Here is a 114,539-nt window from a genome sequence, read left to right as displayed (position 1 = left end):
CGTTCATCAACCCCGGCGGAGCCGGAGGCAGCGGCGCAGCGGGGGGAGGTAGCCAGAATTGAGCACCATCTTTGACATCCGCAACATTCGGCTCCCCAAGCTGTCCCGGGCGTCGGTGATCATCGGTGCCCTGGTGATCGTGCTGGCCATCGTTGTCGGCTACGTCGGCTGGCGGCTATACGAGAAGCTCACCAACAACACCGTGGTCGCCTACTTCCCCGCGGCCAACGCCCTTTACCCGGGGGACAAGGTCCAGATCATGGGCCTGCGGGTGGGCGCGATCGACAAGATCGAGCCCGCCGGCGACAAGATGAAGGTCACCTTCCACTACGAGAACAAGTACCGGGTGCCGGCCAACGCGTCGGCGGTGATCCTCAACCCGACCCTGGTGGCCTCGCGCGCCATCCAGTTGGAGCCGCCGTACAAGGGCGGCCCGGTGCTGGCCGACGACGCGGTGATCCCCGAGGAGCGCACGCAGGTTCCGGTCGAGTGGGACCAGCTGCGCAACAGCATCACCAACATCATCTCGAAGCTGGGCCCCACCGCCGAGCAACCCAAGGGCCCGTTCGGAGAGGTCATCGAGTCGTTCGCCAACGGGCTGGCCGGCAAGGGCAAGCAGTTCAACACCACGCTGAGCAACCTGTCGCAGGCGTTGACCGCATTGAACGAGGGTCGCGGCGACTTCTTCGCGGTGGTGCGCAGCCTGGCGCTGTTCGTCAACGCGCTGCACCAAGACGACGCGCAGTTCGTCGCGCTCAACCAGAACCTCGCCGATTTCACCACGCGTCTCGCGCACAACGACACGGACCTGTCCAATGCGCTGCAGCAGTTCGACAGCCTGCTCACCACCGTGCGGCCCTGGCTCGACAAGAACAGCGAAGTGCTGATCTACGACGTCAACAACTTGGCGACCGTGACGAACACGTTGCTGCAACCGGATTCGCTGAACGGGCTGGAGACCGCGCTGCACGTTCTTCCGACAGCCGCGGCGAACATCAACCAGATCTATCACCCGTCGCACGGATCGGTGGTCGCGATCCCGTCGATCACCAACTTCGCGAACCCGATGCAGTTCATCTGCAGTGCGATCCAGGCGGGCAGCCGGCTGGGCTACCAAGAGTCCGCCGAATTGTGCGCCCAATACCTGGCGCCGATTCTTGACGCGATCAAGTTCAACTATCCGCCGTTCGGGTTGAACCTGTTCAGCACGGCGGAGACGCTGCCCAAGGAAGTGGCCTACTCAGAAGAACGACTCCGTCCGCCGAACGGATACAAGGACACGACCGTCCCGGGCATCTGGGTGCCCGACACCCCGACCTCGCACCGCAACACCCAGCCGGGATGGATCGTCGCCCCGGGCATGCAGGGTCAGCAGGTCGGGCCCATCACCGCGGGACTGATGACGCCGGAGTCGTTGGAAGAGCTGATGGGTGGGCCCAACATCGAACCCGTCCAGTCGAACCTGCAGACCCCGCCGGGGCCGCCGAACGCCTACGACGAGAACCCGATCGCGCCAGTGATCGGCCAGAACCCTCCGCAGGTTCCGATACCGCCGCCACCGCCGGGGCCCGGCGTGGTCCCGGGTCCCGTGGCGCCGACACCGGCGCCGGTGTCCGCGCCCGCGCCGAACGCGGGTGGCCCGGCGTCGGCCGCTGACTTCGGAGGTGGCCAGTGAGGTCGGTAGTGGGGCAGATCGGGCACCGGGGATGGCAGGCCCTAGTGCTGCTGGTGGCCGCGATGGTGCTGAGCTCGTGCGGCTGGAAGGGCATCTCCAACGTCTCGATTCCGGGCGGCCCGGGCAGCGGGTCGGGGGCCATGACCATCTATGTCCAGGTGCCCGACACCCTGGCGATCAACGGCAATTCCAAGGTGATGGTGGCCGACGTGTTCGTCGGCTCGATCAAGGACATCAAACTGAAGAACTGGGTGGCCACCCTGACGCTCGGGTTGGACAAGCACACCAAGCTGCCCAAGAACGCCACCGCCAAGATCGGCCAGACCTCGTTGCTGGGTTCCCAGCACGTCGAGCTCGCGGCACCGCCGAACCCGTCGCCCGAGCTGCTCAAGGACGGCGACACCATCCCGCTGAAGAACTCGTCGTCGTATCCGACGACCGAGCAGACGCTGGCCAGCCTGTCGCTGATCCTGCGCGGCGGCGGCATCCCCAACCTCGAGGTGCTGCAGAACGAGATCTACAACATCTTCAACGGCCGCGGCGAGGCGATCCGGTCCCTGCTCGGCAAGCTGGACACCTTCACCACCCAGCTCAACGCGCAGCGCGACGACATCACCCACGCCATCGACTCCACCAACCGGCTGCTGACCTACGTCGGCGGGCGGGCCGACGTGCTGGACCGGGTGCTCACCGATATCCCGCCGGTGATCAAGCACTTCGCGGACACCCAGAACCTGCTGATCAACGCCGTCGATTCGGTGGGACGCCTGAGCCAGGTCGCCGACCAGTACCTGTCGGAGACGCGTGCGCCGCTGAATAAGGACTTGCAGCTGCTGCAATGCCCGCTCAAGGAACTCGGCCGCGCTTCGCCGTATCTGATCGGCGCGCTGAAGTTGATCCTGACCCAGCCATTCGACATCGACACCGTGCCGAAGATCTTCCGCGGTGACTACATCAACATCTCGCTGACGCTGGACCTGACCTACAGCGCCGTCGACAACGCGTTCCTGACCGGGACCGGATTGTCGGGAGCCCTGCGGGCACTCGAGCAGTCGTTCGGGCGCGATCCCGAGACGATGATCCCGGACGTGCGCTACACGCCGAACCCGAATGACGCTCCGGGCGGACCGCTGGTGGAAAGGGGGGACAGGAATTGCTGACTCCCTTCATCCGACGCCAGCTGATCGCGTTCGGGATCCTGACCGTCATCTCGCTACTCGTGCTCGGGGTGTACTACCTGCAGATCCCGAGTTTGATGGGCATCGGCCAGTACACCCTGAAGGCCGAGCTGCCCGCTTCGGGCGGGCTGTACCCGACGGCCAACGTCACCTACCGCGGCATCACCATCGGCAAGGTCACCGACGTCGAACCGACCGAGCACGGCGCCGAAGCCACCATGAGTATCGACAGCCATTACAAGATCCCGGTCGACGCGACGGCCGACGTGCATTCGGTCTCGGCCGTCGGTGAGCAATATCTGGACCTGGTGTCGACCGGAAACCCCGGCAAATACCTGGCGGACGGGCAGACCATCACCAAGGGCACCGTGCCCGCGGAGATCGGGCCGGCTCTGGACACGGCGAACCGCGGCCTGTCGGTGCTGCCGAAGGAGAAGATCGGCCAACTGCTCGACGAGACGGCGCAGTCCGTCGGCGGGCTGGGGCCCGCCCTGCAGCGCTTGGTCGACTCCACACAGGCGATCGTCGGCGATTTCAAGACCCAGATCACCGACGTCAACGACATCATCGAGAACTCCGGCCCGGTGCTGGACAGCCAGGTCAAATCGGGTGACAACATCGAGCGCTGGGCGCGCAACCTGAACAGGCTGGCCGCCCAGTCCGCACAGCAGGACCCGCACCTGAAAAGCCTGCTGCGCCAGGCGGCCCCGACGGCCGATCAGGTCAATAGCGTGTTCGGCGGCGTCCGGGATACGCTGCCGCAGACGCTGGCCAACCTCGAGATCGTCTTCGACCTGCTCAAGCGCTACCACACCGGCGTCGAGCAGGTCCTGGTGTTCCTTCCGCAGGGCGCGTCGATCGCCCAGACCGTGGCCGCGCCGTTCCCGAACATGGCGGCGCTCGACCTGGCGCTGTCGATCAACCAGCCGCCGCCGTGTTTGACCGGGTTCATCCCGGCCTCGGAGTGGCGGTCCCCGGCGGACACCAGCATGCAGCCGTTGCCGACGGGTACCTACTGCAAGATCCCGATGGAAACCCCGGCCAACAGCGTGCGCGGGTCGCGCAACATCCCCTGCACCGACATCCCGGGCAAACGGGCGGCCACTCCGCGCGAGTGCCGCGACCCCAAGCCGTACGTCCCGGCGGGCACCAACCCCTGGTACGGCGACCCCAACCAGACCCTGACCTGCCCGGCGCCGTCCGCGCGCTGTGACCAGCCCGTCAAGCCCGGCATGGTGATCCCCGCGCCGTCGGTCAACAACGGGCTCAACCCGGCACCGTCGGACCGGGTGGCGGGAACGCCCCCGCCCACCAGCGATCCGTTGTCGCGGCCGGGGTCGGGTACCGTGCAGTGCAACGGCCAGCAACCCAACCCGTGTGTCTACACGCCGGGCGGGCCTCCCACGGCGGTCTACAGTCCCCAAAGCGGTGAACTGGTGGGGCCAGACGGAGTTAAATACTCCGTCGAGAACTCGACCAGAACAGGAGACGACGGATGGAAGGAGATGCTGGCACCAGCCGGCTGAACCCCATCGCCACGGACGACGATTCGTTGAGCCCCGAAGACAAGGACGAGGATTCGACGGCACCCGACAGCGGAGCCGAGCAAGCCGATCCGCAGGGTGGCCCTCAGGATCCGATGGAATCCGGTGAGCCCGTCGTGGTCGCGCCGCGCGGCCCGTCGCGGGTGGGGCGTGGCTGGCTGGCCGCCATCGCGGTGCTGCTGGTGCTGTGCGGCGGCGCGATCGGGGCGGGGGGCTACCTTGCCCTGCGCTATCACCACGACAGCCAGGTGATCGCCGGCAATGATGCCACCGCGCTCAAGGCGGCGGTGGAATGCGTGACGGCGACCCAGGCGCCCGACACCAATGCGATGACCGCCGCTGAGCAGAAGATCATCGATTGCGGCACAGACACTTTCCGCACGCAGGCCCTGCTCTACACCACCATGCTCATCCAGGCGTATCAGGCCGCGAACATCCACGTTCAGGTGTCGGATGTGCGCGCGGCGGTCGAGCGCAACAACCCCGACGGTTCGATCGATATCCTTGTCGCGCTTCGCGTGCAAGTGGCCAGCGATCAGAACCAGAACGAGGCCGGCTATCGCCTGCGGGTGAAGATGGCGTTTGCCGAGGGGCGGTACAGGATCTCCAAACTCGACCAGGTGACGAAGTGACGGTGGTGGTCGAACCGACTGCAGCCACGGACGTCCAAGAGCCACCGCGGGAAGCCTTGGCGCCCTGGCATTCTCGTGTCGGCGCCGTCGCCATCGATGTGCTGCCTGGGCTGGCGGTGGTGACGACGCTGGCCCTGGTGTCGCTCAGCGTGCCGGCGCGCGGCGTGTGGTGGTGGGTGTGCGTCTGCGTCTTGGGACTTGCCATCCTGGCGATGTTGGTCAACCGGTTGCTGCTGCCGACGACTTTGGGGTGGAGCCTGGGCCGCGCGCTGGCCGGCATCGCGGTGACGCGCCGCGGCGGGGAAGCGCCGGGTCCGTGGACGCTGCTGGGGCGTGAGCTCGCCCACCTGCTCGACGTGGCGTCGGTGGTGGGATGGCTTTGGCCACTGTGGGATTCGCGGCGTCGCACGTTCGCCGACCTGGCCGCGCGCACCGAGGTGCGGCGCCTGCCACCGGAGCAGGCGCCGCCGAACGTGCGGCGCTGGGCCGCAGCGGCGGTGGCGGCCGCGACGGTGGTCTGCCTGGGCGGTGCCGCGATGAGCTATGGCGCGGTGTGTGCGCCGCAGCGGGCGAGCGAGCAGACCCGCGCCGAGCTCTCGACGCAGGGACCGAAAATCGTCGCCCAGATGCTGACGTATGACCCTAAGTCGCTGCAGGACGATTTCACCCGGGCGCAGTCGCTGGCGACCGACAAGTATCGCGGCAAGTTGGCCGCCCAGCAGGATCTGGTGCGCAAGGGCTCCCCGGTCATCAACGAGTACTGGGTCACCAACAGCTCGATCGAATCGGCGGCCCCGAAACGAGCCACCATGCTGTTGTTCATGCAGGGCCGGCGCGGCGCGGCACCCGGCGTGCGCTACATCAGCGCCACCGTGCGGGTGAACTTCGCCAAGGATGGCGGAAACCGTTGGCGCGTTGACGATCTCACCGTGTTGTCCAAGCCGAAACCACCGGGGAACGGCAAATGAGCCCGCGCCGCAGATTCGCGCCCGATGAGCGGCCGCTGCTCGTCGAACGCCCGATCACCCCGCAGCGAGAATGGCTGGCCCCGTTGGCCGCCACGGTCGCGGCGGTGCTGATGGTCGCGGCGATCAGCGCTTGCGCGCTGGTGTGGGTCTCCCACCAAGCCCAGGCCCGCGCCGCCTCGCGGGACCGCGAGGTGCTGACCTACGTGACCGGCTTCATGACACAGTTCACCTCCATCGACCCCTTTCACGCCAACGACTACGTGAACCGGATACTCGCCCAGGCGACCGGTGATTTCGCCAAGCAGTACCAGAAGAACGCCAACGAGATCCTGCTGCAGGTCGCCCGGGCCGAACCGGCGACGGGCAGCGTGCTCGACGCCGGCCTGGAGCGATGGAACGACGACGGCAGCGCCAATGTCATGGTGGCCACCGCCATCACCACGAAGTCACCGGATGAGAAGCAGGTCTTGGAAAACGCCAATCGTTGGGCGGCAACCGCGACGCAGGAAGGTAACCAGTGGAAGATCAGCAACCTGCAGCAGGTGATCTGACCGCCGGGGAAAACCCAGCGGCCGTCGAGGACGAGGCCACCGCTGCGGCACCCGACGACGCAGAGACCACGACGGCCGAGGTCACCGAGGACAGCGAGGACGCCGCCGAGCAGGCGACGGACACACCGCCGCCCACCGTCGCGCGCAAGCGACGCCTGGCGGGCAAGGCGTGGGCGATCGTCGCCTTGGTCGCCGCCGTGCTGTTCGTGGGTTCGGCCGGATTCGCCGGGGCGATGGTGCAGCCCTACCTGGCCGACCGGGCCGTGGCCGAAACAAAACTCAATGTCGCGCGGACCGCGGCCAACGCGATCACCACCCTGTGGACCTACACGCCGGAAAACATGGATACCCTCGCCGATCGCGCATCCGCGTATCTCACCGGCGATTTCGCGGCGCAGTACCGCAAATTCGTCGACGCCATCGTGGCGCCGAACAAGCAGGCCAAGATCACCAACCACACCGACGTCACCGGCGCGGCGGTCGAATCGCTCGACGACACCAACGCCGTGGTCATCATCTACACCAACACGACGTCCACCAGCCCGCTGACCAAGAACGTGCCGTCGCTGAAGTACCTGTCCTACCGGCTGTTCCTGAAGCGTCAAAAGAGCCGCTGGCTGGTGACCAGAATGACGACCATCACCTCGCTGGACCTGACACCGAAAATGTAACGCTGCGGCCGGCCGCGCCGAAATAGACTGCACGCCATGGCGGTTACCTCACCGGTATCACAACGATGGACGGTGGCGGCGCTGCTGCTGCTGACTTTTGCGACGGGACTGGCCGACTCGATCAGCATCCTGGTGCTCGGCCACGTGTTCGTCGCCAACATGACCGGCAACGTGATCTTCCTCGGTTTCTGGCTGGCGCCGCGAACCAGCGTCGACCTGACCGCGGTCGTGGTCGCCTTGCCGATCTTCGTGTGCACCACCGTGCTCAGCGGCCGGCTGTCCCGGCATTTCGGTGAGCGGACGCGGGCATGGATCACCACGGTCCTGGCCACCGAAATCGTGGTGCTCGTTGCGTTGTCGATTCTGGCGGGAACGGGAGTGCTTCCCTACCAACGCAATTCCACACTAGTCATGATCGGCATGCTCGCCGTGACATTCGGGTTGCAACACTCGAGTGCGCGCCAGTTCGGCATTCCGGAACTTTCCACCACGGTGCTGACGTCGACGATCGTCAGCCTCGGCGTGGACAGCCGGTTGGCCGGCGGCACCGGCGAGCGCCAAAGGCTGCGCATCGGCGTCGTCGTCACGATGTGCGCCGGCGCATTCGTCGGAGCGACGATGTCGAGGTACACGGTCGCCCCGGTGTTCGTGGTGGCCGCGGCGGTGATAGCGGCGAGCCTGCTGATCTTTCGGTGCGGTCCCAAACCAACGAAAAACGGTGCGGCGGTGCCTAGTTGAAGGCCAGCCAGCTCGGCAGCGCCCGCTCGTGGGAGTCGCAGAGCACCTGTCGGGTGTCGCACGACCCCCTGGGCGAACCGGCGCCGGCCCACATGCCGCCGGTGTCACGGCGCAACACGATCGCCGAGGAGCCACCGCCGTCGAGCAGCACGGCGTTGTCGCTGCCCAGCCCGCGGAACAGGTCCTGCATGTTGTCCGGGGTGTAGTTGCCGCCCTCGAAGATGTACATTTCGTCCTTTTGCCGCGCGTAGGCCAACGCCGTTCGCGCCGCGCTGGGCCCGCCGTCGTGCAGCTGTCCGGTGTTGCCGGGCGCCAACAGTCCGATTCCCGACACCGCCACGAACCTCTCGTTCTTGCTCAGCAGGTCCTGCACCACCGGGGTGGCGGCGTCGTAGTCCTTTTTGGTCTTGGGCCACACCACATACGGCGCGCCGCCGGACGGCAGGATCATGGTCGTCAGCGCGGACCAGCTCTCGCCGCCGCCGGACAGGCCCTGCTTGCCGGGATAGGCGAGGGTGCCGGTGACAACCTGGTTGGCCCGGCCCCGCCCATTGGTGTTGTCGACGAAGGCGCCCAACGGTGAACTGCACCCGGTCTGGCGCCACGAGCCGCCTTTTTGCCCGCGCACGTCGAAGAAGTTGGCGTTGATCGCGATCGTCGGCTGACCCATGCGTTGCCACGCCTGCAGCGGTGTGTAGAGCTCCGAGGCCTGCCACAGACCCTCGCCGGTGCGGGCACCGGGATTGTTTTCGCAGCGGGCCTGATCGCCCTGGTGCGTGTCGACGAGCAGGTGCGGTGAGAGACGTCCGGCCGCGTTCTTGATGATCATCAGGTGGCCGCCGTTGTTCATCTCATACCAGCTGCCGCCCGCGTTGAGCATCGGCGCGGGGTGGCCGGGGCCGAAGTTATAGACCAGGTAGGAACCGCGGGTGCTGCCGATGGCGTTGGCGAGCAGGTCGCGCCCGTCGGCGGCTCGAGCCAGGGGCTGCCCCGAGGTGACGGCGAACGTGAAGCAGGCGACGAGGGCGGTGCAGCACGCCGCCAGCCGGCGGAAGCTGGCGCGTCGGGTCAGCACGATCGCCCTTTCGGCCATGAACTGGATGCAACAGAGACATCATCAGCCTCATAAGTCACACTGTCAACAAAGATTACGGGATGATGTCGCTTGAGCCACGCGCGAATTACGTTTGTTCGCTTGGGCTTTCAGGTTCGGTGACGGAAGGCTTCGGCTCGGTGACGGCCGGGCTCGGCTCGGCCGGCTTCGGGTCGGAGGCGGTGGCCTCCGACCGCTTGCCGCGGCGGGCCTTGTGCTGAGCCTGGTGCTCCTGCGCGATCGCCAAGGCGACCGCACCCTGAATGCGGTGAAAGCCCTTGCGGTCGTAGAGGTGTGTGACGATGCCGCCGAGCAGCAGCCCGATGACGAGGCCCACCGACGTCATGGTCAGCGCCTGGGTCAGGCCCGCATCCCCGCGGCCACCGAAATACAGCAGCGATCGCGCGCCCAGGAAGACCTGGTGCATCGGCTCGAATGCGGCCAGCCAACGGAAGAAGGACGGCGTCGCCTCGAGCGGCACCGTGGCTCCGGCCGACGGCAAACCGAAAATCACGAAGATGAGCATGCTGACCAGCATCCCGGCCGTGCCGAGCACCGAGAGCAGGCTACTGGACGTGATGCCCACCGCGGCGATCGCGAACACGCCGAACGCCCAGAGTTGCCAACTGAGGTCGATCGGCATGCCGAGCGCGTCGGCGATCCACAGGTAGACGGCGGAGGTGAGCAGCGCGAGCAGCACCATCATGGCCCACTTGAGCAGTAGCGTCTGGAATCTCGAGATCCTGACCTGCTCGGCGAAGCGGTACACCGGCCCGAATTCGGCGGGCACGTAGCCCAGAAGCGCGTCGACCAGTGTGCTGACCACGATGCTGCCGGTGAACCCGGCCAGCAGGAGCAGCAGCGCGTAGTAGAAGGCGGACAATCCGTTGCCGGTGCCGTTGGGTAGCGGGTTGTAGACGACGGACTGGATCTCGATGGGGGCGCTCAGGCCTACCTGGGCCGCGCCGGCCAGGGGCGCGCCGCCGGTCTGCGCGGCTACCTCCGCCATAACCCGTTGTCCCGCTATGCCATTGGCCATGCCCATGGCCATGCTGAGCGTTTGGCCGGCGATGCTCGCGCCGAGCGTGCCGGCCCGCGGGTTGGTGGAGACGGTGATCGACGGCCGTTCGGCGCGGGTCGGCACGACCGCGCTGGTCGCGAAGTCCCGCAGCTTGGATGAGAAGCTGGGCGGTATCACCACCGAGCCGTACACCTGGCCGGTGTCCAGTTGCTGTTTGGCCTCACCGCGGGAGAGCACCCGGACGTCGAACTTGTTCTTGTCCAACCCATTGACCAGCCGGTCGGTGATCTGCGCGCCCCCCGGGCCGGCGTCCTCGTTCACCACCGCGATGGGGAAATGGCGCAGGTTGGTGCTGGGGTTCAAGATGCCGCCGAGGTAGAGCGCGCACAGCGCCGACATCAACGCCAACGTGATGATCAGGGGTGCCGCCCAGAATCGCACGGTGCGGATCGCCTTGATGTTGTGGTTGGGGTTGGGCGCCGCGTGCTGCGGGTGCGAGTGAGGCATGCCGACTCCTGTCTGTCGTGGCCACTCTATGGGCTACCTCGCCCGCCCTCTATGGTCTCAGTCACCCAGCTTCGCGTGCATCTCCCAGATCAGCAGCTCCGACGGCTCGCTCGCCTCCACGCGCCGCTCGTCGGCGTCGGCGAATCGCACGCCGTCGCCCTCGTTCAACTCCCCGATCCCTTCGACGCTGACCCGGCCGCGGGCCAGGAAAAAATGCAGGTAGGGGGCCTGGGGAAGGCTTACGGCCGCCCCGGGCCGCAGGCGGGCGGCGTGCAGCGCGGTGTTGCGGTTGTGCAGGGTGATGGCCGCGTCCCGGGCGGGGATGCCTGAGGCGATCGTCACAAGGTTGTCGTCCAGCAGTTTCTGGTCGATCTCGTGCTGTTGGTAGCTCGGGTCGATGCCGGGCTCGTCGGGCACAACCCACATCTGCACGAAATGCACCGGCTCGCTGGGGGAGTCGTTGCGCTCGGAGTGCAGGATGCCGCTGCCGGCCGACATGCGTTGCGCCAGTCCGGGATAGATCACCCCGCGATTGCCCGTGGAGTCGCGATGGGAGAGCTCGCCCCGCAGCACCCAGGTCAGGATCTCCATGTCCCGATGCGGGTGCGTGTCGAATCCCGTTCCCGGGGAGACGATGTCGTCGTTGTTGACCAACAGCAGACCGAAATGGGTGTTGCCCGGATCGTAGTGGTCGCCGAAGGAGAACGAGTGCCTGGAGGCCAGCCAGGGTGTGGTGGTGACGGCCCGGTCGGCCGCACGCCGGATCTCCGCGGTGGCAGACATGAGCCCAGCGTAATCCTCGACCGGGTCAGCCGACCGCCGCGGTGAGCAGCCGTTGGGCATGACGGAGCGCGGTGTCGAGGTCGGGCAGGGACAACCCGGCGGCGTGGCCCAGGTGGATCTCGATCTGGTACTCCGGCTGGCCGTCGGGGGAGAAGATCGGCAGAACGACGAATTCGGCAGTGGCCAAGTCTGTCTCAAGGATGTCGGTGACCGACCGCAGCGTCACCATCGTCATCAGCGTGGTGAGTTGACGGGTGACGTGGGCCGTCGGCTCCAGCGACGCCAGCACCTCGGCCAGCCGATTGTGCAGCGACTGGTGGGTGTCGTCGAAGCGCCAGGCGCCGTAGCCGCGAGCGCGGATATCGGCCAGCACCCGTTGGTGCTCGGAGATTTCGGCGCGGGTGAGCCGGGGCGTCACGCGATGCAGCCAGGCCTGGACGAAATCCTCGTCGCGCCACGCCATGGCGACCAGACCGAAAGGCGGGTCGATGGGGAAGCGTTGGCCCACAGCATGTTCGCCGTCGGTGCCGTGGCCGACGGCGTCGACGGTGGTCAGGTGCCGGGCGCCGATCTTCGACATGGAGCAGCCCGCACCGAGCGTGTCGTGCAGGAAGCGCAGCGCGTCACGCCCGCGATCCAGGAGCGGAAATTGCTCGCGCAGGCCGTGCACCAGGCCGAACAACCCGCTGCCGAGTACATAGCGACGATCTGCGCGCCGCGCCACCCACGCGCGCCGTTCAAACTCGGCCAGCACGAGGGCACACGTCGAGGTGCTGATCGCGCACCGCTTCGCCAGTTCGGCCGATGTCAGTCCGTCCGGCGAATTGGCCAAGGCGGCAAGGACATCCATCGCTCGCGCGGTGGGCGGCGATTTGGCGCGTGACTCGTCCCGTGCCTGCGCCATTGACGTATCCACCGCCACCTCCTTACGATCCGTCCAAAATGCCAGGATATACGTCCTAATATTAGGAGACATCGTGTTGAAGGTGGGAGTGTGGGGACCCGGTTCCATGGGCGTGGTCGCCCTGCGGGGGGTGATCGACCATCCGGAACTGCAACTGGTCGACGTCGTGGTGCACAGCGACGCCAAGGCCGGGCGCGATGCCGGGGAGTTGTGCGGCATCGCGCCGGTGGGCGTGGCGGCCACCCAGGATTCGGCGGCCATGCTCGCCGGCGACGCCGACGCGGTCGTGTACGCGGCCGCCGCCAACTTGCGGCCGATGGATGCCATCGAGGACATGGTGTCGATCTTGCGGTCAGGAAAGAACGTGGTGTCGTGTTCGGTGGTGCCGTTGGTCTTCCCCGACGGTGTCGACTCCGCGTTCACCGATCCGCTGCGCCGGGCCGCGCTCGACGGCGGGGTGTCGTTCTTCACCACCGGCATCGACTCCGGCTTCGCCAATGATGTTCTGCCGCTGGTGCTTACCGGCGTATCGCGGGTGATCGAATCGGTGCGAGTGACCGAGATGTTCAACTACGCGACATATCCGGACCGCTCCGCGGTCTATGAAATCCTCGGGTTCGGGCAGCAACCGGACTATCCGGCCTTCGCGGCCCAGCCGGGGATCTTCACCTTCGGCTGGGGACCGGTGTTGCATCAGCTCGCCGCGGGCCTAGGGGTCAAAATCGACCACATCGAGGAGACCAACGAGCGGATCCCCGCCGGCGAATCGTTCGACACGCCGACCGGGCACATCGCGGCCGGAACGATCGCGGCCATGCGCTCGACGCTGACCGGTTACGTCGGCGGGAAGCCGACATTCGTCCTCGACCATGTGACCCGCATGCGCGACGACATCGCCCCCGACTGGCCCCAGCCGCGCATCTGCATCCCGCCGAAGGACCTCGGCTACGGCATGGCCTCCGGCCGCGGGTTGTACCGCGTGGAGATCGAGGGCTCCCCGAGCATGCGGTGCGAATTCGAGATGGCCGAAGACCACGATCACGACCTGGGGGCGCGCATCGCCGGCTCCTCGCGGATGGTCAACGCAATCCCCGCGGTGTGCGCCGCCCCGCCCGGGCTGCTCTCCGCGCTGGACCTGCCGCTGGTCACCGGGGCCGGCCTGGTGCGTCCGGTGCCGGGCCCGCCGCCGGACAGCCGGCTGTTCTAGCTCTGTGACGGCGAGTGCCGGTACGGCGCGAGTGAGGAGTCGGGCAATCCGGCCTAGCTCGGTGACGGCGAGTGCCGGTACGGCGCGAGTGAGGAGTCGGGCAATCCGGCCTACGGCCGCTCACCGGGATACATCGCCGCGGCGAGCTGCAGGATCTCGGCCCGGTCGGCCGGCAGGATGAACCCAGAACGGATCGTCGCGTCGAGCGCGGCGGTGAAGAGCTCCAGGTACTCCGCGCTTCCGCCGGGGTAGAGCCGGCGCAGCGTGGCGGCGTCGAAAAGCTCACCGGAGCCGAAGATCATGGACATGATGCTTTCCTCGCCGCCCAGCCCCGAGGTCCGGGCGACCGGCACGTCCACCCATGGGGTCCTGAGGCCGCCCCGGGTGAGGCCGTTGCCGTCCACAACCGGTTGTGGCCCTTCGGTTTCGCGGACTTCGAGCGGTTGCGCGCTCGGCGCCGGCTCCCCGCTGGTGATCCATGTGTTGAGTGCCGCGAGCGCGGCCTGCACCACATAGTGATGTTGCGGTCCGAAGTTGATGCAGTGCGCCAATTGCTGGCCCATCAGCATGTTGGTCGGCGTGTAGGCGGCGGCGATGTCCTCCAGCGGTGCCGAGCCGCTGTCGATGAACGCAACCTGGATGGTGTAGTTGTCGGCGTGGGCGGCGCCGGCGATCTCCCAGACCCGCAGGTGATGGTTGTCGGGCTGCCTGGCGAAGTAGTAGCCTTCGCGCGCGCCGCCGAAGACGTCGGTTTCGGTGACCACCGTCAGCAGCGGAGCGCGCAGTTCGGGGCGGAAGGTAACCGCCTGTGACACATCGGATTCCGCGAAGATGGAACTTCCGTCGAGCGGGGCGGGCGTGCCGAATCGGGAATGGACGAGGAAGCCGTCGTAGCCGCGGGCCAACGCATCGACGGCATTGATGTAGGTCGTCAGGTACATCGCCGATTGCGACTCGCCCAGCGCGATGACGCGTGCTACGGGCAGATCATGCACCAGGGCACGGCGGTCGCTTCTGAGCAGGCCGGCGATTTGGGAGAAGATGTCGTAGGAGAAGGCGTCACCCGGGTGGTGCAGGGGCGCATACCGTTGTGGGTCCTGGCTTTTCAGCGACATGTCCGCGCCGAGCAGGCTCTCGCCGCCCTCAACCCCCACCCGCTGCGCCGAGACCCCGACGTAAGCGTAACCGGCCCGGATGATTTCGCGGTGCGCCATCATCCACACCGCGGGAGCGTCGATGCCACCGCTGACGTTGAGCCATTCGACAAGCACCGTCCCGTTGAATGCGGCCGAATCGATGGGTGTCAACACCACGATGCGTGTCGTGTAATCTGCTGAGCCCGAGGGGATTACGTCCCAGCGGCCGTCCGGGCCGGGCTCGGTCACCGGGGAATAGGACGAGGCCGTCCCGGAAACGAAGAATTCCTCGGCGCGATACCCTACGCCGGCGAGGTCGTAGGCGCTCAGCAGTAGCAGCGGCGTGCCGGGCACGGCGGTGACCTGGGTGGTGGAACTTGTCATGTGCGCAACCTTCTTACCTGGGCCCCGCGGGCAGCGAACCCGGCAGTCCGAACTTGGCGAACAAGGTGTCGTCGAGGAACGCCACCACGTGAGACACCTTCTCGCCGTTCGCATCCAGCACATGCAATTGGAACGGAACGTGCGCGTCGCCGGCGCGCATGTACATCGCCGCAGCGAGCTGGCCGTTGGCGACCAGCGGCAGCAGCCGCATGTCTCCGCTGCCCTCGGCCGGGCATTGCTGATGGATCAGGGCGACGATGTCCGCCGCGCCCCGATACCAGCCGACGTGCGGCGGCATCTCCCAGATCGCCTCCGCGGTGAACAGCTCCACCAACCGGTCGATGTCGTAGGTTTCGAATGCGGCGATGTAGCGGGCCAGCAGGTCTTGGGCCTCCGGCGAATCCGGCGGCGCCAGCCGGTCATCGGTGGTGGGCCCGACGGCGTCCAGTTGGGACCGGGCCCGCTGCAGCAGGCTGTTGACAGCGGTCGTGGTGGTGCCGACCGCCTCGGCGACCTCGGCCGAGCGCCACTGCAGCACGTCGCGCAGCAGCAGCACCGCCCGCTGCCGTGGCGGAAGGTATTGCAGCGCAGCCACGAACGCCAGCCGCACCGACTCCCGCGACCCGACGACCACCGACGGGTCCGCCGGGTCGTCGGTCAACGTCGGCAGCGGCTCCAGCCAGGGCAGCTCGCGGCGCTCCACCAGCTCGGCGGTCGGATCCGCGCTGGGACCGCCCAGGCCGACCGGCAACGCCCTGCGCCCCTTGCCCTCCAGGGCGCTCAGACAGGTGTTCGTCGCGATTCGGTGCAGCCAGGTCCGCAGCGAGGACTTGCCTTCAAAACGGTCGTAGGCCTTCCAGGCCCGCAGCAACGTCTCCTGCACCAGATCCTCGGCGTCGTGCAAGGAGCCGGTCATCCGGTAGCAATGGGCGAGCAGTTCGCGGCGATACGGTTCGGCCTGCACCGAGAAATCGGTCCCCACCTCCGGGTCACCTTCGGAGTTCTGCGCGAGAAGGCTCACGTGCATGAGCCTACGCAGTGTCCGCAAACCCGGCCCCGTTACGCTGCCCCTAATGACCAGGACCACCCGATGAACCGCACCGAACGCAGTTTCGACGGATTCGGCGGTGTGCGCATCGTCTATGACGTCTGGACCCCGGACACGGCGCCGCGTGCGGTCGTGGTGCTGGCACACGGTCTCGGGGAGTACGCCCGCCGCTACGACCACGTCGCCCAGTGCTTCGGCAAGGCGGGCCTGGTCACCTACGCGCTGGATCATCGCGGGCACGGCCGCTCCGGCGGCAAACGGGCGGTGGTGCGTGACATCCACGAGTACACCACCGACTTCGACACCCTGGTCGGGATCGCCACCCGGGAACACCACGGCCTCAAGTGCATCGTGCTGGGGCACAGCATGGGCGGGGGGATCGTCTTCGCCTACGGCGTCGAACGCCCGGATAACTACGACCTGATGGTGCTGTCGGGGCCTGCGGTGGCGGCCCAGGACCAGGTGTCGCCGCTGCTGGCCCTGGCCGCCAAGGTGCTCGGCGCCTTCGTGCCCGGGCTGCCCGCGCAGGACCTCGACGTCGACGCGATCTCCCGCGACCCGGCGGTGGTCACGGCCTACAAAAACGATCCGCTCGTGTACCACGGCAAGGTTCCGGCCGGTATCGGGCGCGCGTTGCTGCAGGTCGGTGAGACCATGCCGCAGCGGGCGCCGGCCCTGACCGCGCCGTTGCTGGTGGTGCACGGGTCCGAAGACCGGCTGATTCCCGTCGCCGGCAGCCACCGACTCGTCGAATGCGTGGGGTCCACCGACGTCGAGCTCAAGGTGTATCCCGGCCTGTATCACGAGGTGTTCAACGAGCCCGAGCGCGAACAGGTGCTCGATGACGTCGTCTCCTGGATCACCGCTCGGTTGTGAGCGAGCGTGTCGGACGGCTGCAGTACTTTGGCGCCCATGACTGGCGCCGGCGACGATGCAGAGCGATGCGATGAGGAGGAGCGGCGCCGATGACTCGCGCCGGCGACGATGCAGAGCGATGCGATGAGGAGGAGCGGCGCCGATGACTGACGACAAAATGCTGGCGCGCATCGCCGCCCTGCTGCGTCAGGCCGAAGGCACCGACAACACCCACGAGGCCGACGCGTTCATGTCGGCGGCGCAGCGGCTCGCGACGGCCGCGTCCATCGACCTGGCGGTGGCGCGCTCGCATTCGGCGCAGCGTTCGGCCGCGCAGGCCCCGACCCAGCGCACCATCACCATCGGCGCGGCGGGCGCCAAGGGGTTACGGACGTACGTTCAGCTCTTCGTGCTGATTGCCGCGGCCAACGACGTGCGCTGCGACGTCGCATCGAATTCGACGTTCGTCTACGCCTACGGGTTCGCCGAGGACATCGACGCCAGCCACGCCCTGTATGCCAGCCTGGTCGTGCAGATGGTGCGCGCGTCGGACGCCTACCTCGCCTCGGGCACGCATCGTCCCACGCCCACGATCACCGCCCGGCTCAATTTTCAGCTGGCCTTCGGGGCGCGCGTCGGCCAACGGCTGGCTGAGGCCCGCGACGAGGCCCGAAAAGAAGCCACCAAGGACCGGCGGCGCGCGCCGGGAACCGCTATCGCATTGCGGGACAAGGAGGTTGAGCTCGTGGACTACTACCGTGGTGCCTCGAAGGCACGCGGCACGTGGCAGGCCAGCCGCGCGTCGGCCGGATATTCCTCGGCGGCGCGGCGCGCGGGCGACCGGGCCGGGAAGCGAGCGCGGCTGGGCAACAGTCCCGAACTGCCCGGGGCGCGGAGCGCGCTGAGCGGGTGACGCCCGGGAACTCCCCGCGGCGGGATTCTCAACGCTCCAGGGTGTACGCGGCCGAGGAATTCGTCCGCACACTGTTCGATCGTGCCGCCCAGCACGGCTCACCAGCCGTGGACTTCTTCGGCACCCAGTTGACGCTGCCGCCGGAGGGACGGTTCGGCTCGGTAGCCTCCGCCCAGCGCTACGTGGACGACGTGCTGGCGCTGCCGGCGGTGCGCAAGCGGTGGCCGGGGGTGGCGCCGTTGCGGGTCCGGCCGCGCCGGGCCGCCACCGCCGCGCATTACGAAAACTACGACGGCGCAGGCGTTATCGCGGTCCCCGACCGTGACACCGCCGACTGGGCGCTGCGGGAGCTGGTGATGCTGCACGAAGTGGCGCATCATTTGTGCCAGGCCGGGCCGTCGCATGGCCCCGAGTTCGTCGCGACGATCTGTGAGTTGACCGAGCTGGTGATGGGACCCGAAGTGGGACATGTGCTGCGCGTCATCTACGCCAAAGAGGGTGTGCGGTGAGCGATCCCGACGACCGGGCGCGCGAGATCGAAGCCCAGATGACCGACGACGAGCGATTCTCGCTGTTGATCGCGGTGATGGGGGCCGGTGACTTGTGGACCGTGCGCGACGCCCGCATCCCCGAGGGCACGCCGATGAGCGCCGGATACGTGCCGGGGGTTCCCCGCCTCGGCGTTCCCCCCTTGCTGATGAGCGACGCCGGCCTCGGCGTCACCAACCCCGGCTACCGCCCGGGCGATGAGGCCACCGCGCTGCCCGCCGCGCTGGCGTTGGCCGCCGGCTTCGATCCGGCGCTGGCCCGGGCCGCCGGCGAAGTGATCGGCCGAGAGGCGCGCAGCCGCGGGTTCAACGTGCAGCTGGCCGGGGCGATGAACCTAGCGCGCGACCCGCGCAACGGCCGCAATTTCGAATACCTTTCCGAGGACCCGCTTTTGACCGCCGCGATGGTCGCGGAGTCGATTGACGGCATCCAGCGCCACGGCGTCATCTCGACGGTCAAGCACTACTCGCTGAACTGCAACGAGACCAACCGGCACTTCCTGGACGCGGTCATCGATCCCGACGCGCACCGCGAATCCGACCTGTTGGCTTTCGAGATCGCGATCGAGCGGGCGCAACCCGGCGCCGTGATGACCGCATACAACAAGGTCAACGGTGTCTACGCCGCGGCAAACGATGTCCTGATCAACCAGGTGCTCAAGGGTGCCTGGGCGTACCGCGGTTGGGTCATGTCGGATTGGGGCGCCACGCCGAGCTGGGAGTGCGCCCTGGGCGGTCTCGACCAGGAGTGCGGGGCGCAGATCGACGCGCTGCTGTGGCAGGCCGAGGCCTTCGGTGCGCCGCTGCGCGACGCCTACGCCGAGGGCATGCTGCCCCGCGAGCGTCTGTCGGACATGGTGCGACGAATCCTGCGGTCGATGTTCGCCGTCGGTATCGACCGCCCCGCCGCTTCGACGGCACCGGATTCGGCCGCGCATAACGAGATTGCACTGCGCATAGCGCGCCAGGGAATCGTGTTGCTGACCAACGGGGGAGCGCTGCCGTTGGCGCCCGAGCCGGGCCAGTGCATTGCCGTTATCGGCGGGTACGCGCACCTGGGCGTGCCGGCCGGTTTCGGCTCGAGCACCGTCGTTCCCCGGGGGGGCTATGCGGGCGTGGTCCCGATCGGCGGCTCAGGCCTGGAGGCCGGGCTGCGCAATCTGTACCTGCTTCCGTCGTCTCCGCTGGAGGAGTTGCGAAACCAGCTGCCGCAGGCGCAGATCGAGTTCGATCCCGGCATCAGTCCGGCCGAGGCGGCGCTGGCGGCGCAGCGCGCCGACATCGCGATCGTGTTCGCGGCGCGTGCCGAAGGGGAAGGGTACGACCTGGCCGACCTGTCGCTGCCGTGGGGCCAGGACGAGATGATCACGGCGGTGGCGGCCGCCAATCCCAATACCGTGGTCGTGCTCGAGACCGGAAATCCGGTGAGCATGCCCTGGCGCGGCATGGTGAAAGCCGTTGTGCAGGCGTGGTATCCGGGTCAGGCCGGCGCCCGGGCGATCGCCGAGATCCTCACCGGGCGGGTCAATCCTTCAGGCCGGCTGCCGATCACCTTTCCGGTCGACCTGGACCAGACGCCTCGCCCACGCCTACCCGGCGCCGACGCACCGTGGGGGGCGGCGAGCACGATCGAATACTCCGAGGGCGCCGACGTCGGCTACCGCTGGTACGCGGCCCATGGCCACACCCCAATGTTCGCCTTCGGTCATGGCTTGTCCTACACCAGGTTTGAATACCACGACTTGGTGCTCAGCGGCGGAGAGACCATCACCGCCAGTTTCAACGTCGTCAACACCGGTGATCGCGCCGGTGCCGACGTGCCGCAACTGTATGTGACGGCACTGCCGAGCGGACCGTGCCTGCGGTTGCTGGGATTCGAGCGGGTCGAGCTCGAATCGGGCGCCAGCTGCCGGGTGACGATCGAGGCCGATCCGCGCTTACTTGCCCGCTACGACGGGGGTGTCGGAGGCTGGCGGATCGAACCGGGCGATTACACGGCGGCGGTGGGTATTTCGGCGTCGGCCATGAAGCTGGCGGCCGCGGCCGAGCTGGCCGGCCGTACGTTCGGGCGGTGACTCACACGGGCTGACGCCCGAACGCACGACCGGCCCGGCGCGTTACTCGACGGGGGTCAGCGCGTCGCCGCACGTGCAGCGGTACGACTCTTCCGCGCCCGAGCAGTGGCAGGGGACCTCGATGCGGACGCGGCAGCCGCAGCCTTCGTGACCGCACGTCAGCAGGGTCCCGGCTTCGTAAGTTGCCATTTGACTCACCCTTTCTTGTGGTGTGACTCGTGCGACGTGGTTCGGCCGCACCCCCACTATATACCCCCCACGGGTATACGTAAACGGTCGCGACCGGATTCGCGCCGGGACCGGCGGTGGTGCGAGGACCGGGCGGGCGCGGCTAGCGTTGGCGCCATGACCGAGAAACCAACCCCCCACGACGTCGACGCATTCTTGGACAGCACAGTGGTTGGCGACGACCAGGCGTTGACCGCGGCGCTCGAGACCAGCAGCGCGGCCGGGCTACCGCCGATTGCGGTATCGGTGCAGCAAGGAAAATTCCTCAGTCTGCTCGCCGGCGCCATCGGCGCGCGGCGCATCCTCGAGATCGGCACCCTGGGCGGCTTCAGCACGATCTGGCTGGCCCGCGGCGCCGGGCCGCAGGGCCGGGTGGTGACGCTGGAATACGAACCCAAGCACGCCGAAGTGGCGCGGGGCAACCTGGAACGCGCCGGCCTCGCCGATCGGGTGGAGGTGATCGTCGGTGCGGCGCTGGACACGCTGCCGACGGTGACCGGCCCGTTCGATCTGATCTTCATCGACGCCGACAAGGAGAACAACCTCGGATACCTGGAGTGGGCCGTCCGCTTGGCCCGGCCCGGCGCAGTCATCGTGGTGGACAACGTGATTCGCGATGGCCAGATCCTGCGGCCGGATTCCGACGATGCCCGGGTGGTGGCGACCCGCCAAACGCTACAGGCGATGGGCGAGCACCCGCGCCTGGACACGGCGGTGATCCAGACGGTCGGTGCCAAGCACTGGGACGGCTTCGCCCTGGCGCTGGTGCGCTAGCCTCAGCGCGGCGTCAGGTCGGCGACCGCCTGGGCCGCGGAGGTGAGTTCGCCGATCCGCAGGGCGGTTTCACCGGCATAGAGGGCGGTGCTGTCCAAGAAAGAATCGGGCACATCGGCCACCGGCGCCAGCGGCGTGAAGAACGGAAGGGCCGGCGACTGCAGGCGCATCAGTGCGCCCGCATCGAAATAGCCCAGCGCCGAAAGGGGCTGGCTGACCGCGTTGAGCGCCGCCGGTACCGCTTTGGCCCGCCCGTCGGGCCAGCACCACCGGCGCGTGGCCGCATTGGGCACGACGCGGTGCCGGAGCGGCCAGCTCAGGCCGAACAGGTTGGTTTCGATCGTCCTGTCCGCCCGAAGGATTCGGCGCTGATACGCGCGGTTCGCGTTCGCCTCGTGGGTCAACAGGAATCGGGTGCCTGCGATCACGCCGCCGGCGCCGCCTTCGAGCGCGGCGCGAGTATCGGCAGCGGTGGCGACGCCGCCGGCCAGGAACACCGGACGGTCCCCCGCTGCGCGCAGGGCGTGCGGCAGGAAATTCAGGGCCGGCACGGTTCCGACGAGGTGCCCGCCGGCCTCGCGGCCCTGGGCGATCAAACCGTCGGCGCCGCAGGCGATCGCGGCACGCGCTTGCGCCTCGGTGCCCACCATCACGAAGACGAAGATCCCGGCGCCTCGCAGGTGCTCGACCAGGCCGCGCTTCTCGCCGAACGCCAGCACGACCACGTCCACCCGGGCGTCGATGCATACCGCCACGTGATGGCGATGCACGAAGGGCAGCAACAGGTTTGCCGCGACGGTGCGGCCCGGCGCCTGTTCGCGCACCCGATCGATCGACGCCCGCAGTCGCCGCGGGGTGTCGATGCCCAGGGTGCCCAGCCCGCCCGCGTGGGCGACCGCGGCCGCCAGCGGCGCGCCTGCCAGCCCGCCGCCCATGCCAGCCTGTCCCACCGGGCAATCGAGGCGCAACCTGTCCGCGACGTCCATCCTCACTACGCTACGCGGACGCTCGAACTGGGCAGCGATCGAGCGTAATCTTGAGCACAGATGGATGGGTGTAGCAACGCTCAAAAGGCTTGCTGCATAACAGAAAGGTCACAAAATGAGTACAGTCCATTCATCAATCGATCACCACCCCGATTTGTTGGCGTTGCGCGCCCGCTACGAGCGCGTTGCCGAGTCGATGAGTGCGCATTTCACCTTCGGCCTGGCGCTGCTGACGGGTCTGTATGTGGCGGCGTCACCGTGGATCGTGGGATTCAGCGCGACGAGGTCGCTTGCCACGTCCGACCTGATCGCCGGGATCGCGGTGGCGTTCCTGGCGTACGGGTTCGCGACGACGCTGGATCGCGCGCACGGCATGACGTGGACGCTGCCGGTGCTCGGCGCGTGGGTCATCGTGTCGACGTGGATCCTGCCGGATGTCGTGCTGACCGCCGGCATGACGTGGTCGAATGTCGTCGCGGGTGCGTTGTTGACATTCTTGGGTCTCAACGCCACCTATTTCGGCATGCGCACGCGCGCCACGGGCGCTCACGCCTAGCCGCGAGCGCGACTGCGCGAGAAGATAATTCGCGCCGACCGAGGTGATCCGGCCGGATTCGGTGGTCACGTGGCGAAGCGTCGTGCAGCCCGTGAAAAACGAGCACGGGTTCGATGCGGTAACACCGACCACCGGATTCGACCGCCAGCATTCCCGACCCTTCGGTCAGACGCGACGATCGGAGTCTGCGATAGTGATCACGCGTCCCGCCGCGGGGAAACGTCGCCGCCAGGCCTCACGTGTGAGGCGGTTGAGCTTTCTGGATCCAGAAATGCCATCCGGGTGGCGCGGGTGGCCACGAGGGGTCGGGTTTCCAATCCCGCGATGGTGCCCAGTCCTGCGGCGGGGTCGGCCATCCCGGTGGGGGATTGAATCGCATCGAATCGGTGCCTGCAGAGGCGGTGTCGAACCCTGGCTGGCTTGGGGACGTTGGCCTTCTGGGGCCAGGGGGGTACGGATAGCGGTAGGAATCAAGCGCTGATGCGCCGGTCTTCCACGCGCCTTTGAGGCGTTCCTTGAGCCCGCGCGCTTTGTCCGGATTTCTCATGAGATAGCCGCCGCCCGCCGCAACGAGCACGATGGGCACCACAAGGAGTGCCGATCCGAAGCCGCTCCCGAAGAAGAAGAAATGCGAACGGCGTGAGCCGCGGCGAGCGACGAACTCGACGGTCTCGGCCACACTGCCGGAGACGTTAGGACCGTGGAGTGAAAGGAGCACCTCAAGAGTTGTCGACACGTTCTCCGGAACCCCCTTCGGAACGCTAGAGAGTTAGTTAGTTACTGGCATGTCGGCTTGTCATTCGCCCGACCACGACCGTCAGACGATCACACCGTGTTTCACTGTGTCGGTGGCCGCGCATGGAACGTTCCGTTCGTCGACGGATCGCGTCGCTGAAGTTCGGTGAGTAGCCGGTCACCGAAGGCTTTGTACAGGCCGTAGCCGTCCATGCTTTTTGTCAGGGGCACGGGGATGAAGTAAATGCGTTGGCGCCGCCATGTCCAGCTGTCAAGATGCGTCGAAAGGAATGTCCAGCCGGAGAGATCACGTTTCAGCGCGACATGAAAGTTCAAGGGTTTCCAGGTACCGCCGCGGACCGTGAAGTCGGCACGCTCTGGGGCGGAGCCGTTGAACTGGACACTTGACAGAGGTCCGCGCAGCGTATTGGCGATGTCGACCGCGGTACGGATGGCCTCGTCTGCGGCTAGTCGCGTTTGAGCATGCAATCCGGCTTTTTCGTGGTAGCCGTGGCGGAAGCAGATTGCCCATACCGCTATCACGAGAACGAGTGCTGCGATTTTGGCGTCGGAGCCGCCGGAGAGAAACAGGATCAGCGCGATGAAGCCACCGACAGCACCTGCGACCAGCTTCAGGCGTCCGGGGGCCGCCAGCCATTGGAAGACCTTTTCTCCCGAGAGCGCCGGTGGAAGTTGCGTGCCTGGGGAGCCGTAGCGAGGGGGTGCGTAGTAGCCAGGTGCCGCGCCGGGGTGAGGGCGCTGGGTGGGTGCCGCACCAGTGTGCGGGTGGCTGCTGTTTGGCTCTGGATGTGTGGTCCGCCCAAAGTGGATTGCGGCCTGGCGGTGGTAGTCCGCGTGCGGGTCAGCGTGGGGAGCGCCCCAGACGGTGTTCGGCGGGGCGTCGTTGTCTTGGCTGGCCGCCGGGTGCCAGCCATATGGTGTCCCCGCTGACGCCGGCCCGACGCTCGGTGATTGCTGGGGCCGCGAATCGGCGGGATGGTTGACGGCGGCGTCGGAAGGTGGATGCCCCGACGAATGGGCGGATGGAGGGCCCGACGGCAGGTGAGGCGCGCGCGGACTGGGAGGCGTCGAACCGATGCCGGGGTAGGAATAGCCCTCACCGAAATCGCTCGGCGGCATTCTGTCGCTCACCACTCGGATATAACATGCGTTCACCGATGCCGAGCAAACATCGCGCCCGGATTAGTACGAACGGCTTACACGGCAATTGCCGACTTGCTGCGCGCCTCATGACGTCAGGTAAGCGCCGACAGAACAGGTCAGAGGTCGCTGAGACTGAGGATGCCGTCTTCGATTGCCCGCGCCAGCAGAGCTGACTTGGTGCGCGCTGGTCGGCCGGCCGCGGCGTATTTAACCCGTGCGCGTTGCAGGTGGGTGCGCACCGTCGTCGGTGCGATGAAGAGCCGTTTGCCCACTAGTTCTTTGCTTTCGGTCTGAAACCACGCGACAAGCACTTCTTTTTCCCTTTCGGACAGTTTTGTCCGGCCCGGGGTGTTGTCGTTGATCAAGGCTTTGGTCATCCTGGGGCCCGCGTAGGGTTCGCCGGAGCGTGCGGAGTGAACCGCAGCGACAAGGTGATGCTGTCCTTCAGATTTGACGAGGTAGGTCAGTGCCCCGATCTCCAGACTGGTCAGGATCACTTCGTCGCTGAACATGTGGGAATACACGACGACGCGCACGCCGGCGTTGCACAGGGTGGCCAGACTTTCCCAATCAGGGCGTCGGGCGTCGATCTGCAATTCGAAGAGGAGGACATCCACCTCGTCGTTCGGAACCGTCGGATATCGCGCGAAGTACTGCCGCGGATTGTAGAAGCTGCCGGCTACCGTAATGGGCGGGTCAGCGCTGGCGCACCATGCTTGGATGCCGGCATGAACCACGTCGTGATCATCGATGATCGCAACCTGCACCGACGCTGGGTCGTTGTCGCAAGCGGCCATCGCCAAAGCACCCTCCCTAGCGCCTGGTCGGCATGTTCAGAGCAAATGCAATCTTTACGGGCCCGTGCGGGGATTTAATCATGGACGCTGACTCCGCGTGATTCTTTGAGCACCGGGACGGCCTGCTGTTTCTGCTGGATAGTCGGGTGGCTTGGGATGGGAAACCGGATCGCTCGGTGGTCTCGTTCGTCGGCGTCCGCTCGTGGGATGGACTCTCGGGTTATCTAGGGCACGCGGCGAGTATCGGCATGCTGGCAGAGCGCCAGGACTCAAAGATGCGCAATTACTGCTGAACGGCAGAGGACTTCGATTGACAACGCGGGCGTTCGCGGCCGGTGGCGGCGCGCGCTGGCCGGAAGCCAGAACAATCGGTCGAACCGCCGGAGACGACCGCAGCTAACTGTCGCCGCGGCGACCGCAAGTCGCGCGTAGGTCCCGAATTCCCGTGTGGGCTCTTTTACTGCACCGCATCGTGTGAGCTGCATTGCCCGCGCCAACGAAAAACGGAGGACGCCGGGATGCGATATCGATCCATTCGGATAACGCCAAGTCTGCGGAGGCTGTTCACAGCGTACGTATAAGGGTCTTGCAGCCATTTCAGGGATTCGGCGTCTGACCGGGGTGTAGCGTTTGTCACCAATCTCACGTAACAGGCGCAGCGGGAGGATACCGCAATGAAATCGATGACCCCGGGTACCATCGCTGCGGCTGCTGTCATCGTAGGATTGGCAATGGCCCCACCGGCCAATGCGGACACGACGGCCACCGTCAAAGCGCAGACTCAGCGCATGAACGGTCCGAATCTGAAATCGGGCCAGGATGGCATATACAAGGTCGGGCAAGTCCTTAACCTGGTTTGCCACAGTACTGGTCAGCCGGTGAAAGGATTTTTTAGTTTCAACATTCCCAACGGTGGTTGGGATGACTTGTGGTACAAGACGTCTGATGGTCATTACGTCGCCGATGTCGATATCGAAACGCACACACTGAATGCACTGGGGCCGGAATGTGGGCGCGGAGGAAGTGAAGCGCCCGCCCCGGCAGCAGCCAACGGTGATAGGGCAGGACAAGCGCTAGCCTGGGCGCGTAACCAAATGGCGAGCAACCCTAACAGCACGGTTCAGTGCGAGGTGTTTGTGGAGCAGGGGGCGTGTCTCATTGACTGTGTAAGTGGTTGGGCCTGAATGGTGGTCAGGCATGCTGGCCACCGGACAGGAGTGAATCGCTTTGTCTCGATCGGATCCATCGCGCGATGAGGCTGCCAAGCAGTTGGCGCAGGTGCTGCCCCCGGCGGCACTTGATGCCTTGCTTGCCGACGCCGAGGCCTCCGGCATGCCTATCGACGGCCCTGATGGGCTGTTGTCCCAGATCACCAAGAGTGTTCTCGAACGCGCCCTCGATGTCGAGATCGCCGATCACCTTGGCTATGAGCACGGCGATCCGGCCGGCAATGGCTCGGGCAATTCGCGCAATGGCCACGGACGCAAGACCGTGCTGACCACCGCCGGCCCGGTGGATCTGGAAGTGCCTCGCGACCGCAATGGCACCTTCGATCCGGTCATTGTGCCTAAGCGCAAACGCCGGCTCGGCCAGGTCGAGGACATGATCTTGTCGCTCTACGCGCGCGGCATGAGCACCCGTGACATCACCGAGCACCTGGCCGAGGTCTATGGCGCCAGTGTCTCAGCGGCCACGGTCTCGCGGGTCACCGAGGTGGTGGCCGACGAGATCGCCGCCTGGCAGTCCCGGCCGGTCGATCCGGTCTATCCGATCCTCTACATCGACGCGATCCGGCTCAAGATCCGCGATGGCGGCGTGGTGGCCAACAAGGCCGCCCACGTGGTGATCGGGGTCGATGTCGAGGGCATCAAGCAGGTCTTGGGGGTGTGGATTCAGCAGACCGAAGGGGCGAAGTTCTGGCACGGCGTGCTCACCGAGCTGCGCAATCGGGGGTGCCGGGATGCGTTGTTCGTCTGCTGTGACGGGCTGACCGGGCTGCCGGAATCGATCGCCGCCGTCTGGCCCCAGGCGGTCATCCAAACCTGTGTCGTGCACTTGTTGCGGGCCAGCATGCGCTACGCCTCCTATACCGACCGCAAGAAGATGGCCGCCGCGCTGCGCCCGATCTACACCGCAGCCACCGAACAGGCCGCTGCGGTCGCCCTGGAGCAGTTTCGGTCTGAATGGAAGACCAAATCCCCGGGGGCGGTCGCGGTCTGGGACCGGGCCTGGGCGGAGTTCGTGCCGTTTTTGGCCTTCCCCGTCGAGATCCGCAAGATCATCTACACCACCAACGCCATCGAATCGCTGAACTACCAGCTGCGCAAAGTCACCAAGGCCCGCGGCTCATTCCCGTCTGACGCCGCGGCGATGAAACTGCTGTATCTGGCCATCCGCAACATCAACCAGAAACGAGGATCAGCCCAAGGACAAGGAACCTACCGCTGGACCGAAGCGCTCAATGCTTTCGCGATCCAATTCCCCGACCGACTCCCACTATGACAACCCACTAAACACCAACGGCCACAACTACTTACACAGTTATCTTGACAAGCCCGGAGCAGGCTTACAACCACTCGTTCAGATATGGATCAGCAATCGACGCGTTCAATGACCTGAAAGCAAAAGGGCAAATCCACACAAATGCAGACAACATCCCAGCCGGAGCGCTTGTCTTCACGAGTGATCCACGGTTCGATAACGGCTTCGGACATGTCATGCTCAGCGAGGGCAATGGTCAGTATCTCACCGCGAACTACTACACCGAGCCCCATATACGGCAAGTGCCACTGAACTCAAACGACCCCAACGACAAATTCCTTGGATGGGCGTTTGCGCCGTAGTCGCTCATCGCGCTTTCGCTCAATCAGGTGCTTCCCAGCACCGCGTTATGGCCCGGGAGGGCTGCCGCGAGTTATTGCGCGGCATCATTTCGTCGCGGCAGGACGGGAACCGATTTCCTCTGACGAGCAACCTGCATCGATCGGCTGAAAAAATCAGGCTAACGATGCACGAGATTCTCAGGGCAGCTCCGTCACGGGTTGAACGCGGTGCTGTCCTCGACCGGGTGGGTGGTGCTGACGAGTTTGGCGTAGCAGTGGTCGCGGTCCAGATGGTTGTCTCGACACCAGGCCAATGCTCCATCGGCGCCCTCAAAGACGACACCGGCAATGGTGACCCAGAAGTCGGTTGCGGAAAAGGTCGACCAGTCGCCAGTCCACAACAGCCGGACTTCGGGGTAGTGCAGCCGCAACTGCAGGTGTTCACGAAGGGTTGCCGCGTTGTCCCACGTGATTCCCTCCGCGACAAGCCCGGGTCGTTTGGAGCTGAGTTGGGGCACCCAGCGGTCGGCGAGCTCGCGCTGGACGAAGGGGCGGTCGGCGTCGGCGATCGTGCGCAGGGCGTCGAAGCTTGCTGACTCGTTGTCACCCGAAGGCGGTGGCGCGGATGAAACGGCGGTGCTTGGCGTGTCCGATCCTGGATGCGGCGCCCCGGATTGTGCGGTGGTGGTCGTCGAGCCCGCTTCCTGGCATGCCACTACGAGGGTCTTGACGTCCAAGTCGGTTTGACCATGCTGCGGCGAACCGCTGCTGGGCGCCTCTCGCGTCGAAACCGGCAGTCGCCAGAAGGTACCCAGTGGAAATCGGAAGTCGTGCTCGACAGCGGGCCGCGATCCGCCGGGACCGCCTGGGTCGGGCCCGATGAGGATCGGTGACCTCGACAAATCGAAGACCCCTGAAGCCACGTTCTGGCCGCCCGACGTGACGCTGATGGTGGTACGTGAGGAGCTGAGCACATCTCCACCCGGGCAGTAGGCCACGATCTTCATTCTGATGACCAGCCCACCGGAATCGCTGCGGATCGCTTCGGGTTGAAATTGTGGCGTACGGCCACATTTGGTGACCAGCCTGGTACCACCGGTGCCGGCTGAACCCTCGCCCCCACTCGGGGCGGCGGTGTCGGCAACTCCCACGTAGAACACCTTGGTGACTTTGTGGGTGTCCAGGTGGCCATGTGCTGGGCCGGCCGCTACGGACCATCCGCCGAAGCCTTTGTCGATGCCCGAATCTCGCGCATCGTCCTCTCCGCCAGGTCCCCACACGGCGATGACGTTGTCCGGCGCGGCCACTGGCGAGTTCGCGCGGCATCCGTAGTAGCCAACCCAATCTGGGTGATCGTCGGGTCGATCCCAGGCGCCGCCGATGCGCACGCGGCATTGAGTGCCGTCGTCGAGCACGAGCGCGAATGGAACCGGACCCTCCGTCAGGGGTTTGCGTGGCGTGGTCAGACCTTCTGCCCCTATGCGAGAGACCACCTTGGCAAACGGATCGAGAACGCACAGGACATGTTCGGCGTCGGCCGCGGGCCAGCAGGCGTCAGCAGAGTCGGCAGTACTGCCGCAGGAACGTACGCCGGTTGTCTTGTCGTAGCGCGCTGGGGAGCCAAATGAACAATCGATGTGATCGCTGGACCGGCTGTTGTCCTCCACCCACCCTGTTTGGATATTGCCTTGGTTGTCAACGGGTTTCAAGACGATGATGTCGGGCTGGTTCACGCGGTGATAGATGATTGCGCCGCCGGCGACGATGGCGACGACTGCCGTCACCGCCAGGAGGATCCAACCTTTACTCGCACTGGCCCGTCGTGGGCCGGGGAGGATTGGGGCGCCGGGTGCCTTTTCCGCGTCTGCCAGGGTGGATATGGGCTGCTCGATGAAGAACTGCCAGCCCGGGGCTGCCGGTGGCCACGAAGGGTCGGGTTCCCACTCCGGTGGTGGCGTCCATCCCGCGGGGACGGGCCAGTTGGGCGGCGGGTTAAAACGTGCCTGTGACATTGACGGCCTTCCGGGTTCCGACGCTTTTCCGGACGTCTCTGGTCAGAGATCGGAATCGAGCCAACTTGCTCGCTGATCCGGTAGACCGATTTTCGGTGCCTATCGGGGCCGTGTGTGCTTGCTCATCGCGAAATTCGTACGTTCGACCGACAGCGGTTGAATCTCGTGCAACCGGCGCCAGCTGAGTGGTCGGCTCAGGTGTTCGCCGCTCGCATAGTTCCGATCACGAGCGTGCGTGTTTGTACACGACACGCCATGTGGCGCTGGCATTCTGCGCACGCTCGCGCTGAACGTTGACTAACCGCAGACTGCGCCGATCGCCGCCGAGCTGACCAGCTTGACGTATTTGGCCAGCACGCCGGTCTTGTAACGCGGCGCCGGTGGTGTGAAACCCGTTCGCCGAGAATCGAATTCGTCCGGGTCGACGAGGACGTCGAGGACGCGGTTGGCGACGTCGAGGCGGATGTGGTCGCCGTCGCGCAGGAACGCGATTGGTCCGGCGTCCACCGCCTCGGGCGCGATGTGGCCGACGCACAGGCCCGTCGTCCCACCGGAGAACCGGCCGTCGGTCAGCAACAGCACGTCCTTGCCGAGACCGGCACCCTTGATCGCGCCGGTGATGGCGAGCATTTCACGCATGCCCGGGCCGCCCTTCGGGCCTTCGTAGCGAATCACCACCGCGTCACCCTTGGTGATGGTGCCGTCCTCCAGGGCATCCAGCGCGGCGCGCTCGCCGTCGAAAACCCTTGCGGTGCCCTCGAACACGTCGGAATCGAAACCGGCCGACTTGACCACCGCACCCTCGGGCGCCAGCGATCCACGCAGGATGGTGATGCCCCCCGTGGGGTGAATGGGATTGCTCAGGGCCCGCAGCACCTTGCCGTCCGGGTCGGGCGGGGCGATCTCGGCCAGGTTCTCGGCCACGGTCGCACCGGTCACCGTCAAGCAATCGCCGTGCAGCAGGCCGGCATCCAGCAGCGCCTTCATCATCACCGGCACGCCCCCGATGTGGTCGACATGCGACATGACGTGGCGGCCGAACGGCTTGACGTCGGCCAGGTGCGGAACCTTCGACCCGATCCGGCTGAAATCGTCGAGCGTCAGCGCGACCTCGGCCTCGTGGGCGATGGCCAGCAGGTGCAGCACCGCGTTGGTGGAGCCACCAAACGCCATCACGACTGCGATCGCGTTCTCGAACGCCTCCTTGGTGAGGATGTCGCGGGCGGTGATCCCGCGCCGCAGCAGTTCGACGACCGCCGCGCCGCTGCGCCGCGCGAATCCGTCGCGGCGGCGGTCGGTCGCCGGCGGCGCCGCGCTGCCCGGCAACGACATCCCGAGCGCCTCGGCCGCGCTGGCCATCGTGTTGGCGGTGTACATGCCGCCACAGGCGCCCTCGCCGGGACAGATCGCGCGCTCGATGGCGTCGACGTCCTCGCGCGGCATCAGCCCGCGGGCGCACGCCCCCACCGCCTCGAACGCGTCGATGATGGTGACCTCGCGCTCGCTGCCGTCGGAGAGCTTGGCGACCCCGGGCAGGATCGAGCCCGCGTAGAGGAACACCGCGGCCAGGTCCAGCCGCGCGGCGGCCATCAGCATCCCGGGCAGCGACTTGTCGCAGCCGGCCAGCAGCACCGAGCCGTCGAGGCGTTCGGCCTGCATCACCGTCTCGACGCTGTCGGCGATCACCTCGCGCGACACCAGCGAGAAGTGCATGCCCTCGTGGCCCATCGAGATGCCGTCGGACACCGAGATGGTGCCGAACTCGAGGGGGTACCCACCGGCCGAGAACACGCCCTCCTTGACCGCCTTGGCGAGCCGGTCCAGGGACAGGTTGCACGGCGTGATCTCGTTCCAGGACGACGCGACGCCGATCTGTGGCTTGGCGAAGTCCTCGTCTCCCATGCCTACCGCCCGCAGCATGCCGCGGGCGGCGGCCTTCTCCAGGCCGTCGGTGACGTCACGACTACGCGGCTTGATGTCGGCGCTGGCCGCCGAATCGGTGGTGGGCATCGTTCAAGTATGCGCTGGCCAGTCGCGATGCCCGTTCCCGGGGTAATACCCCGACGGGGTATAAGCTGGGATTGGCGCCGCGCAGCGGCGGGCCAGACGGAGCGGCAGGGGTGAAACGAACATGACCGACGAACACGGGTACTCGCAGCAGAAGGACAACTACGCCAAGCGGCTGCGGCGCATCGAGGGCCAGGTGCGGGGCATCGCCCGGATGATCGAGGAAGACAAGTACTGCATCGACGTCCTGACCCAGATCAGCGCCGTCAACAGCGCGTTGCGTTCGGTCGCGCTGAATTTGCTCGACGAGCACCTGACCCACTGCGTCACCCGCGCCGTCGCGGAGGGCGGCGACGAGGCCGAGACCAAGCTCACGGAGGCCTCCGCCGCGATCGCACGCCTCGTTCGCTCCTGATCGCAGGGCGTGTTGCCACGCCAAGTTGGAGGAACCGGTAGCCGGTGTGCGTACGGTAGGGGAGCGTGACCTCGGCCTCAGCCGATTGCGCACACCCAAGCGATGACTGTGATGACTGCCGAAACCGCCAACGCAGCCGCGCGAACGTGGACGCCACGGATCGCGGCTCAGCTCGCGATCCTCGCGGCCGCCGCCTTCACCTATGTCACCGCCGAGATCCTGCCGGTGGGCGCGCTGCCGGCGATCGCCCGCAACCTGAACGTCAGCCTGGTCCTGGTGGGCACCCTGCTGTCCTGGTATGCCCTGGTCGCGGCGCTGACGACGATCCCGCTGGTGCGCTGGACGGCGCACCTGCCCCGCCGCCGCGTGCTGGTGGCGAGCCTGACCTGCCTGACCGCGTCCCAGGTCATCTCGGCGCTGGCGCCCAACTTCGCGGTGCTGGCCGCCGGGCGGGTGCTCTGCGCGATCACCCACGGCCTGCTGTGGTCGGTCATCGCACCGATCGCGACCCGATTGGTCCCGCCCAGCCACGCCGGGCGCGCCACCATGTCGATCTACGTCGGCACCAGCCTGGCGCTGGTGGTGGGCAGCCCGCTGACCGCGGCCCTGAGCCTGATGTGGGGCTGGCGCCTGGCCGTCGTGTGCGTCACCGTCGCGGCCGCGCTCGTCACGGTCGCCGCCCGGCTGATGCTGCCGGAGATGGTGCTCACCGAGGATCAGCTGGCGCACGTCGGGCCCCGATCCAGCCACCACCGCAACCCCCGGCTGATCACCGTGAGCGTGCTGGCGATGATCGCGGTCACCGGCCATTTCGTGTCCTACACGTTCATCGTCGAACTCATCCGCAACGTCCTGGGCGTGCGCGGGCCGAACCTGGCCTGGGTGCTGGCCGCCTACGGGTTGGCCGGCCTGCTGTCGGTGCCGCTGGTGGCGCGGCCGCTGGACCATCGGCCCAAGGGTGCGGTCATCCTGTGCATGACGGGCCTGACGGCCGCGTTCGTGGTGCTGACCGCGCTGGCGTTCGGCGGCCGGCCCGGCGTGGCGGCCGCGCTGATCGGTACCGCCGCGATCGTGCTGTGGGGTGCCATGGCCACCGCCGTGTCGCCGATGATGCAGTCCGCCGCGATGCGCAACGGGGCCGACGACCCCGACGGGGCGTCGGGGCTGTACGTGACGGCGTTTCAGGTCGGCATCATGGCCGGCTCGCTGGCGGGTGGGCTGCTCTACGAGCACAGCGTCACGACGATGTTGATCGCCTCGGCGATCCTGATGGCGGTGGCGCTGGTCGGCATCGCGGCCAACCGGCGGATGCTGGACGTTGCTCCGACAAGCTCACGCGATTCATAAAAGCCCTTTTCATCGGGCATATCTCGGCGATTTCGGTGCCGGCGACCACCGCTGGTGACGGTAGCTGGCGTGCGCGCTATGCCAGACTGTGTCGGAGTAGACGAGTGGAGGTATGCATATGTCGGGCTGGACGAAGGCCTGGACTTTCAGGGGTCTCTTCGCCGCTCTGAACGTCACCGGCTGGGGGGCTGTCTTGACCTTGGCGCTGGTGTTGAGCGCGGCCCCGGCGCTGGCCGACCCGGACCCGGCCTCCGGCGACCCGGGCGTCGTCGCCGCCCCACCGGGGCCGCCCGCGCCGCCGGATCCCTTCGCCCCGCCACCGCCGCCCGACCCGCTGGCACCGCCGCCCCCGCCCGACCCGGCGGCGGCTCCGCCCTGGCTCCCGCCGATGGCGGAGCCCGCCGCGGCCTCGGCCGCCGGGCAGAACCCCGCCCCGTTCACCGGGACGGCCCCGTTCGGGCCGCCGAAGATCCTCCCCGCCAACGGGTCGACCGTGGGTGTGGCCCAGCCGATCATCATCAACTTTCCGGGACGGGTCGACGACTCCGGCGCCGCGGAAGGCGCGGTCCACGTCTCGTCGGTGCCCGCGGTCCCGGGCAAGTTCTACTGGATGACCCCGACGCAGCTGCGCTGGCGCCCGTTGAGCTTCTGGCCCGCGCACACCGCGGTGACCGTCGACGCCGGCGGCACAGTGTCGAGTTTCCGCACCGGCGACACGCTGGTGGCCACGGCCGACGACGCGACGCATCAATTGACCGTCACCCGCAACGGCACCGTGGAGAAGACCTTCCCGATGTCGATGGGCATGACGTCGGGCAACCACCAAACGCCCAATGGCACCTATTACGTGCAGGACAAGAAGGCGTCCGTGGTGATGGACTCCTCGACCTACGGGGTGCCGGTCAATTCGACCTACGGCTACAAGGTGACGGTGGAGGACGCGGTCCGCTTCGACAACGTCGGCGACTACGTGCACAGCGCCCCCTGGTCGGTGGATGACCAGGGCAAGCGCGACGTCAGCCACGGCTGCATCAACATCAGCCCGTCCAACGCGAAGTGGTTCTTCGACAACTTCGGCGCGGGGGACCCGATCATCGTGAAGAACTCCAGCGGCGGCAGCTACAAGAAGAACGACGGCTCCGCGGACTGGATGAACTAGCTTCCCGCCAGCAGACGCAGAATCGCCCAATTCCACGCGGAATTGGGCGATTCTGCGTCTGCTCGCCCTCACCTCGCTCACGGGGGCTTTCGCGGCCTTGCCGGTTATGTATAGCATCATACATAGAGTCGGCCCTGAGGAGTGGTGATGCGCGGTCCACGCGAACGGATGGTGGTCTCGGCCGCGCTGCTGATTCGCGAGCGCGGCGCGCACGCCACCGCCATCTCCGATGTCCTCGAGCACAGCGGTGCGCCACGCGGATCGGCCTATCACTACTTCCCCGGCGGCCGCACGCAACTGCTCTGCGAGGCGGTGGACTACGCCGGCGACCATGTCGCCGCGATCATCGCGGAGGCCGATAACGGCCTCGAGCTCATCGACACCCTGATCGACAAATACCGCCAGCAGCTGCTCGACAGCGACTACCGCGCCGGCTGCCCCATCGTGGCCGTGTCTGTGGAGGCGGGCGAGCAGGACGACGCCGAGCGCATGGCGCCGGTCGTCGAGCGCGCGGCGGCGGTGTTCGACCGCTGGACCGACCTGATCGCGCAGCGCTTCATCGCCGACGGGATAACGCGGGAACGGGCGGGCGACTTGGCGGTCCTGGCCACCACCGCGCTCGAGGGCGCGATCCTGCTGGCCCGGGTGCGTCGCGACCTGACGCCCCTTGACGTCGTCCGCCGTCAGGTGCGCGAACTGCTTGCCGCAGAAAGGAAGTCCCGCAATGACCAATGAATGGCAATCGACGGCATGCATCCTGTGTGAATGCAACTGCGGCATCGTCGTTCAGGTCGACGACCGCCGGCTGGCCCGCATCCGCGGCGACAAGGCGCATCCGGCCTCGCAGGGGTACACGTGCAACAAGGCGTTGCGGCTTGACCACTACCAGAACAGCCGCACCCGGCTGACCTCCCCGCTGCGCCGTCGCGCCGACGGAACCTACGAGGAAATCGACTGGGACACCGCGATCGTCGAGATCGCCGAGGGGTTCAAGCACATTCGCGACACCTACGGCGGGGACAAGATCTTCTACTACGGCGGCGGCGGGCAGGGCAATCACCTGGGCGGGGCGTACAGCGGCGCCTTCCTCAAGGCGCTCGGTTCACGCTACCGTTCAAATGCGTTGGCGCAGGAGAAAACCGGTGAGGCCTGGGTCGACGGGCAGTTGTACGGCGGCCACACCAGGGGCGAGTTCGAGCACGCCGAAGTGGCGGTGTTCGTCGGCAAGAACCCGTGGATGTCGCAGAGCTTTCCGCGCGCCCGGGTGGTGCTGAACGAGATCGCCAAGGATCCCGCCCGGTCGATGATCGTCATCGATCCCGTCCTCACCGACACCGCCAAGATGTCCGACTTCCATCTGCGGGTGCGGCCCGGCACCGACGCGTGGTGTCTGGCGGCGCTGGCCGCCGTCCTCGTCCAGGAAAGCCTCTGCGACGACGCGTTTCTCGGCGAGCATGTGCGTGGCGCCGACGCCGTCCGCGACGCGTTGCGCGAGGTTGCGGTGGCCGACTACGCGCAGCATTGCGGGGTCGACGAGGAATTGCTGCGCGCGGCGGCGCGGCGCATCGGCGCCGCTGCGAGCGTTTCGGTTTTCGAGGACCTCGGCGTACAGCAGGCGCCCAACAGCACGCTGTGCTCTTACCTGAACAAGCTGCTGTGGGTGCTCACCGGTAACTTCGCGAAAAAGGGTGGCCAACACCTGCATTCGTCGTTCGCGCCGCTGTTCGGCCAGTTCTCCGGTCGCACACCGGTCACCGGCGCTCCGATCATCTCCGGTCTGGTGCCCAGCAACGTGGTTCCCGAGGAAATCCTGACCGATCACCCGGACCGCTTCCGCGCCATGATCGTCGAAAGCAGCAATCCCGCTCACTCGCTGGCCGATTCGACCGCCTGCCGCGAAGCCTTCCAGGCGCTGGAACTGATGGTGGTCATCGACGTCGCGATGACCGAGACCGCCAGGCTCGCCCATTACGTGCTGCCCGCCGCGTCCCAGTTCGAGAAGCCGGAAGCCACCTTCTTCAACCTGGAGTTTCCGCACAACACCTTCCAACTGCGCCGCCCGCTGTTGTCGCCCTTGCCGGGAACACTGCCCGAACCCGAGATCTGGGCCCGGTTGGTGCGTGCGCTCGGCGTGGTCGACGACGCCGATCTGCGGCCCCTGCGCGACGCCGCCCAGCGCGGCCGGCCGGCGTACACCGAGGCGTTCCTGTCCGCGGTAGCGAGCAATCCGACTGTCGCGCAGCTGCTTCCGTATGTGCTCTACGAGACGCTCGGACCCACCCTGCCGGACGGGCTGCGCGGTGCGGCCGCGCTCTGGGGCCTGGCCCAGAAGACCGCGATGAGCTATCCCGACGCCGTGCGGCGCGCCGGGCACGCCGACGGCAACGCGCTGTTCGATGCGATCCTGGACAACCCCTCGGGGGTGGCGTTCACCGTCCACAACTACGAGGACGATTTCGCGTTGATCAGCCACTCCGATCGCAAGATCGCGTTGGAGATCCCGTCGATGCTCGACGAACTGCGGGCGCTGGCCCGCACCCCGGCCGAGCTGACCACCCCGGATTTCCCGATCGTGCTGTCGGTGGGGGAGCGGCGCGCCTACACCGCCAACGACATATTCCGCGACCCGTCGTGGCGCAAACGCGACGCCGACGGTGCGCTGCGGGTGAGCGTCGAAGATGCCCAGGCCCTGGGACTGGTCGACGGATGCCGGGCCCGCATCAGCACCGCGGCCGGCAGCGCGGAGGCCACCGTCGAGATCACCGAGACGATGCTCGCCGGACATGCCGCCCTGCCCAACGGTTTTGGGCTCGACTACATCGATGACGACGGCCACACCGTCGTCCCCGGCGTGGCCCCGAACGCGCTGACGTCGACCGGGTGGCGCGACCCCTACGCGGGCACCCCGTGGCACAAGCACGTGCCCGCGCGCATCGAGGCCGCCCGGGTGGGCCTCAATTCCAGATCTTGACCCGGCTGTCCGGCTCCAGGAACAGCGCGCCGCTGTCGGCGCCGTCGAAGGCGTCATAGAAGGCGTCCATGTTGCGCAGCACGCCGTTGCAGCGGAATTCCGGCGGTGAATGCGGGTCCACCGCCAGGCGCCGGATCGCCTCGGCATCACGGGATTTGGTGCGCCACACCTGCGCCCAGCCATAGAACACGCGCTGGACGCAGCTCAGGCCGTCGATCACGGGCGCGGGGCGGCCGTTCAGCGACAACTGGTAGGCCAACAGCGCGATCGACAACCCGCCCAGATCTCCGATATTCTCCCCGACGGTGAACGCGCCGTTCACGTGGTGCCCGCCCGTCAGCCCCCGCGGGATGTACGTGTCGTACTGCTCGATGAGAGCCTTTGTGCGGGAGCCGAATTCGGTGCGGTCGGCGTCGGTCCACCAGTCGACCAGGTTTCCGTCGCCGTCGTACTTGGCGCCCTGGTCGTCAAAGCCGTGGCCGATCTCGTGTCCGATCACCGCGCCGATGCCGCCGTAATTCGCGGCATCGTCGGCCTCGGCGTCGAAGAATGGCGGCTGCAAAATAGCTGCGGGGAAAACGATTTCGTTCATACCGGGGTTGTAATACGCGTTGACCGTCTGCGGGGTCATGAACCACTCGTCGCGGTCCACCGGTCCGCCGAGCTTGGCCAGCTCGCGGTCGTGGTTGACGGCGTACCCGCGCTGATAGTTGCCGTAGAGGTCGGAGCGGTCGATCACCAGCGTGGAGTAGTCCCGCCATTTCGCCGGGTAGCCGACCTTGGCGGTGAACTTGTCAAGCTTGGCCAGCGCCCGCTCCCGGGTCTGTGGCGTCATCCACTCCAGGTCGTTGATGCTCATCCGGTAGGCCGCCCGCAGGTTGGCCACCAGCTCGTCGATGCGTGCCTTGGCGCCGGGCGGGAAATGCCGCTGCACGTAAAGCTTTCCGACGGCATCGCCCATCAGGCTCTCGACCAACGAGACCGCCCGCTTCCAGCGGTCCCGGATCTGTTCGGTGCCGGTCAGCCGGCGGCCGTAGAAGTCGAAGTCGGCGTCCACCAGTTCGTCGGTCAGCCAGGAGGCCCGCGCGCGGATCACCCGCCACCGCGCCCAGCTCTTCCACACCTCGAGGTCTTCGCCGCGCCACAGCTCGGCGAACGCCCGAACGTAATCCGGTTGGCGCACAACGACCTCGGCGAGCGCCTCGACTCGCGTGCCCAGTGCGGCGACCCACGTGACCCAGTCGAAGCCGACCGACTCGTCGCGCAACTCCGCGAACGTGCGCAGGTTGTAGGTGAGGTCGGCATCGCGGCGCTTGACCACGTCCCAGTGCGCCTCGGCCAGCCGGGTCTCGAGCGCGACGATGCGCTCGGCGGTCCGGATGTGGCTTTCCTCGTCGCCGCCGAACACCAGTCCGAACATCCGCGCGATGTGCCCGGGATACGCCTCGAGCAGCTCGGCGTGCTGCTCTTCGCGGTAGTAGGACTCGTCGGGCAACCCGAGCCCGGACTGGGTGAAGTGCACCAGGTAACGGGCCGAGTCCTTGGCGTCGGTGTCCACATACATCGCGACACCGCCGCCCACCCCGGTGCGCTGCAGGGCGCCGAGGGCGGCGGCCAGCGCGTCGGCGTCGGCGGCGTCGTCGATCGCGGCCAACTCGTCGAGCAGCGGCTGCACGCCGCGGCGCTGGACGGTCTCCTCGTCCAGGAAGCTCGCATAGAGGTCGCCGATGCGTTGCGCGTCGGCGTCGCCGCCGGCGCCGCCCTGCTCGCTGGCCTCGACGATCAGGTCCCGCACCTGTTCCTCGGCGCGGTCATACAGTTGCCGGAAGGCGCCGTCGGTGGCCCGGTCCGCCGGTATCTCGTATTCGGCCAGCCAGCGGCCGTTGACGTGACCGAACAGGTCGTCTTGGGGGCGGATGCTGTCGTCTACGTAGCTCAGGTCGATGCCCGAGCGAAGGGCCGTATTCGTCACCCCGCCATCCTTCCATCTTCCGCGGATGCAACGATCGGGCCATGTCCGAGGGCGCGCGCACCGAGCCACCTGCCGACGAAGATTCCGTCGACGTCGACGTCGACGTCGACTCCGGCGACGACGGGTACTCGAACGCAGACGCCGACGCCCCAGAATCCGGCGATGGCGTCTTCTCCCACTACGGCGTCGCGTCGACGGTTCTCGGCGTGCTGTCGGTAGCCGCTGTGGTGCTCGGGGTCTTCATCTGGTCCGGCCACCGCGACCAGGTCGCCGAGCGCGGCTATCTGAGCCGCGTCATGCAGACCGCCGCCGAGTGGACGAACGTGCTGATCAACATGAACAGCGGCAACGTCGATGCCAGCCTGCAGCGGCTGCACGACGGCACCGTCGGCGAACTCAACACCGACTTCGACGCCGCCGTGCAGCCCTACCGCGCCGTGGTGGAAAAGCTGCAGTCCAAGAGCGCCGGGCGGATCAACGCGGTGGCGATCGAAACCGTGCACCACGAGCTGGACGCCCAGCCGGGCGCCGCGCGGCCCCCGGGATCGGAGTCCATCACCACCAAGTTGCCGCCTTTTGCGACCCGGACCGACTCGGTGATGCTGGTCGCCACGTCGGTCAGCGAAAACGTCGGCGCCAAACCGCAGACCGTGCACTGGAACCTGCGCCTGGACGTGTCCAACGTGGACGGCAAGCTGATGATCTCCGGGCTGAGCTCGATCCGATGAGAAACGTCTGGCGACTGTTCGCATTCGACATCGCGGCCCCGCTGGCCGCGATCGCCGCGCTGTTGGCCATCGGGGCGGTGCTCGGCTGGCCGCTGTGGTGGGTGTCGTCCTGCTCGGTGCTGGTCCTGCTGATCGTCGAGGGCGTGCTGATCAATTTCTGGCTGCTGCGCCGCGACTCGGTCAGCCTCGGCACCGACGACGACGCGCCGGGGCTGCGGCTGGCGGTGGTCCTGCTGTGCACGGCCGCCCTGGCGGCGGCCGTCGCGACCGGCTACACGCACTGGACGAAGGCAGACCGCGACTTCACCGACGACTCCCGCACGGTCGTGCGGATCGCCACCGGCATGGCAGAGGCCATGGCGTCGTTCAGCCCCACCGCACCGACCGGTTCCATCGACCAGGCCGCGGCCATGGTCGTCCCCGAGCACGCCGCCGCGTTCAAGGAGCAGTACACCAAGTCCAGCGCCGAGCTGGGCCAGCACAACGTCACCGCCCAGGCCGCGACGGTGTCGGCCGGCGTCGAGGCGCTCGGGCCGTCGGCGGCCAGCGTGGCGGTGATCCTGCGGGTGACCCAGAACGCGCCGGGCCAGCCACCGAGTCAGGCGGCGCCCGCCCTGCGGGTGACGCTGACCAAGCGCGGCAGCGACTGGCTGGTCGCCGACGTGCTGCCGATCAGATAGCTCAGTTGGATTCGGCCGACGGGCCGGACTTCACCTTGACGAACCGGTCCGACAATCGGCGGATCCGGATCATCAGCGCGGCCGTCGGGCTGGTGCTGCCGTCGAGGTAGCCGCCCAGTTCCTCGGCGCTGACGCCGATGCGAGACGCGAATTCCTGCTGCCCCAGCCCCGAGCGGTCGATCAGCAGCCGCACGTGGCGCGCCACCTCGGCGCGCTCGTTGGCATCCAGGTGGGTGCGGGCGCGCTCGAGCACCTCCCACAGCGCCTTGGCGATGCCGTAGGGCCGGGTGCCGCCGAGGACCTCTTCCACCTGGCGGGCGGTGCGCCCGTACGGGTCGCGCTTCAACGCGCCGGCGATGCGCTTCCAGGTGGCGATGTCTCCGCCCTGCAGGGCCGAACGGATGGCCGCGGTCGGCCAGAACTCCACCGGCTGGTCCAGGTCCGGGACGGATCCGGACGGGCCCCCGTCTCGGTTGCGCTGCTCAGGGGCCGGCCGGCGGGGCGGCGGTGGGGGGCTGAATTCGTTGCGGGCGCCCGCCAACGTCACCTCGCCTCCTCCAGCATCGCTACCGCCACGGACAGGCAGCGCTCCCTGATCCCCTCCCAGTCCGAGTTCGTGTCGGCTTCCGACCCCTGGTCTTCCGGGTAGTCGCACGGATCGGGATCTGCGAGTCGACGGACCAACTGGGTGGCGATCCATTGCCGCCTTGACGATTCACAACAGTAATACCTGTCCATTCCGGCCAGCACCACCGCGGCGGTCTCGGGTTCCAACGAATCCACCATGTCTGCAAAGTCGGCATAATCGCGGCGGCTGTTACGGCACATGATGAGGTAGCCCTTGAGCCGCAGGGTTTCCGCGCCGGTCGGGACCAGCAAGCGGTCGCCGGTGGGCAACTGCACGTGGGTGGTTTCCACCGGGCTGCGCCGCGCGTATTTCGGTCGGTCGGTGGCCCCGGCCGGCACGGCGTCCGGGTCCGCCTCGAGCGCATCGATCGCGACCGACAGCCGGCCGCGCCACAGCGTCACCGGATGAACGGGCCGGTCCGACCCGGAGATGGCTTTGGCGATCCCGTTGCGCCCATTGCGTGAGGCCAGCCCGCCGACCAGCTTCTTGGCCCCCGACGAACCGTTGGTATGGCCGTTGGTGCCGGTCTTTCTCTCGCCCGCGCCGACCCCGACCGCGAGCTTCGCCTCGCTCAGGGCGACCTGGTGGGGGATCTGCCCGGGCCCCAGCCCCCGGGTCCGTTCTTCGTCGGGGCCCGCCGGCGCCGCCTGACCGGCGCTGCGCCCGCAGCCGCTGAACGCCAGCGGATCGGTGACGCAGATGGCGTCGGGCGCCAGGTGCTTGAGCTTGGCGGCGGACTTGAGCACCATCCGCAGGTCGGCGCTGGGCGCCACCAGCGCCGAGATGTCGTCGGGGATGACCACGACGTCGCCGAGGTCGACCTCCGGCAGTGGCCGGTCGAAGTCGACCGACGGCAGCACGCGGGACAGCCACGGCGGCAGCCACCAGTTCCACTGGGCGAACATCGCCATCAGCGCCGGAACCATCACCAGCCGCACCACGGTGGCGTCCACGGCGATCGCCACCGCGCACGCCACGCCGATCTCGGCCACCAGCGGCATGCCGGCGAACGCGAATCCGACGAACACCGCGATCATGATCAGCGCCGCGCTGGTGATGGTGCGCGCGCTGGTGCTCACGCCGTAGGCCACCGCGTCACGCGTGTTGCCCGAGTGCAGGAAACGTTCGCGGATGCGGGTGAGCAGGAAGATCTCGTAGTCCATCGACAGCCCGAAGGTCATCGCCAGCACCAGCGGGGGAACGGTGCTGTCGATCGAGCTGATCTGGGCGAAGCCGAGGTCCTTCAGCCACCCCCACTGGAACACCATCACCAAACTGCCGTAGGCGGCCGCGACCGACAGCAACGTCATCAGGACGCCCTTGAGCGCCAAGAACACCGAATGGATGGACACCAGCAGCATCACGAACGCGATCAGCGCGACGAAACCCAGCACGAACGGCTCGGTCGCCGAGACCTGGTCGTCGAAGTCTTTGATCAGCGCGGTCGGGCCGCCGACATCCACGCGTGCCGTCCCCACCTGGGGGACCTTGGGGAGCTGCGCGCGCATCCAGCCCACGGTTTCGCGGGCCCGCATGTCCTCGGGGTCCACCGACAACACCGCCGACAGCAGCGCGCTGCCGTTGTCCTCGGCGTATTGGGGCGGCGACACCGAGACGATGTTCGGTGCCTGCGTCATCCGCTGGCGGACGGCGCCGACGGTGTGGCTGTGTTCGGGCGAGGCCGCCCCGCCGTCGGGGAAGTTGACCAGCACCCGGATCGGGCCCAGCGCCCCCGGACCGAGCGCCTGGGCGGCCGCGCCGACGCCGGCCCGGATCTCGTGGGACGAGTCGAACTGGCGTAACAGGCTGTTGCCCAACACCATTGACGCCGCGGGGGCGGCCATCACAAGCAGCACCAGCGACGCCGCCAGCGCGGACATCCACGGCCGGCGCATCACCCATCCGATCCACCGGTTCCAGAACCGAGACTGGGTGCTTTCGGGCCGGCGCGACCAGTGCAGGAAGCCCGACCGCTTGGCGGCGGCCCGGCCGAACGTCGCCAGCGCCGCCGGTGTGAGCGTCGTCGACGTCAACATCGCGACGGCGACGGCCAGGATCGCGCCGGTGGCCATCGATTTCAGCGCCGGGGTGTTGATCACGTAGATCCCGGTGAGGGAGGCGATGACGGTGGCGCCGGACAACACGACCGCCAGCCCCGAGGTGGCCATCGCGGCGTCGACGGCCTCGCGGGGCTGGCGCCCGGTCCGCAGTTCCTCCCGGAAGCGCATCAAGATGAACAGCGAATAGTCCACGGCCAGCGCGATCCCGAACATCGACACCGTCGAGGTCACGAACACCGACATGGTGGTGTAGGCGGACAACAGGTAGACCAGGCCCATCGTCACCACGACCGTGCACACACCCAAGGCCAAGGGGATAGCCGCGGCGGCCAGGGACCCGAACACGGCGAGCAGGACGATCAGGATGACCGGCAGATTCCACTTCTCGGCGGCGGCGATGTCGTGCTTGGTGTTGGCCGCGGCGGCGGCGGACAGCGCGCCCTGCCCGATGACGTAGAGCCGCACCCGCCCGTTGGCGGTCTGGCCGGGCTGGTCGCCCTTGATGCCGACCTTGGTGCGGAGCTTCTTGGCCACGTCGCTCGTGTTCTTGGAATCCAGCCGCACCGACAGCACGTACGGGCGGTCGGGCTGCGGTGGCCGCTGGGTAGGGTTGGGGATCTCCGCGGTGCCCGGGAGCTCGGTGGCGAGTCGACGCAGCTGCGCGACCGCCTCGTTCATGTCCTGGTAGCTGGCGTCGGCGCGGGGCGCGGCCACCAGCGCCAGCGACGAGCCGCCCTGGTCGTGGTAGAGCTCCTCGAGCTGGTCGTGGACCGCCAGCGACTGGGAACCGGCCACGTCGAAACCGCCGCCGGTCAGGTTGCCCGATTGCGTCAGCGCCAGGTAGACCGCGGGAACCAATGCCAGCAACCAGCCCGTGAAGACCAACCAGCGGTACTTACGCAGGCTGCGGCTGAGGCGCATCATTAACTGCTGGATTTTTCTCGCTCCCCGGTTCTCGCGTAACGCGTGCAGGCGACGATACCGGAGCACGCTGTGCTTTATGTGGGGTTATGTAGTTCCTGAGCTGCGGTGACGGCGTCGTTGCCAAGAAGCTGCGGAGTCGTTGTGAACCGGTGATCAAGCGGGATGTCGGTCACATCCGCAGTTCGGGGCTGGCCGGGGGATATCGGCGGTGGCAGGATGTCGGTTGGCCTGGCGGGTCCCCGGGGGATGCAGGGGGTCGATCATCGGTGAGGCCGTCCATTGCAGCTGTTTGCGAGGCGCCCCTGCTTGGCGATCCGCGCAAACTGTAAGGAGTTCTCCATGACGACAGGCAGCGCTGGACGGCGTCGCAGAATCTTCGCCGGGCTGATCGCCGCCACCGTGCCCGGCGCCGCCCTCGCGGTGCTCGCCGGGCCGCCGGCCACCGGCGCCAACGACCCGTGCGCGGCCAGCGAGGTCGCCCGCACCATCGGCTCGGTGTCCAAATCGATGGGCGACTACCTGGATTCGCACCCGGAGACCAACCAGACGATGACCTCGATGCTGCAGCAGCAGGCGGGGCCGCAGTCGTTGAGCGGGCTGAAGTCCTACTTCGATGCCAACCCCAAGGTCGCCGGTGACATGACCTCCATCGCGCAGCCGCTGACCAACCTGTCGCTGCAGTGCAAGCTGCCGATCTCGATCCCCCAGATGATGGGCATGATGCAGCAGGCCCAAGGCGCCGCCGGCGCGCTCCCCGCGCTGCCCGGTAACCCCGCGGGCGCCTCGCCGCTGGGTGGAACGGGCGCCCCGCCCGCCGCGCCGCAGCCCGCTCCCGCCGCCCCCAACCCGCTCTCGGGCCCGCCGCGCGGCAACACCGTCGGCTAGGCGCTCAGCGCTACTTCTCGGTTTCCGGATTCGGGTCCGGCGGTAGCGGCCCCTGCAGGGCGGCCTCGGTCGGGTCGGCGGAAGGGCCGCTCGGTGGCTGCACGATCGGCAGCGGACCCGTGATCGGGTCGTCGTAGGAGTCGGCTCCCCCGTCTGCGTTCTCGGTGCGGAACACGAAGAAGAACACCACCCAGCCGACCGCGGCGATGAGCAGCCAGCTGATCAGCCGATAGATCAGCATGGCCGAGATCGCGCTCGACAGTGACATCCCGCTCGAGACCAGGCCCGGCACCAGCACCGCCTCGACGACCAGTAGCCCGCCGGGCATCAGCGGGATGGTGCCGACGGCTCGGGCCGCGGCATAGGCGACGGTCAGCCCGGCCACCGACGCGTGGTCCCCGGCGGCGTAGGCGGCGAAGCCGAGGCAGGCGACGTCGGCGACCCAGTTGAACATCGACCACCCGAACGCCACCCCCAGGTCGCGACGCCCCAGGCTCACCGACTCGAGCTGCATCAGCGTCTCGCGCCACTTGTCCAGGCCGGTGTCCGCCGGCCTGCCGCGCACCGAGTTGACCCACGCCAGCACCCGGCTGCCGATGCCTTCGATCAGCTCCGGCCGCGACGCCACGGCCTGCGCCAGCAGCAGCAGGGCGACGAAACCGCCGAGCGTGAACAGCAACGAGAAGGGGTTGTTCTTCGCGCCCAGCAGGAAGGCGCCGCCCAGCCCGAGCAAAGCCAATCCCACCGCCTGCAGCACGCCCGACATCACCAGCTGCCACGACGCGACCACCGTCGAGGCGCCCCAGAGCCGCTGCTGCCGGAACAGGAACGTCGCCGACAAGACGGGTCCGCCGGGCAGTGTGGTGCTCAGCGAGTTGGCTGCGTAGAACGCGGCCTCCGAGCGCAGCTGCTTGACGTGCACCCCGGCCGACTTGAGCAGGGTGCGCTGGATCTGAGCAAAGCTGTGCATCGACGCGGCCGCCGCCACCACGGAGGCGAGCAACCACCACCAGTTCGCCTCGTACAGGCTCATCCACGCTTTGGCCAGCTGATCCCAGCCCAGGGAAACCTCGACGACGAGCACGATGGCAACCATGCCGAGGATGACCCAGCGCACCCACCAGTACTTCCCGCGCGGGGTTTGTTCGCGCGGGAAGTCGAGATTGCGGGCGGGTGCGTCGTGCGACACGTGATTTAGGGTAACGGTGCAGGTGGCGCGGCGATCGGTGCGCGCCGCCGTCCGTGTCGCCGTCGTAACCGGATCGTGCCGGCTCCGACTGCTGCGGGCGACGCGCAAGCCTTCGTCAGGCGTTGTGAACAGGTTCGGGGCGGCGCCGCTACCGATAGGCTGGCCAGATGTCAGCAAACGTCGACGACGCGTCGGTTGAACCCGTAGTACGCAAGACCGCAGCCTGGGCGTGGCGTTTGCTCGTCATCCTGACCGCCGCGGTCGCCCTGCTGTGGGTGATCAAGAAACTCGAAGTCATCGTCGTCCCGGTGCTGGTGGCATTGCTGCTGAGCGCCTTGCTGGTGCCGGTGGTCGACTGGTTGGACCGGCGCGGCCTGCCCCGCGGTGGCGCGGTGGCGCTGGTGCTACTGGGTGGCTTCGCGATCCTGGGCGGCATCCTGGCGTTCGTCATCCTGCAGTTCATCGACGGCCTGCCCGGCCTCACCGAACAGGTGACGCAGAGCATCGAGTCGACCCGCCGGTGGCTGATCAACGGGCCGGCGCATTTGCGCAGCGAACAGATCGACAGCGCGGGCAACGCCGCGATCGAGGCGCTGCACAACAATCAGGCGAAGCTGACCAGCGGCGCGCTGTCGACCGCGGCCACCGTCACGGAACTGGTCACCGCGGCGGTGCTGGTGTTGTTCACGCTGATCTTCTTTCTCTACGGTGGGCGCAACATCTGGCAGTACGTGGTGCAGATCATCCCGTCCGACGTCCGCGACCGGGTGCACGAGGCGGGCAACGCCGGGTACGGCTCGCTGATCGGGTACGTGCGGGCCACGTTCCTGGTGGCGCTGACCGACGCGGCCGGGGTCGGCGCCGGCCTGGCGATCATGGGCATCCCGCTGGCGCTGCCGCTGGCCTCGCTGGTGTTCCTGGGCGCTTTCATCCCGCTGATCGGTGCGCTGGTGTCGGGACTGCTGGCCGTGGTGGTCGCGCTGCTCGCCAAGGGCGTCGTGTACGCGCTGATCACGCTCGGGGTGCTGATCGCGGTCAACCAGATCGAGGCCCACCTGCTGCAACCGCTGGTGATGGGCCGCGCGGTCTCGATTCACCCGCTCGCCGTGGTGCTGGCCATTTCCACCGGCGGCGTGCTTGCCGGGATCGTCGGCGCCCTGCTGGCCGTCCCGACGGTCGCCTTCCTCAACAACGCGTTCCAGGTGCTGCTGGCGCCGAATCCCGAGGCGGAAGCCGAAAAGCAGACCGAGGAGGCGGACGAGAAGAACGCCATCCTGCAGGCCGAGCCGGACCAACCGGGCGACGGCTCCAACGGGTAGCGGCGTCAGGAGGCGCCGGGGCGCGGGGCTATAGCCGTCCCTCGCGGCGCAGCAGGTCCGCGGCGGACAGGCCGCCGCCGGAGCGGCGCCGCTGCCGCGCGGGGTCGCCGTTCTCGCCCTGACCGCGGGAGTTCACCGCGTCGCTCGCCGCGTCGCTGTTGGTGTCGTCGGCACCTTTGCCCGGGACGGGGATGGCTCGCGTCTGATCGCCGGACGGCGCCGCCGGCGCCGGGGGCCGCTGGGGTGCGGACGGGGTCTGCGGCGCGGGCTTGGCCGCGGGCCGCGGGTCGGCCGGCCGGTCCCGGCCCGGGGCTCCCGGGCCGCCCTGCGCGGAGAAACGCGTGGTCTTGGCCTCGGTCGGTTGGTTGGGCCGGGCCGGGATGCGGGTGGTGTCGACGCTGTCGTCCGCCTTGGGGGACGGTTCCTTGGCGGGCCTGGGCTCCGGCGGACCGGCCGATGCGGGACGCGACGGGCGCGACGGTTCCAGCGCGGCGGGGTGGGTGGGGTCGTGCGGCGGACGCGGTGCCGCGGCGACCAGGCTGGCCGCGACCGGCGGCCGCGCAGGCCGCCCGTTGAGCGTCGGCCGCTTGCGCTCGTCGGGCAGATCGATCTCGCCCAGCCCGATCTTATTCTGCAGGCGTCGGGCCCAGCGCGGCGCCCACCAGCAGTCGTCGCCGAGCAACTTCATCACCGACGGCACCAGGAACATCCGGACGACGGTGGCGTCCAGCAGCAGCGCCGCCGCCAACCCGAACGCGAGATACTTCATCATCACCAGGTCGGAGAACATGAAGGAGCCGGCGACCACGGCGAGCACCAGCGCGGCGGCCGTGATCAGCCGTCCCGTGGTCGCGGTGCCGATCCGGATGGCCTCGGCGGTCGACATGCCCCGTTCGCGCGCCTCGACCATGCGCGAGACCAGGAAGACCTCGTAGTCGGTGGCCAGACCGAAGCCGACGGCGACGACGAGCGCGATCAGCACCACCATCAACGGGGTCGGCGTGAAGTTCAGCCACGTCGAGAAGTGGCCGTCGACGAAGATCCACGTCAGGATCCCCAGGGTGGATCCCAGGGTGAGCGCGCTCATCAGTGCGGCCTTGATCGGCAACACCACCGACCCGAACGCCAGGAACATCAGCAGCAGGCTGGCGCTGAGCAGCAGCACCAGCATCAGCGGACCCCTGTCGAACAGGCTGTGGATGCTGTCCTGCTCGAGCGCCGGGGTACCGCCGATGTAGAGGTTCAGTCCCTTCGGCGGGTTCACCGCCCGCAGTTCGGTGATCTTCTTGGCGGCGTCATTGCGATTCGCCAGACCGTTCTGGATCACCCGCACCGAGCCGTCCTTGGGCACCGTCGTCCCGTTCGGGCCGGCGACGCAGGGGTTCCCGGCGATGGTCGGGCAGGCCCGCTCCTCCCACTGTTTGTCGGTGAACCCGTTGATCGAGGAGATCCTGTTGCGGATGTCGGCGACCTGCTGGTCGGTGACCTTGCTGTGGTTGTCACTCTGGATCACCACGGTCAACTGCTCGGTGCGATAGCCGGGGAATTGCTTGTCGAAGTGCTCCTGCGCCAGGCGCACGGCGTTGTCGGGCGGCAGGTACTTCTCGCTCATGCCGCCGAGCGAGAGGTTGCCCAGCGGGATGACCAGCAAGATCATGCCGACGGCGATCGGGATGGCGAACGCCAGCGGCCGCTTCATCACCCGGGTGACGAGCTTGCCCCAGAAGCCGGCCTCGACCTCTTCGCGGGTTTTGGTCTTCTGCAGCCGGTCGGCGAGCCAGTTGAGGTAGGCCCGCGAATACTTCCAGTTCCGCAGGAACGGCACCCGGAACGCCGTCCGCACCCCCAGCGCGTCGATGTGGCGGCCGAGGATGCCCAGGCAGGCCGGCAGGAACGTGATCGACAGCAGCGCGGCAAGTCCCACCGCCGCGAAGATCGCGTAGGTCAGCGAGTGCACGAAGCCCTGCGGCAACACCAGCAGGCTGGCGCTGCAGGCAATGATCAGCGCCGCCGAGAACACAACCGTGCGGCCGGCCGTCATCACGGTTCTTCGCACGGCGGCCTCGGTGTCGTAGCCCTCGGCGATTTCCTCCCGGAAACGGCTCACCACGAAAAGCCCGTAGTCGATGGCGATACCGAAACCGATCAGCGAAACCACCGGCTGGGCGAAGAAGTGCACCGGGCCGAAGATGGCGGCGAAGCGCAGGATGCCCAACGCGCCCGCGATGCTCAGCCCACCCACGATGACCGGCAGGCCGGCGGCGACCGCTCCGCCGAACACCAGGAACAGCACCACCGTGACTATCGGTAGCCCAAGGTATTCCAAGAGCTTCTGGTCGCTGGCGATCGTCCCCGTCAGGGCGCTGGCAATCGGCTCCAGGCCGGCCAGCTCCACATTGCCGCCGTTGAGCTTTTGCAGATCGGGCGCGATGGCCTTGTAGTTGTTCAGGATCGTGTCGTCGTCGTCGCCCTTCAGCGGGATGGACACGAAGGTGTGCTTCTTGTCCTCGCTGACCATGCCCTTGATGATGGGATTCGTGCTGTCGGGCGCCGCAAGCCAGCCGGCCCACCCGACGACTTGGTCGGGATGATCGGTCTTGAACTTGTTGAGTTCGCCGACGACCTTGGTCCGCCACGCCTGGTCGTCGACTGTCTTTCCGTCGGGGGAGGTGAACGTCGCCACCACGTGGCTGGTGCGGTCGCGGCCGTAGGTCTGGTCGCCCAGCACCGAGGCCTTAACGGATTGGCTGCCGTCGTCGTAGAAGCCGCTCTGTGTAACATGCTTGCCCAGGCTGATTCCGAAGACGCCGCCGAGCAGGCACAGAGCTACCGTGACCCCGATCACGATGTACCGATACCGGTACACAGTTCGACCCCACCAGGCGAACACGCAAGCTCCTTACTGGATCGACTTAGTCTCTAGCGATCCGCGCACAGGTTTTCCAGTGTCACACACGCGCGGTCAACAGCGCTGACAGCGGCCGGAACGGCTGCAGCCATGCACCCTGGTCAGGCAACGAATCTAGGCCGATCCGCGGCAACGGTTCCCGGAAGACCCCGGAGATATCCTCCAGATCAACGAAGTCCAAGGTATCCGACGCTAGCGCCCAACTCGCATGTTCGCGAAATCCGATCACCTGGACGCTGACTCCGGTTCGAGCGATCTCCTCGAGCGGATGGCGAAACGCTTGCCCGTCGGCCGACGCCACCACCACCGCCGCCAGGCCCTCGGTGCGCCGCAGTTCGATATGGGCCAGCATGTCGCGGTCGACGTCGCTGTCCTCATCGATCTTCGGCTTGGCGAATACCGCGAACCCCACGTTCCGCAGGGCGTCCACCCAGGGCCGCACGACGTCGGCGCTGCCCGGCGCGATGTTGGTGAACACGGTGGCCTCGGGTTCGACGACCGTGCCCGGACGCTCGGCGCTGACCTCGGCCGTGCGCGCCAGCAGCCAGCGCCCCAGGGCGTCGAAACGCGGACGCTCCAAGGCCGTCGGGCGGCGACCCAGGATCGAACCCAGGCCCATGTCGAGGTTGGGGGCATCCCAGACCAGCAGCACGCGTCCGCCCGGAGGCGAAAAGTCGCCCGGGGACCCGACGCCATCGGCGGGCAGTGCCCCCGGCGGCGCGACCGATTCTGCTCCGGCCGTGGTCGTCTCAGTCAGGCTCATAGCTCATCGCCTACTCATCGTTTAAGCCAAACGAACTCGGTGACGGCGCTGCCCGCTTCTTGGGCCTTCGTCTCGTACTTGGTGGTCGGGCGGACGGTCGAGATGGGTAGCGGGCTGTCGGGTTCGGCCCGGCGCAGCCGGGGCTCGCCCGCGTCGAGGGCGGCGATGTGTTCGGCGTAGCCGGCGTGGTCCGTCGCAACGTGCAGGACACCACCAGGGAGTAGCCGGTCGGCTATCAAGCCAATCGTGCCCGGCTGCAGGAACCGCCGCTTGTGGTGGCGCGCCTTGGGCCACGGATCGGGGAAGAAGACGCGAACGCCGGTCAGTGAAGCCGGGGCGATGAGCCGCTGCAGCACGTCGAGCGCGTTGCCGCGGATCAACCGGATGTTGGTCACCGCGTCGCGGTCGATCGCGCACAGCAGCTGCGCCAGCCCCCGGCGGTAGATCTCCACCGCGACGACGTCGACGTCGGGCTCGTCCTTGGCCATCGCCAGCGTCGATGTGCCGCTGCCGCAACCGATTTCGAGTACCAGGGGCGCCTGGCGCCCGAACCACGAGCGGGTGTCCAGGGGCGGCTCGTCGACGGCCCCGTCGGCGGGGGCGCCCACCGACAGGCCGAGTTCGGGCCAGCGCCGCTCCCACGTCTGGCGCTGGGCGTCGGACAGCGCGGATCGTCGCGACCGGAACGCCGTCGCGGGAAGATAGCGCTGCTCGGGGCGGGGCGATTCCCCGGTCGGCGTGTCGGCAGACATTGCCACCCCGCGCTGCGCATGCATTTGTCCATGGTGGCCTATAAACACCGGATGTAGCCGCCCCTGGTCCGGATTGATACCCAACAGTTGTCTTCAACTGGTAACTGATTAACGGTGGCTCGCTTCTTGGCGACGCGGATGCCACCATTCGGTGGGACCGCGACGGGACGATCGGGTCATTCGGACCGAACAGGCGGGATATGAGGGGACAAGGACACCAGATTTTCGTCGACGAGCTGGCGCGGTTTGCCGGCGGTCTCGTCGACCCGCGCGTGACGGCGATCGCCAGGCGAACCGCCGCACCCCTGCGCGTGGCGGTTCGCGGCCGCCGCGGGGTCGGCCGCCGCACGGTGGCGCGCGCCCTGTGCCGCGCCGGCTGCGCGTCGGGGATCGCGGCGGACCTCCAGCTGACCTCGGCGGGACCCGACCCCGACGCCGATGCGGTGGTCTACGTGGTCGCCGAGGTGGTCAAGCCCGAGGACGCGCACGCCATCGCGGCCGCTGAACGTCCGGTGGTGGCGGTGTTGAACAAGGCCGATCTGTCGGGCCGGCGCGGCGACGGGCCGATCGCGGCCGCCCGGGCGCGGTGCGCCGACCTGTCCGCGCTGATCGGGGCGCCCATGGAGCCCATGATCGGCCTGCTCGCGGTCGCGACTGACGAGCTGGACGACGACCACCCGCTGTGGGCGGCGCTGCACACGCTCGCCACTCATCCCGGCGCCGCCGCGTGCCTCGACGGCTCGTTCGCCGGGTTCCTGGCGGCGGAGGGGCCGGTGCCCGCCGCGGCGCGTCAGCGCCTGCTCGAGACCCTCGACCTGTTCGGCACCGCGCTGGCCGTCGCCGCCATCCGCCAGGGCAGAACCCCGACGCAGGTGCGCACCCTGCTGCGCCGGATGAGCGGCGTCGACGCCGTGCTGGCGCGCCTCGGCGCGCTGGGCGCCGAGGCGCGCTACCAGCGGGTGCTCGCGGGCGTCGCGGAATTAGAGGCGCTGGCCGCCGGCGGGGGTGAGCTCGGCGAGCAGATCGGCGGGTTCCTGTCCCGCGACGACACGGTGGTCGCCCGGATGGCGGCCGCGGTGGATTTGGCCGAGGCGGCCGGACTGGACCCGGGCGGCCCCGAGCCGGCCGGCGTTGATCGCGACCCGGCCGCGCACCTGCCCCGCGCGGTGCAGTGGCAGCGCTACAGCCGGGCCTCGGCGAGCGAGCTGCACCGCGCCTGCGGCGCGGACATCGCCCGCGGATCGCTGCGGCTGTGGTCGCAGGCCTGCGCGTCACTGCCGGGGGAAACCTGGTGAGCCACGATCAGATCGCACAGGTGGACGCGCTGGTTGCCGCTGTCGCACCGGAACTGGATCCGCCGGCCGTGCACCGCTGCGACGTGGTGCTGGTGACCGGCCCGTGGATGGCCGGGGTGAGCGCGGTGGCCACGGCGCTGCAAGGACGCCTGCCGCAGCACAAGTTCGTGGAGTCGACGGACCTGGGACCCGGCGAGGTGCCGATGGCGGTGGTGTTCGTCGTGTCCGCGGCGGCCCACCTGAGCGCCTCCGACTGTGCACTGCTGGACGCGGCGACCGAGCACACCGACGCGGTGGTGGGCGTGGTGTCCAAGGTCGACGTGCACCGCACCTGGCGTGAGGTCGTCGCCGCCAACCGCGACACGCTGGGCGGGCATTCGCCGCGCTACGGCCGGGTGCCGTGGGTGGGCGCGGCGGCCCTGCCCGATGCGGGTGAGCCGGACGTCGACGCCCTGGTCGACGCCGTCGCGGCGCAACTCGACGACCCCGACCTTGCCCGGCGAAACAGGTTGCGGGCGTGGGAATCTCGCCTGCAGACGGTCAAACGGCGGTTCGACCGCGACGTCGAGGGATCCGGTCGCCGCGCGCGGGTCGAGGCGCTGCGCGAAGAACGCAGCACGGCGTTGCAGCAGCGGCGCCAGGCGAAAAGTGAACGCACCATCACGCTGCGCGGCCAGATCCAGCAGGCTCGGGTGCAGTTGTCGCACTCTGCCCGTAACCAATGCGCGACGGCGCGCACCGAACTGCAGGAACACGCGGCGAGATTGCCGCGGCGCGACATGTCGGGGTTCGAGGCGCACACGCGGGCCCGCCTCGACGCGGTGGTGGCCGAGGTCAGCGACGGCACGGACACAGCGCTGGCCGACGTCGCGCAGGTGGTGGGCGTGCCGGTGGAGCTGCCGGCGCTCGAGAAGCTGCCGACCGTCGACGTCACGCCCCCACCGCTGAAGTCGCGCCGGCAGGAAACCTGGCTGATGGTCTTGCTGGGCGTCGGCTTTGGGCTGGGGGTAGCGCTCACGCTGAGCCGCCTGATGAGCGGGGTGGTCTCGCGGCTCAGCCCCGCGCTGGCCGTAGTCGCGGCGGTGGTGTGCGTGGCGATCTCGGTGGCGCTCACCTTCCTGGTGATCAACATTCGCGCCCTGCTGCATGACCGGGGGTTGCTGGACCGTTGGGCGGGCGACGCGACGTCCTCATTGCGGTCGGTGGTCGAGGAACTGGTCGCCACCCGGGTGCTGGTCGCCGAGTCGCTGCTGAGCAAAGCGTTGCTGGCCCACGACGAGGCCGAGAACGCGCAGGCGTCCGCGGCGGTCGCGGTCATCGACACCGAACTGCGCGAGCACGCGCTGGCCGCCGCGCGGGCCGCGGCCGCGCGGGATCGGGAGATGCCCGCGGTCGCCGCCGCGCTGGAGGCGGTGCGTGCAGAACTCGGAGAACCGGGTATACAAACCCCTATACAAACGGCTGAAAGTCCCGCCGAAGATGTCGGTGGTGACGAAACCGAAAAACCCGCTTCGAGGAGCGAAGATGGCGACCCGTCGGGAGCTTCTGAATCGTTGTTGTGAGAAGGCTTATACCCGCCCGAGACTTCCCCGACAAGTTCCTCACGATAACCTGTAGTTAACGCCACCAAGTCCTTAATTATGTGGGCGACGGCATACCGAGCAACACCAGCCCGATACGCGACGAATCCAGGAGAGTTCGATGACCTCAGCGACCATTCCCGGTTTGGACACAGCACCCACCAACCACCAGGGCCTGCTGTCCTGGGTGCAGGAGGTTGCCGAGCTCACCCAGCCCGACCGGGTGGTGTTCGCTGACGGCTCCGACGAGGAGTTCAACCGGCTGGCCGGGCAACTGGTCGAGGCCGGCACGCTGAAGAAGCTGAACGAGAAGAAGCACCCCAACTCCTACCTCGCGCTGTCCGACCCGTCCGACGTGGCCCGGGTGGAGTCACGGACGTTCATCTGCACCGAGAAGGAAAGCGGTGCCGGGCCCACCAACAACTGGATGGACCCCTCAGAGATGCGGTCCATCATGACCGACCTGTACCGCGGCTGCATGCGGGGCCGCACCATGTGGGTGGTGCCGTTCTGCATGGGTCCGCTGGGCGCCGACGACCCCAAGCTGGGTGTGGAGATCACCGACTCCGAGTACGTCGTCATCTCGATGAAGGTGATGACCCGGATGGGCAAGGCCGCACTCGAGAAGATGGGCGACGACGGGTTCTTCGTCAAGGCGCTGCACTCGGTCGGGGCGCCGCTGGACGAGGGCCAGCAGGACGTCCCGTGGCCGTGCAACGACACCAAATACATCACCCACTTCCCGGAGACCCGCGAGATCATGAGCTACGGCTCGGGTTACGGCGGTAACGCCCTGCTGGGCAAGAAGTGCTACTCGCTGCGCATCGCCTCGGCCATGGCCCACGACGAGGGCTGGCTGGCCGAGCACATGCTGATCCTCAAGCTCATCTCGCCGGAGAATAAGGCGTACTACTTCGCCGCGGCGTTCCCGTCGGCCTGCGGCAAGACCAACCTGGCCATGCTGCAGCCGACCATCCCGGGCTGGCGCGCCGAGACGCTCGGCGACGACATCGCCTGGATGCGGTTCGGCAAGGACGGCCGGCTGTACGCGGTCAACCCCGAGTTCGGCTTCTTCGGCGTCGCGCCGGGCACCAACTGGAAGTCCAACCCCAACGCCATGCGCACCATCGAGGCCGGCAACACCGTCTTCACCAACGTCGCACTCACCGACGACAACGACGTGTGGTGGGAGGGCCTCGAGGGCGAACCGCAGCACCTGACCGACTGGAAGGGCCGCGACTGGACGCCCGACTCCGACGAGAAGGCCGCCCACCCGAACTCGCGCTACTGCACGCCGATGTCGCAGTGCCCGATCCTGGCGCCGGAGTGGGACGACCCGCAGGGCGTGCCGATCTCGGGCATCCTGTTCGGCGCGCGCCGCAAGACCACCGTTCCGCTGGTGACGCAGGCTCGCGACTGGCAGCACGGCGTGTTCATGGGCGCCACCATGGGCAGCGAGCAGACCGCCGCCGCCGAGGGCAAGGTCGGCACCGTCCGGCGCGACCCGATGGCCATGCTGCCGTTCCTGGGCTACCACGTCGGTGACTACTTCCAGCACTGGCTCGACCTGGGTAAGAACTCCGACGAGTCCAAGATGCCGAAGGTGTTCTTCGTCAACTGGTTCCGTCGTGACGCCGACGGCGGGTTCCTGTGGCCCGGCTTCGGCGAGAACAGCCGCGTGCTCAAGTGGATCGTCGACCGCATCGAGCACAAGGCCGGTGGACAGGACACCCCGATCGGCATCGTGCCCAAGGCCGAGGACCTCGACCTGGACGGGCTCGACGCCAGCAGCGACGAGGTCGCCCAGGCGCTGGCGGTCAACGCCGCCGAGTGGCGCGAGGAACTGCCGCTGATCGAGGAGTGGTTCGAGTTCGTCGGCGAGAAGCTGCCGACCGGCGTCCGCGACGAGTTCGAGGCGCTCAAGCAGCGGCTGTCCGAAGCCGGCTGAGCCGGCGAGTCGGCTGATCAGCCGGCGAGTCGCGCCTTCTTCTCCGCGTACATGAGTTCGTCGGCGCGGGCGAGTAATTCGTCCACGGTGGCGGCGTCGGAGACGGGCGCCCGCACGAAGCCGATGCTGGCCGACAGACGGTAGGGCCGGTCGCTGGTCTTGTTGAAGTTTTCGAAGGCGAGCGCGAGACGCTCTTCGAGGGGCGGGGTGTCGCCGTCGCTTTCGGTGACCATCACGCAGAATTCGTCGCCGCCGATGCGGGCGAGGATGTCGGACTCGCGCCGGGTGGTGCGCAGCACCCGGGCGACGTCTTTGATCAGGCTGTCGCCCGTGTCGTGGCCCTGCTCGTCGTTGACCTTTTTGAGCCCGTCGACGTCGAGGAACGCGAGCACGCAATTGTGGCCGAGGTGGTGCGACCCGCGAAGCTTCTGCTCGGCCAGCAGATAGAAGCCGCGACGATTGTTCAATCCGGTCAGCTCGTCGGTGACCGACAGCCGCCGGATCTCCTCGTTGGCGTCCTCCAGCGCGGCGGTGCGGTCGCGCACCCGCCGTTCCAGCTCGGAGTAGACCTGGACGTTCTCCATCGCGATCGACGTCGAATCCGCCAGGGCCTGCAGCAGGTGGACCTCTTGGTCGGACGGGTCATGCGGGCTGGCCCAGTAATTGCCGATCGCGCCGATCGGTTCGAGTTTGCGGATGGGCACCATTACCAGGCTCTTGACGAAGGTGGGGCGGTACAGGGCGTGCGGGATGCGCGGGTCGCCGTAGATGTCGGGGATCACCGCCGCGTCGCGGTTGAGCATCGCCCAACCGCTGATGCACGACCTGATGGGGAAACGGCTGCCCTTCCACAGCGGGGCGATCGCGTCTTCGTCGGCGTAGTAGCAGCTGTCGTTGTCGCGCAGCACGAACGTCGCGCCGTCACAACCGGTGAGCGCACGCGCCGAGGAGCGGACGATGCGCTGGAGGTCGGGCAGGCTGCGCGCCAGCGACAGCTCCTGGATGGCATGGACGAGCCGCTCCATGCCATCGACGTAGTCGGAAACGGCGAACGAGGATGCGGCAGGCTCGGCGGTCATGCGCACCTCCGTGCGAGAGTCGCGTATACCGCCGCGCGTTGCTGACCAAGGTCGGGTACCGAGGCCCACGGCGCTCTACTTGACTGCATTATGGCTGGCGGCACGCACCCCGCGCCGGGAATGGCGCAGAAACTCGCCGGGCCCACCCACCACTTAACACCCGTCAAGTTTGGCGGCGGTACAGTCTGCGCATGCAGATCCGCCCGTATGTCGGAGCCGACAAACCTGCTGTCATCCTGCACCCTTCCGGCACGGTCGTCACCTTCGACGACCTCGAGGCCCGCGCCAATCGCCTGGCGCACCGGTTCCGCCAGGCGGGTCTGCGCGAGGGTGACACGGTCGCCATCCTGATGGAGAACAACGAGCACATCCACGCGGTCATGTGGGCTGCTCGCCGCAGCGGTTTGTACTACGTGCCCATCAACACCCACCTGACCGCGGCGGAAGCCGCCTACATCGTCGACAACAGCGCCGCCAAGGCGATCATCGGCTCGGCCGCGCTGCGCGAAACCTGCGCCGGCCTGGCCGAGCATCTGCCACGCGGACTACCGGAACTGTTGCTGATCGCCGCCGGGGCAGGAGAAGACGGCCTGGCAGGCTGGGAGCGCTACCCGGAATGCGTTGCCGGCCAACCGGATACCCCGATCGACGACGAAATCGAGGGTGATCTGCTGCAGTACTCGTCGGGAACCACCGGCCGGCCCAAGGGCATCAAGCGCGAGCTACCGCACGTTCCCCCTGCCGAGGCGCCCGGCATGATGTCGGCGCTCGTCGGCTTCTGGATGACGCCCGATTCGATCTACCTCAGCCCCGCGCCGCTGTACCACACGGCGCCGTCGGTGTGGTCGATGAGCGCGCAGGCCGGCGGCATCACCACCGTGGTCATGGAGAAGTTCGACGCAGCGGGCTGCCTGGACGCCATCCAGCGCCACCGGGTCACGCACGGCCAGTTCGTGCCCGCGATGTTCACCCGGATGCTGAAACTGCCGGAGAACGTGCGCCATTCGTACGACCTGAGCAGCCTGCAGCGGGTGATGCACGCGGCGGCGCCCTGCCCGGTGGAGATCAAGAAGCAGATGATCGACTGGTGGGGGCCGATCATCGACGAGTACTACGCCTCCTCGGAGGCGCACGGCTCGACGCTGATCACCGCCGAGGACTGGCTGGCGCATCCGGGGTCGGTCGGCAAGCCCATGGGTGGTGCCGTGCACATCCTCGACGAGAACGGCGAGGAGCTGCCGCCCGGCCAGGCCGGCGAGATCTACTTCGAGGGCGGGTATTCGTTCGAATACCTCAACGACCCAACGAAAACCGCATCGTCGCGTTCCAAGCACGGCTGGGCCACCGTCGGAGACATCGGCTATCTCGATGACGAGGGCTACCTGTACCTCACCGACCGGCGCCACCACATGATCATCTCCGGCGGGGTGAACATCTACCCGCAAGAAGCCGAGAACCTTCTGGTCACCCACCCCAAGGTGATGGACGCGGCGGTGTTCGGCGTTCCCGACGACGAGATGGGCCAGCGCGTCACCGCGGTCGTGCAGACCGTCGACCCCACCGACGCCACCGACGCGTTCGCCGACGAGCTGCTGAGCTGGCTGCGGGATCGCTTGGCGCACTACAAGTGTCCACGATCGATCGCCTTCGAAGCGCAGTTGCCGCGCACCGACACCGGCAAGCTCTACAAGAATGGGCTGATCGAGAAGTACTCGGTGTGACCGATGCTCCGGGTGGTCGACCTGTCGAGCGCGCCGCAGGACGGCCCGGCGTCGGCGCCCGGCGTGATCGTCGCCGTCGGTTCGGCCGAAGACATCGCTCGGCACGGAACCTGGCTTGACACAGCGACTTTCACCCTGACGGAGGACGCCTGCGCCGACCGGCGGGTGGTTACCGTCGATTCCGTGTCCGATGCGCTGGGTGAACTGACCGACCGCTGTCGACGCTGGCCGCATGCCAGCGGGATCTGTGACGACGTGTTGCGCGCCGTGGACCCTACGGGGCCGACCCTGTCCGGGGTGGTGACCGAATCACTGGGATATTCGACGTTGCAGGCCGGCCCGGAATTCGCGCGGTGGCTGCAGGAACGCGGCCCGGTCCGCATGCCCGACATCGCCGACCCGGTGCGGGCGCGCCGCGACGGCGACATCGTGCGCATCGCGTTCAACCGGCCGCAACGCCACAACGCGTTCTCCACCGACGCGCGCGCCGCGCTGCTGGAGGCGCTGACCGTCGCGCAGCTGGATCCCTCGGTGACCGGCATCGTGTTGAGCGGCAACGGTCCATCGTTTTGCAGCGGCGGAGACCTCGCCGAATTCGGCACCTTCGCCGACCCGGCGAGCGCCCATCTCGCCCGTACCCGCCACAGCCCCGCTCTGGCCCTCGACACGCTGACCGCACGACTCGGCCGGGCGTGCCGCGCCGAGGTCCACGGCCGGGTGATGGGCAGCGGCCTGGAGATGGCCGCGTTCTGCGGCTGGGTCGCCGCCCGTGACGACGCGGTGTTCGGGCTCCCCGAATTGGCGCTCGGCCTGATCCCCGGCGCCGGCGGGACCGTCAGCGTCACGCGCCGGATCGGCCGTTGGCGCACAGCGTATCTCGTGCTGTCGGGCCATACCGTGGGTGCCGACACCGCGCTGGCCTGGGGATTGGTGGACGCGATTTAGCGTGCAACCGCACTGCGGCTCACCGAGCGCGTGGGAACCGGATGAAAAGTGAAGGAAATTCGTACCTGGCGCCCACGCTCGGCGACCCGGTTTACGTCAGAAGCTCGAATACGTGGTCGTGGTCGTCGACGGCAGATGGGAGACGACGAGCACCCCGGCGACGACGTAGATGAGCACGAAGATCACCGCCGCGACGACGCCCACGACCGCACCGATGATGGCCCACTTCTTGGCGTTGTTGGCGGCCTCCTGCGCCTCGGCGTAGCGACCCTGCGCCCACAACCCGGAGACCTTGTTGGAGTACACAATCGAGACGATGCCCAGCGGCAGGCAGCACAGCACCGTGCACAGGATCGCCCAGACCAGATAGTTCTCCGGCTCCGGCTGGCCCTGCCAGCCCGGCTGGGGCGCCGGCCATCCCGTGGGCGGCTGGCCCGGCCACGGCGGGGGTGGCTGCGCCGGATATCCCGGCGGCGGCTGGCCTTGCCAGTCCGGTTGCTGGCCTTGCCATTCCGGTTGCTGACCCGGCCATTCGGGCGAACCTCCGGGCGGCACGGGGGGATAACTCATGGCGGATGCCTTTCCCTTCGGTTCAGAAGTCAGGTAAATATACTCCCAAACTCCGTTCTGCGGCCGCGAGATTGGCGAGCCCGGGGTCAGATCCCGCCGCGCGTCACCAGTTGCCGGGCGATCACGTTGCGCTGGATCTCGTTGGTGCCTTCGCCGACGATCATCAGGGGCGCGTCGCGAAAGTAGCGTTCGACGTCGTATTCTGTGGAATAGCCGTAGCCGCCGTGGATTCGCACCGCGTTCAGGGCGATCTCCATCGCCACCTCGGAGGCGAACAGCTTGGCCATCCCGGCTTCCATGTCGCAACGTTCACCGCTGTCGTAGCGCTCGGCGGCGTAGCGGGTGAGCTGACGGGCCGCGGTGAGTTTGGTCGCCATGTCGGCCAGGTAGTTGCCCACCGACTGGTGCCGCCAGATCGGCTGCCCGAAGCTCTCGCGCTGCTGGGCGTAGGCGAGCGCGTCCTCGAGCGCGGCCGTGGCCACCCCCAGGGCGCGGGCTGCCACCTGGATGCGCCCCGTTTCCAGCCCCTTCATCATCTGTGAAAAGCCTTCGCCCGCAACGCCACCCAGTATCGCCGTTTGCGACACCCGGAAGTCGTCGAAGGACAACTCGCAGGACTCCACGCCCTTGTACCCCAGCTTGGGCAGATCCCGCGACACCGTCAGGCCCGGCCCGTGTTCGACCAGCACGATCGAGACGCCCGTGTGGCGCGGCGTGGCGTTCGGGTCGGTCTTGCACAACAGCGCGATCAGCCCGGAACGGCGGGCGTTGCTGATCCAGGTCTTGGAGCCGTTGATCACCAGGCCACCCGCGCCGTCGCTCACCGCGGTGGTCGCCATGTTCTGCAGGTCCGATCCACCGCCGGGCTCGGTCAGCGCCATGGTGGCGCGCACCTCGCCACTGGCCATCCGCGGCAGGTAGGCCCGCTTCTGGTCCTCGGTGCCGAACAGCGTCAGCAGCTTGGCGACCACGGTGTGCCCGCCCATCGCGCCGGCCAGGCTCATCCAGCCTCGCGCCAGCTCCTCGGTGACCCGCACGTAGCACGGCATGGACACCGGCGAACCGCCGTACTCCTCGGGCACGGCCAGCCCGTAGACGCCGATCCGCTTCATCTGCTCGATCCACGCCTCGGGATAGGCATTGGCGTGTTCGGCCTCGCGCACGCTCGGCTTGACCTCGCGGTCGACGAACGCCCGCACCGTCGCGACCAGCATGTCCTCTTCGTCGTTCACCTCTAAGCACCTAACCGATTTGCGCCGAACGTCGACTTGATGGGCAAAAACCTACGGCGGTTTCACGCGGTGTTTGCAACAGCGGGTGGTTTTGACGGGTTGGAGAGTAGTTCGTCGAGGGCTTCGGCGGGGGTTTTCCAGCCCAGTGTTTGGCGGGGCCGGTTGTTGAGTTTGGCGGCGACGTAGTCGAGGTAGTCGGCGGGAAACGCGGATAGGTCGGTGCCTTTAGCAAAGTATTGGCGCAGCAGTCCGTTGGTGTTTTCGTTGGTGCCGCGCTGCCACGGTGAGTGGGGGTCGCAAAAGTAGATATCCAGTTGGGCGGCCTCGGCGATGGCGATGTGGTTGGCCATTTCTTTGCCTTGATCCCAGGTCAGTGTTTTGCGCAGGATTGCCGGCAGCTGCGCCATTTTGGCCACGATGGCCTCCTGCAGCGCCAGCGCTGTGTGGTCCTCAGGCAGGTGCAGCAGCATCACGAACCGCGTCATCCGCTCCACCACGGTGCCGATCGCCGAGGCCGATGCGGCGCTGCCCAGGATCAGATCGCCCTCCCAATGCCCGGGTACGGCGCGGTCTTCGACCTCGGGTGGGCGCTCGCTGATGTTGACCATGTTCGGGATGCGGCCGCGGCGCTGATCGGCGCGGCGCTGGGGTTTGCGCAGTGCACGCCCGGTGCGCAGGCAGCTGTGCAACTCGCGGCGCAAGTTCCCTTTGCCCTGAACGTAAATCGCTTGATAGATCGTCTCGTGGGACACCCGCATCTCCGCCTCGTCGGGAAAATCCATCACCAGCCGCTGAGCAATCTGGGTGGGACTGTGCTGGTCTTGCAACCGAGTCTGCACCTCATCATGCAGCCGCTGGTTGGTGGCCAGCTTGCCCGGTTTGGGCCGGCGAGCCCGCTCCCGGGCGCGCGCATGGGCCTTACTCGCGCGATAACGCGGCCGGGGATCCCACCCGCCGCGCCATCGGGCGCCGAATCGATACCGCGCCCGGTAGCGCCCGCGGCACCACCCATTGCGGTTGATCTCACGCATCACCGTCGTTGGGTGACGACCCAACCGATTCGCGATGTCACGGATCGACTCGCCACGGGCCACACCGTCCTGGATCTCTTCGCGCTCCTCATAGCTCAGCCGAGGCCGCGAGCGGGGCCCAACTGCTGGAAACTTTGGTCTCACCCCGCCAGCATCAGCAAACCATTGCTGACCACTGGACATCGACACGCCGACAGCCACCCCGGCCTCACCGGGCGACATTCCCTCCTTGATGTGATCCCAAAACCGACGGCCCAACCATGACAACGACGACGGACGCACAACAACTCCTCATCTAGAAGCTGTTGCATTCACCCCCTGAAGGGAAGTACAAATTGGCGCCAACAAGTCGACGTTGGGGGTTGATCCGGATTGACCCTCGATTCCACAGCCTGCCAGCATGTGGCGTTGTGACTAGTGACGGGTATGCGCGGATTCGCGAGGGTGGACCGTACTTCGACGACCTCTCGGTGGGGCAGGTGTTCGACTGGGCGCCGTCGATGACCGTGTCGTCCGGCTTGGCGGGCGCCCACCAGGCGATTGTGGGCGACCGGCTGCGCCTGGCGCTGGACGCCGATCTGTGCGGGGCAGTGACGGGCCTCCCCGCGCCGCTGGCCCACCCGGGATTGGTGTGCGACGTGGCGATCGGCCAGTCGACGCTGGTGACGCAGCGGGTCAAGGCGAACCTCTTCTATCGCGGCCTGGTGTTTCACCGGTTCCCGGTCATCGGCGATTCCCTCTACACCCGCACCGAAGTGGTTGGGCTGCGGGCCAATTCGCCCAAGCCGGGCCGGGCCGCGACAGGCCTGGCGGCCTTGCGGATGATCACCATCGACCAGGCCGATCAGTTGGTGCTCGATTTCTACCGGTGCGGCATGCTGCCCGCCAGCCCGGATTTCGATCCCGACAGTGCGCCGCACGACGACCTGTCCACCATCGGCGTCGACGCGCCCGGCCCGGCCCACGATCCGGTCGCCCAGTGGGACGGCGAAGTCTTCCGCACCAAGGTCCCCGGGCCGCACTTCGATCCCGGCCTGGCGGGCTCGGTGCTGCACAGCACCGCCGACGTCGTCACCAGCGCCCCCGAGCTCGCCCGGCTCACGCTCAATATCGCTGCGACCCACCATGATTCGCGGGTGGGTGGGAACCGGCTGGTGTATGGCGGGCATACCATCGGCTTGGCGCTCGCGCAGGCCAGCAGGCTGCTGCCCAACCTGGTCACCGTGCTGGGCTGGCAGTCGTGCGATCACACGGGCCCCGTGCACGAGGGCGACACCCTCTACAGCGAGTTGCACATCGAATCCGCCGAACCGACCGAGCATGGGGGAGTGCTCGGGCTGCGCTCGCTGGTGTATGCGGCCGGCGGCGCCGACGGCGGGCCGGACCGTCCGGTGCTGGACTGGCGGTTCCGCGCGCTGCAGTTCTAACGACGATGTGCGCCACGAGCACAATGGGGGGCGTGAGCTCGGCCGCAACCACCTGGGGACGCAGCGGACTGGCCTACCTGACCGGCCTGCCCGACGGGCCCGCCGACTTCTCCCGCGCCCTCGTGCTGTCCAGGGCGCGCGAGGTCACCGCGGCCATCGCGGGCCGGTGGGGCATCGACGTCGACGCGGCCGAGCTGCTGACCGGGCGCGCCGCCCTGCGGGGCCTGACCCGAGCCGGCCGGGTGTCGCCCGGCGGGGCCACCCGCTTGCTCGCGGCGCGTGACGGCTGGTGCGCGCTGACCCTCTCCCGCGCCGACGACCTCGCCGCCGTTCCCGCGCTCCTGCAGGTCGACGAGGTGGACACCGACCCGTGGCCCGAGCTGCAGCGGTGGGCCACCGCCAACGCGGCGGCCGACATCGTCGAGCGGGCGGCGCTGCTCGACATCCCGGCGGCGGCCCTGGGCGAGGTGACGGCGGCGCCGCCGCGCACCCGGCGAATCGGCTCGCCGGCGCCGCCACGCCCGCCGCGCGGTCTGGTGGTGGCCGATCTGTCCTCGATGTGGGCGGGCCCGCTGTGCGGTCAGCTGCTGGCCCGCGCCGGGGCGACGGTGATCAAGGTGGAAAGCCCGCGCCGCCCGGACGGCACCCGCGCCGGTGACCAGTCCTTTTTCGATTGGACGAACCACGAAAAGCTCTGCTATGGCATCGATTTCGACGAGCAAGCCGACGAATTGCGCGAGCTGCTCGCGGTCAGCGACGTCGTCATCGAGGGCTCCCGCCCGGCGGCGCTGGCGCGCCGGGGCCTCGGGCCCGACGACATCGCGGCACGGCCGGGCCGAATCTGGTTGCAAATCACCGCCTATGACGGCCGCAGGCCGGGATTCGGGGATGATGCCGCCGTCGGCGGCGGCCTGGTGGGGATCAGCGAGGAGGGTCCGGTGTTCTGCGGCGACGCCATCGCCGACCCGCTCACCGGGCTGGAGGCGGCCCTCGCGGTTGCGGAGTCCCTGGCGCGCGGCGGCGGCGAATTGATCCAACTCCGCATGGCGGCCGTCGCCGCGACCTATGCGGCGCTGCAGACCGGGCCGTCGGAGTCACCCGGGCCGGTATTACCGCCGCCCGCCCCGCCGGCGACAACGGTCGCGTCCGCGCTGGGCGCCGACAACGATGCCGTGCGCCAGTTGGTCGCCCAAAAACGCTGCCTGTCATGCTGATTCGTCAAGCGGCCCTGCTGGACGGCACCGTGACCGACATCAGGGTCGGCGCGCAGATCGAAGAGATGGCGCCGGCGGGGGAGGGGCTTTCACCCAAGGACGGGGAGGGTGTGCTCTACGCGGGCGGCGGGACCGTGCTGCCCGGGCTGCACGACCACCACGTCCACCTGCGCTCGGCGGCCTCGGCGCTCGATTCGTTTTTCGTCGGGCCGCCCGGGGTCAGCACCGAAGCCGAGCTCACCCAACTGCTGACGAACGCCACGCCGGGTCCCGACGGGTGGATACGCGCTGTCGGCTACCACGATTCGGTCGCCGGAGAACTCGACCGGACCGCGCTGGACGCGATGGTCCGCAGCGTGCCCGTGCGCATCCAGCATCGCAGCGGCGCCCTGTGGATCCTCAACTCCGAGGCGCTGGGCCGGGTCGGCCTGGCCGAACACCCCGACGGGCGACTGCGCAGCGCCGATGACGGCTGGTCGCAGGCCCTGGACCGGCGCGAAACCGACCTGGCCGAACTCAGCCGCCGCATCACGGCGACCGGTGTCACCGGCGTCACCGACGCCACCCCCGATCTCGACGCCGACGACATGGCCTCGCTGGTGGCGGCGCACGGCCGCGGCGAGTTCCGGCCCCGGCTCAGCTTCCTGTCCCCGGGCAAGAAAATCCTGCACGATGACCGCCTCGACCTCGACGGCCTCACGGAATGGATTGCCCGGCAGCACAACACGGGGCAACCCGTCGCAGTGCACTGCGTGACCGCCGCGCAGCTGGTGGTGACCATCGCGGCCCTGCGCGGGGCCGGTGTCCACCCGCGCGACCGCATCGAACACGCAGCGGTGGTGCCCGAGGAAAGCCTGGCCGACTTGGCCGATCTCCAGATCACCGTGGTCACGCAGCCCAACTTCGTGGCCGAGCGCGGCGATCAGTACCTCGCCGAGGTTCCCGTCGCCGAGCACGATCAGCTGTGGCGCGTCGCGGCGCTGCGCGACGCGGGGGTGCCGGTTGCGCTGTCCACCGACATGCCGTTCGGCCACGGCGACCCGTGGACGGCGATGCGCGCCGCGGTGCACCGCACCACACCGAGCGGAGCCGTTCTGGGCACCAACGAATGTGTCTCGCCGTCAACGGCTTTGACGATGTTTTTGGGCCGGGCGGACCAGCCGGAGCGGCCACGCGCCGTGCGCACCGGGCAGCCCGGCGACCTGTGCGTGCTCAGCGAGCCGCCGGTGACGGCGCTGGCCGAGCTCGACGCCGGCATGGTCGCCGCCACCGTCATCGGTGGCGAGCTGGTCTACTTCGCGATGTGACCGGCGATCACGCCGCCGGCGCGAGCGCCGCGCGCAGGATGTCGCACTGGCTGCCGAAAAACTTCTGCGACACTTGGAGTTTGGGCGCGACCAGGTCGAATCCGTGGAAGGCGCCGGGAACGATCTCGACCTGACACGGCACCCCGGCGGCCGTGAGTCGTTCGGCGTAGGCCAGGTCTTCGTCGTGGAACAGGTCGTGCGTTCCCACACCGATCCACGCCGGCGGCAACCCGCTCAAATCGTCGCGGCGGGCGGGCACGGCGACCTCGGGATCCGCGTTGCCCAGGTACGCGGCCCAGCCGAATCGGTTGCTGCGGTTGTCCCAGAGCCGGTAGTTGGCGCTGGGCGCCGTGGCCGAACTGCGGTCGTCGAGCATGGGGTAGGTCAGCAGCTGGAATGAGGGACTCACCTCGGCGCGGTCGCGGGCCAGCAGGGCCAGGGCCGCGGCGAGGCCGCCGCCGGCACTGGCACCCCCGATGGCCACCCGATACCGGTCCACCGACGGCAGTCCGGCGAGCCAGCTCAGCGCCGCGTAGCAGTCTTCCAGCGGTGCGGGATACGGATGTTCGGGTGCCAGGCGGTATTCCACCGACGCGACGGTGATGCCCAGCCGCCTGCTGAACCCGCTGCACAACCGGTCGTCCTGCCGGGCGTCGCCGATCACATAGCCGCCGCCGTGGATCCACAGCAGCGCGGGCGTCGGCTCGCTGACGCCCGCGGGGCGGAACAGCCGGACGCCGGCTCCCGACTCGAGGGTGATCACCTCGACGTCGCGGACGGGCTTGCCGAGGCGTCCCCGCCAGGCCATCGCCACCCGCATGACGGGCAGGGTGCGGGGGCCGACGAGGCGCCGAGGAGCGAAGCGGGCGAGTCTTTGCAGGTCAGGATGAACAGCGTCGTTCGTCACCGATCCAGTATCACCGACGGGGAAAATCAAAGGACCGCTATCGGTGTTCTGACCTCAGGAGGCAGCGTGCCCGCAAACGTCCCCCACCTCGCCACCCGACTGATCGACACGGTCCTGGGGACGCTCAGGGTCCAGGTGAGCAACGGAACCGGGCCCGCCGTTCTGCTGTGGCCGAGCCTGCTGATGACGGGCGAGCTGTGGGCCGGTCAGGCCGCGCGCTTCGGCGACAGCCATCGCCTGGTGCTCATCGACCCGCCAGGCCACGGGGGTAGTGCGCCGCTGAGCGCGCCGTTCAGCTTTTCCGACTGCGCGCGCTGCGTCGTCGACCTGCTGGACGGACTCGGCCTCGACCGGGCGCACTTCGTGGGTAATTCCTGGGGCGGGATGATCGGCGGAACCTTCGCCGCCCTGCACCCCGACCGGCTCGACCGCGCCGTGCTGATGAATTGCACCGCCTCCAAAGCCGGTGTCGCGCAAAAGGTTCAGTACTCCGCCATGCTGTGGCTGGCGAATATGCTCGGCGGCATCCGGCCGCCGCTGACGCGGTCGAGCATCCGCGCCTTCCTGGGGCCGACCACGCTGCGCACCCGGCCGGATGTGGTCGAGACCGTGCGCACCAATGTGGCTGCGGTGGACACCGATTCGGTCCGCTGGGCGGTGCGCAGCGTGGTCTCGGCCCGACCGGATCAGCACGCCCTGCTGGGCCGCGTCACGGCGCCGGTGCTGGTGGTCGCCGGCGCGGAAGACGCGACCTTCCCGGTGGCCGAAACCCGGGCCATGGCCGAGTCGATCCCCACCGCGTCCTTCACCGTGCTGGACGGCGTCGCGCACCTCGCGGCGCTGGAGGACCCCGACCGGGTGAACGCACTGTTGGACACGTTTCTGTTCGCGTGACGCGACACCTCCATCGAACCGAAACGGCCGCTGCCACGTAGCCCCAAACGGGCCCGCGCAGGCCCTGCAAGGCAGTGGATTAACCGAGCCACGATCGGGGTATCGGTGCAATGCTGGCGAACGTGCTTGCCGTCAGCTTGTTGGGTTTGCCGGCTCGTGTTCGCGACGTCCCGCCTGGGGCCGAGCGTCTGCAGGCCGCCCGATCGGCCGCGACGCGAGGGGCGAGACATGCTGGGGCAACTTTACGATCGGGCACTGGGCGGGGAGCGATGTTGGATCCGCCATGACGACGGCGAACTGCGGCCGCTGCCGGCGCACCGCTGGCTGGGCGTGCGCTGTCCCCCGAACGGCTCAGGCCTCTCAGGTGACGTCGACGAGGTGTTCGACGAAGCCGTCACGCAGATGTGCACCGGGCCGACCATCGAGCTGGGCTGCGGTCCGGGGCGGTTGGTGGCGAGGCTGATCCAGCGGGGCATCCCCGCGCTCGGTATCGACCGGTCCGCGGCCGCGATCCAGCTGGCAGGTCGCGGCGGTGCACCGGCCCTGTTGGGTGACGTGTTCGAGGAGCTGCCCGGGATGGGCCTGTGGCACACGGTGTTGCTGGTCGACGGCAACGTCGGGCTCGGCGGGGACCCGCTGCGGATCCTGGGGCGCGCGTTCGAGCTGTTGGCCCGCGGCGGCCGTTGCGTGGCCGAATTCGAAGCCGAGACCATCGGCATCCGGTCGCGCTGGGTCCGCCTCGAATCCTCGGGTGAGGTCGGCCCGTGGTTTCGCTGGGCCACCGTCGGGGTGGACAGCGCGGCCGCGCTGGCCGCGCAGGTGGGGCTGACGCTGACCGGCGTCCGCCTGATCGGCGATCGGGTGATCGCCAGCCTGGCGGCCGTGTAAGCGTGTCGTGCACAGCTAAATCCGCCGCGCGCAGCGAACCGCGAAATGCATTTCAAACAGGGTAAATAAGCCTTTCAGCGACACCGCCGGGCAAAGCCCGGCCGCAACCATAGCCGGTTCTACGTAAACCTGAGTTTCGGTGACCTACCCGGGGGTACAGTTCCCGACATGACGGCGAACCGACCGGGCATTACACCGTGGGTGAAATGGTTGCTGCGGGCCGGGCCCGCCGACTATGCGCTGGCGCTCAGCGTGGCCGGGGCGTCGCTGCCCGTGGTCGGCAAACACCTCGAGCCGCTGGCGGGCATGACCGCGATGGGCGTGTGGGGGGCGCGGCACGCCCCGGAGGCGATTTCGGCGGCGACCAAGGACTGGTTCACCCCGGGGATCAACGACGCGCGGCGCCGCGACCGCGAGAGCACGCGGCAGGTCTCGCTCGCCGCCCTGCGGGGGGTCGTGTCGGCGGCGGACCTCGAGATGGATTGGCCGGCGGCCGAACGGACCCCGCCGATTTGGGACAGCCTGCGCCAGCGGCGCCACCTGTATCGCCGCGCCGTCCACTACGGCGATCACCCCGCGCAGGTACTCGACGTCTGGCGGCGCAAAGACCTGCCCGCGCAACCCGCCCCGGTCCTGATCTTCCTGCCGGGCGGCGCCTGGGTGCACGGCAGGTGCATGGGTCAGGGATCCGTGCTGATGTCACGGCTGGCCGAGCAGGGATGGGTGTGCCTGGCGGTCGACTACCGCGTCGCGCCACACCACCGCTGGCCGCGCCACATCGTCGACGTCAAAACCGCCATCGCATGGGCGCGCGCCAACGTCGACAAATTCGGCGGCGATCGCAATTTCGTTGCGATAGCGGGGTGTTCGGCCGGCGGCCACCTGTGCGCGCTGGCCGGGCTGACCCCCGACGACCCGCAGTACCAGACGAAGCTCCCCGAGGGTGCGGACACGTCGGTGGACGCGGTCGTCGGAATCTATGGCCGCTACGACTGGGAGGACCGCTCGACGCCGGAGCGGGCCCGGTTCGTCGATTTCCTCGAGCGGGTCGTGGTCAGAAAGTCGATCGCCCGTCACCCCGAGGTCTTTCGGGCCGCGTCGCCGATCGCCCGCGTGCACCGTAATGCGCCGCCGTTCCTGGTGATTCACGGCAGCAAGGACAGCGTCATCCCCGTCGAGCAGGCGCGCAGCTTCGTCGAGCGGCTGCGCACGGTATCGCATTCGACGGTCGGCTACCTGGAGTTGCCCGGCGCGGGCCACGGCTACGACCTCATCGACGGCGAGCGCGCCGGCGCGGCGGCGCACGTCGCCTCGCTGTTCCTCAACCAGGTTTATCGCACCAAGGCACGGATCGGGGCAAAAGAGGTTATCTGAGCTGGCGCCGCTGAGTATGGTCCCTCTATGGGTAAGGGGCAGCGGTGAAGAGGCTTAGCGGCTGGGACTCGGTACTGCTGTACAGCGAAGCACCGAACGTGCACATGCACACCATCAAAGCCGCCGTCATCGAACTGGACGTCGATCGGCGTTCCCTGGACGTCGACACGTTTCGCGAAGTGATCGCGGGCCGGCTGAACAAGCTGGATCCGTTCTGCTACCAGCTGATCGAGGTGCCGTTCGGTTTCCACCACCCGATGTGGCGGGAGAACTGCGAGCTCGACCTGAGCTATCACATCCGACCCTGGCGGGTGGCGCCGCCCGGGGGCCGCCGCGAGCTGGACGAGGCGATCGGGCAAATCGCCAGCACCCCGCTCGATCGCAGCCGCCCGCTCTGGGAGATGTACTTCGTGGAAGGCTTGGCCAACAACAGGATTGCGGTGGTCGGCAAAATCCACCACGCCCTCGCCGACGGCGTCGCCTCGGCGAACCTGCTGGCCCGAGGCATGGACCTGCAGCCGGGTCCGGAGGGCGAGAAGTACGTCTGCGACCCGGCCCCCACCACGCGCCAGCTGATGACGTCGGCCGTCGCCGACCACGTGCGCCACGTCGGGCGGATACCGCACACCATCCGCTACACCGCGCAGGGTCTGGGCCGGGTGCGCCGCAGCACGCGCAAATTCTCTCCGGAGCTGACGCGGCCGTTCGAGCCGCCACCGACGTTCATGAACCACAAGATCACCCCGGAGCGGCGGTTCGCCACCGCCACGCTGGCGCTGGCCGACGTCAAGGAGACCGGCAAGCGGCTCGGGGCGACGATCAACGACATGGTCCTGGCCATGGCGACGGGGGCGTTGCGGACCCTGTTGTTGCGCTACGACGGCAAGGCCGAACCGTTGCTGGCGTCGGTGCCGATGAGTTTTGACTTCTCGCCCGAGCGGATTTCCGGCAATCGTTTCACCGGCGTCCTGGTGGGCCTACCGACCGATTCCGACGATCCGCTGGAGCGGGTGCGGTGCAGCCACGAGAACGCCATCGCCGCCAAGGAGAGTAACCAGCTGATGGGACCGGAGCTGGTCAGCCGGTGGGCGGCCTACATGCCGCCCGGTCCCACTCAGGCCTTCTTCCGGTGGGCGTCCGGCCGCGATGGACACAACAAGATCCTCAACCTGAACATCTCCAACGTCCCCGGGCCGCGGGAGCGCGGCCGGGTGGGCGGGGCGCTGGTCACCGAGATCTACTCGGTGGGTCCGTTGACCGCTGGCAGCGGGCTCAACATCACCGTGTGGAGTTACGTCGATCAGCTCAACATCTCCGTGCTCGCCGACGGCTCCACGTGTGAGGACCCGCACGAGGTCACCGACGCCATGGTCAGCGACTTCATCGAAATACGCAGGGCCGCAGGGCTTTCGGAGAAGCTCACCCCCGTCGAAGCCGCGATGGCGCCGGCCTGACCGGCCCGTCCTGGCCGGTGACCGCGTCCAGCGGTAATCCGAATCTCGGGCTACGTTAACGCGATTCCCGCCGACCGCTACCATCGGTCCGACAGGAGCCACCGATACCTGAAGGAGCTGTGCGGCGCGTGAGCAGCGAAAACCAAGAGGCCAACGAGCCCGAAGTCCTGGTCGAACAGCGGGACCGGATCCTCATCATCACGATCAACCGGCAGAAGGCCAAGAATGCGGTCAACTCGGCGGTGGCCAACGGCCTGGCCGCTGCGGTCGACCGGCTCGACAGCGAGCCAGGACTGTCGGTGGGCATCCTCACCGGCGCGGGCGGCTCGTTCTGTGCGGGCATGGATTTGAAGGCGTTCGCCCGGGGTGAGCTCCCCATCGTCGAGGGCCGCGGGATGGGCTTCACCGAACGCCCACCGGTCAAGCCGCTGATCGCGGCGGTCGAGGGCTACGCGCTGGCCGGCGGCACCGAACTCGCGCTGGCGACCGACCTGATCGTGGCCTCCAAGGACTCGGCGTTCGGCATCCCGGAAGTCAAGCGCGGCCTGGTCGCCGGGGGTGGGGGGCTGCTGCGGCTGCCCCAGCGCATCCCGTCGGCGATCGCCATGGAACTGGCGCTGACCGGTGAAAACCTGAGCGCGGAGCGCGCGCACGCGCTGGGGATGGTCAACGTCCTGGCCGATCCGGGATCGGCGCTGGACGCGGCGATCGAGCTGGCCGAGAAGATCGCGGCGAACGGCCCGCTGGCGGTGGCCGCCACCAAGCAGATCATCGTCGAGTCCCGCGGCTGGAGCCCCGAGACCATGTTCGCCGAGCAGAACAAGCTGCTGGCTCCGGTGTTCTCCTCCAACGACGCCAAGGAAGGCGCCATCGCCTTCGCCGAGAAGCGCCCGCCCAAGTGGACGGGAACCTGATCCACTAGGCGGCCTGATCCTCTTCGCCCCAACGCTTTCCGAATCCACGCTGTCCTCGACGGTGACCGGCCCGGCCACCGTCGATGCGGCGTGGGTGGTCGGCAGCGGCGCCAGGCCCGGCTCCGGCGTCAGCAGCATCGTCGCACGCGCGTCGAGCACGTGGCCGATGAAGAAGTCGTAGGTGAGGATGCCCACCACGGCACCGACCAGCGGGCCGACGATCGGAATCCACCAGTATCCGGTGGTGCCGCCGTAGTCGCCGGAGAAGGCCAGCTTCCCCCAGCCCATGAAGTACGTGAAGACGCGCGGCCCCAGGTCGCGGGCGGGGTTGAGCGCGTAGCCCGCGTTGGTCCCGTAGGAGCAGCCGATCACCGCGACGACGAAACCGATGATCAGCGGCGCCATGTTGCCCGCCGGCGCCTGGTTGCGGTGGTCGATCAGAGCCGCGACCAGTGCGACCAGGATGGCGGTGCCGACGAGTTGGTCGAGCAGAGGGCCCCAGTAGCCGCCGTGGAAGTACTCGGCGGGAAAGGTTCCGAAGATCGAGTAGGTGTCCTGCGACTCCGGGCGGGTGAGGTGATGGGTCGCGTTGTAGTTGTCGATCGCCGAGCCGTAGACGGCGTAGACCGCGGCCGCGGCGCTGAAGGCTCCGATCAGCTGGGCGACCCAATACGGAATGACGTTGCGCCAGTCGAACTTTCGCGCCACCGCAAAGGCCAGTGTGACCGCCGGGTTGAGGTGCGCGCCGCTGATCCCGCCGGCGACGTAGGTCGCGAGCATCACGGCGAACGCCCACCCGAACACGATGATCAGCCAGTTTGCCGGGCCGAACGGCACGCTTTGGCGGCCCGACCCGGGCAACCCCACCACGTTGAGCGCGCAGGTGCCGAGCCCGAGCAGCAGCAGGACGAAGGTGCCGAAGAACTCGGCGAGCATCGCGCCGGGCAGCCCGGCGCGCAGCCTGGTCAGCGCGCTCGGCGCCGGCGGTGTCTGGATGTGGCCGGTGGTCGAAGTCAATTCCACGTGGTTCCCCCACTAGGTCAATGGTGTTTGTGCCTTCGGGCGCGAACGTGGCCCGCGCGGGCTTCGGGGTGGGTTAACCCACCGTCAGCTGCGGGTAAACGTCGCCGCCATGCTCGGGCGATACGGAGGGCCGACGGTGCTGGGCCGCACGATGCTTGCGTGATCTAAACTACAGTCGGGCATGACACTTTTGGTCAGCTTTGTAACGCGTTGAAACCGGAGAAAGATCGAGGATGAGCATTTCGTTGCTGCTCGAGATGGCCGCGTCGGGCGACGCCGAGCGCACGGCGGTGGTGTCCGGGGACTTGCGGCTGACCACGCAGCAGCTCAGCGATCTTGCCGACGGCGGGGCGGGAGTGGTCGCGGCCTCGGGCGCCAAGCACCTGGTCTACGTGGGCACCGGCGGTGCGATGCTGCCGGTGCTGATCTTCGCCGCGGCCCGCGCGGGGGTGGCCTTCACCCCGATCAATTACCGGCTCTCCGCCGAGGGCATCCGGGCGTTGATCGAGCGCCTGCCCGAACCGCTGGTGGTCGTGGACGCCCGCTACCGCGACACCATCGGCGACGTATCGGACCGGGTGATGGTCTCCGACGATTTCCTGGAGGCGGCCCGCGGCGCCGAGCCCGCCGCAGAGTTTCCCGATCCGGATTCCGTTGCGATCGTGCTGTTCACCTCCGGCACCACCTCGCAGCCCAAGGCCGTAGAGCTCTCGCACAACAACCTGACCAGTTACGTCACCGGGACGGTGGAGTTCGGGGCGGCCGCCGACACCGACGCGGCGCTGATCTGCGTGCCGCCGTACCACATCGCCGGGGTCAGCGCCGCGCTGTCGAATCTGTATGCCGGCCGCAAGATGGTGTACCTGCCCAATTTCGATGCGCAGGAATGGGTTCGGCTGATCAAGACGGAGAACGTGACCACCGCGACGGTGGTGCCGACCATGCTCGACCGCATCATCACGGTGCTGGAGAACGGCGATGGGGGGGCCATCTCGCTGCCGTCGCTGCGCAACCTGGCCTACGGCGGCTCCAAGGTCGGGCTGCCGCTGGTTCGCCGGGCGCTCGAGCTGCTGCCCGACGTGGGTTTCGTCAACGCCTACGGCCTGACCGAGACCAGCTCGACGATCGCGGTGCTGACTCCCGACGACCATCGCGCGGCGCTGGCCGCACCGACCGCCGACGGCGCGAGGCGGCTGGGGTCGGTCGGGCAGGCGGTGGCGGGTGTCGAGCTGCAGATCCGCGACGAGGCCGGAAATGTGCTGCCGCCGGGCGAGACCGGCGAGCTGTTCGTGCGGGGCGAGCAGGTCTCGGGCCGCTACACCGGCATCGGGTCGGTGCTCGACGAGAACGGCTGGTTCCCGACCAAGGACATCGCCATGCTCGACGACGAGGGATACCTGTTCATCGGCGGACGCAGCGACGACACCATCATCCGCGGCGGCGAGAACATCGCGCCCGCCGAGCTCGAAGAGGTCCTGGTCGAGCACCCCCACGTGCGCGACGTCGCCGTCGTCGGCGTCGAGGATCCGCAGTGGGGCCAGGCGATCGTCGCGGTGGTGGTGCCGGCCCCGGGCGTCGACCCCGACCCGGGCGAACTGCGCGAGTTTGTCCGCAAGAGTTTGCGCGGATCACGCACTCCCGACGAGGTAGTGTTTCGCGACGAGCTGCCCACCACCGCCACCGGCAAGGTGTTGCGGCGGGAAATCATCCAGACCCTCGCGGGATTGCGCACCGCGCCGGCCCAGCAGTAAGCGATCAAGGACGGAATCAATGATCAAGAACGGAACTCGTCTCGCCAGCCAGGTATGCGACACGCAGGTGATCGTCGTCCGCAGCGCGGACAGCCTCGACGACCTGCGGTGTGGCGGTGTGCCGATGGTGCCGGTGGGCGGTGAGCGCTCGGGCGAACTGGACCCGTCGTTCTCCGACGGCACGGTCATGGGCAAGCGCTACGTGGACGAAGCCGGCGCCGAGGTGCTGGTGACCAAGCCGGGCGCGGGGAGCCTGAGCATCGGGCAGACCGCACTGCACCTCAAAGAGGTCAAGCCGCTACCCGCGAGCGACTGACCACGTCACTGCGAGGCGTCGGGCTTGCCCGGAATTTTGTTCCGAAGCACGAATTCCTTTGCCTTGATCAGGAATTCGAGCTGCTCACCAACCTGGTGTAGCGGACCCGCGTTGCGCGTCGACCGCGACAGGACGATGGCGCCCTCCAGCGCAGAGATCGACATCACGGCCAGCGAAGCGGCATCGGCGTCGTCGAAGCCGTCGTTGACGAACGCTCGGGTGAGCGCGGTGCACCAGCGCCCCAGGATGGCGCCGGCCTCGGCGGACAGCTTGGGACCGTCACCGTCGGAACAGCCGATCGCCGCCGCCACCACCGGACAGCCGGCGGCGAAGTCGCCGTCGGTGAGCAGCCGCTCCCAGAAGCCGACGAACTCCTGCAACAACACTCGTGCGCCCCGGCCGGCGGCGTCGTCGATCATGGCGGTGATGGAGTCGCCCGAGTAGCGCAGCGCTTCGGTCAGGATCTGATTGCGCCCGTCGGGAAAGTGGTAGTAGACCGAGCCGCGAGGGGCGCCGCTGCGGGCGAGCACCGCGTCGATCGTCACGCCCGCGGCTCCGCGCTCGCGCATCACCTCGGCCGCACTGGCCAGCATCTTTGTCCGCGTGCCCCCGCGCTTCGCCGGGGCGTGCTCCTTGGTGGCGTCACCGATAGTCGGCACTGGCGTACCTCCCGGGGCTGGCGTCATGCAGCGTGCGAGTGGCGCAGCGCCGGCCAGTGCATGTGACGCGGGCTGAAGCGGAATGTCCGGCGCCGCAAGTCTGGCATCTCGCGGGTGAATTGATAGCCGGCGACGTTGAGCTCAATGATCCACATGGTGTTCTCCCGGCCTGTGTGCGGCCCTTGATTATGCTAAGAACCATATAAGACATCCGTAAATTAAGCAATTTCTCAGCCGCAATGTGACGTACGCCGCACAAATGGCGCATGGTCGGTGCCGCAGTCCGCACCTGCGGCGGCGGAATCAGCGCGGAAATATGCTGTATTGCATAATCACTAGAACTTCGCTTCACTATCCCGATGACCACTCAACCCGCCCTGCCGAACCTGGACACCGTGTCGTTGCAGCGCGACGGCCACGTCCTGCTCATCGGCCTCAACCGACCGCAGAAACGCAACGCATTCGATCGCGCGATGCTGGCCGACCTGTCCCGGGCCTACGGCGTCCTGGAGACCGATCCCGCGGTGCGCGCCGGCGTGCTGTTCGCGCACGGCGACCATTTCACGGCCGGTCTTGACCTCGTCGACGTCGGCCCGGGTATCGCGAGCGGAGAGCTGGCCTTCCCGGACGGCGGGCGCGATCCGTGGCGCCTCGACGGTGACTGGCGCACGCCGCTGGTCGCGGTCGCGCACGGCTGGTGCATGACGCTGGGCATCGAACTGCTGCTCGCCGCCGACATCCGCGTCGCCGCGACCGGCACTCGGTTCACGCAGCTGGAGGTGCGGCGCGGGATCTATCCGTTCGGCGGGGCGACGATCCGCATGCCGCGGGTGGCCGGCTGGGGCAACGCCATGCGCTGGCTGCTCACCGGCGACGAGTTCGACGCGGCCGAGGCGCACCGCATCGGGCTGGTCCAGGAGGTGGCCGACGACGCCGCCGAAGCGCTGGCCAGGGCGCGCGATATCGCGCACACCATCGCCGATCGCGCTGCGCCGCTGGGTGTTCGGGCCACGCTGGCCTCGGCTCACCAGGCCCGCGAGCGCGGGGACGTGGCTGCCATCGAGCGGCTACGCCCGGCGGTGGCCGAGTTGTTCGCCAGCGAGGACGCCGCCGAGGGTGTGCAATCGTTCGTCGAACGCCGCCCGGCCCGGTTTGTGGGCCGGTAGCGGTTCGACGTGTGTAAGGCCTAGCTTTCGATCGTGTGGCCCATCGGCATCAGCACGCTCTTCTGCTGCGTGAAGTGCTCGACACCTTCCGGCCCGTTCTCGCGGCCGATGCCGGAGTTCTTGTAGCCGCCGAACGGGCAGCACGGGTCGAACGCGTACCAGTTGATTGCGTAGGTGCCGGTGCGGATCTTCTCCGAGACCTCGATGCCCCGCTGCACGTCGGCGGTCCACACGCTGCCGGCCAGCCCGTACACCGAGTCGTTGGCGATCTTGATCGCGTCCTCTTCGGTGTCGTAGGCAATGATCGACAGCACCGGCCCGAAGATCTCCTCCTGGGCGATCGTCATCTTGTTGTCGACGTCGGCGAACACCGTCGGCTGCACGAAGAAGCCGCCGGCTAGGTCCTCGCGCCCCTCGGGACGGCCGCCGCCGCACACCAGCCGCGCGCCCTCCTCGATGCCCTTGGCGATGTAGCCTTCGACCCGGGACCGCTGCTTCTCCGAGATCAACGAACCGATCTGGGCGGCCGGGTCCGACGGTAGGCCCACGGGCAGCGCCTGCACGAAAGCGCTTACCGCGTCGACGATTTCGTCGTACCGCGACCGCGGGGCCAGGATGCGGGTCTGGGCCACGCAGGCCTGGCCGCTGTTCATGATCCCGGAGAACACCAGCATCGGGATCGAGGAGGCCAGGTCGACGTCGTCGAGGACGATGGCCGCCGATTTGCCGCCCAGCTCCAGGGTGCACGGCTTGAGCATGTCGGCGGCGCGACGGCCGATCTCCTTGCCGACCGCCGAGCTGCCGGTGAAGGAGAAGATGTCGACATCCGGGTTGGAGGTCAGCGCCTGCCCGGTCTCGATCCCACCGGGCACGATCGACAGCACACCCTCGGGCAGCCCCGCCTCGGCGAAGGCCTCCGCCAAAGCGTTTGCGCTCAGCGGTGTTTCGGCGGCCGGCTTGAGTACCACCGTGCAGCCGGCCAGCAGCGCCGGGCCCAGCTTGTTGACGGCCAGGAACAGCGGCACGTTCCAGGCGACGATCGCGCCCACCACGCCGATCGGCTCGCGATGAACGATGCTCTGCCCGTAGCCGCCGGTGCGGACCTCTTTCCACTTGACCTGGTCGACGGCCGGGCCGGCGAAGAAGTTCAGGGCGCCGATCGAGCTCATCCAGTGCATCGTTTCGACGCTCGTCGGCGGCTGGCCGGTCTCGGCCGCGAGCAGCTGGGTGAACAGGTCCTTACGCTCCTCCATCACCTTGAGCGCGTTGGCGATCACGGCCGCGCGCTCCTTGGGAGGTGTGGTCGGCCACGGGCCGCTGTCGAAGGCCGCACGGGCCGCGGCGACGGCGGCATCGACGTCGGCTGCGGCGGCCAGCGGCACCTTGCCGACGTACTCACCGGTGGCGGGACAGGTCACCTCGATCACGTCGGCGCTCGACGGTTCCGTCCACTTGCCGCCGATGAAAAGCTTGTCGTATTCGGTCTTCACGTCGCTCATATTCCGCCGCTCCTCCTCATCGCTCCCGCTCCGCATCGTCAACGGCGGGCATGCGCGCCACCCTACCCAAGCCGGAGCAAAACGAGAACACGTTTCACTCTTGGGGTTGCAGGACCAGCACCAGATTGCTCACCAGGAACTCGCGCAGCACCGGCACACGGGTCAGCCACCACGCCCATCGCGGGTGGTAGCGGGGAAAAGCGGCCACGGCGGCGCCGGTGCTCGCGGCCCACGTCAGGCCGTCGGCCGCCGACACCTCGAACAACGACGACCCGTAGTTGTTTTTGGCGGGATGGCCGTGCTTGCGGGCGTAGCGGGCGGCGGCGCGCTCGCCGCCCAGGTAGTGCGTCAGGCCCATTTCGTGGCCGCCGAACGGGCCCAGCCACACCGTGTAGGACAGCACGACCAGACCGCCGGGCCGGGTTACCCGCAGCATCTCGGCACCGAGCTGCCAGGGCCGCGGCACGTGCTCGGCGACGTTGGACGACAGGCAGATGTCCACCGAATCGTCGGCGAACGGCAGCGCCATGCCCGACGCCCGCACGAACGTTCCCGTCCCCGCCGCGACGGCGGGACCGCCCGCGTGCATCTCGCTCGGGTCGGGCTCCACGCCGAGATAGCTGACGCCGGCGTCGGCGAAGGCCGTCGCGAAGTAGCCGGGGCCGCCGCCGACGTCGAGCAGCGTGCGGCCGGCGGGGGAGTTCGCGTGGGCGGCCCACCACAGGTCGCTCACCATCGCCGCGGTGTCGGCGGCCAGTGCGCCGTAGAAGCGGGCCGGCTCGGTCTGCTCGTAGCGAAACTCCGACAGCAGCCGCACCGAGCGGGCCAGGGTCGCCCGGCGGGCGAAGAGGTCGGTCACGGCCACCGGCCAACCCTACGGCCGGGCGCACACATACTGTGGCGGCAAAGAGGGTACGGAAGCGTCGAAGACACAGACGACGGCTCCGACGAAGGTGGCTCAGGCAGCGAATGGATGTTCCCGATTGGGTATGGGCCCTGACCGTCTTGGCCATCGTCGGACTGTTGGCGTTCGACTTTTTCTTCCACGTCCGCAAGGCGCACGTTCCCACACTGCGGGAGGCCGCCCTCTGGTCGCTCGCCTACGTCGGCATCGCGCTGCTGTTCGGCGTCGGCTTGCTGGTGTTCGGGGGCCATGAGGAGGGCCCGGAGTACTTCGCCGGGTACGTCACCGAGAAGGCGCTCTCGGTTGACAACCTGTTCGTCTTCCTGATGATCATGGCCAGCTTCCGGGTCCCGCGCGAGGATCAGCAGAAGGTGCTGCTGTTCGGGATCGTCTTCTCCCTGGTCGCCCGGACCGGGTTCATCTTTCTCGGCGCGACGCTGATCAACACGTTCGCGTGGGTCTTCTACCTGTTCGGGCTGATCCTGTTGATCGCGGCCGGCGGCGTGCTGCGCCCCGACGAGCGTGAGGAATCCCGCAAGGCCGACAACGTCGTCATCCGGATCGCGAAAAAGGTTTTGCACACCAGCGAGCACTACGACGGCGACAAGTTGTTCACGATGTTGGACGGCCGGCGCGCGTTGACGCCGATGTTGCTGGTGATGGTCGCCATCGGCGGCACGGACATGTTCTTCGCGCTCGACTCGATCCCGGCGATCTTCGGCCTGACCCAAAACGTCTACATCGTGTTCACCGCGACGGCCTTCTCGCTGCTGGGTTTGCGGCAGCTGTACTTCCTCATCGAGGGCCTGCTGGACCGGCTGGTCTATCTGTCGTACGGGCTCGCGGCGATCCTCGGCTTCATCGGCGTCAAGCTGATCCTGCATGCGCTGCACGAGAACAACGTCCCGTTCATCAACGATGGCGAGCCGGTGTCGCTCGTCGAGATCAGCACCTACCTGTCGCTGGCCGTGATCGTCGGGGTCCTGGTCGTCACCGTGGTTGCCTCGCTGCTGAGTCCCATGGGCAAGGCCCGGACGGCGATCGCCGGCGCCCGGCGGCACGCGGCGGCCTACCTCGACTCCGAATACACCCATGACCCCGCCGAGCGCGAGCGCATCTTCCGCAAGCTGCTGGGCGAGCGTGATCAGATACTCGCGCTCGGTCCGAAGTACCGCCAGTTGGTCCGCGACGAGCCGGCGCTGATCGAGCTGTTCGACCGCGCGGCCGCCAAGCACGACGAGGCCGTCGGCCGCGGCGAGGCCGAGCCGTTCGTCAGGATGGGCCTGACCTCCTGAGCGCCTGGCCACCGGCCCGCGCTGTGTAGTGTTGCGCTCTAGTGTTCGATTCCCTGCTTGACGCGCTCGGCAACTCGTGGTGGGCGTATCCGCTGATCCTGGCCTCGTGCACTTTCGACGCCATCCTTCCCCTGTTGCCGAGCGAGACGGCGCTGCTCACCGGGGGAATCCTGGCGGCCAACGGCTCGATGGTGTTGGGCTGGGTGATCGTCATGGCGGCCATCGGCGCGTTCGTCGGCGACAACCTCGCCTACGCGATCGGCCACTCGGCCGACGATTTCGCCCGCCGCTGGATCACCCGCGGCGCGAAGGGGGAACGCAGCCTGGAATGGGCGCACCGGGAGCTGGACCGGCACGGCGGCCCGCTGGTGATCGTGGCCCGGTTCCTGCCCGGGGGCCGCACCGCCACCACCATCGCCTGCGGCGTGCTGGACTTCCCCTATCGCCAGTTCGTGGTGTTCGACGCGATCGGCGCCGTCGTATGGGCGACGCTCAACACGCTGATCGGCTACGTCGGCGGCAACGCCTTCGCCGACAACACCGTCGCGGCGTTCGCGGTGGCATTCGGGGTGGCGCTGGCGCTGGCCGGGATCATCGAATTGGTCCGGTGGATCGGCCGGCGGGCCCGGCAGGACGGGCGGCTACCCCGCTAGCGGCCCATCATGGCGTGCGGGCCGATTCCCATTAGGCTGACCGGTGATGTCTGCTCTGCGCTCGGTCCTGCTGCTGTGCTGGCGCGATACCGGGCACCCGCAGGGCGGCGGCAGCGAAGCCTATCTGCAGCGCATCGGCGCGCAGCTGGCCGCCTCGGGGATCGACGTCACGCTGCGCACCGCCCGCTATCCCGGCGCGCCGCGCCGTGAGGTCGTCGACGGCGTGCGGATCGACCGCGCCGGTGGCCGCTACTCGGTATACGTGTGGGCGTTGCTGGCGATGGCGGCCGCGCGGCTCGGGGTGGGCCCACTGCGGAAGGTGCGGCCCGACGTGGTCGTCGACACCCAGAACGGCCTGCCCTTTTTGGCCCGCCTGGTCTACGGCCGCCGCGTGGTGGTGCTGGTGCACCACTGCCACCGCCAGCAGTGGCCGGTCGCCGGCCCGGTGCTCGGCCGGCTCGGCTGGTTCGTCGAGTCGACGCTGTCGCCGCGGCTGAACCGGGGCAACCAGTACGTGACGGTGTCGTTGCCGTCCGCGCGCGACCTGGTCACCCTGGGCGTCAACGGCACCCGGATCGCGGTGGTGCGCAACGGCCTGGATCGGGCGCCCGCGCAATCGTTGTCGGGCCCGCGCGCGGCCGCGCCGCGGGTGGTCGTGCTGTCGCGGCTGGTGCCGCACAAGCAGATCGAGGACGCGCTGGAAGCGGTCGCGCGCCTGCTGCCGCGGACACCGGGCCTGCATCTCGACATCGTCGGCGACGGCTGGTGGCGCGAGCGGCTCGTCGAGCACGCACGACAACTCGGCATCTGCGGCGCCGTGACGTTCCACGGCCATGTCGACGACGTGACGAAACACCATGTGCTGCAAGCGGCTTGGGTGCATGTGCTGCCCTCGCGCAAGGAGGGATGGGGGCTGGCGGTCGTCGAGGCGGCCCAGCACGGGGTGCCGACCATCGGCTACCGATCCTCGGGCGGCCTGTCGGACTCGATCGTCGACGAGGTGACCGGGATATTGGTGGACACCCACGCCGAGTTGGTGGACCGGCTCGAGGAACTGCTCGCCGATCCGGTGCTGCGCGATCAACTCGGCGCCAAGGCGCACACCCGCAGCGGCGAATTCTCCTGGGCGCAAAGCGCCGACGCGATGCGCAGCGTGCTGGACGCCGTGCACTCCGGCCGCACGGTCCACGGGTTAGTCACCGGGCGGGGCTGACCGTGCGCGGCGCCGCCACGCGCCGATCCCCGCGCCGGCGCCGCCCGCCACCAGCAGCGCCAGCCACGCCAGATGGGCGATCATCGTCGCCGCCCGGCGATCGGCGGGCACGCCGGCACTTCGACCGCCGACCCGGTACAGCGCGATCGCATCGTCGCGGTAGACCGCCGGCAGCGCCCCCAGGGTGCGGGCGGCCGCCCCCATGTCGCCGGCGCTGTCGGATTCCACCACCAGCCACCCCACACCCGTCGCGGCCAGCGCCGACGGGTCGGGCCCGGTCAAAAGCAGCTCCTGCACGGCCCGGGCGCGTGAACCCTCGCCCGCGATGGTGGTCCCCGAGATCACCAGGTCGCCGCTGCTCAGCACCTCGGCGCGCACCCAGCGGGGCAGCGGGTCCAGGACCGGCGCGGCGCCCGACCAGAAGAAGAGCCGCATCGTCCCGGCCGGCAACACCGCTATCGTTCCTGGGTCCCCGGTCGGTTCGTTGATCGCCGCGGCGACGACGGCCCAGCCGCGCGGGTAGTGCACCGGTGACACCTTGCCGCCCACCCCCCAGGCCAGGTCGGGCAGTGCCAGCAGCAGCGCCGCGCAGCAGACCAGCGCCGTGAGCGCCGGCCGGAGCCATCTTCGCGCGCTCACCACCGCGCCGGCGCCGGCCAGGGCGTAGCCGGGCACCGCCAGCGCCACCCACTTCTGCCCGTCGCGCAGCACGCCGAAGCCGGGCACGGCGTCGACCACCGCGGCCAACAGGTGTAGGCCCGGTCCGGTGGCCAGCGCCGCGGGAACCAGAACCGACACCGCGGCCAGCACCAGCAGTGGGACCGCCACCGGACGGCGGGCGACCGTCCGCAGGCCCGCCGCCACCACCCCCAGCAGCACCACGGCGGAGAACACCGCGAAAAGCGTGGCGCGCGAACCGGGTACGGCCTCGCCGTTCCAGATCCCGCCGAGGCCGGCCAGGCTGGCGAGCGTGCCCAGGCCGGGCTCGGCGCGTGGCGCGAACGCCTCGACCCCCAGCCGGTTGGCCGCCGTGTGGGCGGTCAGCGACGAGCCCAGCGCCGACGCGACCAGCCAGGGCAGCGCCGCCACCAGCGCGATGCCCAGAGCCGCCGCCGCGCACCACCGGCGCTGCCAGGTCCCGGTCGCGCCGTCGGCCGGTGCGGCCGTGCAGACAAGCGCGACCGTCGCGGCCAGCAGCAGCCCGGTCGGGGTCAGCCCGGCCAACGCGATCCAGAAGGACAACCCGAAGAACGAGCCGGACCCCGCGCGCAACCTGAGCATGGCCGTCGCCACCCAGGGCAGGCAGCCGTAGCCGACCAGCAAGCTCCAATGACCCTGCAGAAGTCGTTCGGCCACATAGGGATTCCAGATCGCCAGGGTGACGGCGACGAACTGGCCGGGCGCGCCCGCGCGGGGCAGCGCCACCTCGACGAGCCGGGCCGCGCCCCAGCCCGCGAGCCACAAGCCCACCACGAGCAGCGCCTTGACCACGATGCCGCCGTCGACCAGATGCGAGGCGAGCGCCACGGCGAAATCCTGGGGGGTGGCGCGCGGTGCCGACGTCAAGCCCAGGGCGGTATCGGACAGGTATGACCGCGGCGTCGACACCGCGTCACGCAGCAGCAGATATCCCGGGGCCAGCAGCGGCCCGACCACCAGCAGCGCCAGCGCCAGTGCGTACCCGGACCGGGTCCAGCGCACGGCTAACGCATCCGGCCCGGGCTATTCGCGGTCGTGCGGGCCGGGCGGGTTCGACTCGGTGGGACCGGCCTCGGTGGGCTCGTCCGGGCGGGACGGCCCGGAGGGACCGGGCGAGCCGGCCGGATCCCCGCCGGACTCCTGGCGCAGGTCGGGACGCTGGGTGGGCAGCTTCTCCGTCTCGGCCTCCGCGCCGGGCACCGGTTCCTCGAGGCCGCTGCGGCCGAAGAAGTCCTGATCGCCGCGATCCAGGCCGGGGTCGGTCAGCGCGCTCTCGCTGCGCAGGCTGAACGAGGCGAGCAGCCCGCCACCGACCAGCGCGATCAGGCCGACCGCGGTGAACGTGATCGGAAGCACGCGCGACCACAGCGCCAGCCGGTCGCGCTCATCGCGGGCTGCGTTGACCTGAGATTCGACGGTGTCCTCGTTCGACGTGATCTTGTATTCGGCCAGGGTGAGCTCCGGCTTGAGCGGATCCCGGGCGAAGTAGTGGTCGGCGTGCTCGGTCTGCTTGACGATGGTGCCCGACACCGGGTCCACCCAGAACGTGCGCTGCGCCGCGTAGTAGCGGGTCATGGTGATTTGTTCGTTCGGATCGCCACCTTGGACGCCCCACATCGATGCCGACGTGGTCTGCTTGGCGTCCTCGTTGCCGGCCAGCAGCGACGGGTACGCCACCGGGGCCACCAGCGTGCCGTCGCCGTTGTAGCCGACGTTCTGGGTGAACTTGTAGGTGGTCAGCCCGTTGACGTCTTCCTCGGTGTCGTAGTTGACGTCGAACGGCTTCTGCGCGATCGGATCGAAATAGGGATAGGTCTTCTTCTCGGTGTGGAACGGGAACCGGTAGGACAGCCCGTCGTGCCGCAGCGGCATCGCGGTGGGCGGGTTCTCGTCGTTGACGGCGCGCGGCTTCTGGACCGAGCCGCCGGTGTGGGCGTCGTCGGAGACGGCCAGCGCGGTCTTGCGGTTGAGCGTCACGGTGTCGACGATCGCCAGCAGCAGCCCGCTGTCCTTCTGCTTGTCCGTGCGCCGCAACGAACTTCCGACCTGCAGCGTGACCACGTCGGCGTTGGCGGGCGACTCGACGCTGATCTGCTGCTGGGAGACCAGCGGCACGTTCTGGTTGACGACCACATGGTCGGTGGACAACGACGCGGAGTCCAGTGCCGTCCCGGTGCCGTCACCGACCAGCGTGGCGTCGAGGTCCAGGGGGACCTTGGTGATCCTGCTGGTGGTGTACGTCGACAACAGCAGCGCGGCGATCAGCAGGGCGGCTCCGAGTCCGATGATCCCGCATGCGGCGAACCGCAACATGACTGCTCGGTTCACGTCGCTGTGCCCTCCTCATGTCCTTGCATTTTTCAGCCGCGACCCGACCCGAGCGAGCAGCTCGGGGCAAACTCGTTTGACCCTAACAGCAGAAAGTAAGGCGGCGACTTACGAACCTAATGCTCGTGCGGGCGGGTCCTTCGGGTGTACCCATTCGCCGGGCAGCCCAGCACAGGCAAACTGTGGTGGTGAGCGACGACGAGCGGGTGGGCGGGGTGCGCAGCTTCCTGCCCGCGGTGGAGGGCATGCGCGCCTGCGCGGCCATGGGCGTGGTGGTCACCCACGTCGCCTTCCAGACCGGGCACTCCAGCGGCGCCTCCGGCCGGCTGTTCGGCCGCTTCGACCTCGCCGTCGCGGTGTTCTTCGCGCTGTCGGGTTTTCTGTTGTGGCGCGGGCATGCCGCGGCGGCAAGGGATTTGGGGCCCCGACCGGCCACCGGCCACTATCTGCGGTCCAGGGTCGTCCGCATCATGCCCGCCTACGTGGTGGCGGTCGTGGTGATCCTGACCCTGTTGCCCGACGCCGACCACGCCAGCCCGACGGTGTGGCTGGCCAACCTGACGCTCACCCAGATCTATGTGCCGCTCACGCTGACCGGCGGGCTGACTCAAATGTGGAGCCTGTCCGTCGAGGTCAGCTTCTATCTGGCACTGCCGGTTCTCGCGCTGCTGGCCCGCCGCCTCCCGGTGCGTGCGCGGGTGCCGGTGATCGCCGTGCTGGGCGCGATGAGCTGGGCATGGGGCTGGGTGCCGGGCCACGCGGGCGAGGGCATCAACCCGCTCAACTGGCCGCCGGCGTTCTTCTCCTGGTTCGCCGCCGGCATGCTGCTCGCCGAGTGGGTCCACAGCGGGGCCGGGTTCCCAGTGCGTTTAGCGCGCCGGCGCCCGGTGATGGCCGTCGTCGCCGTGGCCGCCTATTTGGTCGCGGCGTCGCCGCTGGCCGGTCCCGAGGGGCTGGTGCCCGGCACGCCCGCGCAGTTCGCGGTGAAGACCGCGATGGGCGCTCTGGTGGCCTTCGCGTTGGTCGCGCCGTTGGTGCTGGACCGCCCCGACACCCCGCATCGGATGCTGGGGAGCACCGTCATGGTCACCCTTGGCCGCTGGTCCTACGGCCTGTTCATCTGGCACCTGGCCGCGCTGGCCATGGTCTTCCCGGTGGTCGGGACGTTCCCATTCACCGGCAACATGCCGACGGTGTTGGTGCTGACGCTGATCTTCGGATTCGCGATCGCCGCCGTCAGCTACTCCCTGGTCGAGTCGCCCTGCCGAGAGGCCTTGCGCCGCTGGGAGAAACGCGAAAGGCCGGCCGAGGCAACGCAGGCCGTCGACGCGGAGGCGGACGCGATCGCGCCCTAACCGGTGCGGTCCATCCACTCTTCCAGAGTGTGCGCGGACGGCAGGCGACGTCATCTCCCTCTGGCATCGAGGCTCTGGGACCCGCCGTGTAACGGCCCGCGGCAGCAGATGCGCGTCGGAGGCGCGCCTCCTAACTGGGCACGGCTTCGATGACGCAGAGCGGCCCTGCCGTCTGCACCACGCGCTGCAGCCGGAAGCCGCCCCGCCGGAGCAGGTCGGTCCACTGCTTGACGTCGCGTTCCAGTGCGCCCGCCATCACCAGCATCTCCAAATCGGCGTAGTGGCCTAGGAATTCGCGGTCGTGATCGGGGACGACCATCTCCAGCAGCAGCAGCTTCGCACGCGGCGGGGCCGCGGCTTTGATGGTGCCGAGGATCGCGATGGCTTTGTCATCAGACCAGTCGTGGATCACGTTCTTCATCACATAGGCGTCAGCGACTGGCACGCTCTCGAAGAACGACCCGCCCGTCACGGTGACTCGGTCGGCGACACCGTGCGCGGTCAACACAGGTGGTGCTCCCTCAACTGCCCCGGGGAGATCGAACAGCACGCCGCGGGCGTTGGGAGCGGCTGTAAGAAGGGACGACAGTAACCGGCCGTGGCCGCCACCGATATCGGCGATGACGTCAAAGTTGCTGAAGTCGTACGCCGCGACCGCCGCTGCCTCCAACACTGACGACGTGGAGGTCATGGCGTTGTTGAAGACCTCCGCGAACTCAGGGTCGTCGCGGAGGTAGTCGAAGATGTCCTTTCCGAACACTTTTGGGGGGTTCGGCTCTCCGGTGCGCACCGCATCGGCCAGCCGTGTCCAGTTCGCTCGGTGTTGCGGGGAGCCGAAGAACAGAGCAGTCCCATGCGTCGAGATCGGCGAGTCGGTGCGCAACGTGTCGGCCAGCGCGTTCAGTGCGAAACGGCCGTCACGACGCCTGCGAAACACGCCGCGGCTGATCAGCAACCGCATCAGCCGCGCCACGCTGTCCGGGTCGGCCCCGACGCGGCGCGCCAACTCCTCTTTGGTCAACGGGCCCGCGGCCAGCGCGTCGGCGATGCCCAATTGCGCGGACGCCGAGATGGCCTGCGACAGAAAGGCACCGAAGATGATGTCCATCACCGTGATCGGCGGGGGTGCCAGTCGCTGGTACAACCGCCCCACGTGATGACGGACTCGTTCGACCGCCCGAGCCACCCGGGCGGGCGGCAGTCTCGGGGTTGCTGTCGGTGACTTAAGCGGCATCGTTCTCCCAGGAGCTGGTCATTACAGACGATTACAGACTCGAAAAAACCAAGTATTACTTCTAGAGCATTTTCGCGCAGCCCAAGTTGATTTGAATGCACTGCGTGTGTGTTGAGCGCCGAATGCGGCTCATGGCGGTCGGGAATCAGTGCGGGTCAGCTGGCCTCCGCGGTCGACAAGCGCTCGATGATCTGGTCCCGGACCGCCGAGCGGCGGGCCTTGCCGGCGTCGTCGCGCAACGGGGTATCGACGAACTCGACCATGTGCGGCACCTTGTACGCCGCCACATGCTCGCGCAGGAAAGCTTGCACGCCAACGGGATCCAGCGTGCAGCCGTCGGCCGTGTGCACCAGGGCGTAGGGCACCTGGCCCAGGTCCTCGTGCGGGACGCCGACGACCAGGCACGACAACACGTCCGGGTGCGCCGACAGCGCGTTCTCGATCTCGGCGGGGTAGACGTTGCGGCCACCGACGGTGAACATGTCGACCCGCCGGTCCGAGAGGTACAGGAATCCGTCCTCGTCGAAATAGCCGAGATCACCCAGCGAGTCCCAGCCTTCGCGGCTTTTGGCCGTGGCGCCGACGTAGCGATAGGTGGGTGCGGCGTCGGGGCCGGGCCGCATGTAGATCTCGCCGACCACGCCGGGCGGGCACGGGTTGCCGTCGTCGTCGAGCACCTTCATCTCGCCGGCAACCACCATGCCCACCGAGCCCCGGTGCGCCAGCCACTGGTCGCCGGAGATGAAGGTCAACGCCTGCAATTCGGTGCCGCCGTAGAGTTCCCAGACTTTTTCCGCGCCCAGCAGGTCGATCCACGCCTGCTTGATGGCCGGCGGGCACGGCGCCCCCAGGTGCCAGAACCGCCGCAGCGACGACAGGTCATAGGAGTCCGGGTCGGCGTGATAGACCGGCAGCGTCCGCTGCATGATCGTCGGCACCGTCGTCAGGAACGTGACGCGATGATCGGTGATCAGCCGGAGGAACTGCTGTGGGTCGAACCGGCTCATCAGCACCAGGTGGTGGCGCATCAGCAGCGCGATGGTGGCGGTGGTGAAGCCGGTGTTGTGGCTCAGCGGCACCGGCACCAACGTGGTGTCGCCCTCCTGGGCGCCCAGCGGGTAGCCGATCAGCGGCGGTATCCGGCTGTCGCCGCCGGATTCGATCAGCTTGGGCCGCCCGGTGCTGCCGCCGGATCCCATCGCCTTCCACACCGGCGACACCGCTTCCGGCAGTGCCTCATCCGACAACGCCGGATCGGGCTCGAAACCGGCTGGCACACTTGCTATTCCAGGGTGTTCGCGGCCCACCAGCAGCGCGGGCGGGCGCAGGTCCAGCAGCCCTTGCAATTCCGCGTCGGGCAGCCGCGCCGACAGCGGCTGCGGGACGGCGCCCAGCTTCCAGCAGGCCACCGCGGCCTGGATCCACTCGACCGAGTTCGGCAGCACCATGGTCACGTAGTCGCCGACGCCCACGCCCCGCTCGGCGTAGGCCCGGGCCAACCGATTCGTCGAGCGATCGAGCTCGGCGCGAGTCAGGGTCAGCCCGTCACAGGTGACGGCGGGCTCGTCGGGAGCGAGCTGGGCGAGCTGCGAAATCTGGGTGCCGATCGGCGGGGTCGGCTCACTCATAGCCACCCTGACGCTCGAAGATGCGGCGCGGATTATCGACCAGCATGGTGTGCAGCTGCTCGTCGGTGACGCCGCGCTGCTTGAGCGCGGGGATGACGTCGTTATGGATGTGCAAGTAATGCCAGTTCGGGGCCATCTGCGGGACCAGCTCTTCGGGGAGCGCGTCGAAGTAGCAGTTGGCGTCGTGGGAGAGCACCATTCGGTCGGCGTGGCCCCGCTCGCACATTTCCGCCACGATCCGGACCCGCTCCTCGAACGGTGAGATCACGTCGAGGCCGAACCGGTCCATGCCCAGATACGATCCGGCCGCGATGAGCTCTTCCAGATAGCCGATGTCGGTGCTGTCACCGGAATGCCCGATGACCACCCGGGTCAGGTCGACGCCCTCTTCTTCGAAGATGCGTTGCTGCTCGAGGCCGCGCCGCAGGCCGGCATGGGTGTGCGTGGAGATCGGCACACCGGTGCGTTTGTGCGCCTGGGCGACTGCGCGCAACACCCGCTCGACACCGGGGGTGATGCCGGGCTCGTCGGTGGCGCACTTGAGGATTCCGGCCTTGACGCCGGTGTCGGCGATGCCCTGCTCGATGTCGCGGACGAACATCTCGGTCATGATCTCCGGGCCGCCCAGCATCCCTCCCGGGCCCTCGTAGTGGAATCGGAATGGCACGTCGTTGTACGTGTAAAGTCCGGTCGCCACAACGATATTCAGCTCGGTGGCCGCCGCGACGCGGGCGATGCGCGGGATGTAGCGGCCCAGGCCGATCACGGTGAGGTCGACGATGGTGTCCACGCCGCGCGACTTGAGCTCGTTGAGCCGGTCGATGGCGTCGGCCACCCGCCGCTCTTCGTCGCCCCACGCTTCGGGATAGTTCTCGGCGATCTCGGTGGTCATGATGAACACGTGCTCGTGCATGAGGGTCACGCCCAACTGGCCGGTGTCGATCGAGCCGCGGGCGGTATTGAGTTCTGACACGCCACTGATGCTAGGTGGACGGGCACGTGACCAACAGGGTCGTTTTGTTCCGGTGCGCCCCGACGGCCGCGCTGTTGGGAGTACCGTCACCCTCGTCTGCGTCGTGAACCCGCTGGGAGTCCCGCCATGTTGCTCAATCCCCACCACTTGCAACGCCAGTACCCCGACCGCCGCTCGGGCGAGATCATGGCCGCGACGGTGGACTTCTTCGAGTCCCGGGGCAAGGCGCGGTTGAAGGCCGACGACCACGAACGGGTCTGGTACTCCGAGTTTTTGGACCACATCGGCCGTGAGCGCATCTTCGCGTCGTTGCTGACGCCGAAGGAGTACGGCGCCGATGATTGTCGCTGGGACACCTACCGGATCAGCGCGTTCGCCGAGATCGTCGGCTTTTACGGGCTCAACTACTGGTACCCGTTCCAGGTCACGGCCCTGGGCCTGGGCCCGATCTGGATGAGCGCCAACTCCGACGCCAAGCGCAAGGCCGCCGCGCTGCTCGAGGCCGGCGAGGTGTTCGCGTTCGGCTTGTCGGAGCAGACGCACGGCGCCGACGTCTACCAGACCGACATGAACCTGACGCCTTCCAATGGGGGCTGGGTCGCCAATGGGGAGAAGTACTACATCGGCAACGCCAACGTGGCCCGGATGGTCTCCACCTTCGGCAAGTTCGATGGGCCTTCAAAAGACCCGGAGTACGTGTTCTTCGCCGCGGACTCGCGGCACGAGCGCTACGACCTGATCAAGAACGTGGTGAACTCGCAGAACTTCGTCGCCAACTACGCGCTGCGCGACTACCCGGTCACCGAGGCCGACATCCTGCACCGCGGGCCCGAGGCCTTCCACGCCGCGCTCAACACCGTCAACGTCTGCAAGTACAACCTCGGCTGGGGCGCGGTCGGCATGTGCACGCACGCGATGTACGAGGCGGTCACCCACGCGTCCAACCGCATCCTGTACGGCACCGTCGTCACCGACTTCACCCACGTGCGACGCCTACTCACCGATGCCTACGCGCGGCTGGTCGCGATGCGACTGGTCGCCACCCGGGCGTGCGACTACATGCGCAGCGCGTCGGCCACCGACCGCCGCTACCTGCTCTACAGCCCGCTCACCAAGGCGAAGATCACCAGCGAAGGCGAACGCGTCATCACCGCGCTGTGGGATGTGATCGCCGCCAAGGGCGTGGAGAAGGACACCATCTTCGAGGCGATGACTCGCGAGATCGGCCTGCTGCCCCGACTCGAGGGCACCGTCCACATCAACATCGGGCTGCTGGGCAAGTTCATGCCCAACTTTCTGTTCGCGCCCAGCAGCGAATTGCCATTGATCGGCCGCCGCGACGACGCGGCCGACGACGCCTTCCTGTTCGCGCAGGGGGCGACTGGCGGCCTGGGCAAGGTGCGGTTCCACGATTGGCGCGCGCCGTTCGACAGCTTCGGGCATCTGCCCAACGTTGCGCTGCTGCGCTCACAGATCGACGTGCTCGCCGAGATGCTGGCCAGCGCGACCCCGGATACGTTGCAGCAGAAGGACATTGACTTCGCCTTCGCCGTCGGGCAGTTGTTCGCCACGGTGCCCTACGCCCAGCTCATCCTGGAGGAGGCCGGGCTGTCGGGAGTCGACGAGGGATTGATCGACGGGATCTTCGCAGTGCTGGTCCGCGACTTCAACGCCTACGCCGTGGAGCTGAGCGACAAACCGTCCACCACCGACGCGCAGGCGCGCTACGCGTTGCGGATGATCCGTCGCCCGGTCCACGACCCCGCGCGGTATGACCAGATTTGGAAGGAGCACGTGCTGCCGCTCAGCGGCGCCTACGCGATGCGGCCGTAGCCTCCCGCCCAGCGTGACCCTGCAGTCACGCTGGGGCTCGAGAGTGACTGTGGTGTCACGCTCGACAAGCTGAACCAAGGCCCGATACCAACGCGCTCATGCGCGAATTTGATGGGCCTTCCAGCGATCGGGGTCGTCTTCGAGCACGGCGCGGTCCCAGCCGGCGTGCACCGCTGCCGCTTCGTAGCTGTCTTGCAAGAACCCGAGGAGCGTCTGGTCGGGGTCGGCTGCCTGGCGCACCACCTCGTATGGCAACAGGTATTCGCCGAGACCCTTGTCGTAGCGCGCCTCTTCGGGACCGACGGGGTGGTCGGCGAAGCCCTCGGGTTCGGGATAGGCGTAGGCGTAGAAGGCGCCCTCGTCACCCCCGCCGGGAAAGAATCCGCAGCTGCTCAGTTCTCGCGAGTAGCCCTCGACCATCACCCAATCTCCGCAATTGGGTGCGCCGCCCGGATGCCGGGGCGCACCGCGCCCGGAAAACCTGGTGCACGCGAGATCCATTGCACCCCAGAAGAAATGAACGGGACTCACCTTACCCATGAACCGGGACCGAAACTGGCCGAGCACGCGGTTCGCCGCCAGCAGCTGGCGCCAGAACAGGTTTGCCGCATCGGGGTCGTATGACGCGTGTTCGACGTCTTCGGCGAACGGCAGGGCCGGGTCCACCTCGTTGGGGTGCGACTGGATGCGCGTGGACAATCCCAGCTCGTCGAGTGCCCGCATCGTTTGTGAGTAGAACTCGGCCACCGATTTCGGTTCCAGGCGCACACTGCGGGTCGCACCGGTGCTGCTGCGGATCAGCAGCACGTGGTCGATGAAATCGAACTCCATATCGAAGACCGCTGTCCCATACGGGATCGCCGACGTCGTCAAACCGCGCGGGCTCACATACGAGGTGACCTGCCACCAGTGGTTGACCAACGGCGAATGGGCCAGCCGGACCTTGCCGACAATCTGAGCCCACATGTGCAGTGTCTGCCTCGTCGGAGCCCAGTCGTCTACCCGCAGGCTGGGCCACGCATCGCTGTCGTCGTGGTGCGTCGTCACGGTTACTCCTCGGCTTTTTTCGGCGGGATCGCTACCACCGATAGTGCTCGCTCGTCGGATTTCCCGCTGAGGGTTGCTCGCGGTCTGCCACTCGGCCGTAGCCCTTGACTGTGGCGTGGCTCACAGTAGGATGACCAGTGGTCACTCGATCGAGGAGGCAACATTGCCGACGGTCACCTGGGCGCGCGTCGATCCCGCTCGCCGCGCCGCGATCATCGAAGCCGCGGAGGCGGAATTCGGGGCGCACGGGTTTTCCCGGGGCAGCCTGAACGTCATCGCGCGCCGCGCGGGTGTCGCCAAGGGCAGCCTGTTCCAGTACTTCGCCGACAAGCGCGACCTGTACGCGTTCATCGCCGACATCGCCAGCCAGCGGGTGCGCGCCTACATGGACGACCGCATCCGCGAACTCGACCCGAGCCGGCCCTTCTTCGAGTTCCTCACCGACTGGCTCGACGCCTGGGTGGCCTACTTCGCGGACCACCCGCACGAGCGCGCGCTGCACGCCGCGGCGACCCTCGAAGTCGACACCGAGGCCCGCGTCAGCGTGCAGAACGTGATCCACCGCCACTACCTGGAGGTGATGCGCCCGCTGGTGCGCGACGCGCACGTGCGCGGCGACCTGCGCGCCGAGTCGGACACCGACGCGCTGTTGTCGTTGCTGCTGTTGATCTTTCCGCACCTGGCGCTGGCGCCCTACATGCGCGGATTGGATCCGATCCTCGGGCTCGACGAGCCCACCCCCGAGCAGCCGGCGCTGGCCGTGCGCCGGCTCGTCGGGGTGCTGGCGGCCGCGTTCTCGGCCGCACCGTCAGTCCACCCCGCCCCCAAACGATCTGAGGAGGTCACATGAACAGAACCCGAATCGCCTCGATGGCCGAGGGCGGCCTCAACTGGGACAGCTTGCCGCTCAAGCTGTTTGCGGGAGGCAACGCGAAATTCTGGAATCCGGCCGACATCGACTTCTCCCGCGACCGCGAGGATTGGGAACGCCTCACCGACGACGAACGCAGCTACGCCACCCGGCTGTGCGCCGAGTTCATCGCCGGCGAGGAGTCGGTGACCCAGGACATCCAGCCGTTCATGGCCGCGATGCGGGCCGAAGGCCGGCTCGGCGACGAGATGTATTTGACGCAGTTCGCCTTCGAGGAAGCCAAGCACGTCCAGGTGTTCCGCATGTGGCTCGACGCCGTCGGTATCACCGAGGACCTGCACTACTTCCTCGACGACGTGCCGACCTACCGCACGATCTTCTACGAGGAGCTGCCGGCCTGCCTGAACGCGCTGACACTCGATCCGTCGCCGGCCGCCCAGGTGCGGGCGTCGGTGACCTACAACCACATGGTCGAGGGCATGCTGGCGCTGACCGGCTACTTCGGCTGGCACAAGATCTGCGTGGAACGCGGCATCCTGCCCGGCATGCAGGAGCTGGTCCGGCGCATCGGCGACGACGAGCGACGCCACATGGCGTGGGGCACCTTCACCTGCCGCCGCCACGTCGCCGCCGACGACGCCAACTGGGGCGTCTTCGAAACGCGCATGAACGAACTCATGCCGCTCGGGCTGCGGCTGATCGAAGAGGGCTTCGCCCTTTACGACCCGATGCCCTTCGGCCTGTCGGTCGACGAGTTCATGGCCTACGCCTCCGACAAGGGGATGCGCCGATTCGGCACCATCTCCAGCGCCCGCGGCCGCCCGCTCGGCGAGATCGACCTGGACTACTCGCCGCTGCAGCTGGAAGACACCTTCGCCGACGAGGACGAGAAGGCGCTCGCCGGGGCCTCCGCCTAGCTCGGCAAGGCCGCCGCTAGCCGACCCACACGGTCTTGGCGTTGACGAACGCGCGGATGCCCAGGCCCGCGAGCTCACGCCCGTACCCGGACCGTTTGACGCCGCCGAACCCCAATTCGGGGTAGGACACCGTCATCCCGTTGATGAAGACCTGACCGGCTTCGATGTCGTCGATGAACCGCGCCTGCTCGGCCTCGTCGTTGGTCCAGGCGTTGGACCCCAGGCCGAAGGTCGTGGCGTTGGCGATCTCGATGGCCTCGTCGATGTCGGCCGCCCGGTACATCGACGCGACCGGGCCGAACACCTCTTCGGTGTAGAGGGCCATGTCCTTGGTGATGTCGGTGACCACCGTCGGCGGGTAGAACCACCCGGGCCGTTCGATGGGCTTGCCGCCGAGGCGGATGGTGGCGCCCGCGGCGGCGGCGTCGTCGACCTGCTTGGCGATCTCGTCGCGGCCCGACTCGGTGGCCAGCGGGCCCACATCGGTGTCCGGGTCGGTTGGGTCGCCGACGGTGAGCGCCTGCATGTGTTCGGTGAACTTGTCGACGAACGCGTCGTAGATGTCGGTATGGACGATGAACCGCTTTGCGGCGATGCAGGATTGGCCGTTGTTCTGCACCCGGGCGGTCACCGCGGTCTTGGCGGCCTCGTCCAGGTTCGCCGAGGGCATCACGATGAATGGGTCGCTGCCACCGAGCTCGAGCACGGTCGGCTTGATCTCGTCACCGGCGATGGCCGCCACCGACTGGCCGGCCGGCTCGCTGCCGGTCAGCGTGGCCGCCGCAACCCGCGGGTCGCGCAGGATGCGCTCGACGGCGCCAGAGGAGACCAGCAGGGTCTGGAAGCAGCCCTCGGGGAATCCGCCGCGGGTGATGACGTCGGACAGATACAGCGCGCTCTGCGGGACGTTGGAGGCGTGCTTGAGGATCCCGACGTTGCCGGCCATCAGCGCCGGCGCGGCGAATCGCACGGCCTGCCACAGCGGGAAGTTCCACGGCATCACGGCCAGCACCACGCCGAGCGGTTGGTAGCGGATGTAGGCCTTCTTCGCGCCCACCGCCTTGGCGTCGGCCGGCTCGTCGGCGAGCAGCTGCTCGGCGTTCTCGGCGTAGTAACGAAAACCCTTGGCGCACTTCAACACCTCGGCCTTGGCCGATTTCAGGGTCTTACCCATCTCCAGCGTCATCATGGCGCCGACCTCGTCGGCCTCCGCTTCCAGCAGGTCGGCGGTGGCGTTTGCCCACCCGGCGCGCTGGGCAAACGTGGTGTTGTGGCGGTAGTCGAGAAAGCGCTCGTAGGCGCGGGCGATCGCGGCATCGACTTCGTCGTCGGTGGCCGGGGTGAAGGTCTTCACCGTCTCGCCGGTAGCCGGGTTGATGGTGGCGATGGCCACGTCGGCCCCCCTTCATCGGATGAGTAGCTGAAAAGTCCAACCCCCACATTGCCACTATCGTTCCCATAAGGGAGGTGTCGGATGAGCAAAGCCGCTGAGCTGATCGTCAAGTGCCTGGAAAACGAGGGTGTTTCTGTCGTGTTCGGGGTTCCCGGCGAGGAGAACATCCGTTTCGTGCAGGCACTGGCGTCGTCGCCCATCCGCTACGTGCTCACCCGGCACGAGCAGGCCGCGTCCTTCATGGCCGAGATGTACGGCAGGGTCACCGGCCGGGCGGCGGTCGTGTCGGCCACCCTGGGGCCCGGCGCGATCAACATGCAACTCGGCGTCGCCGACGCCACCACCAACAGCACCCCGCTGGTCGCCATCTCCGCGCAGGTGGGCCAGGACCGGGAGTTCAAGGAGTCACACCAGTACGTCGATCTGGTGTCGATGTTCGCCCCGATCACCCGGTGGGCGGCGGGCATCCCGACCCCGCGCGCCATCCCCGAGATGGTGCGTAAGGCATTCAAGCTGGCCGAGTCCGAACGCCCGGCCGCGGTCTATCTCGCGGTGCCGGAGCACATCGATGCCGACGAGAAGGATTACGACCTGGGGCCGTTGCCGCGCAACGTCGTCCGCCCGGACGCCCCGGCGCCCCGCCAGGTGGAGCGCGCCGTGGAAATCCTGCGCGGCGCGCGGCGACCGGTGGTGCTGGCCGGGCACGGCGCCGCGCGTGCGGACGCCACCAAGGCCCTGGTGCGTTTCTCCGACGAGTTCGGCATCCAGGTGGCCAACACCTTCCACGGCAAGGGCGTCATGCCCGATGACCACCGCAACAGCATCGGCACGCTGGGATTCATGCGGCACGACTACGTCAACTTCGGGTTCGACAACGCCGACGTCGTCATAGCGGTGGGCTACGAATTGCAGGAATTCGACCCGGTCCGGATCAACCCGCAGGCCGACAAGAAGATCATCCACATCCATCGGTTCCCCGCCGAGGTCGACGCGCACTACTCGGTCGACGTGGGAATCATCGGGGACATCAGCGATTCGCTGAACGCGCTCACCGATGCCCTGGACGGTCACAGCTTCAGCCACTCCGCCGACGTACCCGGCTCGGGGCTGCTCGCCGAGGAGTTCGCGCGCGGACAACAGGATTCGCGCTACCCGCTGGCGCCGGCGCGGGTGGTCGCCGACACCCGCGCGGCGCTGGGACGCAGCGACGTCGTCCTGGTCGACACCGGTGCCACCAAGATGTGGATGGCCCGGCTCTACCCGACGTATGAAAAGAACACCTGCCTGATCTCAAATGGGCTGTCCACCATGAGCTTTGCCCTTCCGGGGGCGCTGGGCGTCAAGTTGGCTCAGCCGGAGTCCAAGGTGCTGGCCGTCGTCGGCGACGGCGCGTTCCTGATGAACTCGCAGGAGATCGAGACGGCGGTCCGCGAGCGGATACCGCTGGTGGTGCTGATCTGGGACGACGGCGGGTATGGGCTCATCGAATGGAAGATGGATCTCGAACTCGGGGCGCACTACTACGTGAAATTTAACAACCCCGACGTGGTGACGTACGCGGAAAGCTTCGGCGCCAAGGGATATCGGATTAACAGCGCCGAGGAGCTGCTGCCGACGCTGCGCACCGCACTCGACGACGACGGCGTCTCGCTGATCAGCTGCCCGGTCGACTACTCGGAGAACTTACGGCTGACCGACCGGCTCGGCGAGCTGGACGAAACGCTGTAAATAACCCGTTGCGCGGGCGAGACGCTTGCCATGATGGAGAGATGACCGAGCGGGATCGCGACGAATCGGGCCGCCCGCGAAGCGCCCGACCGCGCGACGCCCTGGGCCGGCCACTCCCGCCGGGCAGCGAAGGCGTTCCGCGCGTACCGGACGACCTGGTGCTCGCGCCGGCCGAAACCCTCGCCTATGCCCAGGATCTGCTGGACCGAGGTCTCGCGTTCAACGCCCACGAGGTGCTCGAGGCCGCGTGGAAGAACGGTCCGGTCAACGAGCAGGCGCTGTGGCGGGGCCTGGCGCAGCTGGCGGTAGGGATCACCCACGCCCAGCGGGGCAACCTCAAGGGCGCAATCAGCCTGCTGCGCCGCGCCTCAGGCCATCTTGCGCACGAGGATCGGCCGGCACCGCACGCCATCGATGCCGCCGGGCTGGTGGACTACGTCGATGCGCTGATCGACGACCTCGCGGCCGGTGTCGAGGTCACCGCGTCACGGCTCCGACCCCGCCTGGTCGTTTGAAATATCCGGTACTCCAACAACATCGGCGTCTCGCGGTAGCTACGTCCCACTACCAGTCTTGTTGATTTTCCAAGAGGGTGACCCGGCGAAGTTCCACGACGAACCACAAGGTTGCGGCGACGGTGGCGAGAAGCGCGATGATCGCCACGGTGCTGAGCCATTCGTAATGTTGGTAGGCGGCAACCGTCAAACTGGCGATGATGCCGGACACGGCGACGCCGAGCAGAATGAACCCGGGCCAAAAGAAGTTGTCTTTCATGGTGAGGCCGGCGCGAGGATGTGCAGTCCGGTGCCGATCAGTCGGATCGTGATTTGTGTCTCCCATGGCTGCCTTTCGTCAGTCAATTCCCCAGTGACTCAGTAACATCGGGGCCTTCTGCGCCGCCGTCGTCCGGATCTCGGATGACCGCCGCTTCCGATCGATCAGGTCTTGGTCAAATTGAGCCGGACATCGCGGGGAAGGTAGACGTCGAAGAGCAGGATCGCGCCGATAGTCGTCACGAGCCAGACCATGATCGTGGCGGCGAGCCATGATGCGGTCCCAGAGATGTTGAGCCCGTGGGTCGACACCGAAGCAAGGCTCATCGCAACAAGGGTCAGGGTCAGGCCGGTACAGCCCAGCAAAAGCGACGCGTATCCACGAGGCAATTTCAAGATCTTCACCGACAGGGTCGTCTGCGTGATCGAGAAGAACACCACGGCGACGATGAGGCCCGATGCCGTCAGCACGACGTGGGGGACAGTTCTTGCCGCCAACGCCAACCCGATTGCCCACGTTGCCGACCGCGCAGCGGTTCGGAGCACGAAGTGGTTCACGACACTGGCGGCTTTACTACGGCGATATCGCATCGTGATCGGCGATGGGCGCGGGTAGCCTGATCGTCAAACCGTTTGATGTGGGCGGCGCTGGTTGGTGAGGTGACCATGGCGGCTCCTGAAAACTAACAGATAAGTAATTAAACTTTAGAAAATTATTGCGTGTAACGTCAAGGTTCTTATGATCACAAAGTAGGCGCGATGGACCAACTGCGACGCGATGCCTCAGGGATCGGTGCCCTCGCCGACCCGGTGCGCTACGAGCTGTATCAATTTGTGTGTTCGCAACCCGGCCCGGTGAGCCGCGATCAGGCGGCCGAAGTGGTCGGAATTGCCCGGCATCAGGCGAAGTTTCATCTGGACCGGCTGACCGCCGAGGGCTTGCTGGAATGTGACTACGCCCGGTTGACGGGCCGGTCCGGCCCGGGCGCGGGACGCACCTCGAAACTGTATCGGCGAGTACGTCGCGACATCGCCGTCAGCTTGCCGCAACGCCAGTACGAGTTGGCCGGGCGGCTGATGGGCGAGGCCATCGTCCAATCCCAGCAGAGCGGCGTGCCCGTCGTAGAGGTGTTGCACCGCAACGCCCACGACTACGGCCGGAGCATCGCGGATAGCGCGCTTCGCGCGGCCCGGCGGCCGCCGGGCGACGTGCGGGCGGCACTCAAGTTAGTGGCACGGTTGTTGCGAGAGTATGGCTACGAACCGGGTCAGGACGACGACGGCGTGTACCTGGTCAACTGCCCATTCCATGCGTTGGCTCAAGAGCAGACCGAATTGGCGTGCGGCATGAACCACGCGCTGATCAATGGGATGGTGGATGCGTTGAACCCGCGTTGCCTCGATGCCCGGCTGCAGCCCACCCCGGGCCGGTGCTGTGTAGTGGTCGCACCAAGTCCCGAATAGCTTTCGGGGACAGCGCAACTGTGCCGCGCGTGCGGTACATGCGGACATCGCGACGTGTCAAACATTCTGGGCCGGAACGGCTCTCGTTGCGCAACCGCCGAGCGGCTCAGGGGCGGAGGGGATTGACCCGGATGAAGTATTCACCCATGCTGATTTGCCCTGCCGCGAAAGCGATCAGATGCCCGATCTCATCGGGGGTGGGAAACCTGCCCTGCAAGACGCTGGTCGCGATCACACTGCGCACGGCGCACCGGTCGGCGTGCGGTAGGTCTGCGGACCGTTCGTCGACGATGTGCCACATCAGCGCCAGGTCATCTGCATCGTCCCACTTCACGACCGCTCACACGATCCTTACGGGTTGGTGAGCGATGGTGACCAGAGCTCCTCAAAGCTAACGGACAATAACTCATACCTTAGAACGGCGCGGCCTCCACATCAAGCTTCTGTTGTGAGAGCCGATGGTTTTTGCGCCAATACACGACATCGGTGGCTCAGGCGCTGCCGGCGTGCGCCGGGTAGGTCACGCGGTTGCGCTCGTCGACGACGGGCTTGGCGCCCCATTGCCCGAGTCGATGCTGGCGCGGGGCGGATCCGCTGATGAGGTGCCACACCGTCCAGCCTTGGGCGACAAGGCTGTTCGCGATCAGTTGCCGATGGCATCGCCACGGCACGGGCTCCCCGCACATGATCGCCACACGGTGGGAGCGGGCGAGAGTGATCAGTTCTGAAAGGCCGCGCTGGTATTCCTCGGTGAGGGTGTAGTCCGCGTAGTTCTTGAAGCTCGCATTTTGCCAGCCCGCGTTGATGGTGGGATCGACGCTTTGCTGACGGCGGCGCCCCCCGAGCTCGGGAACGTGAACATAGCCGATGCCGGCGTCGTTGAGCCAGCGCGACATCTCCGCGCTGCCGAACTGGGGGTTGCGTCGCGAGCCTGGCTGGGCGCGCACATCGACGAGCAGGTCGATGTGGGCGTGATCGAGCGGCTCCAAGAACGTCGGTATCGGGCACGTCCAGTGCCCGATGGTCCAGATTTCGTCCTCGTCGCTCATGGTGGTGTCGCGCTCGTCCTAGTCGATCTTCTCCAGGGCGTCGCCCTTGTGCATCGCGACGTGGTCGGTTTTGTCGCTTCTGATCTCGTACTGCGGGTCATCCTTCGTGCAATGCCGTTTGTGGCCTTTGTACTCGGTGTCACGCGTGTGCTTTTTGACGATGGTGCCGCTGACGTGACCGGCTTCCGAGTTCCACCTGACGTGGTCCCCGACCTTGAACTGTTTCGCCACCGTGTGCCTCCTTCGCGCGCGTCGCGGTTCGTTTCGGGGGTTTCCCCACCACCGCGACGAGTAACCGCCCGCGTGGTCGAATGGACGCATGCTGTTCCGCCAGCTGGAGTACTTCGTGGCGCTCGCCTCCGAGCGCCACTTCGCGCGCGCCGCACAGGCTTGCTACGTGTCCCAGCCGGCGCTCTCGGAGGCCATCCGCAAGCTCGAGCAGGAACTCAACGTCCCGCTGGTGCGGCGGGGGCAGCGCTTCGAAGGTCTCACCCCCGAAGGCGAACGGCTGGTGCCCTGGGCGCGGCGAATCCTCGCCGACCGCGACGCGCTCAAGCAGGAAGTCACCGCGCTGCAGGCCGGGATGACCGGCGAGCTGCGGCTCGGAGTGGTCCCGGCGGCCTCGACCACCGTTGCGCTGCTTACGGATCCGTTCTGTGCCGCGCATCCGCTGGTGCGGGTCAGGCTCGAGGTCAACCTGCGATCGGCCGGCATCGTCGAACGGGTCCGCAAGTTCGAACTGGACGCCGGGATCCTTTATCCGGACCAACAGGACACGGCCGACCTGCTGGTCACCCCGCTCTACCACGAGCAGCCGGTGCTCATCGCCGCCGCCGACCTGCTCGGCGGCGAGTCGGACACCATCGCGTGGGCGGACGCCGTGCAGCTGCCGCTGTGCCTGCTGACCCAGGGCATGCGTGGGCGCCGGGTCATCGACGACGCCTTGGCCACCCACGACCTCCAGGTGACACCGCAGCTGGAAACCGATTCCGTGGCAGCACTGTTCGCGCACGTCCGCACCGGCCGGTGGGCGAGCATCGTGCCCCAGCCGTGGATCCACACCCTCGGCATCCCCGCCGGGGCCCGCGTGCTGAGGCTGCGGCGCCCCTCGGTCACTTCGCTGATCGCGCTGGTCACCAACCGCGCCGAGCCGGGCTCGTTGCTGGCCCGCGCGTTGCGGCGGACCGCGCGCGAGGCCCGCATCGGCGCCATCCTCAGCGAGCAGTCCTAGCCGCCGCCTCCGCTGATCGGCGTCGCCTATCAGCCGGTCGGAATCACGTCTTGGACAGCCCCGTGGTCGCGCCGTGAGACTGGGCTTGATCGCCAGTCAAAGGAGAATTCAATGGCCAAGTGTGTGATGGTGCTCTACCCCGACCCTGTCGACGGATACCCACCGGCCTACGCGCGGGACAGCATCCCGACGATCCAGCAATACCCCGACGGCAGCACGGTGCCGACCCCGTCGACGATCGACTTCACCCCCGGTGAGTTGCTCGGCTGCGTGTCGGGCGCCCTGGGGCTGCGCAAATTTTTCGAAGACGCCGGGCACGAACTGGTGGTGACGTCGGACAAGGACGGCCCCGACTCAGAGTTCGAACGCGCGTTGCCCGACGCCGAAATCGTGATCTCGCAACCGTTTTGGCCTGCCTACCTGACCAAGGAACGCATCGCCAAGGCGCCCAAGCTCAAGCTCGCGCTGACCGCCGGCATCGGTTCGGACCACGTGGATCTGGATGCGGCAAAGGAGCGCGGCATCACCGTGGCCGAGGTGACCTACAGCAACAGCATCAGCGTCGCCGAGCACGCGGTGATGCAGATCCTGGCGCTGGTCCGCAATTTCGTCCCGTCGCACCGCTGGGCGGCCGAAGGCGGCTGGAACATCGCCGATTGCGTCGAGCGCGCCTATGACCTCGAGGGCATGGACGTCGGCGTGATCGCCGCCGGACGGATCGGGCGTGCGGTGCTGCGCCGGCTGGCGCCGTTCGACGTCAACCTGCACTACACCGACACCCGCCGGCTGGCACCGGACGTCGAGAAGGAACTGAACGTGACGTTTCATCCCACGGTGCAGGAGCTGGTGCGGGCGGTCGACGTGGTCTCGATACACTCGCCGCTGTACGCGGACACCCGCGCGATGTTCGACGAGAAGCTGATCTCGACGATGCGGCGCGGCTCCTACATCGTCAACACCGCCCGCGCCGAGGAGACCGTCCCGGAAGCGATCGCCGACGCGTTGCGCAGCGGGCAACTCGGGGGCTACGCCGGCGACGTGTGGTACCCGCAGCCACCACCGGCCGACCACCCGTGGCGGACGATGCCGAACAACGCGATGACGCCGCATGTTTCGGGCACCACGCTGTCGGCGCAGGCGCGTTACGCGGCCGGCACGCGGGAGATCCTGGAAAGCTGGTTCGCCGGCACGCCCATCCGCCCGGAGTACCTGATCGTCGAGGGCGGAAAGCTTGCGGGCACCGGTGCGCTGTCTTACCAGAAGTAGTCGTGGGACTGCGGATTCGCGGTCGACAACGCGGTGGGGGGCACGTAGCCGCCCACCAGCGCGCGATGCCACCACGCCCGGTCGCGTCGCAGCTCGGCCGGGGTCGTGAAGCGGTACTGGTAGAGCTGGGCTCGCACATACCGGGGCGGAGCCTCCGGGAACGGGTTGTGGCGCAACAGCCGCAGTGTCGGCCGGTCGTTGCGCAGCAGCCGCTGCAGGAACGGCCGCAGCCAGGGCTGCGCGTAGCCCGGGGAGATCGCGGCAAACCACATCAGCCAGTCCAGGCGCAGGTGGTACGGGGCCCATTGTCGCGGCAGCCGGCGCAATCCACCCGGCTTGCCTTTGAATTCGTATTCGCGCCAGACGGTCTGGTCGGTCAGGTGAGCATCGTCGGTACCCTCGATCACCACCTCACGGCGGATCCGTCCGATGCTGCCGAAGGCCCCATAGGTATTCACCAAGTGAAATGAGTTGAACGACATGTTCATTCGCTGGCGCGACGAAAGCATGTTGCGGATCGGCCAGTAGCTCATGAACAGCACCGCGGCCGTCACCGCGACAACCATGCCGGCAAACCACGCGGGCGTTGCCAGGCCGTTGTGCGCCCGAACAAGGCCCCGCGGCAGCAGCGACGCGACCGACGCGTCGTCGATGGCGCTGCACGCCAACAGAATCGTCACCCAGTTGAGCCAGGCGAAATTGCCCGACGCGACCAGCCACAGCTGGGTGACCACGATGATCGCCGCGGCCACGCTGGCCACCGGTTGCGGCGCGAACAATCCGAACGGCACGATCAGCTGCGCGAAATGGTTGCCCGCCACCTCGACCCGGTGCAGCGGCTTGGGCAGATGGTGGAAGAACCAGCTCAGCGGGCCGGGCATCGGCTGCGTCTCGTGGTGGTAGTACAGACACGTCAGATCGCGCCAGCATGGATCGCCGCGCAACTTGATCAGCCCGGCCCCGAATTCGACTCGGAACAAGAGCAATCGGACCATCCACAACGTGAGCACCGGGGGCGCCACGCCGTCGTTGCCGAGAAAGATCATCAGGAACCCGGTCTCGAGAAGCAAAGACTCCCAGCCGAACGAGTACCAGGTCTGCCCCACATTGACGATCGACAGATACAGCACCCACAGCGCCAGCCACATCGCCATCGCTGCCCACAGCGGCACCGCATCGGCCGCCCCGGCGAGCACGGCCGCCGACAGCGCCGCGCCGAACCAGGCCACCGCCGCGAACAGCCGATCGGAATAGCGCAGATGAAAGATGCTCGGCGTGCGCCAAAAAGACTGCGCCGCCACAAACCGCGGGATGGGCAGCATCCCGTGCTCGCCGATGAGCGCGCGAAATTGCGCGGCGGCGGCGACGAACGCCAGCAGATAGATCGCCGCGGCGCCACGCTCGAGGACCAGTCTGCCCACCCAGTATTCGGGCGCGGAAAACCAGCTCATGGCGCTCACTCCTCGATCGGTGGCTGTTACACCGACCCGCATATCCAGTCAATCAGCCGATAAACGGGATAGCCACTACCCGCCAAAACTATTCGGCACTATTCGTCGCCCGTCTCGCGCCGACGATCGGGCAACGCGATCACCGACGCGGTGAGCACCGCGAGTGAAATCAACGCCAGCAGTTGGATATTCGCCGAATGGCCCGCGTAGCCGTCTGCCGAGCGCCAGGGCTGCCGCGACAATGCCGCCCCGGCCAGGATCAGCCCCCCGGCACTGCCCACCAGCGCGAGGCGCTCCCAGCGTCGGCCGCCCAGCGCGTACCGCAGCCCCAGGGCGGCGCCCACCACCGCGGCGCCGCCGGCGCCGGCGATCACCACGCCCGCGGCCACCGCCGGGACCGCCGCCCACGCCCCGGGCCGCCATGGTTGCGCGGGGGCGTCCGCATCACGCCTTCGGGTGCGCCAGAACGCCAGCAGCGCCAGCAGCGGCAACAGGGCCAGTCCCACCGCCAGACCCGCGCGGTAGAGCGGGTTGGAGGCGAACGTCAGCGTGATGGTGCCGGGGTCGCCGGCGGGAACCACCCAGCCCTGCTGCCAGCCGTTGACGGCGATCGGCGTGAGGCGGGCCCCGGTGCCGGCGTGCGCCACCCAGCCGGGATTGATGCTTTCCGGGATGACCAGGACCCGGGGGGTGGCCGACGGGGGAGCCTGGACCTCGCGCCGGGCTGGGCCCCACTCCCGCCAGGACGAAACAGGTTGGGTCCGTGCGCTTTCGGTGGGAGCCGCGGTCGACAGCTCGGCCCCGTCGACCACGAACTGGGCGCCCGGACTGATCAACAACTCCTGATTGCCGGCGGGCAGCGCGATCGGGTCGCGGTCGCACGGCACCGCCGCCAGGGGCAGGTCATCGAGTATCGCCCCGACGGTGGTGTGGATCGCGGTGTGCACGAACCGGCCCGCGACCGCGATGACCGGACCGCGATCGCACCCGACGCTGACCTCACGGCCGCGGTTGCGGGCGGCGTCGGCGGGCGCGATCGCGTTGCCGTCGGCCCCGAGCGCGGCCACCTCGGCCAGCCCGGGCGGCTTGAGCTGGTCGAAGCCCAAAGCGTTGCGGTCGATGACGTCGTCCCAGTCCAGCAGGCTGACGGTCACGGTGTCGGTCACCCGGGGCTTCAGCGCGAGCGTCTGCACCCCACCGGAGCCGCCGCGGTCGGCATCGATCGCCGCCACTTGTGGGCCGTCACCCAGGTTGACGGCCACCATCGTCGGGCGCACGGGTAGAGCCGCCCGGCTGGCAACCAGACGCAATCCGGTGACCTCGGTAGGGTGCGGCAGGGTCAGCGTCAAGGTCGGCGGGGTCTTGTGCTGCACCACCCGCTGCGGCGCCGTCCAGGCCGTGCCCGGGTCGCCGTCGGTGGCCGCGTAGGCCGAACCCAGTACGTCCACCGCATCCGAATCCCCGTGTGCGACAGTGGTATTCGGTTCCTCGATCAGGGCGGCCAGCTTGGGTCCCTGCCGGGGCCGCACCCACACCGTCGGGGTCACCGACAGCGGCGCCGGCACGGTCAGCGTCCGGCTGAAGTTGACCGGCTCCTCCGGGGTCAGGGACATCGACGGCGCGCAGCGCACGGTGTCGGGCGCAAAGGCGCAACCCGGCCTGCCGAGTAGTTCCGATCCCAGGTCCCACCCCGTGATCGGCGCACCGGGCGGTCCGGGCACCCGCACGGTGTGGCGCAGGTCGACCTGGTGGGCGAACCCGGACGCGTCGTACTGCGTGATCGTCAGGTCGGTGATGCCGAACTGCACGCCGGCGGACCCGTCATCGGTGCCGGCCGCGGTGATGCGAACCCACGGGGTTTCGCCGTAGGGGAGCGCCGCGGCGAGCGGCTTGCCCGGCTCGTCGAACCGCAGCGTGGTGCTGCCTGTCGCCGTTTCGATCAGGATGCGGCGCACCTGGGAGCCGACGGCGGTTGCGCTGGGCGTCAACGTGATTGCCGCGTTGGTCACGGGGTGGTCGAAGTCGATCCGCATCCATTGGCCGACCGCGGCCTGCAGCGAGTTGGACACCCAGGCCGTCGCCGAGTCGCCGTCGACCGCGGCGGCCGGGGAGGTCGCGGGCGCGACGTCGGGCATCGCGGTGGAATCCGACGCCGAGCTCGACACCGTGATCCGCCCGCCCGTCCAGGCGCCGGTCACCGGCTCGGCGCCGGGGACGGGATAGTCGGGCACCCGGTTGTAGGTGTGCCGCGCGTCGCCGGGGGCCCGGATCGCCGACGAATGTTGGTCCACCCGACCGTAATCCGTCTCCCGCGCCACCGGGGTGTCGGTGACGGTCACGCCGGCCCCCGTCGGCAGCGGCAGCCCCGCGGCGCGGGCGTCGGCGGTCATCAGCGCCGGGCCCAGCGGCGGCTGGCCCAACAGCCGTCGCCGTTCGTCAAGGCGCAGCAGCACTTCCGGTCCGCCGTCGACCCGGGCCAGCCGGTCGGCGTCGACGAAGTAGGGCGTGGCGGGGTCGCTGACATCACCGTCGTCGCCGACCCGGTAAACCTCGATCGCCGGGTAGCGGGGCCGCAAACCGCTGTCCGCGACGAAGCCGGCCAGCGTGCCGGGCCCCACCGGGGCGCCGAACTGCGCCACCTTTCGCAGCCCCGGCGATCCCTCCACGGCGCGGTGCACCAGGATCGGGCGCGCCGAGCGTGACGTGTCGGGATCCAGGTCGTTGCGCACAACAAGATACGAAATACCTTGGCGCACAAGGGTATCTGCCAGACCGGCCGAGGGACGGCCGGCGGCGAAGAGGCGCTGCACCGAATCCAGCGCCCGGATGGTCTGCGGCGGGGTCAGCGGGATCGAATCCCGCACCCCCCACGGGCTGCTGCCCAGCACCTGCAGCGGCTCGTCGTGGCTGGTGCCCCACACCTGGGTGGCGAACGGCGCCCCCGGGACGACGAGCACCCGACCGGGAGTGGGTGCGCCCCTGTTGTGCTCGGTCAGCCAGTCGGCGGCTTGATGCCAATACGGCGGGATGGCGGTGAACGTCCCCGGTGGCGCCAGCCGACCGGTCCACGCCAGCGATGTGCTGACCATCAGCGCCGTCAGCACCACCATCGCGGCCGCCACCCGTTGGTCCCGCTCCGGGTGGGCGAACGCGCGCAGCCACACCGGCGTCGGGGCGCTGCCCGGCAGCGGTATCCGCCCCAGCAGCATGGCGATGCCCAGCGCCACCGGGATGCCGACCACCGACCCCAGCTTGTGCACGTTGCGCAGCGGCGCGCCGCCGGCGTCCAGGAAGGCCTGCACCGCGTGCGCCACCGGCGAGCCCAGCCCGCCGCTGTAGCCGACGGCCATCAACACCACCCCGACCAACAGCATCGTGACCAGCCGGCCGCGCGCCGGCATGGCGGCGGAGGCCAGCCCGGCCAGTCCGGCCGCCGCGACCAGGCAGGTGCCCAGGATGGCCGCCGACCCGGTCACCAGCGGCGCGCCCGCGGTGGCGTTCGGGGCCACGTACGGGGTCCAGCTGTCGGTGCCGCGCAAAATCTCGGTCAGTGACGACCATTGCGTTGTTACGCCGGAGGATTCGATGAAGTCCAGGAACGGCGGGCTGATGGCGCGCAGCATCACCAGCGCCACCACCCACCACAGCGTGGCCAGCAGAAGGGCCAGCAGCCACCACCCGGTGTAGCGCCACCACCGCCGGTTCGGTCGGTGGCATGCCCACCAGATCACCGCGGGCAGGCAGCCGGCCAGGGTCGCGATGGCGTTGACGGCGCCCATCAGCGCCACGGCCAGGCCGGCCCGCGCGGCCAGCGCGCGCACCGACCGATCCGTCGACGCCCGCAGCGCGAGGATCGTGGGCAGCAACACCCAGGGCGCCAGCATCATCGGCAAGGTTTCCGACGAAATCGATCCGAGGGTGGTCAGCACCCGCGGCGACAGCGCGAACGCGGCCGCGGCGATCACCCGCGACGCCGGGCTGCCAACACGCAGCGCCTCGGCGACCCGCAACAGTCCCCAGAAGCCGACGGTGAGCAGCAGCGCCCACCACAGCCGCTGGGTGATCCAGCCGGGCACGCCCAGCGCGTGGCCGATCAGGAAAAAGGTGCCGTGCGGGAACAGGTATCCGTAGGCCTGGTTCTGCGCCTGCCCGAACGGCAGCTCGCTGTTCCACAGATTGGTGGCGCGGGCCAAAAAGCGCAGCGGGTTGGCGGTCAGGTCGAGCTTGGTGTCGGGGGAGATACGCCCCGGCGACTGTGCGAACGTCAGCGCCAGCGCGGTCGCGCCGACCAACCACAACCAGCGGCGCGATAGGGGCCCGGCCGTCGCGCACGAGACCGACGATGCGGTCCCCGACGTCGACCGGTTAGCTACGGTTGCCGTACTCGACCCGGTTGAGCACTGACGACTGCGGATCGCCCCCGGGAAGTGGCGGTTTCGTGTCTTGCTGGACCATCAACGTGATCCCGAAGATCGCGGCCGCGCCGAGCAACAGGCCAACCACAACGCTCGCTGCGGCGGGCGCAACGATCCGGTTCATCGACGGCTCCTGAGGTTTTGCGGGGCTTGCGGTCGTGACTTCAACCTAGCGCCAACCTAGCAGAAGAGCGGTCGGCCGATCGGAGCGCTCGTCACCAGTGCAGACAGTGTCCGTGGATACAGCGGTCGCCGTATTGCACCTGATAGGGCAGGGCCGGACGCGGGGGCGCCTGCACGCGGACGGCGGTGTCGTCGGCCACGGCGAGCGTGATGCCGACCGTCATCGCGACCCCGATGGACAAACCCACCGCGAAGCTGGCGGCGGCCCCTATCGTGAAACCGCTCATCGCCCGGTGACCTCCCCTGATCGCCAACGTATCTGCTGATGCCCCCTGGGGCCGGGGACGAAACGCCCCCCGTGAAAGCATGGCCCGATGGCATTTTCGCGCACCTTCGCTGTGCTCGCGGCCGCGTCGGCGCTGGTGGCCGGCTGCGCCCACCACCCCGCGCCCCCACCCGCTCACTCGTCGACGCCGAGCAAGCCCGCGGCCGCGCCGGCGCCCCCGGTGTGTGCCGACCCGGCGGCGGTGCCGGCAGCGCTGGGCCTCCGCGACAAGCTGGCCCAACTGCTCATGGTGGGCGTGAAGAACGCCGACGACGCCCGGGCCGTCGTCACCAGCTACCACGTCGGCGGGATCTTCATCGGCAGCTGGACCGACCTGACGATCTTCCAGGGGCCGCTGGCCGACATCAGCGCCAAGGCGGGACCGCTGCCGCTGGCGGTCAGCGTCGACGAAGAGGGCGGCCGGGTTTCGCGGCTGAAAACCCTGATCGGCACGTCGCCGTCGGCCCGGGAGCTGGCACAGACCCAAACGGCCCAGCAGGTCCACGACTTGGCGGCCGAGCGCGGCAGGAAAATGCGCGACCTGGGCATCACCGTCGATTTCGCCCCCGTGGTCGACGTCAGCGACGAGGACCCCGACGCCGTCATCGGCAACCGCTCGTTCAGCGCGGACCCGCAGACGGTGACCGAGTACGCCGGGGCCTACGCGCAGGGTCTTCGCGACGCCGGGCTGCTGCCTGTGCTCAAGCATTTCCCCGGCCATGGGCACGGCTCGGGCGATTCGCACACCGGCGGTGTGGTCACACCGCCGCTGAGCGATCTGCAAACCAGCGACCTGGTGCCCTACCGGACGCTGGTCGCCTCCCCGCCGGTCGGGGTCATGGTGGGCCACTTGCAGGTTCCCGGTCTCACCGGCGATGCCCCTGCCAGCCTGAGCCCCGAGGCGGTGCAGCTGCTGCGCAACGGCGTCGGCTACAAGGGCCCGCCGTTTACCGGCCCGGTGTTCA

100 protein-coding genes and 2 pseudogenes (2 of these 102 running past the window's edge) are annotated in these 114,539 nt (G+C 68.1%); 58 read left to right on the top strand and 44 right to left on the bottom strand.

Going from position 1 to position 114,539, the window contains the following annotated elements:
• The 9 genes from ACZ50Z_RS21195 to ACZ50Z_RS21155 all read left to right on the top strand — a co-directional run.
• Positions 1-62: the end of a virulence factor Mce family protein gene (locus tag ACZ50Z_RS21195; protein ID WP_464485303.1), read on the top strand. It extends 1,504 nt beyond the left edge of the window; the window shows 62 of its 1,566 coding nt (coding positions 1,505-1,566); the start codon falls outside the window, past its left edge; it ends in the stop codon at positions 60-62.
• Positions 59-1,675 carry a virulence factor Mce family protein gene (locus tag ACZ50Z_RS21190; protein WP_464485302.1) on the top strand — a complete coding sequence of 539 codons (1,617 nt, stop codon included), beginning with the start codon at positions 59-61 and terminating at the stop codon, positions 1,673-1,675. The genes ACZ50Z_RS21195 and ACZ50Z_RS21190 overlap by 4 nt, the downstream gene beginning before the upstream one ends.
• 8 nt (positions 1,676-1,683) lie before the next feature.
• Positions 1,684-2,835, top strand: a complete 1,152-nt coding sequence (locus ACZ50Z_RS21185; RefSeq protein WP_464486341.1) for a virulence factor Mce family protein — start codon at positions 1,684-1,686, stop codon at positions 2,833-2,835.
• Positions 2,829-4,379, top strand: coding sequence for a virulence factor Mce family protein (locus ACZ50Z_RS21180; protein ID WP_464485301.1), 1,551 nt, complete (start codon positions 2,829-2,831; stop codon positions 4,377-4,379). The genes ACZ50Z_RS21185 and ACZ50Z_RS21180 overlap by 7 nt, the downstream gene beginning before the upstream one ends.
• On the top strand, positions 4,349-5,029 hold the full coding sequence (locus tag ACZ50Z_RS21175; protein WP_464485300.1) for an Mce protein: 681 nt from the start codon (positions 4,349-4,351) through the stop codon (positions 5,027-5,029). The genes ACZ50Z_RS21180 and ACZ50Z_RS21175 overlap by 31 nt, the downstream gene beginning before the upstream one ends.
• On the top strand, positions 5,026-5,997 hold the full coding sequence (locus ACZ50Z_RS21170; protein ID WP_464485299.1) for an RDD family protein: 972 nt from the start codon (positions 5,026-5,028) through the stop codon (positions 5,995-5,997). Before ACZ50Z_RS21175 ends, ACZ50Z_RS21170 begins: the two co-directional genes overlap by 4 nt.
• On the top strand, positions 5,994-6,548 hold the full coding sequence (locus ACZ50Z_RS21165) for a mammalian cell entry protein (protein ID WP_464485298.1): 555 nt from the start codon (positions 5,994-5,996) through the stop codon (positions 6,546-6,548). Before ACZ50Z_RS21170 ends, ACZ50Z_RS21165 begins: the two co-directional genes overlap by 4 nt.
• A complete protein-coding gene (locus tag ACZ50Z_RS21160; protein WP_464485297.1) occupies positions 6,515-7,219 on the top strand; it encodes a mammalian cell entry protein in 705 nt (234 codons plus the stop codon). Before ACZ50Z_RS21165 ends, ACZ50Z_RS21160 begins: the two co-directional genes overlap by 34 nt.
• Before the next feature lie 72 nt (positions 7,220-7,291).
• Positions 7,292-7,957, top strand: a complete 666-nt coding sequence (locus ACZ50Z_RS21155) for a YoaK family protein (RefSeq protein ID WP_464486340.1) — start codon at positions 7,292-7,294, stop codon at positions 7,955-7,957.
• On the opposite strand, the gene ACZ50Z_RS21150 is transcribed toward ACZ50Z_RS21155, so the two are convergent.
• The 4 genes from ACZ50Z_RS21150 to ACZ50Z_RS21135 form a co-directional block, all read right to left on the bottom strand.
• The gene (locus tag ACZ50Z_RS21150; protein WP_464486339.1) at positions 7,950-9,059 is read right to left on the bottom strand and encodes a phosphodiester glycosidase family protein; all 1,110 of its coding nucleotides are present in this window, start codon (positions 9,057-9,059) and stop codon (positions 7,950-7,952) included. The genes ACZ50Z_RS21155 and ACZ50Z_RS21150 overlap by 8 nt on opposite strands.
• Positions 9,060-9,138: 79 nt before the next feature.
• Positions 9,139-10,578: a YhgE/Pip domain-containing protein gene (locus ACZ50Z_RS21145; RefSeq protein ID WP_464485296.1), complete on the bottom strand. Its 1,440-nt coding sequence runs from the start codon at positions 10,576-10,578 to the stop codon at positions 9,139-9,141.
• Between the two features lie 57 nt (positions 10,579-10,635).
• Complete coding sequence (locus tag ACZ50Z_RS21140) at positions 10,636-11,361, bottom strand: pirin family protein (RefSeq protein WP_464485295.1); 726 nt, start codon at positions 11,359-11,361, stop codon at positions 10,636-10,638.
• Between the two features lie 25 nt (positions 11,362-11,386).
• Positions 11,387-12,265, bottom strand: coding sequence for a MarR family transcriptional regulator (locus ACZ50Z_RS21135; RefSeq protein WP_464486338.1), 879 nt, complete (start codon positions 12,263-12,265; stop codon positions 11,387-11,389).
• A 73-nt stretch (positions 12,266-12,338) separates the two neighbouring features.
• Here ACZ50Z_RS21135 and ACZ50Z_RS21130 point away from each other — a divergent pair, with 73 nt between their 5' ends.
• A complete protein-coding gene (locus ACZ50Z_RS21130) occupies positions 12,339-13,472 on the top strand; it encodes an NAD(P)H-dependent amine dehydrogenase family protein (protein WP_464485294.1) in 1,134 nt (377 codons plus the stop codon).
• Positions 13,473-13,582: 110 nt separating this feature from the next.
• Here ACZ50Z_RS21130 and ACZ50Z_RS21125 read toward each other — a convergent pair whose 3' ends face one another.
• Both ACZ50Z_RS21125 and ACZ50Z_RS21120 read right to left on the bottom strand, forming a co-directional pair.
• On the bottom strand, positions 13,583-14,992 hold the full coding sequence (locus tag ACZ50Z_RS21125) for an alpha/beta hydrolase domain-containing protein (RefSeq protein WP_464485293.1): 1,410 nt from the start codon (positions 14,990-14,992) through the stop codon (positions 13,583-13,585).
• Between the two features lie 13 nt (positions 14,993-15,005).
• A pseudogene (locus ACZ50Z_RS21120) lies at positions 15,006-16,129 on the bottom strand (sigma-70 family RNA polymerase sigma factor).
• On the opposite strand from ACZ50Z_RS21120, the gene ACZ50Z_RS21115 reads away from it, so the two are divergent.
• The 4 genes from ACZ50Z_RS21115 (at position 16,122) to ACZ50Z_RS21100 (ending at position 20,431) form a co-directional block, all read left to right on the top strand.
• Complete coding sequence (locus ACZ50Z_RS21115) at positions 16,122-16,916, top strand: alpha/beta hydrolase (RefSeq protein ID WP_464486337.1); 795 nt, start codon at positions 16,122-16,124, stop codon at positions 16,914-16,916. The pseudogene ACZ50Z_RS21120 and the gene ACZ50Z_RS21115 sit on opposite strands and share 8 nt — an antisense overlap.
• Positions 16,917-17,058: 142 nt before the next feature.
• On the top strand, positions 17,059-17,808 hold the full coding sequence (locus tag ACZ50Z_RS21110; protein WP_464485292.1) for a DUF2786 domain-containing protein: 750 nt from the start codon (positions 17,059-17,061) through the stop codon (positions 17,806-17,808).
• Entirely contained in the window at positions 17,805-18,317 is a 513-nt protein-coding gene (locus ACZ50Z_RS21105) for a TIGR04338 family metallohydrolase (RefSeq protein ID WP_464485291.1), read from the top strand. Before ACZ50Z_RS21110 ends, ACZ50Z_RS21105 begins: the two co-directional genes overlap by 4 nt.
• Positions 18,314-20,431: a glycoside hydrolase family 3 protein gene (locus ACZ50Z_RS21100; RefSeq protein WP_464485290.1), complete on the top strand. Its 2,118-nt coding sequence runs from the start codon at positions 18,314-18,316 to the stop codon at positions 20,429-20,431. The genes ACZ50Z_RS21105 and ACZ50Z_RS21100 overlap by 4 nt, the downstream gene beginning before the upstream one ends.
• A gap of 42 nt (positions 20,432-20,473) precedes the next feature.
• Here the strand turns inward: ACZ50Z_RS21100 and mymT are convergent, their stop codons facing one another.
• The gene (gene mymT, locus ACZ50Z_RS21095) at positions 20,474-20,620 is read right to left on the bottom strand and encodes a copper-binding metallothionein MymT (protein WP_464485289.1); all 147 of its coding nucleotides are present in this window, start codon (positions 20,618-20,620) and stop codon (positions 20,474-20,476) included.
• Between the two features lie 156 nt (positions 20,621-20,776).
• Between mymT and ACZ50Z_RS21090 the strand changes: the two genes are divergently transcribed.
• Complete coding sequence (locus ACZ50Z_RS21090) at positions 20,777-21,433, top strand: O-methyltransferase (protein WP_464485288.1); 657 nt, start codon at positions 20,777-20,779, stop codon at positions 21,431-21,433.
• 2 nt (positions 21,434-21,435) lie between these two features.
• Here the strand turns inward: ACZ50Z_RS21090 and ACZ50Z_RS21085 are convergent, their stop codons facing one another.
• Complete coding sequence (locus ACZ50Z_RS21085; protein WP_464485287.1) at positions 21,436-22,419, bottom strand: nitronate monooxygenase; 984 nt, start codon at positions 22,417-22,419, stop codon at positions 21,436-21,438.
• A 115-nt stretch (positions 22,420-22,534) separates the two neighbouring features.
• On the opposite strand from ACZ50Z_RS21085, the gene ACZ50Z_RS21080 reads away from it, so the two are divergent.
• Positions 22,535-22,975 carry an SPW repeat protein gene (locus ACZ50Z_RS21080; protein WP_464485286.1) on the top strand — a complete coding sequence of 147 codons (441 nt, stop codon included), beginning with the start codon at positions 22,535-22,537 and terminating at the stop codon, positions 22,973-22,975.
• 837 nt (positions 22,976-23,812) lie between these two features.
• Here ACZ50Z_RS21080 and ACZ50Z_RS21075 read toward each other — a convergent pair.
• On the bottom strand, positions 23,813-24,862 hold the full coding sequence (locus tag ACZ50Z_RS21075; protein WP_464485285.1) for a hypothetical protein: 1,050 nt from the start codon (positions 24,860-24,862) through the stop codon (positions 23,813-23,815).
• 128 nt (positions 24,863-24,990) lie between these two features.
• The gene (locus tag ACZ50Z_RS21070; RefSeq protein WP_464486336.1) at positions 24,991-25,671 is read right to left on the bottom strand and encodes a DNA-binding response regulator; all 681 of its coding nucleotides are present in this window, start codon (positions 25,669-25,671) and stop codon (positions 24,991-24,993) included.
• Between the two features lie 674 nt (positions 25,672-26,345).
• Between ACZ50Z_RS21070 and ACZ50Z_RS21065 the strand changes: the two genes are divergently transcribed.
• The 3 genes from ACZ50Z_RS21065 to ACZ50Z_RS21055 all read left to right on the top strand — a co-directional run bounded on the left by ACZ50Z_RS21065 (position 26,346) and on the right by ACZ50Z_RS21055 (position 28,514).
• Positions 26,346-26,855: a hypothetical protein gene (locus ACZ50Z_RS21065; protein WP_464485284.1), complete on the top strand. Its 510-nt coding sequence runs from the start codon at positions 26,346-26,348 to the stop codon at positions 26,853-26,855.
• An 85-nt stretch (positions 26,856-26,940) separates the two neighbouring features.
• Positions 26,941-28,173 carry an IS256 family transposase gene (locus tag ACZ50Z_RS21060; RefSeq protein ID WP_464486090.1) on the top strand — a complete coding sequence of 411 codons (1,233 nt, stop codon included), beginning with the start codon at positions 26,941-26,943 and terminating at the stop codon, positions 28,171-28,173.
• Between the two features lie 44 nt (positions 28,174-28,217).
• Positions 28,218-28,514, top strand: coding sequence for a hypothetical protein (locus ACZ50Z_RS21055; RefSeq protein ID WP_464485283.1), 297 nt, complete (start codon positions 28,218-28,220; stop codon positions 28,512-28,514).
• Between the two features lie 191 nt (positions 28,515-28,705).
• Here the strand turns inward: ACZ50Z_RS21055 and ACZ50Z_RS21050 are convergent, their stop codons facing one another.
• Positions 28,706-30,277, bottom strand: a complete 1,572-nt coding sequence (locus ACZ50Z_RS21050; protein WP_464485282.1) for a hypothetical protein — start codon at positions 30,275-30,277, stop codon at positions 28,706-28,708.
• Between the two features lie 525 nt (positions 30,278-30,802).
• On the bottom strand, positions 30,803-32,515 hold the full coding sequence (ilvD, locus tag ACZ50Z_RS21045; RefSeq protein ID WP_464485281.1) for a dihydroxy-acid dehydratase: 1,713 nt from the start codon (positions 32,513-32,515) through the stop codon (positions 30,803-30,805).
• Positions 32,516-32,636: 121 nt separating this feature from the next.
• Here ilvD and ricR point away from each other — a divergent pair, with 121 nt between their 5' ends.
• The 5 genes from ricR (at position 32,637) to ACZ50Z_RS21020 (ending at position 38,404) form a co-directional block, all read left to right on the top strand.
• Positions 32,637-32,927: a copper-sensing transcriptional repressor RicR gene (ricR, locus tag ACZ50Z_RS21040; protein WP_464485280.1), complete on the top strand. Its 291-nt coding sequence runs from the start codon at positions 32,637-32,639 to the stop codon at positions 32,925-32,927.
• A 111-nt stretch (positions 32,928-33,038) separates the two neighbouring features.
• Positions 33,039-34,274 carry an MFS transporter gene (locus tag ACZ50Z_RS21035; protein WP_464486335.1) on the top strand — a complete coding sequence of 412 codons (1,236 nt, stop codon included), beginning with the start codon at positions 33,039-33,041 and terminating at the stop codon, positions 34,272-34,274.
• 118 nt (positions 34,275-34,392) lie between these two features.
• Complete coding sequence (locus tag ACZ50Z_RS21030) at positions 34,393-35,433, top strand: L,D-transpeptidase (RefSeq protein WP_464485279.1); 1,041 nt, start codon at positions 34,393-34,395, stop codon at positions 35,431-35,433.
• A 147-nt stretch (positions 35,434-35,580) separates the two neighbouring features.
• Positions 35,581-36,168 carry a TetR/AcrR family transcriptional regulator gene (locus tag ACZ50Z_RS21025; RefSeq protein ID WP_464485278.1) on the top strand — a complete coding sequence of 196 codons (588 nt, stop codon included), beginning with the start codon at positions 35,581-35,583 and terminating at the stop codon, positions 36,166-36,168.
• A complete protein-coding gene (locus ACZ50Z_RS21020) occupies positions 36,158-38,404 on the top strand; it encodes a molybdopterin-dependent oxidoreductase (RefSeq protein ID WP_464485277.1) in 2,247 nt (748 codons plus the stop codon). Before ACZ50Z_RS21025 ends, ACZ50Z_RS21020 begins: the two co-directional genes overlap by 11 nt.
• Here ACZ50Z_RS21020 and ACZ50Z_RS21015 read toward each other — a convergent pair.
• Positions 38,388-40,376: a M13 family metallopeptidase gene (locus ACZ50Z_RS21015; protein WP_464485276.1), complete on the bottom strand. Its 1,989-nt coding sequence runs from the start codon at positions 40,374-40,376 to the stop codon at positions 38,388-38,390. The two genes, ACZ50Z_RS21020 and ACZ50Z_RS21015, sit on opposite strands and share 17 nt — an antisense overlap.
• Before the next feature lie 41 nt (positions 40,377-40,417).
• Here ACZ50Z_RS21015 and ACZ50Z_RS21010 point away from each other — a divergent pair, with 41 nt between their 5' ends.
• The gene (locus ACZ50Z_RS21010; RefSeq protein ID WP_464485275.1) at positions 40,418-41,104 is read left to right on the top strand and encodes a hypothetical protein; all 687 of its coding nucleotides are present in this window, start codon (positions 40,418-40,420) and stop codon (positions 41,102-41,104) included.
• On the top strand, positions 41,101-41,784 hold the full coding sequence (locus tag ACZ50Z_RS21005; RefSeq protein ID WP_464485274.1) for a hypothetical protein: 684 nt from the start codon (positions 41,101-41,103) through the stop codon (positions 41,782-41,784). Before ACZ50Z_RS21010 ends, ACZ50Z_RS21005 begins: the two co-directional genes overlap by 4 nt.
• 1 nt (position 41,785) lies before the next feature.
• Here the strand turns inward: ACZ50Z_RS21005 and ACZ50Z_RS21000 are convergent, their stop codons facing one another.
• Both ACZ50Z_RS21000 and ACZ50Z_RS20995 read right to left on the bottom strand, forming a co-directional pair.
• A complete protein-coding gene (locus ACZ50Z_RS21000) occupies positions 41,786-42,331 on the bottom strand; it encodes an XRE family transcriptional regulator (protein ID WP_464485273.1) in 546 nt (181 codons plus the stop codon).
• Positions 42,328-45,396, bottom strand: coding sequence for an MMPL family transporter (locus ACZ50Z_RS20995; RefSeq protein ID WP_464485272.1), 3,069 nt, complete (start codon positions 45,394-45,396; stop codon positions 42,328-42,330). The genes ACZ50Z_RS21000 and ACZ50Z_RS20995 overlap by 4 nt, the downstream gene beginning before the upstream one ends.
• A gap of 339 nt (positions 45,397-45,735) precedes the next feature.
• On the opposite strand from ACZ50Z_RS20995, the gene ACZ50Z_RS20990 reads away from it, so the two are divergent.
• Positions 45,736-46,281 (top strand): hemophore, encoded by a 546-nt coding sequence (locus ACZ50Z_RS20990; RefSeq protein WP_464485271.1) that lies wholly within the window; start codon positions 45,736-45,738, stop codon positions 46,279-46,281.
• 10 nt (positions 46,282-46,291) lie between these two features.
• Here the strand turns inward: ACZ50Z_RS20990 and ACZ50Z_RS20985 are convergent, their stop codons facing one another.
• The gene (locus ACZ50Z_RS20985) at positions 46,292-47,470 is read right to left on the bottom strand and encodes a lysylphosphatidylglycerol synthase transmembrane domain-containing protein (RefSeq protein WP_464485270.1); all 1,179 of its coding nucleotides are present in this window, start codon (positions 47,468-47,470) and stop codon (positions 46,292-46,294) included.
• 167 nt (positions 47,471-47,637) lie between these two features.
• Here ACZ50Z_RS20985 and ACZ50Z_RS20980 point away from each other — a divergent pair, with 167 nt between their 5' ends.
• Positions 47,638-48,789, top strand: coding sequence for an AI-2E family transporter (locus tag ACZ50Z_RS20980; protein ID WP_464485269.1), 1,152 nt, complete (start codon positions 47,638-47,640; stop codon positions 48,787-48,789).
• Positions 48,790-48,817: 28 nt separating this feature from the next.
• On the opposite strand, the gene mmpL3 is transcribed toward ACZ50Z_RS20980, so the two are convergent.
• From mmpL3 to trmB, 3 genes are read right to left on the bottom strand one after another with little or no spacing between them, the layout of a single operon-like run.
• Positions 48,818-51,679: a trehalose monomycolate exporter MmpL3 gene (mmpL3, locus tag ACZ50Z_RS20975; protein ID WP_464485268.1), complete on the bottom strand. Its 2,862-nt coding sequence runs from the start codon at positions 51,677-51,679 to the stop codon at positions 48,818-48,820.
• Between the two features lie 58 nt (positions 51,680-51,737).
• The gene (locus ACZ50Z_RS20970) at positions 51,738-52,460 is read right to left on the bottom strand and encodes an NYN domain-containing protein (RefSeq protein ID WP_464485267.1); all 723 of its coding nucleotides are present in this window, start codon (positions 52,458-52,460) and stop codon (positions 51,738-51,740) included.
• Positions 52,461-52,474: 14 nt separating this feature from the next.
• Positions 52,475-53,254 carry a tRNA (guanosine(46)-N7)-methyltransferase TrmB gene (gene trmB / locus ACZ50Z_RS20965; protein WP_464486334.1) on the bottom strand — a complete coding sequence of 260 codons (780 nt, stop codon included), beginning with the start codon at positions 53,252-53,254 and terminating at the stop codon, positions 52,475-52,477.
• Positions 53,255-53,412: 158 nt separating this feature from the next.
• Here trmB and ACZ50Z_RS20960 point away from each other — a divergent pair, with 158 nt between their 5' ends.
• The 3 genes from ACZ50Z_RS20960 to ACZ50Z_RS20950 all read left to right on the top strand — a co-directional run bounded on the left by ACZ50Z_RS20960 (position 53,413) and on the right by ACZ50Z_RS20950 (position 58,035).
• On the top strand, positions 53,413-54,507 hold the full coding sequence (locus ACZ50Z_RS20960; RefSeq protein WP_464485266.1) for a hypothetical protein: 1,095 nt from the start codon (positions 53,413-53,415) through the stop codon (positions 54,505-54,507).
• Positions 54,504-56,069, top strand: a complete 1,566-nt coding sequence (locus ACZ50Z_RS20955) for a hypothetical protein (RefSeq protein WP_464485265.1) — start codon at positions 54,504-54,506, stop codon at positions 56,067-56,069. The genes ACZ50Z_RS20960 and ACZ50Z_RS20955 overlap by 4 nt, the downstream gene beginning before the upstream one ends.
• Before the next feature lie 139 nt (positions 56,070-56,208).
• Positions 56,209-58,035 carry a phosphoenolpyruvate carboxykinase (GTP) gene (locus tag ACZ50Z_RS20950; RefSeq protein WP_464485264.1) on the top strand — a complete coding sequence of 609 codons (1,827 nt, stop codon included), beginning with the start codon at positions 56,209-56,211 and terminating at the stop codon, positions 58,033-58,035.
• Between the two features lie 17 nt (positions 58,036-58,052).
• On the opposite strand, the gene ACZ50Z_RS20945 is transcribed toward ACZ50Z_RS20950, so the two are convergent.
• Positions 58,053-59,114: a GGDEF domain-containing protein gene (locus tag ACZ50Z_RS20945; protein ID WP_464485263.1), complete on the bottom strand. Its 1,062-nt coding sequence runs from the start codon at positions 59,112-59,114 to the stop codon at positions 58,053-58,055.
• 191 nt (positions 59,115-59,305) lie between these two features.
• On the opposite strand from ACZ50Z_RS20945, the gene fadD4 reads away from it, so the two are divergent.
• Both fadD4 and ACZ50Z_RS20935 read left to right on the top strand, forming a co-directional pair.
• Positions 59,306-60,835 carry a fatty-acid--CoA ligase FadD4 gene (gene fadD4, locus ACZ50Z_RS20940; protein WP_464485262.1) on the top strand — a complete coding sequence of 510 codons (1,530 nt, stop codon included), beginning with the start codon at positions 59,306-59,308 and terminating at the stop codon, positions 60,833-60,835.
• 3 nt (positions 60,836-60,838) lie between these two features.
• Complete coding sequence (locus tag ACZ50Z_RS20935; protein WP_464485261.1) at positions 60,839-61,780, top strand: enoyl-CoA hydratase/isomerase family protein; 942 nt, start codon at positions 60,839-60,841, stop codon at positions 61,778-61,780.
• A 96-nt stretch (positions 61,781-61,876) separates the two neighbouring features.
• On the opposite strand, the gene ACZ50Z_RS20930 is transcribed toward ACZ50Z_RS20935, so the two are convergent.
• The 3 genes from ACZ50Z_RS20930 to ACZ50Z_RS20920 all read right to left on the bottom strand — a co-directional run bounded on the left by ACZ50Z_RS20930 (position 61,877) and on the right by ACZ50Z_RS20920 (position 64,835).
• Positions 61,877-62,350 (bottom strand): CD225/dispanin family protein, encoded by a 474-nt coding sequence (locus ACZ50Z_RS20930; protein ID WP_464485260.1) that lies wholly within the window; start codon positions 62,348-62,350, stop codon positions 61,877-61,879.
• 86 nt (positions 62,351-62,436) lie between these two features.
• Positions 62,437-63,582, bottom strand: a complete 1,146-nt coding sequence (locus tag ACZ50Z_RS20925) for an acyl-CoA dehydrogenase family protein (protein ID WP_464485259.1) — start codon at positions 63,580-63,582, stop codon at positions 62,437-62,439.
• A 62-nt stretch (positions 63,583-63,644) separates the two neighbouring features.
• Positions 63,645-64,835, bottom strand: a complete 1,191-nt coding sequence (locus ACZ50Z_RS20920; RefSeq protein WP_464483774.1) for an IS30 family transposase — start codon at positions 64,833-64,835, stop codon at positions 63,645-63,647.
• Between the two features lie 188 nt (positions 64,836-65,023).
• Here ACZ50Z_RS20920 and ACZ50Z_RS20915 point away from each other — a divergent pair, with 188 nt between their 5' ends.
• Genes ACZ50Z_RS20915 through ACZ50Z_RS20905 form a run of 3 tightly spaced genes read left to right on the top strand, consistent with a single transcriptional unit; the run spans position 65,024 to position 68,561 of the window.
• Positions 65,024-66,040 (top strand): MaoC family dehydratase, encoded by a 1,017-nt coding sequence (locus ACZ50Z_RS20915; RefSeq protein ID WP_464485258.1) that lies wholly within the window; start codon positions 65,024-65,026, stop codon positions 66,038-66,040.
• Positions 66,041-66,063: 23 nt separating this feature from the next.
• A complete protein-coding gene (locus tag ACZ50Z_RS20910; RefSeq protein ID WP_464485257.1) occupies positions 66,064-67,254 on the top strand; it encodes a CoA transferase in 1,191 nt (396 codons plus the stop codon).
• On the top strand, positions 67,248-68,561 hold the full coding sequence (locus ACZ50Z_RS20905; protein ID WP_464485256.1) for an amidohydrolase family protein: 1,314 nt from the start codon (positions 67,248-67,250) through the stop codon (positions 68,559-68,561). Before ACZ50Z_RS20910 ends, ACZ50Z_RS20905 begins: the two co-directional genes overlap by 7 nt.
• A 7-nt stretch (positions 68,562-68,568) precedes the next feature.
• Here the strand turns inward: ACZ50Z_RS20905 and ACZ50Z_RS20900 are convergent, their stop codons facing one another.
• Entirely contained in the window at positions 68,569-69,468 is a 900-nt protein-coding gene (locus ACZ50Z_RS20900; RefSeq protein WP_464485255.1) for an alpha/beta hydrolase, read from the bottom strand.
• Between the two features lie 66 nt (positions 69,469-69,534).
• Between ACZ50Z_RS20900 and ACZ50Z_RS20895 the strand changes: the two genes are divergently transcribed.
• The 5 genes from ACZ50Z_RS20895 (at position 69,535) to ACZ50Z_RS20875 (ending at position 74,992) form a co-directional block, all read left to right on the top strand.
• On the top strand, positions 69,535-70,362 hold the full coding sequence (locus ACZ50Z_RS20895; protein ID WP_464485254.1) for an alpha/beta fold hydrolase: 828 nt from the start codon (positions 69,535-69,537) through the stop codon (positions 70,360-70,362).
• Between the two features lie 228 nt (positions 70,363-70,590).
• The gene (locus ACZ50Z_RS20890) at positions 70,591-71,250 is read left to right on the top strand and encodes a class I SAM-dependent methyltransferase (protein WP_464485253.1); all 660 of its coding nucleotides are present in this window, start codon (positions 70,591-70,593) and stop codon (positions 71,248-71,250) included.
• Between the two features lie 168 nt (positions 71,251-71,418).
• Positions 71,419-72,624 carry an alpha/beta hydrolase fold domain-containing protein gene (locus ACZ50Z_RS20885; RefSeq protein ID WP_464485252.1) on the top strand — a complete coding sequence of 402 codons (1,206 nt, stop codon included), beginning with the start codon at positions 71,419-71,421 and terminating at the stop codon, positions 72,622-72,624.
• A 44-nt stretch (positions 72,625-72,668) separates the two neighbouring features.
• Positions 72,669-74,078: a WS/DGAT/MGAT family O-acyltransferase gene (locus ACZ50Z_RS20880; RefSeq protein ID WP_464485251.1), complete on the top strand. Its 1,410-nt coding sequence runs from the start codon at positions 72,669-72,671 to the stop codon at positions 74,076-74,078.
• Positions 74,079-74,206: 128 nt separating this feature from the next.
• Positions 74,207-74,992, top strand: a complete 786-nt coding sequence (locus ACZ50Z_RS20875) for a crotonase/enoyl-CoA hydratase family protein (protein WP_464485250.1) — start codon at positions 74,207-74,209, stop codon at positions 74,990-74,992.
• Between the two features lie 237 nt (positions 74,993-75,229).
• Here ACZ50Z_RS20875 and ACZ50Z_RS20870 read toward each other — a convergent pair.
• Positions 75,230-75,892, bottom strand: a pseudogene (locus tag ACZ50Z_RS20870) (MIP/aquaporin family protein); the annotation flags it as partial.
• On the opposite strand from ACZ50Z_RS20870, the gene ACZ50Z_RS20865 reads away from it, so the two are divergent.
• The 3 genes from ACZ50Z_RS20865 (at position 75,798) to ACZ50Z_RS20855 (ending at position 78,082) form a co-directional block, all read left to right on the top strand.
• Positions 75,798-76,031: a hypothetical protein gene (locus ACZ50Z_RS20865; protein ID WP_464485249.1), complete on the top strand. Its 234-nt coding sequence runs from the start codon at positions 75,798-75,800 to the stop codon at positions 76,029-76,031. The pseudogene ACZ50Z_RS20870 and the gene ACZ50Z_RS20865 overlap by 95 nt on opposite strands.
• A 217-nt stretch (positions 76,032-76,248) precedes the next feature.
• Entirely contained in the window at positions 76,249-77,766 is a 1,518-nt protein-coding gene (locus ACZ50Z_RS20860; protein WP_464485248.1) for a class I adenylate-forming enzyme family protein, read from the top strand.
• A gap of 19 nt (positions 77,767-77,785) precedes the next feature.
• Positions 77,786-78,082, top strand: a complete 297-nt coding sequence (locus ACZ50Z_RS20855; protein WP_464485247.1) for a hypothetical protein — start codon at positions 77,786-77,788, stop codon at positions 78,080-78,082.
• A 5-nt stretch (positions 78,083-78,087) separates the two neighbouring features.
• Here the strand turns inward: ACZ50Z_RS20855 and ACZ50Z_RS20850 are convergent, their stop codons facing one another.
• Positions 78,088-78,675: a TetR/AcrR family transcriptional regulator gene (locus ACZ50Z_RS20850; protein WP_464486333.1), complete on the bottom strand. Its 588-nt coding sequence runs from the start codon at positions 78,673-78,675 to the stop codon at positions 78,088-78,090.
• A gap of 425 nt (positions 78,676-79,100) precedes the next feature.
• Between ACZ50Z_RS20850 and ACZ50Z_RS20845 the strand changes: the two genes are divergently transcribed.
• Complete coding sequence (locus ACZ50Z_RS20845) at positions 79,101-79,907, top strand: crotonase/enoyl-CoA hydratase family protein (protein ID WP_464485246.1); 807 nt, start codon at positions 79,101-79,103, stop codon at positions 79,905-79,907.
• Positions 79,908-79,927: 20 nt separating this feature from the next.
• Here ACZ50Z_RS20845 and ACZ50Z_RS20840 read toward each other — a convergent pair whose 3' ends face one another.
• Together ACZ50Z_RS20840 and ACZ50Z_RS20835 are read right to left on the bottom strand one after the other, a co-directional pair.
• Entirely contained in the window at positions 79,928-81,406 is a 1,479-nt protein-coding gene (locus ACZ50Z_RS20840) for an aldehyde dehydrogenase (RefSeq protein WP_464485245.1), read from the bottom strand.
• Positions 81,407-81,500: 94 nt separating this feature from the next.
• Positions 81,501-82,271, bottom strand: coding sequence for a class I SAM-dependent methyltransferase (locus tag ACZ50Z_RS20835; protein ID WP_464485244.1), 771 nt, complete (start codon positions 82,269-82,271; stop codon positions 81,501-81,503).
• 104 nt (positions 82,272-82,375) lie between these two features.
• Between ACZ50Z_RS20835 and ACZ50Z_RS20830 the strand changes: the two genes are divergently transcribed.
• Genes ACZ50Z_RS20830 through ACZ50Z_RS20820 form a run of 3 tightly spaced genes read left to right on the top strand, consistent with a single transcriptional unit; the run spans position 82,376 to position 85,471 of the window.
• Positions 82,376-83,605: a TerC family protein gene (locus tag ACZ50Z_RS20830; protein ID WP_464485243.1), complete on the top strand. Its 1,230-nt coding sequence runs from the start codon at positions 82,376-82,378 to the stop codon at positions 83,603-83,605.
• A gap of 41 nt (positions 83,606-83,646) precedes the next feature.
• Positions 83,647-84,258, top strand: coding sequence for a DedA family protein (locus ACZ50Z_RS20825; protein WP_464485242.1), 612 nt, complete (start codon positions 83,647-83,649; stop codon positions 84,256-84,258).
• Positions 84,259-84,304: 46 nt separating this feature from the next.
• Positions 84,305-85,471, top strand: coding sequence for a glycosyltransferase family 4 protein (locus ACZ50Z_RS20820; RefSeq protein WP_464485241.1), 1,167 nt, complete (start codon positions 84,305-84,307; stop codon positions 85,469-85,471).
• Here the strand turns inward: ACZ50Z_RS20820 and ACZ50Z_RS20815 are convergent.
• Positions 85,451-87,172: an MmpA family trehalose lipid delivery protein gene (locus tag ACZ50Z_RS20815; RefSeq protein WP_464485240.1), complete on the bottom strand. Its 1,722-nt coding sequence runs from the start codon at positions 87,170-87,172 to the stop codon at positions 85,451-85,453. The two genes, ACZ50Z_RS20820 and ACZ50Z_RS20815, sit on opposite strands and share 21 nt — an antisense overlap.
• A 21-nt stretch (positions 87,173-87,193) precedes the next feature.
• The gene (gene pgfA, locus ACZ50Z_RS20810; RefSeq protein WP_464485239.1) at positions 87,194-88,498 is read right to left on the bottom strand and encodes a cell envelope lipid trafficking protein PgfA; all 1,305 of its coding nucleotides are present in this window, start codon (positions 88,496-88,498) and stop codon (positions 87,194-87,196) included.
• Positions 88,499-88,617: 119 nt separating this feature from the next.
• Here pgfA and ACZ50Z_RS20805 point away from each other — a divergent pair, with 119 nt between their 5' ends.
• On the top strand, positions 88,618-89,853 hold the full coding sequence (locus ACZ50Z_RS20805; RefSeq protein ID WP_464485238.1) for an acyltransferase family protein: 1,236 nt from the start codon (positions 88,618-88,620) through the stop codon (positions 89,851-89,853).
• A 130-nt stretch (positions 89,854-89,983) separates the two neighbouring features.
• Here ACZ50Z_RS20805 and ACZ50Z_RS20800 read toward each other — a convergent pair whose 3' ends face one another.
• The 3 genes from ACZ50Z_RS20800 to ACZ50Z_RS20790 all read right to left on the bottom strand — a co-directional run bounded on the left by ACZ50Z_RS20800 (position 89,984) and on the right by ACZ50Z_RS20790 (position 93,688).
• Positions 89,984-90,961: a methyltransferase gene (locus tag ACZ50Z_RS20800; protein ID WP_464485237.1), complete on the bottom strand. Its 978-nt coding sequence runs from the start codon at positions 90,959-90,961 to the stop codon at positions 89,984-89,986.
• Positions 90,962-91,242: 281 nt separating this feature from the next.
• Complete coding sequence (locus ACZ50Z_RS20795; protein ID WP_464485236.1) at positions 91,243-92,715, bottom strand: AMP-binding protein; 1,473 nt, start codon at positions 92,713-92,715, stop codon at positions 91,243-91,245.
• Positions 92,708-93,688 carry a phosphotriesterase family protein gene (locus ACZ50Z_RS20790; protein WP_067168371.1) on the bottom strand — a complete coding sequence of 327 codons (981 nt, stop codon included), beginning with the start codon at positions 93,686-93,688 and terminating at the stop codon, positions 92,708-92,710. Before ACZ50Z_RS20790 ends, ACZ50Z_RS20795 begins: the two co-directional genes overlap by 8 nt.
• Before the next feature lie 126 nt (positions 93,689-93,814).
• Here ACZ50Z_RS20790 and ACZ50Z_RS20785 point away from each other — a divergent pair, with 126 nt between their 5' ends.
• Positions 93,815-95,521, top strand: a complete 1,707-nt coding sequence (locus ACZ50Z_RS20785) for an acyl-CoA dehydrogenase (RefSeq protein WP_464485235.1) — start codon at positions 93,815-93,817, stop codon at positions 95,519-95,521.
• Between the two features lie 96 nt (positions 95,522-95,617).
• On the opposite strand, the gene ACZ50Z_RS20780 is transcribed toward ACZ50Z_RS20785, so the two are convergent.
• The gene (locus ACZ50Z_RS20780) at positions 95,618-96,568 is read right to left on the bottom strand and encodes a DUF5996 family protein (RefSeq protein ID WP_464485234.1); all 951 of its coding nucleotides are present in this window, start codon (positions 96,566-96,568) and stop codon (positions 95,618-95,620) included.
• A gap of 163 nt (positions 96,569-96,731) precedes the next feature.
• On the opposite strand from ACZ50Z_RS20780, the gene ACZ50Z_RS20775 reads away from it, so the two are divergent.
• Both ACZ50Z_RS20775 and ACZ50Z_RS20770 read left to right on the top strand, forming a co-directional pair.
• A complete protein-coding gene (locus ACZ50Z_RS20775; RefSeq protein ID WP_464486332.1) occupies positions 96,732-97,418 on the top strand; it encodes a TetR/AcrR family transcriptional regulator in 687 nt (228 codons plus the stop codon).
• Entirely contained in the window at positions 97,415-98,356 is a 942-nt protein-coding gene (locus ACZ50Z_RS20770; protein WP_464485233.1) for a R2-like ligand-binding oxidase, read from the top strand. The genes ACZ50Z_RS20775 and ACZ50Z_RS20770 overlap by 4 nt, the downstream gene beginning before the upstream one ends.
• 16 nt (positions 98,357-98,372) lie before the next feature.
• Here the strand turns inward: ACZ50Z_RS20770 and ACZ50Z_RS20765 are convergent, their stop codons facing one another.
• The gene (locus ACZ50Z_RS20765; RefSeq protein WP_464485232.1) at positions 98,373-99,749 is read right to left on the bottom strand and encodes an NADP-dependent succinic semialdehyde dehydrogenase; all 1,377 of its coding nucleotides are present in this window, start codon (positions 99,747-99,749) and stop codon (positions 98,373-98,375) included.
• An 81-nt stretch (positions 99,750-99,830) separates the two neighbouring features.
• Here ACZ50Z_RS20765 and ACZ50Z_RS20760 point away from each other — a divergent pair, with 81 nt between their 5' ends.
• Positions 99,831-101,477, top strand: coding sequence for an acetolactate synthase large subunit (locus tag ACZ50Z_RS20760; RefSeq protein ID WP_464485231.1), 1,647 nt, complete (start codon positions 99,831-99,833; stop codon positions 101,475-101,477).
• A 41-nt stretch (positions 101,478-101,518) separates the two neighbouring features.
• Positions 101,519-101,992 (top strand): DUF309 domain-containing protein, encoded by a 474-nt coding sequence (locus ACZ50Z_RS20755; protein WP_464485230.1) that lies wholly within the window; start codon positions 101,519-101,521, stop codon positions 101,990-101,992.
• 49 nt (positions 101,993-102,041) lie between these two features.
• Here ACZ50Z_RS20755 and ACZ50Z_RS20750 read toward each other — a convergent pair whose 3' ends face one another.
• Both ACZ50Z_RS20750 and ACZ50Z_RS20745 read right to left on the bottom strand, forming a co-directional pair.
• Positions 102,042-102,251 (bottom strand): UsfY protein, encoded by a 210-nt coding sequence (locus tag ACZ50Z_RS20750; RefSeq protein WP_464485229.1) that lies wholly within the window; start codon positions 102,249-102,251, stop codon positions 102,042-102,044.
• Between the two features lie 164 nt (positions 102,252-102,415).
• On the bottom strand, positions 102,416-102,721 hold the full coding sequence (locus tag ACZ50Z_RS20745; RefSeq protein WP_464485228.1) for a hypothetical protein: 306 nt from the start codon (positions 102,719-102,721) through the stop codon (positions 102,416-102,418).
• Positions 102,722-103,009: 288 nt separating this feature from the next.
• Between ACZ50Z_RS20745 and ACZ50Z_RS20740 the strand changes: the two genes are divergently transcribed.
• Positions 103,010-103,714 carry a helix-turn-helix transcriptional regulator gene (locus ACZ50Z_RS20740; protein WP_464485227.1) on the top strand — a complete coding sequence of 235 codons (705 nt, stop codon included), beginning with the start codon at positions 103,010-103,012 and terminating at the stop codon, positions 103,712-103,714.
• A 106-nt stretch (positions 103,715-103,820) separates the two neighbouring features.
• On the opposite strand, the gene ACZ50Z_RS20735 is transcribed toward ACZ50Z_RS20740, so the two are convergent.
• The 3 genes from ACZ50Z_RS20735 to ACZ50Z_RS20725 form a co-directional block, all read right to left on the bottom strand.
• Positions 103,821-104,048 (bottom strand): hypothetical protein, encoded by a 228-nt coding sequence (locus ACZ50Z_RS20735; RefSeq protein ID WP_464485226.1) that lies wholly within the window; start codon positions 104,046-104,048, stop codon positions 103,821-103,823.
• 157 nt (positions 104,049-104,205) lie between these two features.
• Positions 104,206-104,763 carry a DUF488 domain-containing protein gene (locus ACZ50Z_RS20730; protein ID WP_464485225.1) on the bottom strand — a complete coding sequence of 186 codons (558 nt, stop codon included), beginning with the start codon at positions 104,761-104,763 and terminating at the stop codon, positions 104,206-104,208.
• An 18-nt stretch (positions 104,764-104,781) separates the two neighbouring features.
• On the bottom strand, positions 104,782-104,994 hold the full coding sequence (locus ACZ50Z_RS20725; protein ID WP_464485224.1) for a hypervirulence associated TUDOR domain-containing protein: 213 nt from the start codon (positions 104,992-104,994) through the stop codon (positions 104,782-104,784).
• Positions 104,995-105,082: 88 nt separating this feature from the next.
• Between ACZ50Z_RS20725 and ACZ50Z_RS20720 the strand changes: the two genes are divergently transcribed.
• On the top strand, positions 105,083-105,994 hold the full coding sequence (locus ACZ50Z_RS20720; RefSeq protein WP_464485223.1) for a LysR family transcriptional regulator: 912 nt from the start codon (positions 105,083-105,085) through the stop codon (positions 105,992-105,994).
• Positions 105,995-106,105: 111 nt separating this feature from the next.
• Positions 106,106-107,260 (top strand): NAD-dependent formate dehydrogenase, encoded by a 1,155-nt coding sequence (locus tag ACZ50Z_RS20715; RefSeq protein WP_464485222.1) that lies wholly within the window; start codon positions 106,106-106,108, stop codon positions 107,258-107,260.
• Here the strand turns inward: ACZ50Z_RS20715 and ACZ50Z_RS20710 are convergent.
• From ACZ50Z_RS20710 to ACZ50Z_RS20695, 4 genes are all read right to left on the bottom strand, one after another.
• Positions 107,248-108,711 carry a lipase maturation factor family protein gene (locus ACZ50Z_RS20710; protein WP_464485221.1) on the bottom strand — a complete coding sequence of 488 codons (1,464 nt, stop codon included), beginning with the start codon at positions 108,709-108,711 and terminating at the stop codon, positions 107,248-107,250. The two genes, ACZ50Z_RS20715 and ACZ50Z_RS20710, sit on opposite strands and share 13 nt — an antisense overlap.
• 98 nt (positions 108,712-108,809) lie before the next feature.
• Positions 108,810-113,009 (bottom strand): alpha-(1->3)-arabinofuranosyltransferase domain-containing protein, encoded by a 4,200-nt coding sequence (locus tag ACZ50Z_RS20705; protein WP_464485220.1) that lies wholly within the window; start codon positions 113,007-113,009, stop codon positions 108,810-108,812.
• Between the two features lie 67 nt (positions 113,010-113,076).
• Positions 113,077-113,250 carry a DUF2613 domain-containing protein gene (locus ACZ50Z_RS20700; RefSeq protein WP_007769006.1) on the bottom strand — a complete coding sequence of 58 codons (174 nt, stop codon included), beginning with the start codon at positions 113,248-113,250 and terminating at the stop codon, positions 113,077-113,079.
• Between the two features lie 91 nt (positions 113,251-113,341).
• Positions 113,342-113,536 (bottom strand): DUF2613 domain-containing protein, encoded by a 195-nt coding sequence (locus tag ACZ50Z_RS20695; RefSeq protein ID WP_464485219.1) that lies wholly within the window; start codon positions 113,534-113,536, stop codon positions 113,342-113,344.
• Positions 113,537-113,623: 87 nt separating this feature from the next.
• Here ACZ50Z_RS20695 and ACZ50Z_RS20690 point away from each other — a divergent pair, with 87 nt between their 5' ends.
• A protein-coding gene (locus tag ACZ50Z_RS20690; protein ID WP_464485218.1) for a glycoside hydrolase family 3 N-terminal domain-containing protein crosses the window boundary here: on the top strand, positions 113,624-114,539 show its 5' portion. Its footprint extends 239 nt past the window's final position; the window shows 916 of its 1,155 coding nt (coding positions 1-916); its start codon is at positions 113,624-113,626; its stop codon lies beyond the right edge, outside the window.

This window comes from Mycobacterium sp. NTMscope_MAC_269 (genome assembly GCF_976985695.1).
This window is presented reverse-complemented; position numbering and strand designations above follow the sequence as displayed.

What these genes read in the sequence shown, in the direction of transcription:
- ACZ50Z_RS21175 (WP_464485300.1), top strand. Translation starts at nt 4,349, where the DNA reads ATGGAAGGAGATGCTGGCACCAGCCGGCTGAACCCCATCGCCACGGAC.
- ACZ50Z_RS21165 (WP_464485298.1), top strand. Translation starts at nt 5,994, where the DNA reads ATGAGCCCGCGCCGCAGATTCGCGCCCGATGAGCGGCCGCTGCTCGTC.
- ACZ50Z_RS21145 (WP_464485296.1), bottom strand. Translation starts at nt 10,578, where the DNA reads ATGCCTCACTCGCACCCGCAGCACGCGGCGCCCAACCCCAACCACAAC.
- ACZ50Z_RS21140 (WP_464485295.1), bottom strand. Translation starts at nt 11,361, where the DNA reads ATGTCTGCCACCGCGGAGATCCGGCGTGCGGCCGACCGGGCCGTCACC.
- ACZ50Z_RS21135 (WP_464486338.1), bottom strand. Translation starts at nt 12,265, where the DNA reads ATGGCGCAGGCACGGGACGAGTCACGCGCCAAATCGCCGCCCACCGCG.
- ACZ50Z_RS21125 (WP_464485293.1), bottom strand. Translation starts at nt 14,992, where the DNA reads ATGACAAGTTCCACCACCCAGGTCACCGCCGTGCCCGGCACGCCGCTG.
- ACZ50Z_RS21110 (WP_464485292.1), top strand. Translation starts at nt 17,059, where the DNA reads ATGACTGACGACAAAATGCTGGCGCGCATCGCCGCCCTGCTGCGTCAG.
- mymT (WP_464485289.1), bottom strand. Translation starts at nt 20,620, where the DNA reads ATGGCAACTTACGAAGCCGGGACCCTGCTGACGTGCGGTCACGAAGGC.
- ACZ50Z_RS21090 (WP_464485288.1), top strand. Translation starts at nt 20,777, where the DNA reads ATGACCGAGAAACCAACCCCCCACGACGTCGACGCATTCTTGGACAGC.
- ACZ50Z_RS21085 (WP_464485287.1), bottom strand. Translation starts at nt 22,419, where the DNA reads ATGGACGTCGCGGACAGGTTGCGCCTCGATTGCCCGGTGGGACAGGCT.
- ACZ50Z_RS21080 (WP_464485286.1), top strand. Translation starts at nt 22,535, where the DNA reads ATGAGTACAGTCCATTCATCAATCGATCACCACCCCGATTTGTTGGCG.
- ACZ50Z_RS21070 (WP_464486336.1), bottom strand. Translation starts at nt 25,671, where the DNA reads ATGGCCGCTTGCGACAACGACCCAGCGTCGGTGCAGGTTGCGATCATC.
- ACZ50Z_RS21065 (WP_464485284.1), top strand. Translation starts at nt 26,346, where the DNA reads ATGAAATCGATGACCCCGGGTACCATCGCTGCGGCTGCTGTCATCGTA.
- ilvD (WP_464485281.1), bottom strand. Translation starts at nt 32,515, where the DNA reads ATGCCCACCACCGATTCGGCGGCCAGCGCCGACATCAAGCCGCGTAGT.
- ricR (WP_464485280.1), top strand. Translation starts at nt 32,637, where the DNA reads ATGACCGACGAACACGGGTACTCGCAGCAGAAGGACAACTACGCCAAG.
- ACZ50Z_RS21035 (WP_464486335.1), top strand. Translation starts at nt 33,039, where the DNA reads ATGACTGCCGAAACCGCCAACGCAGCCGCGCGAACGTGGACGCCACGG.
- ACZ50Z_RS21030 (WP_464485279.1), top strand. Translation starts at nt 34,393, where the DNA reads ATGTCGGGCTGGACGAAGGCCTGGACTTTCAGGGGTCTCTTCGCCGCT.
- ACZ50Z_RS21025 (WP_464485278.1), top strand. Translation starts at nt 35,581, where the DNA reads ATGCGCGGTCCACGCGAACGGATGGTGGTCTCGGCCGCGCTGCTGATT.
- ACZ50Z_RS21020 (WP_464485277.1), top strand. Translation starts at nt 36,158, where the DNA reads ATGACCAATGAATGGCAATCGACGGCATGCATCCTGTGTGAATGCAAC.
- ACZ50Z_RS21010 (WP_464485275.1), top strand. Translation starts at nt 40,418, where the DNA reads ATGTCCGAGGGCGCGCGCACCGAGCCACCTGCCGACGAAGATTCCGTC.
- ACZ50Z_RS21005 (WP_464485274.1), top strand. Translation starts at nt 41,101, where the DNA reads ATGAGAAACGTCTGGCGACTGTTCGCATTCGACATCGCGGCCCCGCTG.
- ACZ50Z_RS20995 (WP_464485272.1), bottom strand. Translation starts at nt 45,396, where the DNA reads ATGATGCGCCTCAGCCGCAGCCTGCGTAAGTACCGCTGGTTGGTCTTC.
- ACZ50Z_RS20990 (WP_464485271.1), top strand. Translation starts at nt 45,736, where the DNA reads ATGACGACAGGCAGCGCTGGACGGCGTCGCAGAATCTTCGCCGGGCTG.
- ACZ50Z_RS20980 (WP_464485269.1), top strand. Translation starts at nt 47,638, where the DNA reads ATGTCAGCAAACGTCGACGACGCGTCGGTTGAACCCGTAGTACGCAAG.
- ACZ50Z_RS20970 (WP_464485267.1), bottom strand. Translation starts at nt 52,460, where the DNA reads ATGAGCCTGACTGAGACGACCACGGCCGGAGCAGAATCGGTCGCGCCG.
- ACZ50Z_RS20960 (WP_464485266.1), top strand. Translation starts at nt 53,413, where the DNA reads ATGAGGGGACAAGGACACCAGATTTTCGTCGACGAGCTGGCGCGGTTT.
- ACZ50Z_RS20950 (WP_464485264.1), top strand. Translation starts at nt 56,209, where the DNA reads ATGACCTCAGCGACCATTCCCGGTTTGGACACAGCACCCACCAACCAC.
- ACZ50Z_RS20945 (WP_464485263.1), bottom strand. Translation starts at nt 59,114, where the DNA reads ATGACCGCCGAGCCTGCCGCATCCTCGTTCGCCGTTTCCGACTACGTC.
- fadD4 (WP_464485262.1), top strand. Translation starts at nt 59,306, where the DNA reads ATGCAGATCCGCCCGTATGTCGGAGCCGACAAACCTGCTGTCATCCTG.
- ACZ50Z_RS20935 (WP_464485261.1), top strand. Translation starts at nt 60,839, where the DNA reads ATGCTCCGGGTGGTCGACCTGTCGAGCGCGCCGCAGGACGGCCCGGCG.
- ACZ50Z_RS20930 (WP_464485260.1), bottom strand. Translation starts at nt 62,350, where the DNA reads ATGAGTTATCCCCCCGTGCCGCCCGGAGGTTCGCCCGAATGGCCGGGT.
- ACZ50Z_RS20920 (WP_464483774.1), bottom strand. Translation starts at nt 64,835, where the DNA reads ATGTCGCCCGGTGAGGCCGGGGTGGCTGTCGGCGTGTCGATGTCCAGT.
- ACZ50Z_RS20910 (WP_464485257.1), top strand. Translation starts at nt 66,064, where the DNA reads ATGGGGGGCGTGAGCTCGGCCGCAACCACCTGGGGACGCAGCGGACTG.
- ACZ50Z_RS20905 (WP_464485256.1), top strand. Translation starts at nt 67,248, where the DNA reads ATGCTGATTCGTCAAGCGGCCCTGCTGGACGGCACCGTGACCGACATC.
- ACZ50Z_RS20890 (WP_464485253.1), top strand. Translation starts at nt 70,591, where the DNA reads ATGCTGGGGCAACTTTACGATCGGGCACTGGGCGGGGAGCGATGTTGG.
- ACZ50Z_RS20885 (WP_464485252.1), top strand. Translation starts at nt 71,419, where the DNA reads ATGACGGCGAACCGACCGGGCATTACACCGTGGGTGAAATGGTTGCTG.
- ACZ50Z_RS20865 (WP_464485249.1), top strand. Translation starts at nt 75,798, where the DNA reads ATGATCAGCCAGTTTGCCGGGCCGAACGGCACGCTTTGGCGGCCCGAC.
- ACZ50Z_RS20860 (WP_464485248.1), top strand. Translation starts at nt 76,249, where the DNA reads ATGAGCATTTCGTTGCTGCTCGAGATGGCCGCGTCGGGCGACGCCGAG.
- ACZ50Z_RS20855 (WP_464485247.1), top strand. Translation starts at nt 77,786, where the DNA reads ATGATCAAGAACGGAACTCGTCTCGCCAGCCAGGTATGCGACACGCAG.
- ACZ50Z_RS20850 (WP_464486333.1), bottom strand. Translation starts at nt 78,675, where the DNA reads ATGCTGGCCAGTGCGGCCGAGGTGATGCGCGAGCGCGGAGCCGCGGGC.
- ACZ50Z_RS20845 (WP_464485246.1), top strand. Translation starts at nt 79,101, where the DNA reads ATGACCACTCAACCCGCCCTGCCGAACCTGGACACCGTGTCGTTGCAG.
- ACZ50Z_RS20840 (WP_464485245.1), bottom strand. Translation starts at nt 81,406, where the DNA reads ATGAGCGACGTGAAGACCGAATACGACAAGCTTTTCATCGGCGGCAAG.
- ACZ50Z_RS20830 (WP_464485243.1), top strand. Translation starts at nt 82,376, where the DNA reads ATGGATGTTCCCGATTGGGTATGGGCCCTGACCGTCTTGGCCATCGTC.
- ACZ50Z_RS20820 (WP_464485241.1), top strand. Translation starts at nt 84,305, where the DNA reads ATGTCTGCTCTGCGCTCGGTCCTGCTGCTGTGCTGGCGCGATACCGGG.
- ACZ50Z_RS20805 (WP_464485238.1), top strand. Translation starts at nt 88,618, where the DNA reads ATGCTCGTGCGGGCGGGTCCTTCGGGTGTACCCATTCGCCGGGCAGCC.
- ACZ50Z_RS20800 (WP_464485237.1), bottom strand. Translation starts at nt 90,961, where the DNA reads ATGGACATCATCTTCGGTGCCTTTCTGTCGCAGGCCATCTCGGCGTCC.
- ACZ50Z_RS20795 (WP_464485236.1), bottom strand. Translation starts at nt 92,715, where the DNA reads ATGAGTGAGCCGACCCCGCCGATCGGCACCCAGATTTCGCAGCTCGCC.
- ACZ50Z_RS20785 (WP_464485235.1), top strand. Translation starts at nt 93,815, where the DNA reads ATGTTGCTCAATCCCCACCACTTGCAACGCCAGTACCCCGACCGCCGC.
- ACZ50Z_RS20770 (WP_464485233.1), top strand. Translation starts at nt 97,415, where the DNA reads ATGAACAGAACCCGAATCGCCTCGATGGCCGAGGGCGGCCTCAACTGG.
- ACZ50Z_RS20760 (WP_464485231.1), top strand. Translation starts at nt 99,831, where the DNA reads ATGAGCAAAGCCGCTGAGCTGATCGTCAAGTGCCTGGAAAACGAGGGT.
- ACZ50Z_RS20755 (WP_464485230.1), top strand. Translation starts at nt 101,519, where the DNA reads ATGACCGAGCGGGATCGCGACGAATCGGGCCGCCCGCGAAGCGCCCGA.
- ACZ50Z_RS20750 (WP_464485229.1), bottom strand. Translation starts at nt 102,251, where the DNA reads ATGAAAGACAACTTCTTTTGGCCCGGGTTCATTCTGCTCGGCGTCGCC.
- ACZ50Z_RS20740 (WP_464485227.1), top strand. Translation starts at nt 103,010, where the DNA reads ATGGACCAACTGCGACGCGATGCCTCAGGGATCGGTGCCCTCGCCGAC.
- ACZ50Z_RS20730 (WP_464485225.1), bottom strand. Translation starts at nt 104,763, where the DNA reads ATGAGCGACGAGGACGAAATCTGGACCATCGGGCACTGGACGTGCCCG.
- ACZ50Z_RS20720 (WP_464485223.1), top strand. Translation starts at nt 105,083, where the DNA reads ATGCTGTTCCGCCAGCTGGAGTACTTCGTGGCGCTCGCCTCCGAGCGC.
- ACZ50Z_RS20715 (WP_464485222.1), top strand. Translation starts at nt 106,106, where the DNA reads ATGGCCAAGTGTGTGATGGTGCTCTACCCCGACCCTGTCGACGGATAC.
- ACZ50Z_RS20710 (WP_464485221.1), bottom strand. Translation starts at nt 108,711, where the DNA reads ATGAGCTGGTTTTCCGCGCCCGAATACTGGGTGGGCAGACTGGTCCTC.
- ACZ50Z_RS20700 (WP_007769006.1), bottom strand. Translation starts at nt 113,250, where the DNA reads ATGAACCGGATCGTTGCGCCCGCCGCAGCGAGCGTTGTGGTTGGCCTG.
- ACZ50Z_RS20695 (WP_464485219.1), bottom strand. Translation starts at nt 113,536, where the DNA reads ATGAGCGGTTTCACGATAGGGGCCGCCGCCAGCTTCGCGGTGGGTTTG.